Annotated in this window: 95 protein-coding genes, 1 other RNA gene and 1 pseudogene (1 of these 97 running past the window's edge); 44 read left to right on the top strand and 53 right to left on the bottom strand. The window is 59.8% G+C overall.

Translation table 11 applies throughout. From position 1 onward, the window contains the following. Positions 1-128 precede the first annotated feature (128 nt). A complete protein-coding gene (locus KP808_RS08645) occupies positions 129-386 on the bottom strand; it encodes a DUF1652 domain-containing protein (RefSeq protein WP_004661336.1) in 258 nt (85 codons plus the stop codon). Positions 387-598: 212 nt separating this feature from the next. On the opposite strand from KP808_RS08645, the gene KP808_RS08640 reads away from it, so the two are divergent. From KP808_RS08640 to KP808_RS08630, 3 genes are all read left to right on the top strand, one after another. Then, the gene (locus tag KP808_RS08640; protein WP_219171198.1) at positions 599-1,102 is read left to right on the top strand and encodes a cupin domain-containing protein; all 504 of its coding nucleotides are present in this window, start codon (positions 599-601) and stop codon (positions 1,100-1,102) included. Positions 1,103-1,363: 261 nt separating this feature from the next. Next, entirely contained in the window at positions 1,364-1,894 is a 531-nt protein-coding gene (locus KP808_RS08635) for a hypothetical protein (RefSeq protein WP_230018103.1), read from the top strand. A 66-nt stretch (positions 1,895-1,960) separates the two neighbouring features. After that, positions 1,961-2,329 (top strand): c-type cytochrome, encoded by a 369-nt coding sequence (locus KP808_RS08630; protein ID WP_031599503.1) that lies wholly within the window; start codon positions 1,961-1,963, stop codon positions 2,327-2,329. Between the two features lie 52 nt (positions 2,330-2,381). Here the strand turns inward: KP808_RS08630 and KP808_RS08625 are convergent, their stop codons facing one another. Next, positions 2,382-2,552: a DUF6021 family protein gene (locus tag KP808_RS08625; protein WP_054072234.1), complete on the bottom strand. Its 171-nt coding sequence runs from the start codon at positions 2,550-2,552 to the stop codon at positions 2,382-2,384. Between the two features lie 151 nt (positions 2,553-2,703). Here KP808_RS08625 and KP808_RS08620 point away from each other — a divergent pair, with 151 nt between their 5' ends. Further along, a complete protein-coding gene (locus KP808_RS08620) occupies positions 2,704-3,123 on the top strand; it encodes a DUF4124 domain-containing protein (protein ID WP_230018101.1) in 420 nt (139 codons plus the stop codon). A 1-nt stretch (position 3,124) separates the two neighbouring features. On the opposite strand, the gene KP808_RS08615 is transcribed toward KP808_RS08620, so the two are convergent. Then, positions 3,125-3,454 (bottom strand): EthD family reductase, encoded by a 330-nt coding sequence (locus KP808_RS08615; RefSeq protein ID WP_005731513.1) that lies wholly within the window; start codon positions 3,452-3,454, stop codon positions 3,125-3,127. Between the two features lie 162 nt (positions 3,455-3,616). Here KP808_RS08615 and KP808_RS08610 point away from each other — a divergent pair, with 162 nt between their 5' ends. The 3 genes from KP808_RS08610 (at position 3,617) to KP808_RS08600 (ending at position 5,822) form a co-directional block, all read left to right on the top strand. Beyond that, entirely contained in the window at positions 3,617-3,910 is a 294-nt protein-coding gene (locus KP808_RS08610) for a DUF6388 family protein (protein WP_004664517.1), read from the top strand. A 125-nt stretch (positions 3,911-4,035) separates the two neighbouring features. Next, a complete protein-coding gene (locus KP808_RS08605) occupies positions 4,036-4,725 on the top strand; it encodes a crotonase/enoyl-CoA hydratase family protein (RefSeq protein WP_044343812.1) in 690 nt (229 codons plus the stop codon). 125 nt (positions 4,726-4,850) lie between these two features. Next, entirely contained in the window at positions 4,851-5,822 is a 972-nt protein-coding gene (locus tag KP808_RS08600; RefSeq protein ID WP_058402006.1) for a magnesium and cobalt transport protein CorA, read from the top strand. 40 nt (positions 5,823-5,862) lie between these two features. On the opposite strand, the gene KP808_RS08595 is transcribed toward KP808_RS08600, so the two are convergent. After that, the gene (locus KP808_RS08595; protein WP_219171197.1) at positions 5,863-6,591 is read right to left on the bottom strand and encodes an amidotransferase; all 729 of its coding nucleotides are present in this window, start codon (positions 6,589-6,591) and stop codon (positions 5,863-5,865) included. Between the two features lie 608 nt (positions 6,592-7,199). On the opposite strand from KP808_RS08595, the gene KP808_RS08590 reads away from it, so the two are divergent. Beyond that, entirely contained in the window at positions 7,200-7,571 is a 372-nt protein-coding gene (locus KP808_RS08590; protein WP_058409740.1) for a rhodanese-like domain-containing protein, read from the top strand. Positions 7,572-7,630: 59 nt separating this feature from the next. Here KP808_RS08590 and KP808_RS08585 read toward each other — a convergent pair whose 3' ends face one another. The 8 genes from KP808_RS08585 to KP808_RS08550 form a co-directional block, all read right to left on the bottom strand. Further along, on the bottom strand, positions 7,631-8,461 hold the full coding sequence (locus KP808_RS08585) for a transglutaminase family protein (protein ID WP_002552860.1): 831 nt from the start codon (positions 8,459-8,461) through the stop codon (positions 7,631-7,633). After that, a complete protein-coding gene (locus KP808_RS08580) occupies positions 8,458-9,417 on the bottom strand; it encodes an alpha-E domain-containing protein (RefSeq protein WP_003378609.1) in 960 nt (319 codons plus the stop codon). Before KP808_RS08580 ends, KP808_RS08585 begins: the two co-directional genes overlap by 4 nt. 12 nt (positions 9,418-9,429) lie before the next feature. Then, the gene (locus KP808_RS08575; protein ID WP_002552858.1) at positions 9,430-10,839 is read right to left on the bottom strand and encodes a circularly permuted type 2 ATP-grasp protein; all 1,410 of its coding nucleotides are present in this window, start codon (positions 10,837-10,839) and stop codon (positions 9,430-9,432) included. A gap of 461 nt (positions 10,840-11,300) precedes the next feature. Further along, positions 11,301-11,642 (bottom strand): ribonuclease E inhibitor RraB, encoded by a 342-nt coding sequence (locus KP808_RS08570; protein ID WP_058409741.1) that lies wholly within the window; start codon positions 11,640-11,642, stop codon positions 11,301-11,303. Positions 11,643-11,889: 247 nt separating this feature from the next. Further along, positions 11,890-12,126, bottom strand: coding sequence for a hypothetical protein (locus tag KP808_RS08565; RefSeq protein ID WP_010197145.1), 237 nt, complete (start codon positions 12,124-12,126; stop codon positions 11,890-11,892). A gap of 192 nt (positions 12,127-12,318) precedes the next feature. After that, entirely contained in the window at positions 12,319-14,406 is a 2,088-nt protein-coding gene (locus tag KP808_RS08560) for an LTA synthase family protein (RefSeq protein WP_058409742.1), read from the bottom strand. A 262-nt stretch (positions 14,407-14,668) separates the two neighbouring features. After that, entirely contained in the window at positions 14,669-15,529 is an 861-nt protein-coding gene (speE, locus tag KP808_RS08555; protein WP_058402003.1) for a polyamine aminopropyltransferase, read from the bottom strand. A 189-nt stretch (positions 15,530-15,718) separates the two neighbouring features. Beyond that, positions 15,719-15,910, bottom strand: a complete 192-nt coding sequence (locus KP808_RS08550; protein WP_002552853.1) for a PLDc N-terminal domain-containing protein — start codon at positions 15,908-15,910, stop codon at positions 15,719-15,721. A 153-nt stretch (positions 15,911-16,063) separates the two neighbouring features. Between KP808_RS08550 and KP808_RS08545 the strand changes: the two genes are divergently transcribed. After that, the gene (locus KP808_RS08545) at positions 16,064-16,990 is read left to right on the top strand and encodes a ZIP family metal transporter (protein WP_004665830.1); all 927 of its coding nucleotides are present in this window, start codon (positions 16,064-16,066) and stop codon (positions 16,988-16,990) included. On the opposite strand, the gene KP808_RS08540 is transcribed toward KP808_RS08545, so the two are convergent. Together KP808_RS08540 and KP808_RS08535 are read right to left on the bottom strand one after the other, a co-directional pair. Then, positions 16,987-17,505 (bottom strand): hypothetical protein, encoded by a 519-nt coding sequence (locus KP808_RS08540; RefSeq protein ID WP_230018099.1) that lies wholly within the window; start codon positions 17,503-17,505, stop codon positions 16,987-16,989. The two genes, KP808_RS08545 and KP808_RS08540, sit on opposite strands and share 4 nt — an antisense overlap. 95 nt (positions 17,506-17,600) lie before the next feature. Then, positions 17,601-18,146 carry an ankyrin repeat domain-containing protein gene (locus KP808_RS08535; RefSeq protein ID WP_057402576.1) on the bottom strand — a complete coding sequence of 182 codons (546 nt, stop codon included), beginning with the start codon at positions 18,144-18,146 and terminating at the stop codon, positions 17,601-17,603. 347 nt (positions 18,147-18,493) lie between these two features. Between KP808_RS08535 and KP808_RS08530 the strand changes: the two genes are divergently transcribed. Beyond that, entirely contained in the window at positions 18,494-18,772 is a 279-nt protein-coding gene (locus KP808_RS08530; RefSeq protein WP_002552849.1) for a DUF3509 domain-containing protein, read from the top strand. Between the two features lie 124 nt (positions 18,773-18,896). Here the strand turns inward: KP808_RS08530 and KP808_RS08525 are convergent, their stop codons facing one another. The 6 genes from KP808_RS08525 to aroC form a co-directional block, all read right to left on the bottom strand. Beyond that, positions 18,897-19,619, bottom strand: a complete 723-nt coding sequence (locus KP808_RS08525) for a response regulator transcription factor (protein ID WP_058402000.1) — start codon at positions 19,617-19,619, stop codon at positions 18,897-18,899. Between the two features lie 256 nt (positions 19,620-19,875). Next, the gene (gene mtnC, locus KP808_RS08520) at positions 19,876-20,559 is read right to left on the bottom strand and encodes an acireductone synthase (RefSeq protein ID WP_230018097.1); all 684 of its coding nucleotides are present in this window, start codon (positions 20,557-20,559) and stop codon (positions 19,876-19,878) included. Between the two features lie 16 nt (positions 20,560-20,575). Beyond that, positions 20,576-21,121 (bottom strand): 1,2-dihydroxy-3-keto-5-methylthiopentene dioxygenase, encoded by a 546-nt coding sequence (locus KP808_RS08515; protein ID WP_054076416.1) that lies wholly within the window; start codon positions 21,119-21,121, stop codon positions 20,576-20,578. Positions 21,122-21,203: 82 nt separating this feature from the next. Continuing rightward, positions 21,204-21,818, bottom strand: coding sequence for a methylthioribulose 1-phosphate dehydratase (locus KP808_RS08510; protein WP_058401998.1), 615 nt, complete (start codon positions 21,816-21,818; stop codon positions 21,204-21,206). Continuing rightward, on the bottom strand, positions 21,815-22,978 hold the full coding sequence (locus tag KP808_RS08505; RefSeq protein ID WP_011168228.1) for an MFS transporter: 1,164 nt from the start codon (positions 22,976-22,978) through the stop codon (positions 21,815-21,817). Before KP808_RS08505 ends, KP808_RS08510 begins: the two co-directional genes overlap by 4 nt. 30 nt (positions 22,979-23,008) lie before the next feature. Next, complete coding sequence (aroC, locus tag KP808_RS08500; RefSeq protein ID WP_230018095.1) at positions 23,009-24,100, bottom strand: chorismate synthase; 1,092 nt, start codon at positions 24,098-24,100, stop codon at positions 23,009-23,011. A 141-nt stretch (positions 24,101-24,241) separates the two neighbouring features. On the opposite strand from aroC, the gene KP808_RS08495 reads away from it, so the two are divergent. Both KP808_RS08495 and KP808_RS08490 read left to right on the top strand, forming a co-directional pair. Further along, positions 24,242-25,270, top strand: coding sequence for an alpha/beta hydrolase (locus tag KP808_RS08495; protein ID WP_058409746.1), 1,029 nt, complete (start codon positions 24,242-24,244; stop codon positions 25,268-25,270). Between the two features lie 101 nt (positions 25,271-25,371). Then, positions 25,372-26,175 carry a hypothetical protein gene (locus tag KP808_RS08490; RefSeq protein WP_080395078.1) on the top strand — a complete coding sequence of 268 codons (804 nt, stop codon included), beginning with the start codon at positions 25,372-25,374 and terminating at the stop codon, positions 26,173-26,175. 44 nt (positions 26,176-26,219) lie between these two features. On the opposite strand, the gene prmB is transcribed toward KP808_RS08490, so the two are convergent. Beyond that, positions 26,220-27,128, bottom strand: a complete 909-nt coding sequence (prmB, locus tag KP808_RS08485) for a 50S ribosomal protein L3 N(5)-glutamine methyltransferase (RefSeq protein ID WP_122280322.1) — start codon at positions 27,126-27,128, stop codon at positions 26,220-26,222. 262 nt (positions 27,129-27,390) lie between these two features. Here prmB and KP808_RS08480 point away from each other — a divergent pair, with 262 nt between their 5' ends. From KP808_RS08480 to KP808_RS08460, 5 genes are all read left to right on the top strand, one after another. Continuing rightward, positions 27,391-27,981: a cysteine hydrolase family protein gene (locus KP808_RS08480; RefSeq protein ID WP_002552839.1), complete on the top strand. Its 591-nt coding sequence runs from the start codon at positions 27,391-27,393 to the stop codon at positions 27,979-27,981. A gap of 149 nt (positions 27,982-28,130) precedes the next feature. Continuing rightward, positions 28,131-28,448, top strand: a complete 318-nt coding sequence (locus tag KP808_RS08475; protein WP_058401994.1) for a hypothetical protein — start codon at positions 28,131-28,133, stop codon at positions 28,446-28,448. A gap of 45 nt (positions 28,449-28,493) precedes the next feature. Continuing rightward, entirely contained in the window at positions 28,494-29,051 is a 558-nt protein-coding gene (locus KP808_RS08470) for a Smr/MutS family protein (RefSeq protein WP_005755898.1), read from the top strand. 457 nt (positions 29,052-29,508) lie between these two features. After that, a complete protein-coding gene (folE, locus tag KP808_RS08465) occupies positions 29,509-30,054 on the top strand; it encodes a GTP cyclohydrolase I FolE (RefSeq protein ID WP_002552836.1) in 546 nt (181 codons plus the stop codon). Positions 30,055-30,129: 75 nt separating this feature from the next. Continuing rightward, positions 30,130-30,507, top strand: a complete 378-nt coding sequence (locus KP808_RS08460; RefSeq protein WP_080395079.1) for a glutathione S-transferase N-terminal domain-containing protein — start codon at positions 30,130-30,132, stop codon at positions 30,505-30,507. Positions 30,508-30,528: 21 nt separating this feature from the next. Here the strand turns inward: KP808_RS08460 and KP808_RS08455 are convergent, their stop codons facing one another. Genes KP808_RS08455 through KP808_RS08445 form a run of 3 tightly spaced genes read right to left on the bottom strand, consistent with a single transcriptional unit; the run spans position 30,529 to position 32,754 of the window. Further along, positions 30,529-30,915: a lysozyme inhibitor LprI family protein gene (locus tag KP808_RS08455; RefSeq protein ID WP_230018092.1), complete on the bottom strand. Its 387-nt coding sequence runs from the start codon at positions 30,913-30,915 to the stop codon at positions 30,529-30,531. A 30-nt stretch (positions 30,916-30,945) separates the two neighbouring features. Next, entirely contained in the window at positions 30,946-31,548 is a 603-nt protein-coding gene (locus KP808_RS08450; protein WP_058401992.1) for a glutathione S-transferase family protein, read from the bottom strand. Between the two features lie 39 nt (positions 31,549-31,587). After that, positions 31,588-32,754: an aminotransferase-like domain-containing protein gene (locus KP808_RS08445; protein ID WP_058401991.1), complete on the bottom strand. Its 1,167-nt coding sequence runs from the start codon at positions 32,752-32,754 to the stop codon at positions 31,588-31,590. 82 nt (positions 32,755-32,836) lie between these two features. Here KP808_RS08445 and KP808_RS08440 point away from each other — a divergent pair, with 82 nt between their 5' ends. Beyond that, positions 32,837-33,307: a MarR family transcriptional regulator gene (locus KP808_RS08440; RefSeq protein WP_004658431.1), complete on the top strand. Its 471-nt coding sequence runs from the start codon at positions 32,837-32,839 to the stop codon at positions 33,305-33,307. Positions 33,308-33,423: 116 nt separating this feature from the next. Continuing rightward, positions 33,424-34,617: a benzoate/H(+) symporter BenE family transporter gene (locus KP808_RS08435; RefSeq protein ID WP_230018084.1), complete on the top strand. Its 1,194-nt coding sequence runs from the start codon at positions 33,424-33,426 to the stop codon at positions 34,615-34,617. 30 nt (positions 34,618-34,647) lie between these two features. On the opposite strand, the gene KP808_RS08430 is transcribed toward KP808_RS08435, so the two are convergent. Then, the gene (locus KP808_RS08430; protein WP_219171190.1) at positions 34,648-35,583 is read right to left on the bottom strand and encodes a S66 peptidase family protein; all 936 of its coding nucleotides are present in this window, start codon (positions 35,581-35,583) and stop codon (positions 34,648-34,650) included. Between the two features lie 231 nt (positions 35,584-35,814). Between KP808_RS08430 and KP808_RS08425 the strand changes: the two genes are divergently transcribed. Beyond that, a complete protein-coding gene (locus KP808_RS08425) occupies positions 35,815-36,822 on the top strand; it encodes an NADP-dependent oxidoreductase (RefSeq protein WP_002552829.1) in 1,008 nt (335 codons plus the stop codon). Between the two features lie 67 nt (positions 36,823-36,889). On the opposite strand, the gene pyrF is transcribed toward KP808_RS08425, so the two are convergent. Next, entirely contained in the window at positions 36,890-37,588 is a 699-nt protein-coding gene (gene pyrF / locus KP808_RS08420; RefSeq protein WP_058402064.1) for an orotidine-5'-phosphate decarboxylase, read from the bottom strand. A gap of 291 nt (positions 37,589-37,879) precedes the next feature. On the opposite strand from pyrF, the gene eat reads away from it, so the two are divergent. Together eat and KP808_RS08410 are read left to right on the top strand one after the other, a co-directional pair. Beyond that, a complete protein-coding gene (eat, locus tag KP808_RS08415; RefSeq protein ID WP_230018082.1) occupies positions 37,880-39,244 on the top strand; it encodes an ethanolamine permease in 1,365 nt (454 codons plus the stop codon). Positions 39,245-39,363: 119 nt separating this feature from the next. Further along, a complete protein-coding gene (locus KP808_RS08410) occupies positions 39,364-39,531 on the top strand; it encodes a DUF2897 family protein (RefSeq protein ID WP_002552826.1) in 168 nt (55 codons plus the stop codon). Positions 39,532-39,567: 36 nt separating this feature from the next. On the opposite strand, the gene KP808_RS08405 is transcribed toward KP808_RS08410, so the two are convergent. Then, positions 39,568-40,404, bottom strand: coding sequence for a substrate-binding periplasmic protein (locus KP808_RS08405; RefSeq protein WP_080396353.1), 837 nt, complete (start codon positions 40,402-40,404; stop codon positions 39,568-39,570). Positions 40,405-40,653: 249 nt separating this feature from the next. On the opposite strand from KP808_RS08405, the gene KP808_RS08400 reads away from it, so the two are divergent. After that, a complete protein-coding gene (locus tag KP808_RS08400) occupies positions 40,654-41,196 on the top strand; it encodes an exonuclease domain-containing protein (RefSeq protein WP_005744336.1) in 543 nt (180 codons plus the stop codon). Positions 41,197-41,308: 112 nt separating this feature from the next. Further along, a complete protein-coding gene (gene ppnP, locus KP808_RS08395) occupies positions 41,309-41,590 on the top strand; it encodes a pyrimidine/purine nucleoside phosphorylase (RefSeq protein ID WP_004658419.1) in 282 nt (93 codons plus the stop codon). 64 nt (positions 41,591-41,654) lie between these two features. On the opposite strand, the gene KP808_RS08390 is transcribed toward ppnP, so the two are convergent. Continuing rightward, positions 41,655-43,424 (bottom strand): ABC transporter transmembrane domain-containing protein, encoded by a 1,770-nt coding sequence (locus KP808_RS08390; protein ID WP_230018080.1) that lies wholly within the window; start codon positions 43,422-43,424, stop codon positions 41,655-41,657. A gap of 281 nt (positions 43,425-43,705) precedes the next feature. Between KP808_RS08390 and KP808_RS08385 the strand changes: the two genes are divergently transcribed. Beyond that, positions 43,706-43,876: a PA1571 family protein gene (locus KP808_RS08385; RefSeq protein WP_002552821.1), complete on the top strand. Its 171-nt coding sequence runs from the start codon at positions 43,706-43,708 to the stop codon at positions 43,874-43,876. A gap of 72 nt (positions 43,877-43,948) precedes the next feature. Here the strand turns inward: KP808_RS08385 and pdxB are convergent, their stop codons facing one another. From pdxB to dnaX, 4 genes are all read right to left on the bottom strand, one after another. After that, a complete protein-coding gene (gene pdxB, locus KP808_RS08380; protein WP_058401985.1) occupies positions 43,949-45,091 on the bottom strand; it encodes a 4-phosphoerythronate dehydrogenase PdxB in 1,143 nt (380 codons plus the stop codon). 93 nt (positions 45,092-45,184) lie between these two features. Continuing rightward, positions 45,185-45,439: a sulfurtransferase TusA gene (gene tusA / locus KP808_RS08375; protein ID WP_058401984.1), complete on the bottom strand. Its 255-nt coding sequence runs from the start codon at positions 45,437-45,439 to the stop codon at positions 45,185-45,187. A gap of 156 nt (positions 45,440-45,595) precedes the next feature. Continuing rightward, positions 45,596-45,922: a YbaB/EbfC family nucleoid-associated protein gene (locus KP808_RS08370; protein ID WP_002552818.1), complete on the bottom strand. Its 327-nt coding sequence runs from the start codon at positions 45,920-45,922 to the stop codon at positions 45,596-45,598. Between the two features lie 61 nt (positions 45,923-45,983). Continuing rightward, positions 45,984-48,188, bottom strand: coding sequence for a DNA polymerase III subunit gamma/tau (gene dnaX / locus KP808_RS08365; RefSeq protein WP_230018071.1), 2,205 nt, complete (start codon positions 48,186-48,188; stop codon positions 45,984-45,986). A 109-nt stretch (positions 48,189-48,297) separates the two neighbouring features. Between dnaX and KP808_RS08360 the strand changes: the two genes are divergently transcribed. Both KP808_RS08360 and acpA read left to right on the top strand, forming a co-directional pair. Further along, complete coding sequence (locus KP808_RS08360) at positions 48,298-49,083, top strand: substrate-binding periplasmic protein (RefSeq protein ID WP_004667473.1); 786 nt, start codon at positions 48,298-48,300, stop codon at positions 49,081-49,083. 93 nt (positions 49,084-49,176) lie between these two features. Then, positions 49,177-50,862, top strand: a complete 1,686-nt coding sequence (gene acpA, locus KP808_RS08355) for an acid phosphatase (protein WP_230018069.1) — start codon at positions 49,177-49,179, stop codon at positions 50,860-50,862. 17 nt (positions 50,863-50,879) lie between these two features. Here the strand turns inward: acpA and KP808_RS08350 are convergent, their stop codons facing one another. Both KP808_RS08350 and ffs read right to left on the bottom strand, forming a co-directional pair. Beyond that, positions 50,880-52,004, bottom strand: coding sequence for a mechanosensitive ion channel family protein (locus KP808_RS08350; protein WP_058409758.1), 1,125 nt, complete (start codon positions 52,002-52,004; stop codon positions 50,880-50,882). A gap of 303 nt (positions 52,005-52,307) precedes the next feature. Next, positions 52,308-52,404, bottom strand: an RNA gene (gene ffs / locus KP808_RS08345) — signal recognition particle sRNA small type. A gap of 226 nt (positions 52,405-52,630) precedes the next feature. Between ffs and KP808_RS08340 the strand changes: the two genes are divergently transcribed. Continuing rightward, entirely contained in the window at positions 52,631-53,119 is a 489-nt protein-coding gene (locus tag KP808_RS08340; protein WP_230018067.1) for a GNAT family N-acetyltransferase, read from the top strand. A 52-nt stretch (positions 53,120-53,171) separates the two neighbouring features. Here the strand turns inward: KP808_RS08340 and KP808_RS08335 are convergent, their stop codons facing one another. From KP808_RS08335 to KP808_RS08315, 5 genes are all read right to left on the bottom strand, one after another. Continuing rightward, positions 53,172-54,335, bottom strand: coding sequence for a zinc-binding metallopeptidase family protein (locus tag KP808_RS08335; protein ID WP_230018065.1), 1,164 nt, complete (start codon positions 54,333-54,335; stop codon positions 53,172-53,174). A 1,695-nt stretch (positions 54,336-56,030) separates the two neighbouring features. Beyond that, positions 56,031-58,394 carry an NAD-dependent DNA ligase LigA gene (gene ligA, locus KP808_RS08330; protein ID WP_230018063.1) on the bottom strand — a complete coding sequence of 788 codons (2,364 nt, stop codon included), beginning with the start codon at positions 58,392-58,394 and terminating at the stop codon, positions 56,031-56,033. 129 nt (positions 58,395-58,523) lie between these two features. Beyond that, positions 58,524-59,393, bottom strand: a complete 870-nt coding sequence (zipA, locus tag KP808_RS08325; protein ID WP_004665852.1) for a cell division protein ZipA — start codon at positions 59,391-59,393, stop codon at positions 58,524-58,526. A 250-nt stretch (positions 59,394-59,643) separates the two neighbouring features. Then, positions 59,644-63,132 (bottom strand): chromosome segregation protein SMC, encoded by a 3,489-nt coding sequence (gene smc / locus KP808_RS08320; protein WP_058409761.1) that lies wholly within the window; start codon positions 63,130-63,132, stop codon positions 59,644-59,646. A gap of 4 nt (positions 63,133-63,136) precedes the next feature. Beyond that, complete coding sequence (locus tag KP808_RS08315) at positions 63,137-63,796, bottom strand: GntR family transcriptional regulator (protein WP_058401976.1); 660 nt, start codon at positions 63,794-63,796, stop codon at positions 63,137-63,139. Between the two features lie 276 nt (positions 63,797-64,072). Between KP808_RS08315 and xdhA the strand changes: the two genes are divergently transcribed. From xdhA to guaD, 4 genes are read left to right on the top strand one after another with little or no spacing between them, the layout of a single operon-like run. Further along, positions 64,073-65,527, top strand: a complete 1,455-nt coding sequence (gene xdhA, locus KP808_RS08310) for a xanthine dehydrogenase small subunit (protein WP_230018061.1) — start codon at positions 64,073-64,075, stop codon at positions 65,525-65,527. Further along, on the top strand, positions 65,520-68,039 hold the full coding sequence (gene xdhB / locus KP808_RS08305) for a xanthine dehydrogenase molybdopterin binding subunit (protein WP_058409762.1): 2,520 nt from the start codon (positions 65,520-65,522) through the stop codon (positions 68,037-68,039). The genes xdhA and xdhB overlap by 8 nt, the downstream gene beginning before the upstream one ends. Continuing rightward, positions 68,036-68,875, top strand: a complete 840-nt coding sequence (xdhC, locus tag KP808_RS08300) for a xanthine dehydrogenase accessory protein XdhC (RefSeq protein WP_058409763.1) — start codon at positions 68,036-68,038, stop codon at positions 68,873-68,875. Before xdhB ends, xdhC begins: the two co-directional genes overlap by 4 nt. 17 nt (positions 68,876-68,892) lie before the next feature. Continuing rightward, a complete protein-coding gene (guaD, locus tag KP808_RS08295) occupies positions 68,893-70,206 on the top strand; it encodes a guanine deaminase (protein ID WP_058409764.1) in 1,314 nt (437 codons plus the stop codon). A gap of 333 nt (positions 70,207-70,539) precedes the next feature. Here the strand turns inward: guaD and KP808_RS08290 are convergent, their stop codons facing one another. Beyond that, entirely contained in the window at positions 70,540-71,292 is a 753-nt protein-coding gene (locus KP808_RS08290; RefSeq protein WP_057430756.1) for a GntR family transcriptional regulator, read from the bottom strand. A 111-nt stretch (positions 71,293-71,403) separates the two neighbouring features. Further along, positions 71,404-71,757 carry a hydroxyisourate hydrolase gene (uraH, locus tag KP808_RS08285; protein ID WP_058401970.1) on the bottom strand — a complete coding sequence of 118 codons (354 nt, stop codon included), beginning with the start codon at positions 71,755-71,757 and terminating at the stop codon, positions 71,404-71,406. Between the two features lie 388 nt (positions 71,758-72,145). On the opposite strand from uraH, the gene puuE reads away from it, so the two are divergent. The 6 genes from puuE (at position 72,146) to KP808_RS08255 (ending at position 77,816) form a co-directional block, all read left to right on the top strand. Continuing rightward, positions 72,146-73,075: an allantoinase PuuE gene (puuE, locus tag KP808_RS08280; RefSeq protein ID WP_058401969.1), complete on the top strand. Its 930-nt coding sequence runs from the start codon at positions 72,146-72,148 to the stop codon at positions 73,073-73,075. After that, positions 73,072-73,587 carry a 2-oxo-4-hydroxy-4-carboxy-5-ureidoimidazoline decarboxylase gene (uraD, locus tag KP808_RS08275; RefSeq protein ID WP_058401968.1) on the top strand — a complete coding sequence of 172 codons (516 nt, stop codon included), beginning with the start codon at positions 73,072-73,074 and terminating at the stop codon, positions 73,585-73,587. Before puuE ends, uraD begins: the two co-directional genes overlap by 4 nt. Positions 73,588-73,628: 41 nt before the next feature. Next, positions 73,629-74,624, top strand: a complete 996-nt coding sequence (gene alc / locus KP808_RS08270) for an allantoicase (protein ID WP_058401967.1) — start codon at positions 73,629-73,631, stop codon at positions 74,622-74,624. Between the two features lie 223 nt (positions 74,625-74,847). After that, positions 74,848-75,360 carry an ureidoglycolate lyase gene (locus tag KP808_RS08265; RefSeq protein ID WP_230018059.1) on the top strand — a complete coding sequence of 171 codons (513 nt, stop codon included), beginning with the start codon at positions 74,848-74,850 and terminating at the stop codon, positions 75,358-75,360. Between the two features lie 4 nt (positions 75,361-75,364). Then, positions 75,365-76,639 (top strand): urate hydroxylase PuuD, encoded by a 1,275-nt coding sequence (locus tag KP808_RS08260; RefSeq protein WP_230018057.1) that lies wholly within the window; start codon positions 75,365-75,367, stop codon positions 76,637-76,639. 391 nt (positions 76,640-77,030) lie between these two features. Further along, positions 77,031-77,816 carry an outer membrane protein OmpK gene (locus KP808_RS08255; protein WP_002552796.1) on the top strand — a complete coding sequence of 262 codons (786 nt, stop codon included), beginning with the start codon at positions 77,031-77,033 and terminating at the stop codon, positions 77,814-77,816. Positions 77,817-77,994: 178 nt separating this feature from the next. On the opposite strand, the gene KP808_RS08250 is transcribed toward KP808_RS08255, so the two are convergent. Beyond that, positions 77,995-78,903: a DUF808 domain-containing protein gene (locus tag KP808_RS08250; protein WP_057402397.1), complete on the bottom strand. Its 909-nt coding sequence runs from the start codon at positions 78,901-78,903 to the stop codon at positions 77,995-77,997. 149 nt (positions 78,904-79,052) lie between these two features. Beyond that, positions 79,053-79,559 carry an Lrp/AsnC family transcriptional regulator gene (locus tag KP808_RS08245; RefSeq protein WP_002552794.1) on the bottom strand — a complete coding sequence of 169 codons (507 nt, stop codon included), beginning with the start codon at positions 79,557-79,559 and terminating at the stop codon, positions 79,053-79,055. Between the two features lie 186 nt (positions 79,560-79,745). On the opposite strand from KP808_RS08245, the gene KP808_RS08240 reads away from it, so the two are divergent. Then, positions 79,746-80,762, top strand: a complete 1,017-nt coding sequence (locus tag KP808_RS08240; RefSeq protein ID WP_230018056.1) for a 1-aminocyclopropane-1-carboxylate deaminase — start codon at positions 79,746-79,748, stop codon at positions 80,760-80,762. 51 nt (positions 80,763-80,813) lie between these two features. Here KP808_RS08240 and KP808_RS08235 read toward each other — a convergent pair whose 3' ends face one another. Further along, a complete protein-coding gene (locus tag KP808_RS08235; protein WP_230018054.1) occupies positions 80,814-81,668 on the bottom strand; it encodes a LysR family transcriptional regulator in 855 nt (284 codons plus the stop codon). A gap of 74 nt (positions 81,669-81,742) precedes the next feature. On the opposite strand from KP808_RS08235, the gene KP808_RS08230 reads away from it, so the two are divergent. Then, positions 81,743-82,675: a DMT family transporter gene (locus KP808_RS08230; protein WP_230018052.1), complete on the top strand. Its 933-nt coding sequence runs from the start codon at positions 81,743-81,745 to the stop codon at positions 82,673-82,675. Positions 82,676-82,705: 30 nt separating this feature from the next. On the opposite strand, the gene KP808_RS26100 is transcribed toward KP808_RS08230, so the two are convergent. The 3 genes and pseudogenes from KP808_RS26100 to KP808_RS08220 all read right to left on the bottom strand — a co-directional run bounded on the left by KP808_RS26100 (position 82,706) and on the right by KP808_RS08220 (position 86,030). Further along, positions 82,706-83,410 (bottom strand): methyl-accepting chemotaxis protein, encoded by a 705-nt coding sequence (locus KP808_RS26100; RefSeq protein ID WP_371217786.1) that lies wholly within the window; start codon positions 83,408-83,410, stop codon positions 82,706-82,708. A gap of 201 nt (positions 83,411-83,611) precedes the next feature. Further along, positions 83,612-84,505: pseudogene (locus KP808_RS26095) on the bottom strand (methyl-accepting chemotaxis protein); the annotation flags it as partial. A 397-nt stretch (positions 84,506-84,902) separates the two neighbouring features. After that, entirely contained in the window at positions 84,903-86,030 is a 1,128-nt protein-coding gene (locus KP808_RS08220; RefSeq protein WP_230018051.1) for a saccharopine dehydrogenase family protein, read from the bottom strand. Between the two features lie 153 nt (positions 86,031-86,183). Between KP808_RS08220 and KP808_RS08215 the strand changes: the two genes are divergently transcribed. Continuing rightward, complete coding sequence (locus KP808_RS08215) at positions 86,184-86,699, top strand: GNAT family N-acetyltransferase (protein WP_054076705.1); 516 nt, start codon at positions 86,184-86,186, stop codon at positions 86,697-86,699. Positions 86,700-86,740: 41 nt separating this feature from the next. On the opposite strand, the gene KP808_RS08210 is transcribed toward KP808_RS08215, so the two are convergent. From KP808_RS08210 to KP808_RS08195, 4 genes are all read right to left on the bottom strand, one after another. Next, positions 86,741-87,610 carry a TauD/TfdA dioxygenase family protein gene (locus KP808_RS08210; protein WP_230018049.1) on the bottom strand — a complete coding sequence of 290 codons (870 nt, stop codon included), beginning with the start codon at positions 87,608-87,610 and terminating at the stop codon, positions 86,741-86,743. A gap of 98 nt (positions 87,611-87,708) precedes the next feature. Next, positions 87,709-96,864: a non-ribosomal peptide synthetase gene (locus KP808_RS08205; RefSeq protein WP_230018830.1), complete on the bottom strand. Its 9,156-nt coding sequence runs from the start codon at positions 96,862-96,864 to the stop codon at positions 87,709-87,711. Beyond that, the gene (locus KP808_RS08200) at positions 96,864-100,976 is read right to left on the bottom strand and encodes a non-ribosomal peptide synthetase (protein ID WP_230018047.1); all 4,113 of its coding nucleotides are present in this window, start codon (positions 100,974-100,976) and stop codon (positions 96,864-96,866) included. The genes KP808_RS08205 and KP808_RS08200 overlap by 1 nt, the downstream gene beginning before the upstream one ends. Next, positions 100,973-110,008 carry a non-ribosomal peptide synthetase gene (locus KP808_RS08195; RefSeq protein WP_230018045.1) on the bottom strand — a complete coding sequence of 3,012 codons (9,036 nt, stop codon included), beginning with the start codon at positions 110,006-110,008 and terminating at the stop codon, positions 100,973-100,975. Before KP808_RS08195 ends, KP808_RS08200 begins: the two co-directional genes overlap by 4 nt. Before the next feature lie 619 nt (positions 110,009-110,627). Between KP808_RS08195 and KP808_RS08190 the strand changes: the two genes are divergently transcribed. Continuing rightward, positions 110,628-111,146: a GNAT family N-acetyltransferase gene (locus KP808_RS08190; RefSeq protein WP_230018043.1), complete on the top strand. Its 519-nt coding sequence runs from the start codon at positions 110,628-110,630 to the stop codon at positions 111,144-111,146. A 25-nt stretch (positions 111,147-111,171) separates the two neighbouring features. Here KP808_RS08190 and KP808_RS08185 read toward each other — a convergent pair whose 3' ends face one another. Further along, the gene (locus KP808_RS08185) at positions 111,172-111,894 is read right to left on the bottom strand and encodes a haloacid dehalogenase type II (RefSeq protein ID WP_058401953.1); all 723 of its coding nucleotides are present in this window, start codon (positions 111,892-111,894) and stop codon (positions 111,172-111,174) included. 156 nt (positions 111,895-112,050) lie between these two features. On the opposite strand from KP808_RS08185, the gene KP808_RS08180 reads away from it, so the two are divergent. After that, positions 112,051-113,046: an aldo/keto reductase gene (locus tag KP808_RS08180; protein ID WP_230018042.1), complete on the top strand. Its 996-nt coding sequence runs from the start codon at positions 112,051-112,053 to the stop codon at positions 113,044-113,046. 288 nt (positions 113,047-113,334) lie between these two features. Continuing rightward, entirely contained in the window at positions 113,335-114,975 is a 1,641-nt protein-coding gene (locus KP808_RS08175) for a methyl-accepting chemotaxis protein (protein WP_230018040.1), read from the top strand. 60 nt (positions 114,976-115,035) lie between these two features. Here KP808_RS08175 and KP808_RS08170 read toward each other — a convergent pair whose 3' ends face one another. Then, positions 115,036-115,343, bottom strand: the end of a protein-coding gene (locus KP808_RS08170) for an MFS transporter (protein ID WP_230018038.1). Its footprint extends 892 nt past the window's final position; the window shows 308 of its 1,200 coding nt (coding positions 893-1,200); its start codon lies off the right edge, out of view; it ends in the stop codon at positions 115,036-115,038.

The raw sequence follows: 115,343 nt of genomic DNA, 5'->3' as shown, positions 1-115,343 counted from the left end.
CATCGTCGAGATCGTAGCAGGGGCGGTCATGAAGCGATTCATTGAAGGCGAGGCCCGGGCGCAAGTGACTCTGCTGAGGACGTTGTGAATGCAATCAAATAATCCCAATCAAAATCCGAGCCCAGCCCCTACGCCAACCGCCTCATGGACAAATCCATCAGCCCCATCAGGTCTCTCTGTTCTCTCAGCGAAAGCACCAGCCGCGCGATGGATCGGCTGCTCTCTACCTCGGACAAGGACAGCCCCTTTACATACAGCTGGATATCACCTGACTCGGGGTGGAGAAGCTTCACTGAAAAGGTTTCATCCAGCGCGACGACGCACTCGCACTTTGACGGCAGAAAGGCCGTTTCAAGAACGCGTTGAATATCGGGTTTTGAAAACATGGTGCGTCCTCTGCAAAGGGCTAAATCGTGATGTAAAGAGTAGACGAGTTTTAGGTGAATAGGTTTCCGACCTGCGCAACGGATGCGCACGGCGCGGGGGCTTTTTGTGCGACTGCTCGGGACTGTTTTTCCTGATCAAGGTAACTGCCTGCAACGCATCACGCTGTCTGGTCTAAAGTACCCTCTTCTGAACTCCCCGAGCCTCGACCGACATGAATGAACGCGCACGTGAACTGGCGTCTCGTCTGATTCGCAATTTCAATGAGGCTCCCCTCGCACATGAAGTTCGTGAACCTCTCTATGAAAGCTCGGCAGCCCGCCTGGGCACAGGCACGGCAGCACAAAAGCTCGGGGCCTCGATTGATGTCGTCGCGCCGGGCAAGCGCTCGTGCCCTTATCACTTTCATCATGCGCAGGAAGAGATGTTCGTGATCATCGAGGGCGAAGGCAGTTTGCGTGTCGCAGGCGAGATGCTGCCGATCCGGACGGGTGACATCGTGTTTATCCCGGCGGGCTCCGAATACCCTCATCAGATAATCAACACCTCGCAGGCGCCGCTGAAGTACCTGTCGATCAGCACCCGGGAAACGCCGGAGGTCTGTGAATACCCGGACTCGGGGAAGTATCAGGCGATGGTTTCAGTGCAGGGAACCCGGGTGTTTACCGCCAACCAGCGGACCACTGAAAACCTCGATTACTGGGAAGGCGAGCCCTGATTTCAATTGTTCATAAATTGTATCCGGCAGTTCACGCTTTTTTCACGTTCGCGGGTTTATTGTTAACTCAATTCCCAGCAAGACCTTAAGCCCGCTACCCCCCATCGCGGGCTTTTCTTTGTCTGCGATTTGAGCACATGGCACCCCGCATGCGCCCAGAGACATCAGGAACACGACTGCTTTTACAGGCGTCGGGCAGATAGGGAACATCATGCAGAAAATGGTTTCCAAGCCCTACTTCCCGGAAGAAAACCTCCAACCATGAAATACACCCTGAAAAAACTGGTCCTCACCGTTGCGTGTCTGACGGCGGCTCCGGCCTTCGCTGCATGCCAGATGGCACCCGTCTCCTATGACATGCCTTCACAACGTCTGGATGAGGCGCTGCAACAACTGGCGCATAGATCCGGCTGCCCGGTTACCGTCGACCTGGGCGCTGACAGCAGCAGAAAGGTCAAGAAATTCAAGGGTACGTTCACGCCGGATCAGGCGCTTTGGCTGGTGTTGAAGAAAACCGGGCTGGAGGGCTATGTCGAAAACGACGGGCTCACCGTTGATCGTCGAGGCCAGGATTTCGTAAACCAGCGAGCAACTGAGCTACGCACGGCTATCGATGAGGCTGGCACACGGATGGAGGCCAGAAAGAAGAAGCGCTTCCTTCATCAACTGGACACCATCGAGTCCGGCGCGAAGAAAGTGGTCCTTGAACAGAGCTTCGTCAGTGCCGCAGAGATGGCGAGTTACAAGCGTGACTTCGACGAACTGTCGAGCCAGATCCCGGCCAGCAAGTGAACCTCCGATAATTGCGCTAACATTCGTCGCTTTTGACCAGACGGCCGCACGCGCTGTGGGATATCGATGAGAAAAACTGCCTTATTCATAGTGGCGCTGGCACTGCAACCGCTGGCTTACGGCGCAGGTGATGCAGAGGCCGGAAAAGCAGTCTTTACCCGCCTCTGCTCCGGCTGTCACAAGATCGGCCCTTCTGCACGCAACGCATTTGGCCCGCCCCTCAACGGCATTATTGGCCGTCAGGCAGGGCAACAGGAAGGCTACGTCTATACCGACGCAATGAAAAACTCGGGGCTGGTCTGGACGCGTGAAGAGTTGCGCACGTATATCAAGGACCCAGGCGAAGTCGTGCCTGGCACGCGAATGAAACTGTGGTGGATGGGCAACGATGAGCGAATGGAAGACCTGCTCGAATACCTGGACGCAAACAAATAATACGGACAGGTAGATAAACCGCCCTCGGTGTTTACCGAGGGCAGTAGCTCAGTTACTTGTCCGGGGTGTACGGCGGGTAATCATCCTTGCTGCCCTTGTCAGTGGCTGGAGTCTTGGCGGGCCCGATCGGATCGATTTGCGGGTCCTGGGTTTTCGGTGACTCTTCGTCAAAACCCGGATCATTCTTGTCTTCGTTGCTGCTGCCTGGCTTGGTGCCGGTCATATGCGCCTCCACTGGTTAAATTCAGAACCTGATAGTCAGAAAGCGGATCAACATAGCCGTGCGATATGTCTGACGAACGGGGCCTTGCAGCAAGAGGATATGGCGGCGTTCAGAGGCAAATGGTAGCCTTGCGCCATGCAAGGAGAGAACCATGAAAAGGCTTTCAATCACGCTGGCAGTGGCAGCGCTGCTGGGCGCAGGCACGGTATACGGTGAGATCTTCAAATGCACATCAGCGCAGGGACAGGTGAGCTATGCATCTATCCCCTGTGACAACGCTGCACAGAGCGCGCTGCAGCGCCAGGGCCCGCCGAACATGCGGCGCGAGGGTGAGCCTCTCGATTATGTTCACCAGACCAATCTCAAGGCCACTGAATACCTGAAGATCAGCGGCCGCACCCACGTGACGGTTTACGAGACGGAACGCTACAAGGCGTATCAACGAAACCGCCCGCCACCGCCGAACATCCCTTCGCAGTGCCAGAGCCCGCGTTACGACAGCCAGTGCTTTGATCCGTCGGGTGGCATGTCTTCAAAAAAACAAGCGGCTCGCCAGGACGCCGCTCGATAACCTATGGCGCGGTTTTCACATCGGCACGCACTTCGCTGATCTGTATCTCCGGGATCAGGTCGGTGTAGTTGGTGATGTCGGCATTGATCTGCTTTGAATGCGGCCCCATGCCGGCTTCAAAGTCTTCTATGGAATCGCAATAGATGTGGCACATGCCGATATACCGAGGCTCCGAGCCCGGCGTTGCTCCGCCTATGCCTCTGTCGACGCTGTAGCCCTTGCAGTAACTGCCCATCAGCTCTTGCACCAGCGGCAAGTGTTTGTCGCGATAGTAATCGTGGTCGAAACGGGCACCCTCTTCATACGCATACAGCACACTGACTTTAATCATCTTGATAGGCTCCTGAGTGAAGGATCAATACATTCGTCTGAACACTCTAGCGATTATTGCGGCCGGGTGCTGACATCAATGACGTGCTCCCTCACAATCACGCCGTCTTGCCCCCTGCCCTGAAAAGCAGCCTGGCTATCGAACCATTTTGAGGAACCCCGCATGAATACGCTTGAGTGGAACGAGGCCGCGCTGGCGAAATACCTCGCGACCCATCCGACCCTGAAGGACGAAATCAGCGCGTTGAGCCCGAAAGAGCAAAAGCAGCAATTACAGTGGGCTTTTGAAGACGAGGCCGAGAGCCAGGGCATCGAGACCTGGGAACTGGCGCTGGAACTGATTGCCGAGTCGCCCGAACAGTTGCAGAGCATGCGCCTTGAAGCACACCGCCAGGTAGCCGAAGCGCTGGGCATGGACTGGGAAGAATATTGCGGCTTCAACGATATCCAGCCGTGACCCGAGCCGCCGTTGAGGGTAAATCGGCCATTGATTGGCGATCTACCGAGTGACTCATCAGTCAGCGCTTTACCTGTTCCTTATGGGTGAGTAACGTCTGCTCACTTCAATAAAGGAATCACGTCATGAGTGATCTGGTCTCGTACCATCTGGACGACGGTGTCGCCACGCTGACCCTGAACAACGGCAAGGTCAATGCCATTTCCCCGGACGTAATCATCGCGTTCAATGCTGCGCTGGATCAGGCCGAACAGGACCGGGCAATAGTGATCGTCACCGGACAGCCCGGGATTCTCTCGGGTGGCTACGATCTCAAGGTGATGACCTCGAGCGCCGAAGCGGCGATCAATCTGGTTGCTCAGGGCTCCACCCTGGCGCGCAGAATGCTGTCGCACCCCTTCCCGATCATTGTCGCCTGCCCCGGCCACGCCGTTGCCAAGGGTGCCTTTTTGCTGCTGTCCGCCGATTATCGAATCGGTGTCGCAGGGCCATTCAGTATCGGATTGAACGAAGTACAGATCGGCATGCCCATGCACCACGCCGGCATCGAACTGGCGCGTGACCGGTTGCGTAAATCAGCCTTCAATCGCTCGGTGATCAACGCCGAAATGTTCGACCCTGAAGGAGCGATGGCCGCCGGCTTCCTGGACAAGGTGGTCAGCGTCGATGAACTGCAAGGCACCGCACTTGCGGTCGCCGCACAGTTGAAGAAGATCAACATGAGCGCGCACAAGAAGACCAAACTCAAGGTCAGAAAAGCCTTGCTCGATACACTGGATGCAGCTATCGAGCAGGATCGGCAACACATGCTGTGATACCCAATCGAAGCCCGCCCGCGCGGGCTTTTGTTTACCGGCGAACTCATACGCATTTGATCAATCTGATCAGCTACCGCGCATGTTTTTTTGCGCCACTGACATATTGAAGAAGCGATAGCGCCATGGGTCGAGTTGTTGCAGCAGCGGTGTACAGCAAAGGCAAAAAAGTCCGCGATATAACCCTTGATGAGGGTGCCGCCTGGGCCGCCAAACCCGATCATTTCGTCTGGATCGGCCTGGAGCAGCCCAGTAATGAGGAACTGACCAGCCTGAAAGAACAGTTCAACCTGCATGAACTGGCCCTTGAAGATGCCATGGAGGTTCACAGCCGTCCAAAGCTGGAAACCTTTGGCGATGCGCTGTTTATCGTGACCTACGCGCCGGTACGCGAAAACGGCAAGCTGCTGTTCATCGAAACCCATATCTTCGCGGGCAAGGGCTACATCATCACCTCACGCAACGGCCACTCCAAGTCCTACGGGCTGGTGCGTCAGCGCTGCGAAGCACGACCACTGCTGCTGGAACACGGCGAAGACTTCGTGCTGTACGCCCTTCTGGACTTCGTGACCGAGAACTATCAACCGGTGACCGAAGCCATCCATACCGAACTTGAGCTGTTGGAGCAAAGTGTCATCGGCGGCTCATTGCGCGAGTCCGACATCCAGCACATTCATGCACTGCGCCGTGATCTTTTACGCATGCGCCGTTACGTAGCGCCGATGGTGGAAGTGGGTGAAGAACTGCAAAGACTCAGTTTCCCTTTCATCGACAAGAACATGCGCCCCTACTTTCGCGACGTGGAAATTCACGTCAAGCGGCAGATGGAAGACCTGGGCAACCTGTGTGACATCGCCAGCCAGACAATCGAAATCGGCCTGTTGCTGGAGTCCTCGCGGCAAAGCATCGTGCAGCGCAAGTTCGCTGGCTGGGCAGCGATTCTGGCCTTTCCAACCGCAATTGCCGGCATCTATGGCATGAACTTCGAGAACATGCCGGAGCTCAAGTGGGAATACGGCTACTTCATCGTGCTGGGCGTCATTCTGGGCGGGTGTACGGCGCTGTTCGCCAGCTTCAAGCGCTCTGGCTGGCTATAGCACCGCCACCGCATTCCCGTTCAGACGGCCATGCGCCGGGTCAGACGGACTGTTTTTCCGGCTTGTGCGCCACAAAGCGCATCATCCATTCTGCCACCGTCGCCCCGTGATGCTCGTGATCCAGGCTGGCAACACCTTGCCGGTAAACCTGCTCGCCCAGCGCTTCCTGACGAAGATCAAGCAAGGTCCGGGAAAACTCGTGAATGAACTCGGGATGGCCTTGGAAACACAGCACCTGATCATTGATATGGTAGGCCGCAAATGGACAGAACTCGCTGGACGCAATCACCGTTGCGTTCTCGGGCAGCGCGGTCACCTGATCCTGATGGCTGATCAGCAACGTGAGCTTGTCCATTGCTGGCGTCATCCACGGTCTGGCGGGTGCCAATTGATAGTGATGAATACCGACGCCCCAACCCTGTACGGCACGCTCGGTCCTGCCGCCCAGCAGCAAGGCCAGCAACTGGTGACCGAAGCAGATACCAAGCAGTTTTTCGCCGCGCTGATACAGCTCCAGCAGATAGACCTTCAAGGTCTGAATCCACGGGTCGGTGCCAAATGAGTCTGCCTTGCTGCCGGTCACCAGATAAGCATCGAACTGCTCGTCTGCAGGTGGATAGTCCCCTTGCACCACGTTGTAAACGGTCAATTCTGCAGCAATCGGCTGGCGAGCGAAGAGCAATTCGAACATCCGCCCGTACCCCTGATATTGCTCGACCAGTTCCGGTCGCAGGTTGTCGGTTTCCAGAATACAGATGCGTAAAGACATAAAAGAGGCCCTGAAGCAATGATGAGGCAATAGCGCACGGGCAGAGCCTGCCTTGAAGGCTTCGGCAAATCAAGCAGCACCCCGCGCCTTGTCGGAGGTTTAATGGGCGTAGGAAAAGTCTGGCCCAGACGAACGGTGCAAAGCTGACCGATGTGAATGAAGCGTCTAGCAAAGGCCTGTGCCTCTGGCGAGCAGTTGATTGATAACGTTAAGTTGGATAAGTACACGTTTAAATTCCCAACCGTTCTAAGGCGTGGGGCACCTCGGCTCTATTGTTAAATCTGTAACAGGAAGCGCGCAAAATCCTTTCAGCGCACGGGCCAGCGGTCAAATGACCGGGCCCACCTGTTCAACGCGCAACCTTGCCAGCAGTCGACTCTCTACGTTGCAGAATCGACCTGCTTCTGTCGCACAGGAATAACAACAAAAGGCGGTCAGCCATGTTCAAGTTCAAGCACTCCAAAGTACGTCAGGCGGGATTAATCCTCTTTACCACTGCGCTGTTATTGATCGTGCCTAACCTGAACAGGTTGTTCGGCTGATCTGACACGCTTTCGGTCAGTGTGTAACTGTGCCACTCTTTCCACTCGACTGAAGGAGACGCGCCTATGCGCCAATGGATTGCTGTTTTTGCACTTTTCAGCAGCTTCGCAGCCCACGCGGGCATGGTAGATCAGGCTGCAGCGGTGGCTGCGCTCAAGGAAGGCAAACTGGCGATGGATGTACGCAGCCAGACCGACTATGACGCTGGCACAGTATTGAATGCAGTACGGGTCGATGACCGGCGGCTGGTCAATCAGATGAAGCAGGTGCTCAACGACCGCAATGCGGTGTTCGTCATTTTCAGCAGCACCGACAGCAAAGCCGACAAGGCTCAGGAAAAGCTCAGGGCGGCGGGCTATTTCAGCGTCATCAATGGCGGTAATTACGAAGAGCTGCACAACGCGCTCTACAGCACCACCGACGACCCCGCTGAATAAGCAATGGCCGGAGATTCAATTCCGGCCATTTCAGCGACGCGCAGATCAGTGCTTACGCGCTACTGATGCTGCGCCTGGACCTGCACTCGGGTTTTCACTTTTGGCGTACCGGTCATGGGTGAAACCACGACCTTGGCGTGCATCTGTTCAGACCCGCCACCCCGGCGCATGCCGCGCACCGGACAAGCATCCAGATAGTCCAGCCCTACCGCCAGCTTCAAATGACGTTCGGGAATGGCCAGCTGGTTAGTGACATCGAAGCTGTACCAGGCGTCGTCTATCCACGCTTCGGCCCAGGCGTGACTGGACAAATGTTCGCTGTCTTCGCTGCACAGATAACCGGACACATAACGCGCCGGAACCCCAAGACTGCGGGCGCAGGCCAGAAAGGCGTGGGTATGGTCCTGACAGACTCCCGAGCGTCCGGCGAAGGCTTGAGCGGCACTGGTGTCGACTTCGGTCGCCCCCTGCGTGTAGGTCATGTGCTGGTTGAGCGCCTGCATCAAGTCGATCAATGCGCTGCGGTCAGCGCGCTTGCGACACTCCCTGGCCGCGAAACTGCGAATCGCTTCGTCAGGCTCGGTCAGCCGGGTAACGCGCAAAAACGGCAACGCCGACTGGCTTTCGTGCTCGGCTTCGCGGGTTTCGTCGATTTCCACCTGCCCGCGAGCGCCGATGATGATCGCCTCGTGCGGCTCTTCCAGGCTCAGGACATGCAGGATATTGCCGAAAGGATCAATCTGCGCGCGCACCGGGCGCGGCAACGTCAATTGCCAGCTGAGCACCTGCTGGCGCTCACTGTCGTGAGGCGTCAGGCGCAGATACTGGATACTTGAACGCACCTGATCATCGTAGTGATAGGTGGTCTCATGGCTTATGGAAAGTCTCATGCAGCCTCCAGGTACGAAGTGTGGATGGCATCACCCAGTTGGGCCAGCATTGGAATGAATTCGTTCAACCACTCATGCAGGCCCTCGTCCAGAATCTCGTCGATACTGGTGTAGCGCAATCTTGCGTCCATCTCGGCGGCCATGCGCTGCGCAGGTCGGCCATTGACGCCGGGCAGACTGGCCAGAATGACGTCCATCTCTTCCAGACAGGCGCGCAACGAGCGAGGAATGTCGGCACGCAGCAGCAACAGTTCGGCAACCTGACGCGCACCTGGCGCATCCCGATAGACTTCAGTGTAAGCCTCGAACGAGGACAGTGCGCGCAACAAGGCGCTCCACTGGTAGTACCCGGCAGCCGAGTTGTCCGCCGCGGCATTGGCCTGTGGCCCGCGCAGTTCGAGCATCTCATAGCGGGCATCGAGCATGCGCATGGTGTTGTCAGCGCGCTCGATGAACGTGCCAAGACGAATGAAACGGAACGCATCGTTACGCATGATGGTGCCGTAGGTCGCACCACGGAACAGGTGCGAACGCTCCTTGACCCACTCGCAAAAGCGACTCATGCCGTAACGGGTCAGGCCCTGTTGAGCAATGCCGCGAATTTCCAGCCAGGTGGAGTTGATGTTCTCCCACATGTCGGCAGTGATACGCCCGCGCACGGCATGCGCGCTGGCCCTTGCGGCACCCAGGCAGCTATAGATGCTGGCCGGGTTGGTCGCGTCCAGCGCAAAGAAATGCAGCATGCGCTCGGCATGCAGTTCACCATGACGCTCGATGTAGGTTTCCAGCGTTCCGGTAATCAGCAACGGCATGGCTATTTCATCCAGCCCGTCGCCCCGCCCGTCCTGCGGCATCAACGACAGTGAATAGCTCACGTCCAGCATTCGGGCGAGGTTCTCCGCTCGCTCCAGGTAACGCGACATCCAGAAAAGATCAGAGGCAGTTCTACTTAACATTGGCAGGCATCCTTAATCCTCGACCACCCAGGTGTCTTTGGTTCCGCCACCCTGTGACGAATTGACCACCAGTGAGCCTTCACGCAAGGCCACTCGGGTAAGCCCGCCAGGTACGACGCGGGTTTCGCGACCGGACAGAACAAAGGGGCGCAGATCGATATGTCGCGGGGCTATGCCATTTTCGACAAAGGTCGGACAGGTCGACAGGCACAAGGTGGGTTGGGCGATGTACGCGTGTGGCTTGGCCTTGAGACGCGCCCGGAAGGCTTCGATCTCGGCGGCGGTCGCTGCAGGGCCGACCAGCATGCCGTAGCCCCCGGAGCCTTGGGTTTCCTTGACAACCAGGTCGCCCAGGTTGGCCAGCACATGTGACAGCTCTTCCGGCTTACGGCACTGCCAGGTCGGCACGTTCTTGAGAATCGGCTCTTCGTCCAGATAGAAGCGAATCATGTCGGTGACATACGGATAAACCGACTTGTCATCGGCAACGCCGGTACCAATGGCATTGGCCAGAACCACATTGCCGGAGCGATACGCTGCCAGAAGCCCGGGAACGCCCAGCATGGAATCAGGGTTGAACGCCAGCGGATCAAGGAATGCATCGTCAAGCCGACGGTAGATAACATCGACAGCCTTGGGACCGTCGGTGGTACGCATGAACACGCGGTCGTCGCGAACAAACAGATCGGCACCTTCAACCAGCTCGACCCCCATCTCGCGAGCCAGAAACGCATGCTCGAAAAAGGCGCTGTTGAAACGCCCGGGCGTCAGCACCACAACACTCGGGTTGTCCAGATGGCTGGAACTCTTGAGCGTGTCGAGCAACAGGTTCGGATAGTGATCGATCGGTGCAATGCGCTGGGCCGAGAACAGCTCCGGGAACAAACGCATCATCATCTTGCGGTCTTCGAGCATGTAGCTCACGCCGCTCGGGGTTCGCAGGTTGTCCTCCAGCACGTAATACGTGCCATCACCGTCGCGCACCAGATCGACGCCGGAAATGTGCGAATACAAATCGCGGTGCAGGTTCAGGCCCTGCATCGCCAACTGATATTGCTCGTTGGCCAGCACCTGTTCGGCAGGAATGATTCCGGCCTTGATAATCCGCTGGTCGTGATAAAGATCCGCCAGAAACATGTTCAGCGCCTTGACGCGCTGAATACAGCCACGCTCGACAACACGCCATTCGCTGGCGGGAATGCTGCGCGGGATGGTGTCGAAAGGAATAAGCCGCTCGGTGCCCTGCTCATCGCCATAGAGCGTGAACGTGATACCGGCGCGATGAAACAGCAGATCGGCTTCGCGCCTGCGTTGAGCCAAAAGCTCGGGAGGCGTATCACCCAGCCAGCGGGCAAACTCCCGATAGTGCGGACGGACTACGCCGCCCGCATCGTACATCTCGTCATAAAAGGTGCGGATCATGCCGTACTCCTTGTCACCATGGACACCAAGACCATCGCAAAGCCCGTGCCACCGGCATAAACGCTTTAATTTCAAAAGGTTAGGTAAACACTCGACGTTCTACGCACCATTCCTGTGCACTAAACGCCCAAGCCGATTATTTCGCGCCTCATTCGGAAGCGTCATTCAACCGTGAAATCTATGATCAGCATAGTCAGAGTTGATTTCCGCCAACAACATTAGTTCGCCACACTCCACAGCAACCGAGCAAACAGGGCACCAAACGCCGTTTTTGCGCTAACCGTTATTTTGTCCAGCAGGCGAAGAACGCATGCGGATTTTAAACAGACTTCCCTTTGAGCCACTCGTTTGAGTGGCTTTTTTTTGACCACTGTTTATGAACGCGAACCGAAAACAGAACCGGCCGATCCAGAACGTATCCCGAATCAGCCGGTAATGTGTTGCCTGACAATCAAAAGCCATCAAGCATGCAGTCTTCTGATCTCCTGAGTGACGCCCCAACCTTCGACCTCACCGCCCATGGGTGAAATCACCATCTGAAAGTCCTGCTCGAAATCACCGATACCGTCATAAGTGGCATACATCACTTTGCTCAATTGCAAGTGCCAGTTACCGTCATCACGTACGTTTACCTGAGTATTGAGGGATTCACCGCGAAATTGCTCTGCGGCCTGCCGTGCCCGCTCCTCGTCCGGGAAGATGGCGTAAAACTCGATGGGATAGATTCGCGCGAAATCAAAACCGCCTTCTTTCATGCGGCGCAGTACGTTACTGCTGATGTCCTCTTGATAGGCTGTGCTCATGAAACGTCCTCCTATGCAACGATAGATAGAGTTTCAACTCTTCCAGAGCGACCGCCGAATCATCGGGGGCCGCCGCACGACAGATAATCCGGCGTGGGGAATCAAGCATGTAGCTGACCAGACCAGGCTTGGCACAGGTCGGTATCGAGATGTCAGAGGCCGTTTGAACAGCCTCGTCTGCAGAGTAGACCCATCGTGGGTCGAATGCCAAGTGGTTGCCACGAAAAGCTTTTTGAATCACCGCAGGTCAGGCAACTTCTGTAATGGAAATGATCCGCACACTGTTATGGTCTTTGAGCGTTTTCACCGTAGGCTCGTCGGTGCGCCCGTCAAGATCATTGAGATCCAGCTCATCGGTGACTGGATACAGGTCCTTGCGCAGGAGACGTGCAACTTGCTCGTCACTGGGATGCTGTTCAAAATCGGCCTCGAGGTGCTGCTGCATGCCGTCCTTGTCCAGATACGAAATGACCCACTTTTTCATCAATGCCTCCAGAACGAAGCCAGGCACTCTGGCTTATGTGATAAGGACCTTTTGGCCCACGCATTCGTTCCAACGAATTAAGCCGGAAAGCCCGCGATGACGGGCAAGACAAAAGGCCCTCGCAATGGATGCCGAGGGCCTTTTGTGTGCTGCTGATCCGACTTGCCGGTTACCCGGACAAGTCAGTCATGGTCAGTTACGGTTCTTGCTGGCCTCGACACCGGCCGTGTTGTCCAGAAGGCTCTTGGTGGCGGTCTGCAGGAAGCTTTCCAGCTTGCGCTTGAGCTCCTGAGTGTCAGGTGCATCAGGCACTTCTTCGGCAGACGGCTTGGCACCGAGCGTGTAGGTCAACAGCTTGGCCGGCATTTCTGTCGGCTCGATCAGAATGCGGTTGCCGCTGATGATCGCGACCACCTGCTCACTGCCCGACGGCTTGATCACGCCAAAACCCTTGTCGCCTTCCGGCAGGTTCAGCAGATCGCGGCCCCAGCACTGGTTGCGGTTCAGACCACCCAGACGGCCCATGATGGTTGGCACGACGTCAACCTGCGTGCCGACAATGCTGCTGCGCTGGCCGAATTTCTCTTGTACACCAGGCCCGATCAGTAGCAATGGCACGTTGAAACGCCCCAGGTCCATTTCAGTCAACTGCTTGTCATTGCCGAAACCGTGGTCGCCCAGCACCACGAACAGGGTGTTCTTGTAGTAAGGCTCTTTTTTGGCCTTCTCAAAGAACTGTCCCAGCGCCCAGTCGGCATAACGCATGGCAGTCAAATGCTCATCCAGCGAGCCGTGTCCGGTCACACGCTCGACCGGCAGCGGGTCCGGCAACGCGTACGGCGTGTGGTTGGACAGGGTCTGTAGCAGCGCATAGAACGGCTTGCCGTCCTGACGGGCTTTGAGCTCCTGGGCGCCACGGTCGAACATGTCCTGGTCGGAAACGCCCCAGGTCGGATCGGAGAACACCGGATTGACGAAGTCCTCGCGACCGACAAAATTGGTCATGCCCTGGTTGCTGAAGAAACCCGACTGGTTGTCCCAGGCGAAGTTGCCGTTATAGACATAGACGTCATCGTAGTTGCGACCCGCGCTCAGCAATTGCGGAAGGCCCGACAGCTTATGGCTGCCCTCTGGCGTCTGCATCAGGTACTCAAAGCCCGGCAGGTTCGGGAAGCACGCCATGGTGGCGAACATGCCCTGATGGGTGTGGGTACCGTTGGAGAAAAAGTGATCGAACAGCAGGCCTTCCTTGGACAGCTTGTCAAAGTACGGCGTGATGTTGGCATCGTTGCCCAGCGCCCCTACCGAGTGACCGGCGAAGCTTTCCATCAGGATCACGACCACGTTGCGGATCGGCAAGGTGTTCTCTGCCGGTGGCGTGAAGTCACGACGCACAGCCGCAATATCCGGTTCGACCAGCTTGTCATGCGAGGTCAGCAGCATGTCGCGCACAGTCTGTTGCGCCTCGGCCTGTGGCAGCGTGGCTTTCCAGATGTTGTCGCGATCTTCGGACATACGGCTCTTGGCCGCCGTAATCAGGGTCAGTGTGCCGTTCAGGCCCAGCTGATTGGCGAAGTTGGAATCGGTGGTGTAAGCGTCACCCCAACGCAGCGGCGGGCCCTGGCGCAGGGTGCCACGGATGCACACCACCATAACCAGTAATACCAGCACGAAAACGCCAATGCGCATGTACCACGGCGCAACTGTGCTGACCGTCTGGGTGCCCTTAGTCGTTACGAGGCGTGGCCGCGTCAGGCGGTCGATGCCCTTGAACACCAGGCTCAACAGCCAGGTCACGATTGCCCAGGCGAGCAGGTAGCGAACCACCGGAAAACCGTACCAGAGCATGCTCAGGACAGTCTTTGGGTCTTCCTTGACGTATTGAAACACCAGGCCGTTCAGGCGCTGGTGAAACTCGCGGTAGAAGTCCATTTCCATCAAGCCGAAGAACAGCGTGATGCTGCCGACCAGGGTCAGCCAGAACCGGAAGAACCCGCGTGCCGCCATGGCCCGGGCGCTGAACAGCGACAGCACCAACGGAATGAGCAGATACATGGTCAGGCGCAGGTCGAAACGCGTGCCGTTGAAGAGTGCTTCAAGGAATGTCGAGGCTGGCGTGTCGCCAATCATCTCGCGGTTGTAGACCAGCAGACCGATACGCAGCAGCGTGTACATCACCATCAAAGCGAAACCGCTGAGCAGGATGTAAGCCAGATGCGATTTGACAGTCGGGTTTAGCAGGCGGGCTTGCCGATGAATCTGGGCGTCCGTTTTAGCCATGGTTGTCAGGATCCGGTGGATTCAGGGGTAGGTTCAGGGTGCAGCACCGCCCTCCCCGAGGGCGGGCGGCGTACGACAGGGCGCAGATATTACTTGATTGCAGGTCGCCAGGGGCCGGGGCGGCCCATGAATACGCGTGCCTGTTCAGCTTCGCGCGCAATTCTGGGACAAAAAGTGTGAAATTTCTGTCGCCAGTTGCGCGCTTGAACGCCTCTCAGGCGGCGTTCAGGGCAACCCGGCCGGTGAACGTCAGATCGATTGATCAGTCGTTGCTGGCCTTGCCCACGGCCTGCAGAACGTACTGCGGCAAGGCGAACGCACCAATGTGGACTTCTGGGTTGTAATAACGCGTAACAATACCGCTGCCCGAGAAACGCTGACGCAGGGTTTCCAGCGGCAGTTTGCGATAGCTCTTGTCGGTCGAGCCCCAGGCAAAGGTCATTGCACCGCCGATGTAGGTCGGGATGGCTGCGTGATAGAAATGCCAGTCGGCAAACAGACCGTTCATACGCCCGGCCGTAGTCTGCACACCGCTCAACTGCATGAAAGGCGTACCGTTCTGGGTAACCAGAATGCCGCCTTCGTTCAGGCAGCGATGGCAGGCCTGATAAAAGTTCTCCGAAAACAGCACTTCACCCGGACCGATAGGATCAGTGGAGTCAGAGATGATCACGTCGAACTTCTCTTCGGTGGTCGCGACAAAGCGCATGCCGTCGTCGATGACCAGGTTCAAGCGCGAATCGTCAAAAGCGCCACTGGAGTGATTGGGCAGGAACTCCTTGCACATCTCGACCACCGTGGCGTCGATCTCGACCATGGTGATATGTTCCACCGTCAGGTGCTTGGCCACTTCACGCAGCATGCCGCCATCGCCGCCGCCGATGATCAGTACACGCTTGGCTGCGCCGTGAGCCAGAATCGGCACGTGAGTGAGCATTTCGTGATAGATGAACTCATCCGCCTCGGTGGTCTGGATGACGCCGTCCAGAGCCATGACGCGGCCCATGCGCGGATTCTGGAAGATCACTAGATGCTGGTGCTCGGTACGCACTTCGTGAAGCATTTTTTCCATACGAAAGCGCTGGCCGTAGCCTTCGTATAACGTTTCCTGATAATCGCTCATGGGTAAGCTCCCGCTGGGTACTGATGACAGGACGGCCGACCGCCCACAACAAAGGCGCGCATTCTACGTCGAGGAACATGACAGGTCGAACCTCTGTGCAGCGTCTTGCTTGCAAATGCCTTGGCCCATGAACGAAAAACGCCTGATTACCCAAGGTAATCAAGCGTTCGCTACCAACCTGCCGGCGTGTCAGATTCGCACGTTGCCGCGCGGTCCGAGGATTGCCCAGATGATCAGGCCCACAACAGGCAACAGCACGATCAACAATACCCAGAGAATTTTCTTGCCGGTCTCGGCGCCGCTTTTCAAGACATTGATGATGGCCCAGATATCGAGCGCCAGAATGATCAAGCCGACCAGGCCGTTGAAGCTAGAACCCATGGTGTTGCCCCTAATTGAATGCTTACCTTCCTAGGATAGTTGCGCCGTTCGGGGGTTCCGTTGAACCAACCTTATATTCTCGGGCTCCCAACCGGGGTCGACTTTGCTTTTCATTCATTATCGCGTTCAACCCTTATACAGGTAGCCTTCTTCATGCCAACGCCCGCACAACCCCGAACGCCCTGGGCGACATGGTTCAACCATCTTCAGGGCAGCCCGCTGGTGAGCCTGGGTTTCGCCCTTGCTCTGCTGATCGTCGTCGGCCTCGGCGGCATCAGTCTTTACAATGCCTTCTATGGCACCAGCCAGGTCAACTTCAATCATGCATTGCTGGGCGGCACGGCCGGTTTCCTGGCGACGGCGCTGGGTGCAGTCATGGCGGTCGCCCTGCGCAACGTTTCGCAACGCGCTCAGGACATCATGCTCGGTTTTGCCGCTGGCATGATGCTGGCTGCCAGCTCGTTCTCGCTGATACTGCCAGGGCTGGAGGCCGCCAGGGGCATAACCGACAGCGGCCCCTGGGCAGCTGCGACGGTAGTGACCGGCCTGGGTCTGGGTGTGCTGTTGATGCTTGGGCTGGACAAGTTCACCCCGCACGAGCATGAAAGCGTGGGCCGTCAGGGCCCTCATTCAGAGCGAATCAGTCGGGTCTGGCTGTTCGTGCTGGCGATCACCCTGCATAACCTGCCTGAGGGCATGGCGATTGGCGTCAGTTTCGCCAGCGGCGACATGAATGTCGGTCTGCCATTGACCACCGCCATCGCCATTCAGGACATTCCTGAAGGCCTGGCCATTGCGCTGGCCCTGCGCGCAACCGGCCTGTCGGCCTTCAAGGCAATGCTGGTGGCCATCGGTTCCGGACTCATGGAGCCGCTGGGCGCGCTGGTGGGCCTGGGTATTTCCAGCGGGTTTGCCATCGCCTACCCGCTGAGCATGGGGCTGGCGGCAGGTGCGATGATCTTCGTGGTGTCCCATGAAGTCATCCCGGAAACCCACCGCAACGGCCATCAGACCTCGGCAACGCTCGGTCTGATGGGCGGCTTCGCGGTAATGATGTTTCTCGATACGGCGCTGGGTTAACCGCGCAATGCCTTTAGCGCGGGTGCGGCATGGATGCCGGCCAACGCTGCCAGTTCAAGCACCCGCTCCTCGTCACGGCCATACACCAGCACCGCTTGCAGTTCGTCATCCAGCGGCTGGCTGAAGTTCATCAGCACATAGCCGCCCATGTCCTTGTTCATGCTGCTCAATTGAATCTGAATCCGGTTGAGCGCTACCAGTGGTTCGACCTTGGCCAGTTGTTTCGGCTTGATATTGAACGTGACGTCCTTGCCGAATGACTGCACGATCTGCTCGAACAGGCCCACATAGCTGTCGGCCTGGAACAGCACGGTTTCCGGCAGACTGCCCACCACCACCCATTCGCCCAGCGGAATCGGAAAGGTGTCGTCGTAGTTGATATCAGGGTTGGCGGCCAGAAACGCCTGCGGGTCGGCATACGCCTGCGCGGCTTCATCGGCAATACGCACGATTTCATCATCGCCCATGCAGCCGGAGCTGACTTTGCTGATTAATTCGACCAGTGAGTCTTTCATGGGAGCGATCCTGATAGCGGGCAAAAAAAGAGGCGCGAAGGATAACGGTAAATCCATCGCGCCTCTATGTGTTCATGCCCTGAAAGCACTCGGCATCAGGACCGGGCCGGCTGTACGCCCAGTTTGATCAGTTGATCAATGGTGACGGTCGCGCCCATTGCCTGAGCGGCGCCCAGTGCAGTGATGCCCTTGGCATCAGTGGCATGCGGGTCCGCGCCCTGACTGATCAGGTAATCGACTATCTCGTTGCGATTGAACATCGCCGCCATCATCAATGCGGTACGGCCATCGGCAGAAGCACCGTCTATATCGGCACCCGCCTCGACCAGCAACCTGACCACCGCCAGATCACCCTTGAACGCTGCGCCAGCGATGGGGCTCTGGCCATTATCGTTACGAATTTCAGGGTCAGCCTTGTGGTTCAGCAGCACACGGACCGCATCCGCATGGCAGTGGTAGCTGGCCAGCATCAGCAGCGTATCGCCCTTGTGGTTGCGCAGGTCTGCGGGCAGGCCTTTTTCAAGCAGACGCTCCAGCATGACTGCATTTCCCTGGCGAGCCACATCGAATACCTGCTCGGCGAACTCGGCGGCTTCGTCTTCAGTCATGGTTTTCGAAGCGCTGATATCTGTATCGGTCATTAACTACTCCTTTGCGCACGGTACTCCGGGCATGCGTTGACCCGGCGTCGATACACACACTGACCTCAAGTCTCGCCAGCTGTTCGATCAGCATCGATGCAGATGCGCAATGCTTGCTCCTGATCACCGCAATCCATGCAATCCCTCTTCTGCCCGATACCCATCGTGCAGGAAACGGCAAAATGCAGGGCGCACGAAGGGTGTTCATGCAAAATGCACGAAGCCTTAAAATAGAGAATATTTCAAGTCGTTGATTTTAAAGGATTTAATTCAAGTGCAAAGACTGGCACAGACACTGCAATAGTACTTCCAAGCTTATTATCCCATGAGCAATGGAGCCGCCTGACATGACCTTTATTCAAGAAAAATTCGCTTCCGTATTCTCCGACTACACCGTTACCACCCAGCCACGTCCTGATGGTGGTGTCCTGTTGTCACTGCGTACTCACGATGGCAAGCAGATCCGTCGCTCCGTGTCTTATGCTCAGTTGCACACTCCGGTTCAACTGGAATGGGTAATCAGCGCTATCCGCCGCGACCTGGCTGCACAAGCCAGCGAGTTGCCAGCTATTTCGATGCTGCAAAGTCAGCATCGCTTTGACCTGCCGACTTACCACACTCGTTGATTTTCCCGCCGCCTTGACAGGTGGCACCCGCTGTACGCTCTCTCATCCCTTGTTTGCCGCGATTACACTTTGTTCTCGCGGCTTTTTTTTGCCCGCGTTTTTTGCCCGCGTTTTCAGGTGTCTATTACCTGATAAGCCCCCGGCACAGCGCTTCGCCTACCGCCTGCGCCCTATTGGCGACACCCAGCTTGGAATAGATGGTCTTGAGGTGATACTTCACCGTCGACTCCGACACGTCGCGGATCATTGAGATCTCCCAGGCAGTTTTTCCATCCCTGGCCCACTGCAGTACCTCCAGCTCCCGATGGGTCAAACCGCGAGAACAGAACTTCAAACCCCGCGCAACACTGTGCAGCACCGGCATGAGACTGCTCATGAGGTATTTTTGTTCAGCGGAGATCGCTCGCCCTACTTCACCCAGCGTACAAACCGACGTCACGCTGTCGGCACCACGACAATGGTTCGTGTAGCCGTAGGAAATGGCCGGAAGCAGTTCGCACGTATCGACGATTTCTTCGTAGCACGCTGACACCGGATATTGTCTGAATGCATCCTGCCAGTTCACAAACCCCAGCTGGTTGCGATAACAACGGATGACCGGGTCCTGGGTGATCAACCCGCGCTGGCGGTAAGCCTGACCCCAGGCATCATCGATATTGCAGGTAATGAACGTCAGCAGCACCGGGCCCTTGAACTGATAGAACATCGCCCGCTCACTGTTGCATTCGCGCCTTAGCCATTCGAGGGCATTCTCGATAGCGGTCTGGCCATCGAGTTCGCTGATCGTGCTCACCATCTGCTGTATCAATAAGTCCCTGCTTGCGCTTTCTGTAATGGCACTGCACATCGCTGCCGCTCCTTATGCGCCCGTGAATCGGTACAGGTGTTGTCCGTGACTCAGGGGACGATGGGCGCAGAACTTACACGAATAATCGCGTTGAAGAATGACGAGCAGAACAAACAGATTCAACGCACTTTCAGGTAGGCAACGTCCCACTCAAAAGCAGGACGCTCCTTACAGAAAATAGCGTGCAAGCCTTGCGGCGGGCAGATTTTCATACCGCGGCATCAGGACAATGCCGCGCACGACAGGCTGACGTCGTTTAGAAAGAAGCAGGGTCGATGAGCGCGAAACTGCCCACATGTTTGTGACCCGCAAGCACCCCGCCGTCACGCGCCAGACCGCAGGTGATCATGCCGGCGGCCTTCGCTGCGTCGAGCTCTTCGACGATATCCGAGAGGAACAGAATGTCCTCGGCAGGACACTCGATTGCCTGCGCAATCGTCCGGTAGGACTGCGTTTCGCGCTTGGGGCCGGACGTCGTATCGAAGTAACCACTGAACAAACCGGACAGATCGCCCGCCTCGGAACAGCCGAAAATCAATTGCTGAGCCTGAATTGAGCCCGAGGAATAAACGTAAAGCCTGTAGCCCTGTTGATGCCAGTGTTTCAAGGCATCGACAGCATCCGGATAAACATGGCCCTTGAGCTGTCCGGCGTTATAGCCCTGCTCCCAGACCATGCCCTGCAACGCCTTGAGCGGCGTGGCCTTGCGGTCTTCGGCAATCCATTCCAGCAGTATTGCAATAACCCGCTCGACATCGGCATCAGGCTCGCCGGCCTCGGTGCGTACTGCTTGCAGCTGCGACGCCACTGCCGGTTGTCCGGCGTTTTGCCGAACGAACCCGGGCAGGTGCTTTTTGGCAAACGGAAACAGCACGTCGAAAACGAAACTCACTGCGCTGGTGGTGCCTTCAATATCCGTGAGGATAGCTTTGATGGGCATCAGAATCGGGCTCCTGTCAATCTTCCAGCCGTGGAAAACGGCCAGCAATGTCTTCACCGGTAAAATTCGCCACCCAGCCTTCCGGATTGTTGAACAGGCGGATGGCAACGAAATGCGGGTTCTCGCCCATATCGAACCAGTGCCGGGTGCCGGCCGGTACGGAAATCAGGTCGTTCTTTTCGCACAGCACGGCGTACACATAGTCGTCGATGTGCAATGTGAACAAGCCGCGTCCGGCGACGAAAAAACGCACTTCGTCCTCACCATGCCGATGCTCTTCAAGAAATTTGGCGCGCAGTTCGGCTTTCTGCGGGTGGTCACTGTTGAGGCTGATGACGTCTACGGTGACATAACCATGCTCGGTCATCAGCTTGTCGATCTGGGTACGATAGGCGCTGATCACTTCTTCCTGGCTGGCACCGGGGGTAATCGGCGCTGCCGCTTCCCAGCGGTCGAACGCCACGCCGTGTTCGGCCAGCGTCGAAGCAATATCTTCCAGATGGGTCAGCACCTTGTTGGGCGTGTCAGGGCTTGAAACGTGATAAACGGACAGGCTGCTCATGGCATGAATCCTCGGTTTGGGGCACCACCTTCCGGCTTTTACAGGCAGGTCAGGCTTACAGGCTGGTTTTAATACGACGTTTTCAACGGTTCAATACCGCGCGCATTTTAAGCTCGCATTCGAACAGAAACTCGAACGCTTCGATCTGGCGCAAGGCGTCGCTCATTTTCGCCCCCCAGGTGTAGAGACCGTGACCGCGGATCAGGTAGCCAGCGCACTCGGGATGGGCGTCCAGCCAAGGCTGCACTTTTGCGGCAAGACGGGCAATATCCTGATCGTTGTCGAAAATCGGCACCACGACCTGCGACTGATGAGTGACCACGCCATTAAAGGCCTTCTGCAGCTCGTAATCCTCGAACACCAGATGATCTGCGGCAGTCAGCCTGGACAGCACCGTCGCATTCACCGAGTGGGTGTGCAGCACGGCGCCGACCTGCGGCCTGCTGCTGTACAACTGGGTATGCAGCAAGGTTTCGGCAGACGGTTTTTTGCCGGGCTCCAGGCTGTTGCCTGCCATATCGGTAGCCAGCACATCGTCAGGACCCAACTGGCCCTTGTGCTTGCCGGATACGGTCAGCAGCGCCTCGGTGGCTGAAAGACGCGCGGAGTAATTGCTGCTGGTGGCAGGCGACCAGCCGCGGCCATACAGGAAGCGTCCGGCCTCGATTATTTCCACGCTAAGTTGTTCGCGGCTCATACACCTTCCTCTTTCTTGGGTGTGATAATCATGATGGCTGCGGCAAAGGCGACAAGGCTGGCAATGGCAAACGTCCAGGCTGGCCCCAGAGCGTTCCAGCTGTAACCGGAATACAGAGCACCCAACGCGCCACCCACGCCTGACAGTGCGGCATACAGCGCCTGCCCCTGTCCTTGCTGACGCGGGCCAAAGCTACTTTGCACGAAATGAATGGCAGCGGCGTGAAAGCTGCCGAACGTGGCGGCGTGCATCACCTGGGCAATCAGCAGCGCGGTCAGGTAATCGGCAAACAGCCCCAGCAGCAGCCAGCGCAATGCGGCCAGCAGAAAGCTGACGAACAGTACCTGGCGCACGGAGAAACGCTGCAGAATCCGGCTCATGACCATGAACATCAGCACTTCAGCCACCACGCCGACCGCCCATAGCAGGCCGATCAGGCCACGGCTGTAACCGAGCGCTTCGAGGTGCAGGGTCAAAAAGGTGTAATACGGCCCATGGCTGAGCACCATCAGCGCGACACTGAGGTAGAACGCCAAGACACCGGGACGCGCCAGCTGCCTGAGAAAGCCGCCCGACACTGTTTCACGGCTCGACGGCGAGGGATGCGCATTCGGCACCCACCAGCTGCTGACAACGATACCGGCCATGATCGCCAGTGCGATGTAAGGAAACAGATCCAGACTGAACCATTCGAACACCCGTCCCAGCACCACGACCGCCAGAATGAAACCGATCGAGCCCCACAGGCGGATCTGGCTGTAGCGCGAGGTCTGGCCTTGCAGGTGCGCGAGGGTGATGACTTCGAACTGCGGAAGGACGGCGTGCCAGAAGAATGCATAGAGCGCCATGACCATCGCCAGCCAGGCATAGCTTTTTTCGACCAGAATCAGCGAAAACGCCAACAACGTGCAGATGGCGCCAGAACGCACAATGGTCAGACGCCAACCGGTGTGATCACCCAGCCACCCCCAGAGATTGGGCGCAACGCAGCGCATCAGCATGGGGATGGCGATCAGTTCGCCTATGCGTGAGCTGGAAAAACCCAGGTGATGAAGATAGAGGGCCATGAACGGCGCAGACAGGCCGAGCAAGGCGAAATAGCACACGTAAAAGCCGGACAGCCGCCAGTAAGGAAGCTGTCCGCCGGATGTTTGCGTCACGCTAGCAGTCCGCGACCGTGACAGTGTGCATTACAACTGCCCCAGCACAGGCGTATTGACGCTGACATCGGCGTTCTGACCGCGATGACGCAGCAGATGATCGAGCAGCACGATGGCCATCATGGCCTCGGCAATCGGTGTGGCGCGAATGCCGACACACGGGTCGTGCCGACCTTTGGTGATGACGTCGGCCGCGTTGCCATCGGTATCGATCGAACGCCCCGGCGTGGTGATGCTGGAGGTTGGCTTGAGCGCCAGATGCGCAATGATCGGCTGGCCCGAGGAAATGCCGCCAAGAATGCCGCCCGCCTGATTGGACAGGAAACCCTGTGGGGTCATCTCGTCGCGGTGCTCGGTGCCGCGTTGTGCAACGCAGTCGAAACCGGCACCGATCTCCACGCCCTTGACCGCGTTGATGCTCATCAGCGCGTGGGCCAGTTCGGCGTCCAGACGATCAAAGATCGGCTCGCCAAGGCCGGGCATTACGCCTTCGGCCACCACCGTTATTTTCGCACCGACCGAGTCCTGATCACGACGCAACTGATCCATGTAGGCCTCCAGTTCCGGCACCTTGTCAGGGTCGGGGCAGAAAAACGCGTTGTCTTCTAACGAATCCCAGGTCTTGAACGGGATCTGGATCGGGCCCAACTGGCTCATGTAGCCGCGAATGACGATGCCCTGGGTTGCCAGGTATTTCTTGGCAATCGCCCCCGCTGCCACGCGCATGGCGGTTTCCCGTGCCGAACTGCGACCGCCGCCGCGGTAATCGCGGATACCGTACTTGTGGTGGTAGGTGTAATCGGCATGGGCTGGACGGAACAGGTCCTTGATGGCCGAGTAGTCCTTGGACTTCTGGTCAGTGTTGCGGATCAGCAGGCCTATGGAGGCACCGGTGGTTTTGCCCTCGAAGACGCCGGAGAGGATCTCGACCTCATCGGCCTCCTGACGCTGCGTGGTGTGGCGGCTGGTGCCTGGCTTGCGCCGGTCCAGATCGCGCTGCAGGTCTTGCAGGTCCAGCTCCAGCCCCGGCGGGCAGCCGTCGACGATAGCGACCAGCGCCGGGCCGTGGCTTTCGCCGGCGGTGGTGACAGTGAACAGCTTGCCGAAAGTGTTGCCGGACATGCGGGCGCTCCGAAAAATCAGCCAAAAAACCAGATCGTTAAACCAAGCGCGCCAGTATACGCAGGCTCGCGGTTCAGTTCATCCTCGAACCTTCTGTCACGCCGTGCGTCCAAGCGAGACTCTCCCTATGATGGCCTTGCGATGTTATCCGGTAATTCCCTGCTTCGAGTATCAAACGCGCTGCGTCTGCTGGCCCTGCCGATAACATTGACCCTGAGCCTTATCGCCGGAACAGCCAGTGCTGCGGCGCCCAGCGTGGTGCAGCGGCCGATCACGGTGGATACCGAAAACGGCAAACTGTACGGCACCCTGCTGATGCCCCGTTCGGACAAACCGGTCCCGGTGGTGCTGATCATCGCCGGTTCCGGCCCCACCGACCGCGACGGCAACAACCCAGAGGGTGGACGCAACGACAGCATGAAACGCCTGGCGGTGATTCTGGCCAAAAACAATATCGCCAGCGTGCGCTACGACAAACGCGGCGTCGCAGCCAGCAAGGCCGTCACGCCGGATGAACGCAATCTGAGCGTCGAGCGCTACGTGGCCGACGTTCAACTCTGGGCCAGAGCGCTCAAAGCCAACCCGCGCCTTGGCCAGCTGATCCTTCTGGGCCACAGCGAGGGTGCGCTGGTGGCGACGCTGGCGGCTGAAAAAGTGGGTGCAGCGGCGCTGATTTCCGTGGCCGGCACCGGACGGCCTGTCGATCAGGTGCTGCGCGAACAGTTTCAGGAGCGCTTGCCACCGGACCTGCTGCAACGCAGCAATCAGTTGCTCGATGAACTCAAGGCGGGCAAGACCGATGACAACGTGCCCGCCGAGCTGGAAGTGGTATTTCGCCCCAGTGTCCAGCCGTATCTGATCTCGCTGTTTCGCCAGGACCCCGCCGCAGCCTTCGCTGCAGTGCACATTCCGGCGCTGATCGTTCAGGGGCGCAACGACATTCAGGTAGGCGTGGGCGATGCCCTGCTGCTGCAAAAAGCCAGACCGGATGCCGAGCTGGCCCTGATCGACGGGATGAATCATGTGCTGCGTATCGTGCCCGACGATCTACAGCAGCAGTTGTTGTCCTACCGCAACCCGACCCAGCCGCTGGCCAGTGAAGTGACCAAGCGGATCCTGGCCTTCATCAAGGCCCTGCCCCACCCGGAAAAAAAATCTGACGCCAGATAATTGCAGGCCCTTCAGTCTTGGGATATCTGGCCGATAGCGGTTTGCTGGCTTCTTGTTCCGTTGCAAGTATTCCGGTGCAAGGCCCAGGAAAGGACACCATTATGACTGACGCGAATATCATGACTGAAACCACTGCAGCACCCGAAAGCGCCGAAGCCGAGGTTCAGGCACCGCCGCAGCCGTGGGAAGACGTTCTGCCCGAGAACTTTCAGATGTTGCGTCTGGCACCACAGCCCACCGACCGCGCCACGGGTGGGCGACCCTTGCGTTTTGTGCAGTTTGGCCGTGCCGAGCGGCACAGCAAGGAATTGAGCCTGTTGCGCATCAATGTGCAGCTGCCAGGCCAGCGGGTTCGCAAGGAACAGAACAATCTGGACGTCTGGGCCGACCACGAAAAGCGCACTGTGCGCTTCGGTCCCGAATCAGGCTTGCAGATCGAGCCGTGGAACCGCGGCATCGGTCGTTTCATGATTGCCCATGCCGTGCATTGGGCGCAGAAAAGATGGTCATCCTACAAGATCGAAGGCGTAGCGCTGGCGAGCAAGGACGGCCTGAACGAAGACACACGCCTGCGCCGTGACCACTTTCTGCGCACCCTGGGTTTTGAAGTGGCGTACGCCGATGCCCAGCACATGAAAGGCACCATCAAGGACGTACACGTCGGCAACCTGCACAGCACCTGGAACAACGACAAGGTGCAGATCATCGAAATTCTCGAAGCCTCGCAAATGCTGGAGAAGGCCGAGAAGAACCTGATCGAACAGGAAGTGACCATTCGCCAGCACGAGGACCGGGTCGGCAAGTACAAGCGCGAGGACGCCGGTCTGCGCTTCACGATTGCCTGCCTGGTGACCTTCGCGGTGTTTCAGGCGGGACTGCTGATCTGGATCGCGACCCACCGATGAAAAAAGGAGCTGATCTCAGCTCCCCCTTCTCTTAGTCTTCCCTATCAAACCTTCGACTGGAACAACGCCTGATGGTTGCGGCACTGTTCTGCAGTCAGCATGAACACGCCGTGACCACCCCGCTGGAAATCCAGCCAGGCAAAATCGACTTCCGGGTACAGCGCCTGCACGTGCACCTGGCTGTTGCCTACTTCGACGATCAGCAAGCCTTTCTCGTTCAGGTGATCGGCTGCCTGGGCAAGCATACGACGTACCAGGTTCAGACCATCGCTGCCACAGGCCAGCGCCAACTCCGGCTCGTGCTGATACTCGTCGGGCATGTCGGCAAAGTCTTCGGCGTCCACATAGGGCGGGTTGGACACGATCAGGTCGAAGCGCTGACCCGGCAAACCGTCGAACCCGTCGCCCTGCACTGTATAGACGCGGTCCTCCATGCCGTGACGCTCGATGTTCTGGTTAGCCACCTCAAGCGCGTCATAAGACAGGTCAGCCAGCGCCACTTCAGCTTGCGGAAACTCATCGGCACAGGCGATACCGATGCAACCGGAGCCGGTGCACAGGTCGAGAATCCGTGCCGGCTCGTCGGCCAGCCAGGGGGCGAAGCGCTCTTCGATCAGCTCGGCGATAGGCGAGCGCGGGATCAATACGCGGTCATCGACAATGAACGACATGCCACAGAACCACGCTTCGCCCAGCAGATATGGAGTTGGCACACGGTCATCGATGCGCCGCTTGATCAAGCGTTGCAGTTCGGATATTTCGTCGACTTCCAAGCGGCAATCGAGGTAGCTGTCGGCGATTTCCCAAGGCAGGTGCAGTGCGCCCAACACCAACTGCCGCGCTTCATCCCAGGCATTGTCGGTGCCATGACCGAAAAATACGTCTTCCTCGTGAAAGCGGCTGACGGCCCACCGTATATGGTCGCGCACGGTACGCAAACGGGAAGTGATCATGGACAAACTCCTTGAAAAGGCGACGAGCTGCTGTAAGACGAGCCACGGTGAAAAGTCTGGTTCCGAACAATGCACATTCTTCGTACCCGATAGGCGTGGAAGTTTCCATGATTCGCGTACTGCCATCAAGGCAAACCGCCAGCCACCCTCACCCCCAACTGCCCTGCAGGCCATAAAAACCGTGGCCTGCGATGGTTGCCATTCCCAGAACGCCTCAGCCAGAGGACAATGTCACAAAAGCCCCACACCAAGGAGCCCGTGAATGTCCGATTTAAAGACCATGTTCCAACTCAGCGGCCGGGTGCATGCGCCCGCCAATTTGAGCAATGCGACGCTGATCATCATCGATGCCCAGAAAGAATACCTCAGCGGCCCGCTGGCCCTGACCGGCGTCGACGAAGCCCTGGCCAATATCTGCCAATTGGTCGAGAAGGCCCGTGCGGTCAAGTGCCCGATTGTTCATATTCGCCATCTGGGCACTGTGGGCGGCCTGTTCGACCCACAGGGCGAGCGCGGTCAACTGGTGCCGGAGCTGTTACCAAAAGACGACGAACATCTGGTCGAAAAACGCCTTCCCAACGCTTTCAATGGCACCGGCCTGCATGATCTTCTGCAAAAGCTGGGTCATCTGGACCTGATCGTCTGCGGCTTCATGAGCCACTCGAGCATCAGCACCACGGTTCGCGCTACCAAGGACTACGGTTATCGCTGCACACTGGTCGACGATGCCTGCGCAACCCGCGACTTGCCGAGCCCGCACGGCGTCGTCAGCGCACAGGTGGTGCACAGAACCGAGATGGCGATCATGGCCGACAACTTCGCCACACTGGCGCTGACCAAAGACCTGATCTGATCTGCGCCGGAACGAGTGGTTGTGTGGGCGTATTCACATAACCGCCCATCCCTTGCCGGCTCGTATCATCCCTGAGGCGGGAACCACCCCTTCTTCTCCGGGTCAGAGCGCCGATACTCCATTGAGCCGATACCTATTGAGGAAAAGGCATGAAAACGTCAGATGGTTTCGATGCACGTCGCCTGCGCCCAAGGGGTCAGGGCAACTGGGGCAAACGCATCGGCACGCTGATTGCGCTGCTTCTTGTGGCGTCAGGCGTGTTGCTGACCGTTGCCGGTGTATCCAGCCTGACCATTCACCCGCAGATGCTCGGCGAGCTGAATGCCAGCCCGGGAGGCGCCGCATTTGTCGCTGTCGGAGGGTTGCTGGTGCTGTACGTGGGCGTCTGGCTATGGCGCCGCTGCCGTCGTCAGCGCAGTGCCAGCGGCTTGAGTATCTCTGCGCACCTGATGAAAAAACACAACTGACCCTCGCGTATGAACGGTTAGAATGGCTTCCTTCGCGGAGGCCCCATGCAAGACGACGATTTTTCCCTGTTCAGAAGCGAAACGCGCGGCGTAAAGCCGCTCAAGCATGAACACGCCGATGTCGGCAAACCCAAGACCGATCGAAAAATGCTGGCCCGCCTGCGTCAGTCGGCGACCGTGCGCACCGATTCGGTGACCGTCGACGGTTTGTCGGATCAATTCGTAATCGATGTCGGTCCGGAAGATATCCTGAGCTGGTCGCGCGACGGCGTGCAGGAAGGCCAGATGCGCAAGCTCAAACTCGGGCAGATCAGCTTCGAAGGCAGCCTGGACTTACACGGCATGAGCGTCGAAGTGGCGCGTGAGACGCTGTGGGAGTTTCTGGCGGAAGCGACCCGACTGGAAATACGCTGCGTACGTGTTACCCACGGCAAGGCGGTACGCCTGGACGGTAAGCGCCCCATGATCAAAAGCCACGTCAACACCTGGCTGCGTCAGCATTCGCAGGTACTGGGCTTTTGTTCATGCCTGGCCAAGCATGGCGGTGCGGGTGCGGTGTACGTGATACTCAGACGCACCATGATGGAAGGACGCGACGAGTAATCCTCCTCGCGCCCCTCTTGCCGGACAGCAATATGCTGCCCGGCGTGTTACTCAGCGCGGACCAGGACCGCCGGGACCACCAGGCCCACCAGGTCCGCCCCCTTCATGATGCCCACCGCCGCCGCCGTGTCCGCCCGGACCTGGCCAAAACGGCCAGCAGCCGGAAACCGACGACAGTACGACGGCGAACAACGCTATTTTTGCTACTCGACTCAACATCCGGATTCACTCTCTCGACAGGCAATTGATTAATAACCTGCACGTTCAGACAGCGCGGTGCCGGGGAAGTGGGTAGCGATCTGGTCGCCAACGTGTAAGCGCTACGATACAAAACGCATAACGCCCGGTTGATTTGCAGCGCTGCCGTGCACCCGCACTCTTGCGTAAGTTACTATGTGCGCCGTCGGCGACGGGCCTGCCCTCGCACTCATCGAACCCCACACGGAAACACACCCCTGTGACACTGGAACAGAATTACACCGCCATACTCGGGCAACTGGGCGAGGACGTCTCGCGCGAAGGTCTGCTGGACACCCCCAAGCGCGCCGCCAAGGCCATGCAGTACCTGTGTCGCGGTTACGCGCAAACGCTGGAAGAAGTCACCAACGGCGCGCTGTTCAGCTCCGATGCCAGTGAAATGGTCATGGTCAAGGACATCGAGCTGTACTCGCTGTGCGAGCATCATCTGCTGCCGTTCATTGGCAAGGCACATGTCGCCTACATTCCCAACGGCAAGGTGCTGGGCCTGTCGAAGGTGGCGCGGATCGTTGATATGTACGCCCGCCGCCTGCAGATCCAGGAAAACCTCAGCCGTCAGATCGCCGAGGCCATCCAGCAGGTTACCGGTGCACTGGGTGTGGCGGTGGTGATCGAAGCCAAGCACATGTGCATGATGATGCGCGGTGTCGAGAAGCAGAACTCGGCCATGATCACGTCAGTGATGCTCGGCGAATTCCGTGAAAACGCTGCCACTCGCAGTGAGTTTCTCAGCCTGATCAAGTGACCCGTTCAGCCCGCGTTCACGTGCCCTGGCGCACGCTGAACGCCCGGCCGATTTCCGCCACTGTCCGCAAGAGGTATGACCGTGTTCATGAAAGCGTTAAGAGTCGGCCTTGGCCAGCTCGTCATCGGTATCGACTTCCTGACCCGCCCGAGCAAGAAAAAGCGCGATCCGCAGGCCCAGGCGGCTGTCGCTGAGGCGGCTCAAGACCTGACGCTGTACCAGTTCCACGCCTGCCCGTTCTGCGTGAAAACCCGTCGCACCCTGCACCGTCTCAATGTTCCTGTTGCTTTGCGCGATGCGAAGAACAACGAGCTTGACCGTCAGACGCTGCTAAACGAGGGCGGTAAAATCAAGGTGCCTTGCCTGCGAATCGAAGAAGGCGACAAAACCGTGTGGATGTACGAATCCAAAGTCATTATCGACTACCTGAACCAACGGTTCGGCGCGATCTGAACACTACGTGCCCGACGTGCCTCAACGCGGGCAACCTTCCTCGCGGCAGGCGACATAGGCTTGCAACTGCTTGAGGCGCACGCGGGTCTGGTCAGCCAGGCATTGCGACTGCAGCAACGGCCAGATAGAGCCTGAGTCCTCGGGCTTGCCAGCCTGATACAGGCAATCGGCGTCACGCAGGGCTATCCACTTCAGTTGTGCATCCTTGAACGCCTGCTTTTTGGCCGGCGTCTTCAACCACGTCATCTGCGCCTTGTACTGCTTGTTGAGATCGGCATCGAGCGCCGCCAGCTCATTGGCTGCACATTGATTCATGCTGGCCTGATTGGCGTCACAATCCTGAGCCTGTGCCGAGCAGCCGATACCCAGCGCGATAAAAGCGGCCAGAAGTGCTATTGAAACGCGCATAAATTTCCTTTTATTCAGCCAATGGGGGCATCAATCCAGCATACCGACATAACCGGGCTGCGCCTTGACCCGATCCAGCCAGCGCCGAATTCCGGTGTAAGGTGCCAGATCGAAACCGCCCTGATGAGCGACGTGGGTGTAGGCGTACAAGGCGATATCGGCGATGGAGAAATTCTCACCGACCAGAAACGGTGTGCGATCAAGCTGCTGCTCCATGACCGCCAGCGCTCGATAACCGGACTTCTGCATGGCGCGATACTCGGTCATGCGTTCAGCCGGCAAGCCCAGATAGAACTGGATGAAACGGGCAACCGCCACCGACGGCTCATGGCTGTACTGCTCGAAAAACTGCCATTGCAGTACCTGGGTACGCAGCCGCGGTTCGCTCGGAAGATACCTGGAACCATCAGCCAGAAAATTGAGAATCGCATTGGACTCCCATAGACAGGTGCCGTCTTCCAGCTCCAGCACCGGGATCTTGCCGTTGGGGTTCTTTTCCAGAAAAGCCGGGGTCTGGGTTTCGCCATTGAGAATATCGACCGGTACCCACTCGTACTCGCAGCCCAACAGGTTAAGCATCAGCTTGACCTTGTAGCAGTTGCCCGAGTTGTAATCGCCATAAACCTTGTACATCGCCCTGCTCCCTCGATATGCCTGTATTGCCGGCTATGATCAGGCGGCTTTCAGATTCTGTGCCGCACGGACCACAGACGCCAGTCGTTTTATGCCTTCATTCAGACGCGCCGGGTCGATATGACTGAAATTGAGGCGCAGATGGCCGTGATTGGCGTCCGGGTCAGCAAAAAAAGGTTCGCCCGGCATGAACGCGACGTCCTGCGCCAACGCGGCATCCAGCAAGGTACGGGTGTCCAGCGGCTGTTTCAGGGTCAGCCAGAAGAACAATCCGCCTTGCGGGCTATTCCACTCGGCCAGGTCTGAAAAATGCGTCTGCAAGGCATCCTCGAATGCATCCCGGCGACCGCGGTAGAACTCGCACAGCGTCAGCAGATGTTCACGATAGTGCTCAGTGCCAATCCACTGCAAGGCCTGCCATTGGCCGAGGCGATTGGTATGCAGATCGGCGGACTGCTTCAGGCGCAACAAGTGCGGAAACAGATCGGGACTGGCGATCAGATAACCCACACGCAGGCCGGGCAACAGCGTTTTGGAGACCGTGCCGGTGTAGATCCAGCTGGCTGTCTTCAGGCCGCTGACAATCGGCCTGGCACTGCCACCGTCAAAGCTCAACTCGCGGTACGGCTCATCCTCGATCAACGTGACGCCGAACTCGTCAAGCAACGCCGCAACTGCATCGCGGCTGGCCTGGCTATAGCGCACTGCCGAGGGGTTCTGGAAGGTCGGGATCAGGTAGGCGAAAGCGGGCCTGTGCTGCTCCAGGCGCTGACGCATGGCGACCAGGTCCGGGCCTTCGGCCTGCAGAGGCACGGTGATGCAGTCGGCACCAAACAGCTGAAATATCTGCAGCGCCGCCAGGTAGGTGGGTGCTTCAAGCAGAATCTCGGTGCCTTTGTCGATGTAGAGCTTGGCTGCCAGGTCCAGGGTCTGTTGAGAACCAGTGACCACCATGACCTGACTGGCATCGCAAGCAATACCCAGGGCGCGGGCGTCGGCAGCCAGCGCTTCGCGCAGCGCAGGTTCGCCCTCGCTCATGCCGTACTGGCCCAGAGAAACAGGCATGTCAGCCCACTCGACTTTGGGCAGCATCGACTCGGCAGGCAGGCCACCAGCGAACGACATCACTTGCGGACGCTGAGCGGCGGCGAGGATCTCGCGAATCAGAGAACTTTTCAGACGGGAAACGCGTTCGGAAAAAGCCATGGCACTTACCTGTAGCCGAGACGAAGGAAAATAAGTCAAACTTGTTGACTCAAATTACGACGCCCAGCCCGGATACGTCAACATGCTTGACTTAAAAAAACCTGCCAATCAACAAATGGCCATGGAGGCCTTCTTCTTCGGCTATCAGGCGTTCACCGCCAAGGCTGATGAAATGCTGGCCAAGCGCGGCTTCAGTCGCGTGCATCAGCGCATTGTATTTTTTATCGCTCGCTATCCCGAACTGAGCGTCAAGGAACTGCTCACGGTATTGGGCGTGAGCAAGCAGGCGCTCAATGCCCCGCTGCGCCAATTGATCGGCATGGACCTGGTGCACAGCACCGCCCCGGAAACCGACAAGCGTAAACGACTGCTCGGGCTCACCGATGAAGGCGCCCGTTTCGAGCAGGCGTTGCGGCGTGAACAGGTCAAGCTGCTGCAACGCGTGTTCGCCGAAGCGGGTCAGGAAGCGGTGGATGGCTGGATGACAGTCAACCTCGCGCTGGGCCAGACACTGCAATCCGGTGCGTGTCCAATCGGGACTGACGTCGAATAAATACCACTGGCGCAACTGTGCTGGCATTTACTCATATCGCTGTATCGTAAAGCCGAGCGGTCATGCGTTTAGGCTTGGCGTCCTTTGCTACCTGCCCGCTTCAAGGAACGCCCTGCATGAACGAAACCCTCAAGGCACCATTGCGCCCGCTGACCGACTCATCGCCGTCTGCGGTGGTTGCCGGCTTCATTGCCATGATGACTGGCTGCACCAGCTCACTGGTGCTGATGTTTCAGGCCGGACAGGCGGCCGGTCTGAGCAGCGTGCAGATTTCGTCCTGGCTGTGGGCGTTGTTCATGGGCATGGCGGTGTGCAGCATCGGCCTTTCGTTGCGCTACCGCATGCCGATTACTGTCGCGTGGTCCACACCCGGTGCCGCACTGCTGATCACCAGTCTGGGTGGTGTGGCATACCCGCAGGCGATTGGCGCGTTCATGACCAGCGCGCTGCTGGTTATTCTGTGCGGCGTAACGGGCAGCTTCGAACGTATCGTGCGGCGTTTGCCAGCCTCGCTGGCTGCGGCCTTGCTGGCGGGAATCCTGTTCAGGATCGGCAGTGAAATCTTCATCGCCGCCCAGCATCGCACCAGCCTGGTATTAGGCATGTTTTTTACGTATCTGGTGGTGAAGCGTCTTTCGCCACGCTATTCGGTGCTGCTCGCACTGCTGGTCGGCATCGGGATATCGGGCGCGCTGGGCTTGCTGAACTTCAGCGATCTGGCGCTGCAAGTCGCCATGCCGGTCTGGACCACTCCCGAGTTTTCCTGGGCCGCGACGGTCAGCATCGGCATTCCGCTCTTTGTGGTGGCTATGACCTCGCAGAACATGCCCGGTGTGGCGGTGTTGCGAGCCGACGGTTACTACCCGCCCACCTCACCGCTGATATCGGTAACAGGCTTTGCTTCTTTGCTTACCGCACCGTTCGGCTGCCACGGGATCAACCTGGCCGCCATCAGCGCCGCCATCTGTACCAGCCCTCATGCGCACGAAGACAAGTCCAAACGCTACACAGCGGCGATCTGGGCCGGGATTTTCTACGCAATCGCCGGGATTTTCGGCGCCACGCTGGCAGGTCTGTTCAGTGCGTTCCCCAAGGAACTGATGCTCTCGATTGCCGCACTGGCGCTGCTCGGCTCGATCACCAATGGCCTGACCGTGGCCATGGCCGAGCCCCGGGAACGCGAACCTGCCCTGATCACCTTCATGGTGACGGCCTCGGGGCTGACGCTGTTTTCCATAGGTTCGGCATTCTGGGGCATTGTTGCGGGCCTGCTGACCATGCTGATCCTGAATGCACGCAAGGCCGGATAAGCCTGCCTCAAGCCCACGTCATAAGAACGATCAACTACGGGCAGTGGCTGACACCAGCAAGGTTCCGGCATCTGCATCGAGTATTGCCTGCGTTCCCAAGGGCACGGCCTGATTGAGATCTCCATGCCCTACCGGCAAGCCGCCCAGCACCGGAATGCCCAGACTGCCCAGCCGTTCCAGCAGCACATCGGCGGGGCTGATGGTGCCGCCGGTGTTCGCGGCAGGGGTGAACTCGCCCACCGCGACACCCGCCAGACGCGCAAGGATGCCGCAGTTACCCAGATGGGTCAGCATGCGGTCAACCCGATAGGCCGGTTCGTTGACCTCTTCGATGAGCAAAATCGCACCGGTCATGTCGGGCATGAACGGCGTACCCACCGAGGTATCGAGGATGCACAGATTGCCGCCCAGCAACAGGCCCTGCGCGCTGCCGCCGGTTCTGACCTTCGCCGTTGGTGAGGCATGATCGGCCTTGAGCAATACCGGCTCGGTACTCATCAGCACATGGTGCATGCCGCTGACGAACAGGCCACCGCGTTCCAGCTGCGAGGCGACCGGGCCATGAATAGTGGCCAGACGCGCATGGTTCCACAGCGCACCATGTAGCGCGGTAATATCGGAAAAGCCGGTTACCAGCTTGGGGTCACGACGCACAGCGTCCATATTTACCTGCTGGACAATTCGCTGCACGCCATAGCCACCGCGGTTGCAGATGACCGCACGAATCTCCGGATCAGCCAGTGCGGCGTTGAGGTCAGCAAGCCGCTCCTCGTCGGTCCCCGAATAGAATGAGTATTTACCCAGCGCATGCGGATAGACGCGCGGCCGCAGCCCCCACCCCTTGAGTACTTCGACCGCAGCGTCGATGTTGCCAGGGTCAACCGGCCCGGCAGGCGACACCAACGCCACGGCGTCGCCAGCGCGCAGAACCTGAGGGTAAAACGTCGGTTTGGATATAGCTGGCATTACGGTCACCCTAGCGTTTGTCGAGCGACGAATCTAGAGCACCGCCGCAACTGACTCAAGCCCTATCGGCCTTCAGCATGCGTCGTCTGCAGATCCGTCTGAACGCCAAAGCCGCAACGGACTCCTATCAATCACATGGATCAAACAGCATTCGCTTGATGATCGCTTCTTGCCTGAGCAACGCGGCGAGCGTTTGAATCCATCTTTGAACCATTTTCTGGAGACCCTGCCATGACTGATCTTTCCAACCGCCAGTTCCTGCTCGCCAAGCGTCCGTCGGGCGATGTGCGCCGTGAAGACTTCACCTATCAAGAGGCTCCGGTCACCGCACTTGCCGAAGGCCAGATACTGGTCAGGAACAAATACCTGTCGCTGGACCCGGCGATGCGTGGCTGGATGAATGACGGAAAATCCTACATTCCGGCCGTAAAGCTGGGCGAAGTGATGCGCGCCCTGGGCGTGGGCGAAGTGCTTGAATCGAAAAACCCGAAATTTGCCGTAGGCGACCATCTGCAAGGCGCACTTGGCGTTCAGGATTACTTTGTGGGCGAGCCAAAAGGCTTTTACAAGGTTGATACCAGCCTTGCCCCGCTACCGCTTTATCTATCTGCTCTGGGCATGACCGGCATGACTGCCTACCTGGCGCTGCTGGATGTCGGCCAGCCAAAAAGCGGTGACACCGTAGTGATCTCCGGCGCAGCGGGTGCTGTGGGCAGCGTCGCCGGGCAAATTGCCAAGCTCAAGGGCTGCCGGGTTGTCGGCATCGCAGGAGGCGCAGAAAAATGCCGTTTACTGACCGAAGAACTGGGCTTCGATGCAGCCATCGACTATAAGTCCGAAGACGTTATGGATGGTTTGAAGCGCCACTGTCCGGATGGCGTGAACGTGTACTTCGACAACGTTGGCGGCGACATTCTGGACGCGGCGCTCAGCCAGTTGGCGGTCGGCGCGCGCGTGGTGATCTGCGGTGCCATCAGTCAGTACAACAACACCACGGCGATCAAAGGCCCGGCCAACTACATGTCACTGCTGGTCAACCGTGCACGCATGGAAGGCTTCATCGTACTCGACCACCCCGAGCGCTTCGCTGAAGCCGGTCAGGTGATGGCGGGCTGGATCAAGGAAGGCAAGCTCAAGAGCAAGGAGCATATCGTCGACGGTCTCGAGACTTTCCCGGAGACCTTCCAGATGCTGTTCAGCGGTGAGAACCAGGGCAAGCTGATCTTGAAAGTGGAATAAAGCCCGCGGGCCGGGCACCTCATGCTTCAGCATGGGGTGCCTTGCCTGATGATGTGCGCCCTTGCGCTCAAGCCAGCTCGGCAACCACTGCAGCCAAGGCCTTCGCCGGGTCAGCTGCCTGGCTGATCGGGCGACCGATGACGAGATAATCGGAGCCGGCGTCCAGGGCCTGGCGCGGAGTCAGGATGCGGCGCTGATCGTCCTGCGCACTGCCCGCAGGACGAATGCCGGGCGTCACCAGTTGCAACGACGGGTGAGCCGCTTTCAGGGCCTGCGCTTCCAGCGCCGAACAGACCAGACCGTCCATACCCGCCTTCTCGGCCAGCGCTGCAAGGCGCAGCACCTGCACCTGCGGATCAATGTCCAGGCCGATACCGGCAAGGTCTTCCCGCTCCATACTGGTCAGAACGGTCACGCCAATCAGCAGTGGCTGAGGACCGCTGCGCCGCTCCAGCACTTCGCGGCACGCCGTCATCATGCGCAGTCCGCCTGAGCAGTGCACGTTGACCATCCATACGCCCATCTCGGCAGCGGCCTTGACCGCCATCGCCGTGGTATTGGGGATATCGTGGAATTTGAGATCAAGAAACACCTCGAAACCCTTGTTGCGCAGGGTCTCGACGATATCGGCCGCACAACTGGTGAACAGCTCCTTGCCGACCTTGACCCTGCACAGCTTGGGATCGAGCTGATCAGCCAAACGCAAGGCGGCTTCACGGGTCGGAAAATCCAGGGCGACGATGACGGGAGTCTGGCAGGCGGACATGAGCGTGGTCTCAGGTAAGTCGAAATCGGCGCGCATTGTAGCCGAACCGGCGAGCAGACGGGACCCGTAGATCGGCATTTAGCCAGTCGCGGCCATAAAAAGTCATGATTCCCTGCACCCGCAGCGACCACCGCTTCGATGGCCTGCACCAAACCTGCACAACCCGATGAATCGGTTCACTGCAGCGTTCTGTAAACGACCCGTTTTGAAGCAACACGACAATGATCAGTGCACTGGCACGGCCTCTGCAACAGGATGTTTCAACGATTACCGAATCTCAGGGAGATGACCATGAGCACGCAACTCAAGCCAACGCTGGGCACGATTCATCTATGGGGGATCGCTGTCGGGCTGGTGATTTCCGGCGAGTACTTTGGCTGGAGTTACGGCTGGGGCGTGGCGGGTACACTGGGCTTTTTGGTAACAGCCTTGATGGTTGCGACCATGTACACCTGCTTCATCTTCAGCTTTACCGAGCTCACTACGGCCATCCCGCACGCGGGCGGCCCATTTGCCTATAGCCGCCGCGCCTTTGGCGAAAAAGGCGGACTGATCGCCGGTATGGCCACTCTGATCGAATTCGTATTCGCGCCACCGGCCATTGCCATGGCAATCGGTGCGTACCTTAACGTGCAATACCCGGGGCTGGACCCTAAACATGCGGCTGTCGGCGCTTACATCGTGTTCATGGCACTCAACATCGTGGGCGTAAAGCTGGCAGCAACCTTTGAGCTGGTCGTGTGCATTCTCGCCGTGGCCGAGCTGCTGGTGTTCATGGGGGTGGTCGCACCTGCATTCAGCTTCAGCAACTTCGCCCTCAACGGCTGGGCCGGTTCCCAGACCTTCGGGCCGGAAGCGATTGCCGGCATGTTCGCCGCCATCCCCTTTGCGATCTGGTTCTTCCTGGCCATTGAAGGCGCTGCAATGGCCGCCGAAGAAGCCAAGGACCCGAAACGCACCATCCCGAAGGCCTATATCAGCGGCATTCTGACCTTGGTGATACTGGCGATCGGCGTCATGCTGTTTGCCGGTGGCGTGGGTGACTGGCGCACGCTGGCCAACATCAACGACCCACTGCCACAAGCCATGAAAGCCGTGGTCGGTAACAGCTCCGGCTGGCTGCACATGCTGGTCTGGATCGGCCTGTTCGGTCTGGTCGCCAGCTTCCACGGCATCATCATGGGTTACTCGCGCCAGTTCTTCGCCCTCGCCCGCGCCGGTTACCTGCCTGCCTCGCTGGCCAAGTTGTCACGCTTTCAGACACCGCACCGGGCGATCATCGCAGGTGGCCTGATCGGCATCGCCGCCATCTACAGCGATGGCCTGATCAACCTGAGCGGCATGACACTCACCGCCGCAATGATCACCATGGCTGTATTCGGCGCTATCGTCATGTACATCATGAGCATGCTCAGCCTGTTCAAGCTGCGCAAGACCGAGCCTGATCTTGAGCGCAGCTTCCGCGCGCCAGGTTACCCGGTGGTGCCCGGTATTGCGCTGGCTCTGGCAGTCGTGTGCCTGGTGGCAATGGCCTGGTTCAACATGCTGATCGGCCTGATTTTCCTCGGGCTGATGGCCATCGGTTTTATCTACTTCAGCCTGACTGCCAAATCGCGCGCCGATGCACCGACCGACGCGATGCTGACCGGGCAATAATTCAGAGACTTTCCGGGGTTGCGTGCAAAGCGTTTTGCACGCAACCCGGTCAAGGCGCATACACTTGAACCATTGAGCAGCCTCGCTGCTCAAACCGGTATCACAACAAGGAGAGCGCTATGCCCTGGTATGCCTGGTTAATTCTGCTCGTAGCCATCGGCTCGATCGTCGGCGGTCTTATGATGCTGCGCGATACAGCCAAGAAACTGCCCCTCACCGAAGAACAACTCAAGCGCGTCCATGAGCGCAACGCCGAAATGGACGCCAAGGAAGCCAAGGACCGTTAAATAAGTCCGGGTGGCAGGCTGAAAACCTGCCCCTGCCTATTTCCCGATCTCTGCGCTGACCGAAAGCACCTTGATATGAAGCGGCTGAAAGATCGTCTCCAACTCGCCGTCCGCGCGCAACTTCTCCAGCAGCGCTTTGAAGTGTGGAACATCAATGTTGCCATTGGGGCGCAACAACGCGTATTGACGGTAGATCTGATCAACGCGTTCGGAGACCATTAACTGCGCCGCTTCATCTTTGTTACGTGCCATAAAATCAATCAGATAAGAACGGGTAACAGGCGCGATATCCGCCCGATTGCGCACCACCATCAATAGATTACTGTCGTGAGAATAGGTGGAGGTCACATTGAAGTGCTCACTCAAGTACTTCTGATCGGTATTGAAGTTGGCAAATCCATAATGGTAACCACTGAACAACGCCAGACGTTTGTCAGACAGATCATCGAAGTAATTCTGATCACGCCCTTCGACCCGCCTTGCTACATAGACCTCGGCATCTTCAAGGCCCAGATCGACGGTTTCGTGCGCAATATCCTTCCAGCCCCAGTCAGGGTTCTCAAAGATCGCAACATCGAAACGCCCTTCCGCGAAGTCACGAAAACGCCGGGGCACGGAGGTGGGGATCATCACAAACTCGTAATCGTCCTGCTCGGCATTCAGGGCATCGATCAGCTTGGGCAACAGACCCGCGTCTTCGCCTTTTTCAGGGCGGACCATATACGGAGGGAAATGCACGGCGGCCACCCGCACGACCTGCGCGGCATAGACGTGGGACGTTGCCATGAACGGCACAAAGAGCAGAAGGCCTGTGGCGAACGTCCGCGCGACGCCATCAATTAATACTGCAAATTTTTTCATAAAACACGACATCAATCAAAGCCCTCCACGCTATGCGGTTTCCATGATTTAAACAACTGTCAAATCAACGGCGTCAGCATTGCTCACAGTGGTTACTATTGTGCACCGCTGCGATGAACTCGCGTGAGGCACCAATGCAATTAGCAGCGGTCACTGTAAGGGCAGTTATAAAAACGATATTGTCGGCGCAGCGTCAGGCGTGGGCGCAACAGGCTAATCTGGCTACGCTGAAGCCATTGACTATCGTAAGGGAGCTTGATGATGCCGCATTGGCTGGTGATTGATCTGGAGGCTACCACCGAAGAAGGTGGCTGGCCGGTCGCAGAAATGGAAGTCATCGAAATAGGCGCGACGCTGGTCAATCAGGACGGGCGCGAGCTGGACCATTTCGAGCGCTTCGTACGACCCGCACGCAGGCCTGTGCTGACTCATTTTTGCCGGGAGCTGACCCATATCAATCAAAGCAGTATCGACAGCGCTGCGCCCCTGACGACCGTGTGGCCTCAGTTCGAGCGCTGGTTGAGCCATCACCGTGCCCGCGTGCTGGGATGGGCCAGCTGGGGGGATTACGACCGCCAGCAACTGGAAGAGGAATGGCGCTACCATCGCCTCGACAGCGCACTGTCGAGCATGCCGCACGTCAACCTCAAACAGCGATTCGCTCAAGCGCGTCAGTTGCAAAAGCCGATGGGCCTGAACAGCGCCCTGCAACTGGCTGGCATGCAATTCACAGGTCAGCAACACCGGGCACTGGTTGATGCGCGCAATACCGCCCGGCTCTTGCCGTTGATACTGCCTAATTGAATCTCGCTGCACGTCGTCAGTTGTTCAGCATCGACTTGCAAGGGGCGTGACGAGTTTTACCGTGTTGGGCATACTGGCGGGCCATTTCCAGCCCTTTCAAAAGGAATCGCCCATGTTCAAGGTCAACGAGTACTTCGACGGCACCGTCAAATCCATCGCCTTCAGCCAGGTCGACGGTCAGGCAACCATCGGTGTCATGGCGGCGGGCGAATATGAGTTCGGTACAGCGCAACGGGAAATCATGCACGTGATCTCCGGCGAGCTGAACGTGAAGCTCCCGGACAGTACCGACTGGGAAACTTTCTCCACCGGCAGCCAGTTCAATGTCCCGGCCAACAGCAAGTTCCAGCTCAAGGTCAGCGTTGATACAGCTTACCTGTGCGAATACCGCTGAGACTGAACACGTGGGGGGGCCTGACCTCCCACATTGCCCGCACACCTGCTTACACTGCGCCTTTCTATTCGACGCCAGCATTGAACTGCAACGCCGCCAGACGTGCGTAGAGCGGGTTGCTGGCGATCAGTTGCTGATGGGTACCGACCGCCACAAGCCGGCCCTGATCCATGACGGCAATCCGGTCGGCATTCTGCACCGTGGCCAGCCGGTGGGCGATAACCAGCGTGGTACGCCCCTGCATCAGGCTCGGCAAGGCTTGCTGAATCAAGTGCTCACTTTGCGCATCCAGTGCACTGGTCGCCTCGTCCAGCAGCAGGATCGGCGCATCGACCAGTAACGCGCGGGCAATCGCCAGACGCTGCCGCTGTCCGCCGGACAATCCCACTCCGCCCTCACCCAGGTGCGTACCGTAGCCGTCGGCCATGTCGAGAATGAACTCGTGCGCATGGGCGATACGCGCTGCTGCCTGTACCTGCTCAAGGCTGGCAGTGGCGTTACCGTAACGAATGTTGTCCTCGACACTGCCGAAAAACAGTGCGGGCGATTGTGAAACCAGCGCGAAGCAGCGGCGCAGATCGTGCGGATCAAGCTGTGCGATCGGCACGCCCTCGATCAGGATGCGTCCTTGAATCGGGTCGTAGAAACGCAGCAGCAGGTCGAGGATGGTCGACTTGCCTGCTCCGGAAGGCCCGACCAGCGCCAGGGTTTCACCGGGCTCGATGTTCAGGGTCAGGTTATCCAGCGCATTGCGCTCGGGACGCGACGGGTAGGCGAAGGTGACATTCTCCAGCGCCAGACGCCCGCTGATGCGCTGTGGCAGGCTCTGCAGGTCGGTGGTCGGCACGCTAATCTCGCTACGTGCCTGAAGCAGTTCGCCGATCCTCTCTGCGGCACCGGCGGCGCGCTGCAAATCGCCAATCACCTCGCTCAACGTGCCGAACGCCATACCGACCATCAGCGCGTAGAACACGAACGCTGCCAGCTCACCGCTTGATATGCGGCCGCTGATCACGTCCATACCGCCGACCCACAGCATCACCGCCACCGCACCCAGCACCAGAACGATCACCAGCGTGATCAGCCAGGAGCGCTGCAAAATCCGTTTGCGAGCGGTCTCGAACGCCTGCTCCACCGTATGCGAAAAACGCTGCTTGTCCTGCTGCTGATGGTTGTAGGCTTGCACCGTCTTGATCTGCCCCAACGCCTCGGCCACGTAGCTGCCCACATTGGCGACCCTGTCCTGGCTCTCGCGCGACAGGTTTCGCACCCGCCGTCCGAACATGAGGATGGGCGCGATGATCAGCGGCAACGCCACCACCACGATGCTGGTGAGCTTGGGGTTGGTGATGAACAACAGCACGATGCCGCCAATGACCATCAGTGCGTTGCGCAGGAACATCGACAGTGACGAGCCGATCACCGACTGCAACAACGTGGTATCGGCGGTCAGCCGCGACTGGATTTCCGAACTGCGATTGTTCTCGTAAAAGCCCGGATGCAGCTCTATCAGGTGATCGAATACTTTCTTGCGCAGGTCGGCGACCACGCGCTCGCCGATCCATGACACCAGATAAAAGCGGGCGAACGTTCCGATGGCCAGGCCGACCGTCAGCAGCATGAAAAAGCCGATCGAGCGCTCGAGCAACTGCGGCGAGCGGGTCATGAAGCCCTGATCGACCATCAGCTTGATGCCCTGGCCGATCGACAAGGTGATGCCCGCGGTAATGACAAGTGCCAACAATGCTCCGAACGCTTGCCAGCGATACGGCGCAATGAAACTCGCAGCCAGGCGAAGGGCCTGGCGGTGACGTCGCGTAATCAGTGAAATCATGAAGCCTGCCTGTTTGCCCGATCTTTCTGAATGGCGAAGCCTACACCTGTCATGCATGGCGCGCTGAGCATCATTTCGAATGAACTTGCGCCCGGCTTCAAAGGTCAGGTTATGACTGCTTTACAGGGGCCGCTATAAGACATCGATCTAAGCGTCTACTGGCAGATTCGCATCATTTCTGTTGCACTGGGAACGCGTTTGAGCGGCTGACAGCACCTGTCACGGACCGGTCATCAAGCGCGGTTAATTTAACGCCGTTACCTGATGAAAGGAGAAACACCATGAGCCTGCAAGAGCGCAGCAACGAAGTTCCAGTCGTTCGAGCCACGCCCAATCTGCCGGTTGGCGGTGCAATTCTCGACGAGCATGGGCAAGAAGTCCTGATCACTGAAGCAATGGTTCAGGCTGCCTGCCAGGAATGCGACAAGAACTGGGTAACCCCGGAAAAATAAAACCGAACCGTGCCAAATGCCTTGAAACCCGACCCTGAGTCGGGTTTTTTATGCCCCGCGTTTACCGGACGATCAGACCAGTACCGCCCCCAGTGCCCGCACGAGTTGCGTAAGCTCCCCGGACTCACCTTCGACGCGGACCTTCAGCCCTTCAATTTCCCGACGTGGCGGGTAATGCTTGCGCAACGCATCGAAGGCCAGGCGCTGGCTGGCAGTGTCGCCAGTCAGGCTGCGACGAAAATCTGCGTCATCACGCCGCGGGTCGTACACGCCACGGCACAGCATGTTCAGTGCCCAGACCGGATCGCTGTCAGCATCGAGGCTGACCTGCGCCAGCCAGGGTTTGGGCAGCAGATCGTCCAGTTTTATCACCGCAGGCTGCCCCAGAAAGGCACACAGCGCCTGATAGATCTGCGCAGTGCCCCGCTGCCTGCCATCAAGGCTGTAACCGGCGATATGCGGCGTACCCAGAACGCACAAGTCGGCCAGCGCCACGTTGACCTGCGGCTCACCTTCCCACACATCCAGCACGGCTTGCAGGTCTTCGCGCTCAAGCAGCACGTCGTGCAGCGCTGTGTTGTCCACCACGGCACCACGACTGGCATTGATCAGCCAGGCACCCTGCCTGAGTTGGCGCAAACGGGCTTCGTCGAGCAGGTGCCAGGTGGCTAACGCCCCGGTCTTGCTCAACGGCGTGTGCAGGCTGATGACGTCACAGCGCTGCAGAATCTCGTCAAGGCTGACGAAGTCACCGCCTTCAGCAGACTCGCGTGGCGGATCGCAGACCAGTACGTTCCAGCCCAGCGCCTTCAAGACAGCGACCAGACGACCACCCACCTGCCCTGCACCGACCACACCGTAAGTACGTTGCGCGAGGTCGACGCCTTCGATTTCCGCCAGGGTCAGCAGGCTGCCGAGCACGTAATCCACCACACCGCGTGCATTGCAGCCCGGTGCGCTGGCCCACTGGATACCAGCTTGCTGAAACCCGTCCAGATCCAGATGATCGGTGCCGATGGTGCAGGTACCGACAAACCGCACCGGGCTGCCTTCGAGCAGCTCACGGGTCACGGGGGTCACGGAGCGCACCAGCAGGATGTCGGCGTTCGCCACGGCAGCGCGATCTATGGCGCGCCCCGGCAAGCGATGAATCTCACCGAAATGGGCAAAAAAAGCGTCGAGCAGGGGAATATTTTCGTCAGCAACAATGCGCATGGAAGACTCTCTGGGTCTGGCGAACAGGGACCGGTCCCCAGCGGGAACAGGTGCGTCGTGAACCGGCGCGGGTTGCAGCGATGTAACAATCAATCAATCGGACTTTTTGCGTATCCAGTACAGGAATGTGCCCTCTTCGGCCTGCTCCGCAACCAGCTCATGCCCAAGAAAAACACAGAATTTCGGAATATCACGGCGCGTGGAAGGATCGGTCGCAATCACCTTGAGCAGGCCGCCCGCAGGCAGGTCACGCACCTTTTGATGCAGCATCATCACCGGTTCCGGGCAGAACAGCCCGACAGCGTCCAGCACGGCGTCGACGGTGAGGTTTTCAATGGGCTCAGACATGGGGCACTCCAGAGGCGGGTGACGATTGTCGCTCAATTCAGTCGGTCAGGCCAAATACTGATGGTTGTCCTGAAGCCGAACGGCGGCGCGCGGCCAGACAGCGGACAGAAAAATGCCAGGCACATGGCCTGGCATTGATCGTGACCCAAGCGACCGTCAGAACGGCAGTTTCATGCCCGGTGGCAACTGCATGCCTGCGGTCATGGAAGCGGTCTTGTCCTGGCTGGCCTGCTCGATCTTGCGCACGGCGTCGTTGACGGCGGCGGCGATCAGGTCTTCCAGCACTTCCTTGTCTTCCTGCATCAGGCTGTCATCCAGATTGATGCGCTTGACGTCGTGACGACCGGTCATCACGACGCTCACCAGGCCTGCGCCCGATTGACCGGTGACTTCCGCGTTGGCCAGTTCTTCCTGCATCTTGGCCATTTTTTCCTGCATTTGCTGCGCCTGCTTCATCAGGCCAGCCATGCCACCTTTCATCATGGGATATCTCCTCGAAAATGGATGGTTTGTTTGCGCGGCGCCAATGGCGCCCTGTGTTCAGTTATTGAGGCTGCACCGCAGGCGCGTCTACGGGCTGGATAGTATCTTCCCGGATAACAGCGCCAAACTGCTGCAACATCTGCTGGATATACGGGTCGGCCTGGATCGAGGCTTCGGCCTGACGCTGACGCTCGGCACGCAGTCGCGAAGCAGCCTGGGCAGGAGTTTCCTGCTCGGGCTTGATCAGCTCGATACTCAGATTGATCGTGCGACCATGATACTGGTTCAACGCATCGTTCAGGCGGCGCTGCTGGGTCGAGTTGAACAGGGCACTGTGCGCCGGGTCCAGGTGCAGCAGCCAGTTATCGCCATCGACCGCCATCAAGGTGCAGTTGGCCGCAATGCTGCCGGTCATGCCGGAGATCGGCAGTTTGGGGAATACCTCCAGCCAGTCGGCAGCAAGGCCGGTGGCTGGCTTGGCAGCCGGAGCGGGCTCGGGCTCGACCGCTTCAAGCTCGACGACGCTCTCGTGGGCCAGTTCATCCAGATAGCTATAGGACGCCGGGTCGATGTCGATATCCGGCTCGACGTAATCGTCATCCGCTGGCGGCTCGTCATCGCGCCCCATTGGGCCGGAAGACATCGAATCCGGATTCATGGACAGATAGGCGGAATCAGGAATGGCTTCAAGCATCGCCGGTGTAACCTGCTGCTCGGCAACCGACTGCGCAGGTTCCGCCTCTGGCGCGTCTGGCACTGGGCTGGCGGGCGCAGGCGTCGGCATTGGCGTAAGGTCTGGCTGTTCGGAGACAGTCTCCAGAACCGGCTCGGTTACCGGTTCTGCACCAGTGCCAGTGTCCGGTGCGGGTTCAGCGTTTTTTTCGGCAAGCGGTGCCTTTGGCTCATTCCACGGCAGATCGATTTCTTCGACCGGCTCGGGCTGGGCTTGCGGTTGTGATTCTGGCTGTACCGCGGGCTCAGTTCGTGCAGCCGCCGGCATCGGGGCGGCTGCGGGCGGCAGCGCTTCGAAGGCCGGATCGGGCGCAGCCATGACCGGCGCTTTTGCAACTGCGGGAGCTACCGACGCAACAGGTGTCGCATCGGCCACTGCTTTTCGGGAATCAACCGTGGCCTGGCTGATCCCCACCGGCTTTAGCGGTTGCCTCGGCGCATCGTCGTTATCGGCCGGGCGGAACGCCAGCATGCGCAGCAGAACCATCTCGAAACCGCCACGCGGGTCCGGGGCCAGCGGCAGGTCACGACGACCAATCAGGCCCATCTGGTAATAGAACTGCACGTCTTCGGCAGGCAATGCCTGGGCCAGCGCCAACACCCGGTCGCGGTCGCCATGCCCGTTGTCGACGCCTTCCGGCAACGCCTGGGCAATCGCCACGCGGTGCAGAACATTGAGAATCTCCGAGAGCACGCCGTTCCAGTCAGGCCCCTGCTCGGCCAGGTGACGCACCGCTTCCAGCACACCGCGAGCGTCGCCTTCCAACAACGCAGTCAGCACATCGAACACCTGACCGTGATCCAGCGTGCCGAGCATGGCGCGCACATCGGCAGCCATGACCTTGCCTTCACCAAAGGCAATGGCCTGATCGGTCAGGCTCATCGCGTCACGCATCGAACCGTCGGCAGCGCGCCCGAGCAGCCACAGCGCATCGTCTTCGAACGGCACATTCTCGACGCCCAGTACGTGGGTCAGGTGTTCGACCACACGTTCGGGCGTCATGTTTTTCAGCGAGAACTGCAGGCAACGCGACAGAATGGTCGCGGGCAGTTTCTGCGGATCGGTGGTAGCGAGGATGAACTTGACGTAGGGCGGCGGCTCTTCAAGCGTCTTGAGCAAGGCGTTGAACGAGTGACTGGAGAGCATGTGCACTTCGTCGATCAGGTAGACCTTGAAGCGACCGCGACTTGGCGCGTATTGCACGTTATCCAGCAGTTCGCGCGTGTCTTCGACCTTGGTGCGGCTGGCGGCGTCGATCTCGATCAGGTCGACGAAACGACCTTCATCGATCTCTTTGCACACCGAGCAAGTGCCGCAGGGCGTAGAGGTAATGCCGGTTTCGCAGTTCAGGCACTTGGCGATGATCCGCGCGATAGTGGTCTTGCCGACGCCTCGCGTGCCGGTGAACAAATAGGCATGGTGCAGGCGCTGGCTGTCCAGCGCGTTGATCAGGGCCTTCAACACATGAGCCTGGCCGACCATTTCGCGGAACGAGCGCGGACGCCATTTACGTGCAAGAACCTGATAACTCATTTAAAACCGTCGCAACTGGTAAGCGGAAGACCGCCAATGCTAGCCGAGCAGGGGCAAAATTGCATCTGGTGTCCGCCTCTATTGTGGCTAAGCTGAGCAAATGAATCCAATGACGCGCTTTAAACGGACTTTTGCAGAGCCACGGCTGCCTCGTGCAGCCGTGGCGTGCATGCTGTTGCTGTCGATGCAGACGGTGAGCGCGGCCAAAGGCACTCTGGACTTCGCGGTCAACGAAGGCTGGACCATGCCGATGATGCATATCACCGACTTTCGGCCCGAATCCGGCATCCTGTTCGACATCATGCAAAGCGTTGCGCACCATGTCGGCCTCGAAGCCAGGTACCACGTGATGCCGCGCCTGCGCATCCAGTCGGCGCTTGAGCGTGGCGAAGTAGACATGCATTGCTACAGCTCACAGGCGTGGTATCCCGATCTGTCCGGGGATTACCTCTGGAGCCTGCCGATTCTCTATCAACGCGACTGGCTGGTCGCTTCAGCCGAAACGGCTGCGGGCCCATACCCAGAGCAGTTCGACAATGAAACCGTCGGCACGGTACTAGGCTATAACTACCCTGCCCTGCAGCACCTTTTTGATAATCATCAACTGATACGTGAAGACGCACGCACGCAGAACCAGACGCTCGGCAAGCTGATGGCTGGACGCTACAACTACGCCGTGACCAACCAGCTGATCCTCGAATGGACCAATCGAAACCTGCCTGTCGGCAGAAGGCTGAAGCCCATATCGCTGGTCGCAGAGCAGCCTGCGGCCTGCCTGATACGCAACACCCCCGAGCTGCCGACAGGTAAAATCCTGCGCACACTGGTGCAAATGCGTCTGTCAGGCGAGATTCAGCAAATCATCGATCACTACACCGCGCCCACGCCCCCGTGACCCTTCCTCTGCGGTGTAGCAATAGCGTCATATTCCGTCGTTACGCTCGCCTGAAATCTTTGGTAATACATTAACCAGCGCGAGTATTTGGCGATGAGCGACAGATCAGACGACGAAGACACCAACAACAACCCCAGCCGCCGTCGTTTTCTGGGCGGGATGGCTGCCCTTGGCGCAGGCGTCACGCTGAGCAGCTACGTGTCGGCCCACGAGAAACCGCCCGCCGACAACGACAAGCATCATCACCTTGCCGGGCCTGCGCTGGACAGGGCCTTGCGCGAGAACGTGAAGACTATTGTGGTGATCTACGCCGAGAACCGCAGCTTCAATAACCTGTTCGGCGATTTTCCCGGGGTCCAGAAGCCACTCTCCTCGCTCAGACCTTCCGACTATGAACAGCGCGACCGCGACGGCACGCTATTGTCCAAACTGCCGCCAGCCTGGGGTGGTGTGTTACAGGTCGGGCCGCAAACCGTTGACGGCGTGACCTACCCGGCAGGCGAGCAGTTTCAGAAAGACCTGCCCAACGCCCCCTTCCCGCTCAAGGGGCCGAACGGCGAAGACCTGCCGCTGAGTCTGGTCACTCGCGACCTGTGGCACGTTTTCTATCAGAATCAGATGCAGATCAACGACGGCCGCAATGATCGATTCGTCGCCTGGGCCGACGCTGGCGGGCTGACCATGGGCAACTACTCACAGACTCAGTACTCGCTGCGCCTGTGGGACGTTGCCTCGGAATTCGTGCTGTGCGACAACTTCTTTCAGGGTGCATTCGGCGGCTCGTTCCTCAACCACCAATACCTGATTTCAGCCACCGCGCCGATTTACCCCAACGCTGCCGAGTCTCCGGCCAAATCCCAGATCGCAACCCTGCAGAGCTTCAACCCGCAAGACCCGCGCCTCAAGCCACTGGACAAGTCGCCTGCCAGCGCAATGGAGGGGCCACCGCAGTTCGGCCCCAGCGCCATTACCCCGGACAACTACGCCGTCAACACCATGGCCCCGCCCTACTGGCCAACCTGGCTGCGCGACCCGCAGAACCCTGATTACTCGAAACCGGATCTGCCCAACGTGCTGGTTCCGCAAAGCCACGAACACATTGGCGACAAACTGTCGAAAAGAAATGTCGACTGGGCCTGGTACGCTGGGGCCTGGCAAGTGACGCTGGACGAGTTCAAGGACTCCACGGGAATCCCGAAAATTCCTAACTTTCAATACCATCACCAGCCGTTCAACTACTTCAAGCAACAGGGTCCGCAAAACCCTGAAGAACGCAAAAAACGTTTGCGTGACGGCGGCCTGGGTGACGAGTCCAGCACCAACCGCTTCCTCGCCGATGCCGAAGCCGGCAAGTTGCCCGCGGTAACCTTCTACAAGCCCCAGGGCAACCTGAACATGCACGCCGGTTATGCCGACGTGGCTGCGGGTGACCGGCACATAGACCGGGTGATCAAGGTGCTGCGCAAGAGCCCGCAATGGGACAACATGGTGATCGTCGTGACTGTGGACGAGAACGGCGGCTGGTGGGACCACGTCGCACCGCCCAAAGGCGACCGCTTCGGCCCCGGCACGCGTATTCCGGCGCTGGTCATTTCACCCTTCGCCCGCAAAGGCAAGGTGGACCACACGGTATACGACACGGCCTCGATTCTGCGCCTGATTACCCGTGTTCACGGCCTGGAAAAGCTCGACGGGCTGAAGCGCCGCGACGACGCCATGATCGCGCGCGGCCAGGCTCCCATGGGCGACCTGACCAACGCATTGCACTTTCCTGCCTGATTCCGTCGCTGTAGCGCTCAGGTACTCGCGTCGGCTGCCTCCAGTGCAGTCGGACGCGACGTCTTGACCGGTGGCAAGGACGCCACATACACCGTGCGGGACGGGAACGCGAAACGCACATCCAGTTCGGCGAATGCTTCCATGATGTCCAGATTGATCGCCTGCTGCACATCCATATAAACGTTGTAGCTGGGGTCGAGAACGATAAAGACGGTCTCGAACTCCAGTGACGTTTCGCCAAAACCACGGAAATGCGAGCGGTCGAAACGGGCGAGTTTCTGCGCGTTGATGATCGCTTCTACTTTCTTTGGCACTTCCCGTATCTGATCGACAGAGCAGTCATACGTAAGCCTGAATTCGAAGACAATGCGTCGTTCCTGCAAACGTTTATAGTTCTGGATGGTGTTGTTGATCATGTCGGCGTTGGCCATCACGATCTGCTCGCCGCCCAGGCTGCGGATGCGCGTGGTCTTCAGACCGACATGTTCGACCGTACCGGACAGCGCGCCGACAACAATGAAATCGCCCACTTCAAAAGGCTTGTCCACTGCGATGGAGAGTGAGGCAAACACATCACCCAGAATGTTCTGCACCGCCAGCGCAACCGCAATACCGCCCACCCCGAGGCTGGCCACAAACGCAGTGATATTGACCCCGACGTTCGACAGCATCGCCATGACCACTGTGGCCCACAGCAACACCTTCGCGCCCCACAGACTCAACGTTGCCAGCGCACTGCCCTGATAAGTGCCGCCAGCGTTGTGACGTACAAAGTAGCGCTGCAGCGCGAGCGCAATTGCCCGGTTCGCCCACAACCCGACCTGCAATGCAGCAACCACGAACCACAGACTGCTGACCCGCCCAAGCCAGCGCTCCGGCAGATCGAGCATGCCCACCCCGATCAGAATCGAAGCCAGCAGTAACAGTGTATTGCTGGTGCCCGACAGCACCTGCACCACGATGTAGCGCATATGCGTGCTGGGCGAATCAGGCCGCGAGCGCATCTTTCGGAGGACAAAACCGATAACCCCCCTGACCAGAATAAAACTCATGGTCGAGGCGAACACAGCGAGTATCCAGTTGGCGAGCGAAATGCCCAGAAATTGCGAGTCTGTGAAAAATCTGATGATGTCCTGTTCCATCCGGCCCCCGGCTCCACTGCTACGAGACGCCTGACCGAAAAGCCCGTGACACCCGCAGCGACTTGAATTGCCCCTTGCCGTAAAACGGTTTCAAGCGACGCGTAAGGGGTTAGGTGGCACATGACGCCGAGGGTTCAGACGAATTCGGATCGCATTACCAGCAGCTTTCACATCGGGCATGGCATACAGGCGCAGGAACAGCTAACGCACTCGGCACACGGAGATGGTTGGGTGGTAATCGGGGATGTGGAGATTTCAGTGCAACTGCGTCGAGGGCCGACTAAGGATTCGTTAAGGTGGTGCCCCCACCAGCCACACCCCGGCACACAATGTTCCCGCTGTGGCTGCTTCCTTCCGGATCTGACCAGGTTCACGGGTAATCGTTGCGGGGGGACCGATGGGGTCACCATAACGACACTCACCAGTTGGCGAGCCGCGCCATTGTACCGGTCTGGCGTGAGTTTACAACCGTTGGTTCGGATAAAAATTTCGAGGAGGCTCAAGCACTTGTGTGCCGGGGCTGAAACGCAAAGCGGTATCGGCCGTCGGTGTGACAAATCCTCGAAACACCCTCATTCGATCCTGTACCCTGCCCGCCTCAATAATAATCAGCCAGCAGGTTGCCCATGCAGACTCGATTGGTCGGCTACCACGATCTCAACGCCTCTCAACGTAAACAGCTCGAACACCTTGAAGTGACGCAGGAGCAGATGCAGTTCTCCGGCGATATTTACACCGTGCTCAATACTCTGCTGGTCAACCCCAGCCCGAATGTTTACGGCTTTGTGCTTCTGGGCGACGATAAACCGGTGGGGTTTTTCCTGCTCAAGCGCGGGGATTGTCTGCCGAACTGGGCTCAGGAGACGCTGGCTGCGACGCTGCATGCATTGCAGATCGATCACCGCGAACAGGGCAAGGGGTTAGGCAAGGCGTGCTTGCAGGCATTGCCTGCGGCGCTGCGCCTGAAGTGGCCGGACATCACGCACTTGATGCTCTCGGTCGATGCAGACAATAGCGCTGCTATCGGGCTTTATGCAGGTCAGGGCTGGGTGGACACCGGAGAGGCTTACCGCGGAAGGATCGGTTTTGAGCGCAGGCTGGTGCTGACACTTTGATACGAAGTTTGAGCACGCGCCTGACATCCAGCGATGTCAGACGCTGCCTGGGTTACTGAGCCTGCAAAACCTCGTCGGCCTTGCCACCCGCATCCTGAATCACCAGGTGGATGAAGTGCAGTTTGGCGATTACCGCCGGAGGCAGCACGAACGGATAGAAGTCCGGCTGGCCCATGCTGCGTGACAGCTCGTTGAGCATGCTGGCCAGTTCGATCCAGGCGTTGACGAACGACAGGAACGCCGGGCCGCCTGGGTGCTGTGGATCGTAGAGCACTTCCAGCGGGAATGGCTGGTAGTCCAGCTCCATGTCGCGGGCGCTCATGCCAAAACCCAAGGCGGTGTCGACCGCGTCCATCATGTGCAGGTAGTGAGCCCAGGTTTCAGCCCAGTCTTCCCACGGGTGCATGGTGGCGTAGGCACTGACGAAGCTTTCCTGCCAGGTGTCGGGCGCGCCGTTTTTATAGTGGTGATCAAGCGCATCGGCATAGCTGGCGCGCTCGTCGCCGAACAGATTGCGGCAGCCGTCCTCCCAGTGGGTATTGGCGATTAGCCGATCCCAGTAATAGTGGCCGACTTCATGGCGGAAATGGCCGAGCAAGGTGCGGTAGGGTTCGTGCATCTGCACGCGCATCGCTTCGCGGTGTGCGTCGTCGGCTTCCTCGATGTTCAGGGTAATCAGGCCATTGGCGTGGCCAGTGGTCGGCAGCTTGCCTTCCAGATCGACACCGACAAAGTCAAAGGCCAGGCCGGCTTCTTCATCGACGCTCTTGGGGATGACCTGCAACCCCAGGGAAATCAGCTGCGCAACCAGACGACGCTTGGCGGTCTCGACCTTGCGCCAGCGCTCGCCGTTTTCGGCGATGGACAGGTCGGGAATGGTGCGATTGAGGCTGCACGCAACGCAGAACTCACCGGCGTTGTGCTCCGGAAACAGCCAGTTACAGGCTGCCGGGGTATCGAGGTTGGCGCAACGCCGATACAGACCCGCACCCGGTTCGTCGCTCAGGCGCCAGGTAGGCTCAGGCCCTGCTTCAAGCGTAGCCACGCGGCCCTGCTCGGGCAGGTAACCCAGCGCAGCCGAACAGGCCAGGCATTGGGAATTGGGGAAAAACACCGACTGGCCGCATGTGCACTGCCAGACCTTGCTGTTACGTTTGGATTCGCCGACAAATGGGGCGGTAATGCGTGAACTCAATTGCTCGAAAAAGCGATACATGGCGATCTCCCGTTGGCCTTGCATGGACTAGATCATGCCTACGCTTCAGGGGTTCAAAATATTATCGAACGGCGGGGACGGATAGCGTCGACGGCGTTTGCATGGGCGAAAACGGTGCGTCGCACGATAGTTGAGATTATCGTTCCGCATGCTCCAGCGTGGTCACAGATCTACGCCGCGCCATCACATTCAAGACCGGACGCAGAGCGTCCAGAACGGCATGCGACGCGGAGCGTCGCACGATGATCAAGACATGCCTAAGCGGAGCGTCGCACGGTAGTTGTGATTATCGTTTCGCACGCTCCAGCGTGGGAATGCCGTGCGTGACGCTCCGCGTCACAGATCTGCGCCGCACCATCACATTCAAGACCGGACGCAGAGCGTCCAGAACGGCATGCGACGCGGAGCGTCACACGATGATCAAGATATGCCTAAGCAGAGCATCACACGGTAGTTGGAATTATCGTTCCGCACGCTCCAGCGTGGGAATGCCGTGCGTGACGCTCTGCGTCACAGATCTGCGCCGCACCATCACATTCAGGATAGGACGCAGAGCGTCCAGAACGGCATGCGACGCGGAGCGTCGCACGATGATCAAGACATGCCTAAGCAGAGCGTCGCACGGTAGTTGGGATTATCGTTCCGCACGCTCCAGCGTGGGAACGCCGTGCGTGACGCTCCGCGTCACAGATCTGCGCCGCACCATCACATTCAGGATAGGACGCAGAGCGTCCAGAACGGCATGCGACGCGGAGCGTCGCACGATGATCAAATGCCTAAGCAGAGCATCGCACGGTAGTTGGGATTATCGTTCCGCACGCTCCAGCGTGGGAATGCCGTGCGTGACGCTCTGCGTCACAGATCTACGCTGCGCCGCACATTCAAGAACGGACGCAGAGCGTCCAGAACGGCATGCGACGCGGAGCGTCGCACGATGATCAAGACATGCCTAAGCGGAGCATCGCACGGTAGTTGGGATTATCGTTCCGCACGCTCCAGCGTGGGAATGCCGTGCGTGACGCTCTGCGTCACAGATCTGCGCCGCACCATCACATTCAGGATAGGACGCAGAGCGTCCAGAACGGCATGCGACGCGGAGCGTCGCACGATGATCAAGACATGCCTAAGCAGAGCGTCGCACGGTAGTTGGGATTATCGTTCCGCACGCTCCAGCGTGGGAATGCCGTGCGTGACGCTCCGCGTCACAGATCTGCGCCGCACCATCACATTCAGGATAGGACGCAGAGCGTCCAGAACGGCATGCGACGCGGAGCGTCGCACGATGATCAAGACATGCCTAAGCGGAGCGTCGCACGGTAGTTGTGATTATCGTTTCGCACGCTCCAGCGTGGGAACGCCGTGCGTGACGCTCTGCGTCACAGATCTACGCCGCGCCATCACACTCAAGACCGGACGCAGAGCGTCCAGAACGGCATGCGACGCGGAGCGCCGCACGATGATCAATACATGCCTAAGCGGAGCGTTGCACGGTAGTTGGGATTATCGTTCCGCACGCTCCAGCGTGGGAATGCCGTGCGTGACGCTCCGCGTCACAGATCTGCGCCGCACCATCACATTCAGGATAGGACGCAGAGCGTCCAGAACGGCATGCGACGCGGAGCGCCGCACGATGATCAACACATGCCTAAGCGGAGCGTCGCACGATAATCAGGGAATGCGGAGCGTCGGCCTGCCTCAGTCAACCGCCACGCCCAGTTCGGTCAGGCGTTTTAGCAGCGCATCTTCGTCCAGTACGGTCAGCCCCAGCTCGTTGGCCTTGGTCAGTTTCGAGCCTGCACCGGGGCCTGCAACCACGGTGTGGGTCTTGGCAGATACCGAGCCGGAGACTTTGGCACCAAGGCTTTCGAGTTTTTCCTTGGCGACGTCACGACTCATGCGCTCCAGCGAACCCGTCAGCACCCAGGTCTGCCCAGCCAGCGGCAGGCCTTCGACGGTTTTTTTCTCGCTGCGCCAGTGCATGCCGAAGTCTTTGAGCTGGGCTTCTATGGCGCGGGCGCGCTCGGCATGTGCGCTGTCGTCGAAGAAATCGCGGACCGACTTGGCCTGTTTCTCCGGCAGCGTCTGACGCATGTCCAGCCAATCGGCGCTGATGATGGCCTCCAGCGTGCCGAACCTGTCAGCCAGTTTCTGTGCAGCGCCCGGCCCTACCGACGGAATGTGCAGTTTGTCGATCAGCCCTTCGAGCGTAGTGCTGGCCGCAAATTCGGCACCCAGCTCGCCCTGATCCTGCAATTGCAGTCCGCATTCGCCCAACAGCGCATCAATGACGTTACGGTTGTGCTCGTCTTCGAAGAAACTGTGAATTTCGTAGGCAACTTCCAGACCGACATCCGGCAGGTAAGTCAACACCTCCGGCAAGGCCTGTTTGACGCGCTCCAGAGACGCCAGCGAGCGCGCCAGCACCTTGGCCGTCTCCTCGCCCACATCGGGAATGCCCAGGGCATAGATGAAGCGCGCCAGGGTCGGCTGCCGGCTGTCGGCAATCGCCTTGAGCAGCTTGTTGCTGGAAATTTCGGCAAAGCCTTCGAGGTCGATGATCTGTTCGTATTTCAGCTTGTACAGATCGGCAGGCGAGCCGATGAGTTTTTCATCGACCAGTTGCTCGATGGTCTTGTCGCCAAGCCCTTCGATGTCCATCGCACGACGTGACACATAGTGGATGATCGCCTGCTTGAGTTGCGCACCGCAGGCCAGACGCCCGACGCAGCGATACACCGCGCCTTCGGTGACGGTTTCCTTGCCCTTGCTACGCTTGATCAACTGCGTGCGCTCGACATGCGAGCCGCACACCGGGCAGGTCTGTGGAACCTGCACCGCCCTGGCATTCTCGGGGCGGCGCTCGGCAACCACCTGCACCACCTGAGGAATCACGTCACCGGCGCGGCGGATGATCACCGTGTCGCCAATCATCAGGCCGAGCCGCGCCACTTCATCCATGTTGTGCAGCGTGGCGTTGGCGACCATGACGCCAGCCACCTTGACCGGCTTGAGGCGCGCGACCGGCGTCACTGCGCCGGTACGCCCCACCTGGAATTCGACATCCAGCAGCTCGGTCAGCTCTTCCATGGCCGGGAATTTGTGGGCAATTGCCCAGCGCGGCTCGCGGGCGCGAAAACCCAGTTCGCGCTGCGCAGCCAGGTTGTTGACCTTGAACACCACGCCGTCGATCTCGTAAGTCAGTGCCAGACGCCGCTCACCAATATCGTGGTAATAGGCCAGACACTCCTCGACGCCATTCGCCAGCTTCAGCTCGCGACTGACCGGCATGCCCCATTTTTTCAACGTTTCAAGCACGCCGATGTGAGTGTCGGCGATTTCCGCCGAAGTCTGCCCCAGGCCATAGCAGCAGAATTCCAGCGGACGATTGGCGGTGATTTTCGAGTCCAGCTGGCGCAGGCTGCCCGCCGCCGCATTGCGCGGGTTGGCGAAGGTCTTGCCGCCGATTTCCAGCTGGCTGGCGTTGAGCCGCTCAAAACCTGCCTTGGACATGAACACTTCGCCGCGCACTTCCAGCACATCAGGCCAGCCCTTGCCTTTCAGCTTGAGCGGGATGTTGCGCACGGTGCGCACATTGACGCTGATGTCCTCGCCGGTGGTCCCGTCCCCACGCGTCGCACCGCGTACCAGCGCACCGTCGCGATACAGCAGGCTGACTGCCAGACCGTCCAGCTTAGGCTCGCAGCTGTACTGCACCTTGCTGCCCGCACCAAACAGGTCCCCGGCAGGCAAATCCAGCCCTTCGGTTACGCGCCGGTCAAACTCGAGCATGTCGTTTTCTTCGAAAGCGTTGCCCAGGCTGAGCATCGGCATTTCGTGCCGCACCTGGGTGAACGCCGACAAAGCGGCGCTGCCAACCCGTTGCGTCGGCGAATCCGGCGTGACCAGATGCGGGTTTTCTGCCTCAAGGGCCTTGAGTTCGTGAAACAGGCGGTCGTACTCGACATCCGGGATGCTGGGCTCATCCAGAACGTGATAGCGGTAGTTGTGCTCATCCAGCTCTGCACGCAGTTCCAGGATTCGGGTTTCGACGGCCTTCATACGGTGTTCTCTCAAAAAGCAAAAGAGCAGCCGAGGCTGCTCAATCTGTTGGCTCTGTTCTGTTCAAGCCCAATCCCCGAAAAAGCGCGCCGGAGCATGCTCTTGATCGGGAAGTGGACAAGGATTCGCTTAACCGCGACGCTGGGTCAACGCACGGCGCTCGAATTCAACGATGCGCTGACGGTAATGCTCGATGGTTTGCGCGGTCATGACACTGCGCTGGTCATCTTTCAGCTCGCCATCCAGTTCATGGGCCAGCTTGCGGGCTGCGGCAACCATGACGTCGAAGGCCTGCTTGGGATGACGCGGGCCTGGCAAACCAAGGAAGAAGCTCACGGCACGGGTGCTGAAATGGTCGATATCGTCCAGATCGAACACGCCGGGCTTGACCGCATTGGCCATCGAGAACAGCACTTCGCCGTTACCTGCCATGCTTTCGTGACGGTGGAAAATATCCATCTCGCCAAAACGCAGGCCGCTTTCCAGGATGTTCTGCAACAACGCAGGGCCCTTGAAGCCGCCTTCACTGCGCGAAATCACGCTGATGACCAGCACTTCCTCAACCGGAGGCAGGTCCTTGTCCTCAGTGATGCGCTGGGCAGGCTTGTCGTCCGGGAAGTCATCGTCACGCCCCGTGAACAGGCTCGGGCCGTCCAGATCCAGATTCAGGTCACCCTGCTGCGGTTCATCCTTGCGCTTCTTGTCGCTGTTGCCACGCTTGTCACTGTTGCTGCGCTTGCCCTCACGCGGGCTGGCGCTCATCGACGGCAAATCATGCTCGTCGAGCTGCGGTTCCTTGTGGGTGTCCAGCACACGGGGCGGCCCGAGCACTTCGGCCGACGTGGTTTCCTCCTCATCCGGAAGATTGGAGAAGCTTCGATCCAGCCTGAATTTCAATTTACCTTTGCTGCCGCGCATACGGCGCCAGCCATCAAAAAGAATACCGGCAATGACTATTATGCCGATGACGATCAGCCACTCGCGCAGACCGATTTCCATGTAATCCAGTGCCTCTAATGAAGAAATCTGAAAATAAGGGCCTAAACCCCTTTAATACGTGGTGCCAAGTCTATGTTCTGACTGGCAATTTGCCCACGCGAAAATAAAAAGTGGTCACTAAACTAGCACGACCAAAGGTAACTTTACACCGTCTGTTACGTCTCTTCGCCGCCCAAAGTGCCATCTATCACACAAACGTCAAATTTTCGGGCCCTTGCGCAACGATTTCCCGACTGAATCAAGCCAGAACTCAGGCATCCACAAGCGCCATCGCCTGCTCTACATCCACCGCTACCAGCCGCGAACAGCCTGGTTCATGCATCGTCACCCCCATCAATTGGTCAGCCATTTCCATGGCGATCTTGTTGTGGGTGATGTAGATGAACTGAACAGTTTGTGACATTTCTTTCACCAACCGCGCATAGCGACCCACGTTGGCGTCATCCAGCGGCGCATCCACCTCATCAAGCATGCAAAACGGCGCAGGATTGAGTTTGAAAATGGCAAAAACCAGCGCCAGTGCAGTCAAGGCTTTTTCCCCACCCGACAGCAGATGAATGGTGCTGTTCTTCTTGCCGGGAGGGCGCGCCATGATTGTCACCCCTGTATCGAGTAAATCTTCGCCCGTCAGTTCCAAATAAGCGGAGCCACCACCGAAAACTTTTGGGAAAAGTGCCTGAATTCCGCTATTTATCTGATCGAAGGTATCTTTGAAGCGGTTTCGGGTTTCTTTATCGATCTTGCGGATGACGTTTTCCAGCGTGTCGAGTGCTTCCACCAGATCAGCATCCTGCGCATCCAGATAACGCTTGCGTTCGGATTGCTGCTGGTACTCGTCAATGGCGGCAAGGTTGATCGCTCCCAGACGCTGAATACGCCCGGCGATGCTCTCCAGTTGCTGCTCGGCGGCCTGCTCGCTGGCCTCGGGGGTCAACGTGGCGAGCACGCCGTGCAGGTCGTAGCCGTCCTCATGCAATTGGTCCTGCAACGCCGTGCGGCGCACCGTCAGCGACTGCCATTCCAGGCGTTGCTGCTCAAGCTGGCCGCGCAACAGCTGCGATTGCTGCTCAGCCTGGGTCCGGCGCTTTTCGGCTTCACGCAGTTCGCGGTCAGCGTCTTCGAGGGCGTTCTTGGCGATGCGCATTTCATCATCGACCACCATGCGCCGCTCCAGCAGCTCTTCAAGCTTGAGGCGCAGTTCTTCAAGCGGTGCCTCGCCCTCCTCCAGATTCAGACTCAGTTGCTCGCGCTTTTCGGTCAGTCTCTCGGACTGCATACGCAGGCGCTCCAGCGCCTGACGCGTCGAATCGTACTGCGCCTTGAGCGAGCCCAGACGCACCGCCAGTTGATGACTGTGATCCTTGTGCTGCCGCGCATCCTGACGAATCCTATCCAGACGCTCGCGCAGCGCATCACGCTGCGCCTGAAGCACTTCGCGCTGCTCGGTATCCTGCGCCATGCTGTCCAGTGCATCCTGCAATTGCAGGCGCGATTCGCCGAGGTGCTCGTGCTCGACAGCGCGTTGCTCGCCCAGCTCGGCCAGTTCTTCGTCCAGACGAGTACGACGCAGGGTCAACTGCTCGACCTTTACCCTGACCGCCGACAGTTGCGCTTTAAGTTCGCTTTGCTGACGGGTTTCGTCCTGCACGCGGCGGCGCAGTTGCTCGCGGGCTTCTTCCTCCTGCGACTGTTGCTCGCGTAGCACCAGCAATTGCTCTTCAAGCGTAGCCAGCGTCGCTTCGCGCTCATCACGCTCCAGGCCCAGCCTTTGTAATTCCTGCCCCCGCGCCAGCACGCCACTCTGCGCCTCGCTGGCACGTCGCACACGTAAAAAGTGCCGCCCGACCCAATAGCCGTCACGGCTGATCAGGCTTTGCCCGGCGCTGAGTTGCGCACGTCGCGCCAGCGCTTCATCCAGATCCTCGACCGGAATCACCTGGCCCAGCCAGGCGGACAGATCAACCGTACTGTCCACTTTCTCCAGCAGGCTGCCAGGCACCCGCACCGTATCGGCACCGGCGCTGAGCAAGCGCAGATCACCCTGCTGGAAGTTCGCCAGATCAAGCGCGTCGAAGTCATCCACCAGCACAGCCTGCAAATCCGCGCCGAGCACGGTCTCCACCGCCAGCTCCCAGCCCGCTTCGACGCTCAGCCCTTCGGCCAGACGCGGGCGCTCGGCCAGTTGCTGATCGCGCAGCCATTCGGCGGTGCCGGTGTCCGGGTCAAGTGCGGCCTGCTGCAGCGCTTCCAGGGAAGCCAAACGCCCGTTGAGACGTTGCAGCTCGCCCTGCGCCTGCTGTTGCGCCTGACTGGCCTGCTGCAAAGCTTCACGCAGTTGCTCCAGACGCTCTACCGCCTGCTCTTCGCCCGCGTGCAGCTCCTCAAGGGTCATGTCACGGGTGGCGAGGTCTTCGCTCAACTCCAGAATGGCCGCATCTTCAGGGTCGGCGGCCAGCAACTGACGCTCTTCGGCCAGACGCCGCTGGCGTTCGGCCAGGCGTTCGATGCTTTGTTCAAGTTGCTGAATGCGCGACTGCTGGACCTGCGCCTGGCGCTGTGGCTCGGCGGATTGCTGATTGAAGACGTCCCACTTCTCCTGCCAGCCCTGCATGGCCGCTTCGGCGTCCTCCAGGGCAATGGCCGATTCTTCGGCGGCCGCGCTGGTCATTTCCTGCTCGGGCTCAAGCATCTGCAGCTCTTCGCCCAGGGTGGCAAGCAAGGTGGTGTCGTGGCCAAGATGGGATTCGGTTTCCTGGCGGGCGCGTTCGGCTTCGCGCAGGTCGTCCTGCAATTGGCGCAGCCGCTGCTGACCGTGCTGGATGCTCTGCTCGACGCGAGCAATGTCGCCACCGACCGAATAAAAACGGCCCTGCACCAGGTTGAAGCGTTCGGACAGATCATGATGGCCGTCGCGCAGCCTTTCGATGCTGGCATCGGCGCTGCGCTGATCAGCCACCAGCGCTTCAAAACCGATCTCCTGATTGCCGATCACTGCCTCGCGCTGCCCCACCAGATCATTCAACGCCTGCCAGCGCAGAGCCGACAGTTGCGCCTTCAACTGGCGTTCTTCGGCCTTGTATTCCTGATACTTCTCGGCGGCCTGAGCCTGTCGGTGCAGACGCTCCAGCTGACGCTCGAGTTCTTCCCGAAGGTCAGTCAGGCGCGCCAGGTTCTCGTGGGTGCGGCGAATACGGTTTTCGGTTTCCCGACGTCGCTCCTTGTATTTGGAGATCCCGGCGGCTTCTTCAATAAAGTTGCGCAGGTCTTCAGGCTTGGCTTCGATCAGCTTGGAGATCATGCCCTGCTCGATGATCGAATAGCTGCGTGGCCCCAGGCCGGTGCCAAGGAAGATGTCGGTAATGTCGCGACGGCGGCATTTGGTGCCGTTGAGGTAGTAGCTGTTCTGGCTGTCGCGGGTCACTTTGCGGCGAATGGAGATTTCCGCATACGCCGCGTACTCGCCGACCAGCGTGCCGTCGGAGTTATCGAACACCAGCTCGATACTCGCCTGGCTGACCGGTTTGCGGCTGGTGGAGCCATTGAAGATGACGTCGGTCATCGACTCGCCGCGCAGGTTCTTGGCCGAGCTTTCGCCCATGACCCAGCGCACGGCGTCGATGATGTTGGATTTGCCACAGCCATTGGGACCGACAACGGCCGCCATGTTACTGGGGAAGTTCACCGTGGTGGGATCGACGAACGACTTGAACCCTGCCAGCTTGATGCACTTCAGGCGCATGGCGTCAGTCCGCTGCCAGGGCGGCCAGCACCAGCTGGCAGCTGCGCTGACAGTAGGCGATCAGCACTACACGAATTTTCGGCAGATCCCGCGCGATCACCGCGCCAAGCAACTCGTCGAACAACGCCAGATAGTCGCCCATATCGGCCTTGCGTTGCTCGAGCGCGAGGAAATAGCTGCGGCTCATGGACGGCTGCAGGTTCTCGACCGTTTCTTCGAGGTACGGGTTGCTGGCGAACGGATAGGCCGCGCGCATGACATTGAAGCTCTCTTCGACAAATGCCTTGACGTCCTGCTGCTCGAAACTGACCTGCAGGCGCTGTTGTATCTGCACGAACGGCGCAAGATCATCCTCGGTGCGCCAGCGCTCGACCACTGCATTGGCCAGCAGAATGTACAACTCGCTCATCAGGCCACACAGGCTGGTCACGTTGTGCGCGTTGAGCACCGTAACCTGTGCCCCACGACGCGGCAGGATCACCACCAGATGGCGGCGCTCCAGAATCAATAATGCTTCGCGCACAGAACCACGGCTGACGTTCAACGCCTGCGTGACTTTCTGTTCCTGAATACGCTCTCCAGGCTTGAGCTCACCGCGAATGATCCGCTCGGCAAGATGATGAGCAATTTGCTCAGCGAGGCTGTCCGGTGCCTTGAACGTCATGACTATCCTTCAAAAAAACCAGTTCTGCATGCAAGCCGCGAAGTGTAGCGCAACCGGTACGGATGGCGCAGGGCCATAGAAGCGGAAACTGGCACGAAATACGCAAAACCTTGAATACAACCCAATGGGCGATTCAAGAACCAGAGAGTCTTTGATCGGCAGAATGCTGAAAAACTCAATTTCCTGACTCTTAAGTCAGAAACAAATTGACCCAATAAGCAGAGCTGATAGATTCATCGACATGTCTGATGACAATAAATGTGAGGGCTTTGCGCCGTGATTCAGTTCCTTTTGAACCAAGAGCTAAAAACCGAGCGCAGCCTGAATCCGAACATGACCGTGCTGACCTACCTGCGTGAGCAGGCACACAAGCCCGGTACCAAGGAAGGTTGTGCCAGTGGCGACTGCGGTGCCTGCACCGTCGTGGTTGGCGAGTTGCACAGTGACGCCGACGGCAAGCAAACGCTGCGTTATCGCAGCCTCAATTCGTGCCTGACGTTCATGGCGTCGCTGCACGGCAAACAATTGATCAGCGTCGAGGACCTCAAGCACCAGGGTCAGTTGCACAGCGTGCAACAAGCGATGGTCGAGTGTCACGGCTCGCAATGCGGCTTTTGTACCCCGGGCTTTGTGATGTCGCTGTTTGCCCTGCAAAAGAACAGCAGCGACGCCAACGCGCACCAGGCCCACGAAGCGCTGGCAGGCAATTTGTGCCGCTGCACCGGTTATCGCCCTATTCTGGCCGCCGCCGAGCAGTCTTGCAGCCAGCGCCAGCCGGACCAGTTCGATCAGCGCCAGGCTCAGACTGTCGAGCGCCTGCGAGCAATCACGCCAGGCCAGACCGAAGCACTGAGCGACGGCGAAAAAAGCTGCTTCATTCCGCTGACCGTGGCGGACCTGGCTGACCTTTATGGAAGCCATCCGCAGGCGCGCCTGCTGGCCGGCGGCACCGATCTGGCCCTGGAAGTCACGCAGTTTCACAAACAATTGCCGGTGATGATTTACGTCGGACACATCGACGAGATGAAGGGCGTGAAGCGTTTCGAAGACCGCCTGGAGATCGGCGCAGCCACTCCGCTGACCGATTTTTATGCAGCACTCAAGGCCGAATACCCGGACTTTGGCGAGTTACTACAACGCTTCGCCTCGTTGCAGATCCGTAATCAGGGCACGCTGGGCGGCAATATCGGCAATGCCTCGCCCATCGGCGACTCACCGCCCCTGCTGATCGCCCTTGGTGCGCAGATCGTGCTGCGCAAAGGCAACGGCCAGCGCACTCTGGCGCTGGAGGATTACTTCATCGACTACAAGGTCACGGCTCGCCAGGAGAGTGAGTTCATCGAAAAGATCATCGTGCCGACCGCCAATCCACTGCAGACCTTTCGTGCCTATAAAGTCTCCAAACGCCTGGATGACGACATCTCGGCAGTCTGTGCGGCGTTCCGCCTGACGATAGAAGACGGCGTGATCCGCGAGGCACGTGTCGCCTATGGCGGCATGGCGGCGATTCCCAAGCGCGCAGCGGCCTGCGAGCGGGCCCTGGTCGGCCAGCCGTGGAGTAATGAAACCGTTGAGCAGGCCTGCGCCGCACTCAGCGAAGATTTCACGCCGCTGTCGGACTTCCGTGCCAGCAAGGAATATCGCCTGTTGAGCGCGCAGAACCTGCTGCGCAAGTATTTCATCGAAGTGCAGACGCCTGCCGTCGCAACGCGGGTGACTGACTATGTCTGAGCATTCCCCATCCATTACCCAGGCCGAAATGCTCGCCGTGTTCCAGCAGGGCTTGAGCACTGGCGTCGGTCGCAGCGTCAAGCATGACAGCGCCGACAAGCATGTGTCCGGCGAAGCGGTGTATATCGATGATCGCCTGGAGTTTCCCAATCAGTTGCATGTGTACGCACGTCTTTCCGACCGTGCCCACGCGCGAATCATCAGCATCGACACCTCGCCCTGCTACGCCTTCGACGGCGTACGCATCGCGATTACCCATCAGGATATTCCGGGGCTGAAGGATATCGGACCGTTGCTGCCCGGCGATCCGCTGCTGGCCATCGACACGGTGGAGTTTGTCGGTCAACCGGTGCTTGCCGTTGCTGCTCGCGATCTGGACATTGCCCGGCAGGCGGCAATGGCGGCGATTATCGAATATGAGGACCTGGAGCCGGTGCTGGATGTGGTTCAGGCGCTGCGTCAGAAACACTTTGTGCTCGACAGCCACACGCACAAACGTGGCGACTCGGCCGCAGCGCTGGCAGGCGCAACCCACCGTTTGCAGGGCAACCTGCACATCGGCGGTCAGGAACATTTTTACCTGGAAACCCAGATATCCTCGGTGATGCCGACTGAAGACGGCGGCATGATTGTCTATTGCTCGACCCAGAACCCCACAGAAATCCAGAAGCTGGTGGCCGAGGTGCTGGGCGTGCCGATGAACCGCATCGTGGTCGACATGAGGCGCATGGGCGGTGGCTTTGGCGGCAAGGAAACTCAGGCGGCGAGCCCGGCCTGCCTGTGCGCCGTGATTGCCCGGCTGACCGGCCAGCCCACCAAGATGCGCCTGCAACGCTTTGAAGACATGCAGATGACCGGCAAGCGCCACCCGTTCTACATCGAGTACGACGTGGGCTTCGACGACGCGGGTCGTTTGCAGGGTATAGAGCTGGATCTGGCAGGCAACTGCGGCTACTCGCCGGACCTGTCTGCGTCGATTGTCGACCGCGCCATGTTTCACGCCGACAACGCCTACTATCTGGGCGAAGCCACGGTCAACGGCCATCGCTGCAAGACTCACACTGCGTCCAACACGGCCTACCGTGGCTTTGGCGGCCCGCAAGGCATGGTCGCCATCGAAGAGGTCATGGACTGCATCGCGCGCTTCCTCGGCAAGGACCCGCTGGCGGTGCGCAAGGCCAACTATTACGGCAAGACCGAGCGTAACGTCACGCACTATTACCAGACGGTCGAGCACAACCTGCTGGAAGAGATGACCGCCGACCTCGAACAGAGCAGCCAGTATGCCGAGCGCCGCGAAGCCATTCGCACGTTCAATGCCGGAAGCCCGATCCTGAAAAAAGGGCTGGCGCTGACGCCGGTCAAATTCGGCATTTCCTTTACCGCCAGCTTCCTCAATCAGGCAGGCGCGCTGATTCACATCTACACCGACGGCAGCATCCACCTGAACCATGGCGGCACCGAAATGGGCCAGGGTTTGAACACCAAAGTCGCGCAGGTCGTGGCTGAAGTGTTTCAGGTGGACATTGACCGTATTCAGATCACCGCCACCAACACCGACAAGGTGCCGAACACCTCGCCTACCGCCGCCTCAAGCGGCACCGACCTGAACGGCAAGGCCGCGCAGAATGCCGCTGAAACCCTCAAGCGGCGGCTGGTGGAGTTCGCAGCCCGGCACTATCAGGTGGCAGAAACAGAAGTCGAGTTTCGCAACGGCCATGTGCGGATCGGCGATATTTTCCTGCCCTTCGCCGAGCTGGCGCAATTGGCCTGGATGGGCCAGGTTTCGTTGTCCAGCACCGGCTATTACAAGACGCCGAAGATTTTCTATGACCGCAGCCAGGCGCGGGGCCGACCGTTCTATTACTACGCGTTTGGTGCGGCCTGCGTCGAGGTCATCGTCGACACGCTGACAGGCGAGTACAAAATGTTGCGCACCGACATTCTGCACGACGTCGGTGCCTCGCTGAACCCGGCCATCGATATCGGCCAGGTCGAAGGCGGCTACATTCAAGGCGCAGGCTGGCTGACCACCGAGGAACTGGTGTGGAACGACAAGGGCAAGCTGATGACCAGCGGCCCGGCGTCCTACAAGATCCCTGCGGTGGCGGACATGCCGCTTGATCTGCGCATCAAGCTGGTGGAGAACCGCAAGAACCCGGAAGACACCGTATTCCACTCCAAGGCAGTGGGCGAGCCACCGTTCATGCTCGGCATCGCTGCCTGGTGCGCAATCAAGGACGCTGTGGCGAGCCTGGGTGATTATCGCCATCAACCGGACATTGACGCGCCTGCAACTCCGGAAAAAGTGTTGTGGGGCTGTGAGCAGATGCGCCAGAAAAGCGCTGCGCGTCGCGCATCCGGCGAAGGTGCCGAGCCGATTGTTTCCGCCCCTTCGCGGGTAAGTGAAGCTTCGCCAGGCTCGCCTTCACCTAGTCAGGATGCCCCCGTGGGAGCGAGCCTGCTCGCGAAGGCGCCGGGCCTGGATCACTCGGTCCTGGAGCAGAAATGAACAACTGGATCAGCGCCCTGGCCGAGCTACAGGCCCGTGGAGAAGCCGGCATCCTGGTGACCATCATCGAGGAGCTGGGCTCGACGCCACGCAATGCCGGCTCGAAGATGGTGGTCTGTGCCGAGCATATTCACGACACCATCGGCGGCGGGCACCTGGAATACAAGGCCATGCAAATCGCCCGCGAGATGCTCGCCAGCGGCACCCGGCAGACGCGTCTGGAACGTTTCAACCTCGGCGCAAGCCTGGGCCAGTGCTGCGGCGGCGTGAACGTGCTGTTGTTCGAACCGATGGGCGAGCCCGTCGCGCAGATCGCCGTGTTTGGTGCCGGTCATGTCGGCCGTGCACTGGTGCCACTGCTCGCCAGCCTGCCCTGCCGGGTGCGCTGGATCGACGCACGTGAGAACGAATTCCCCGAGCCGATGCCCGAGGGCGTGTTGAAGATCATCAGTGAAGAGCCGGCCGACGAGGTCGCGCAGTTGCCTGTCGGCACTTACTGCATTGTCATGACCCACAACCATCAACTGGACCTTGAGCTGACTGCTGCGATCCTAAAACGCGGCGACTTTACTTACTTCGGGCTGATCGGCTCGAAAACCAAGCGCGTCAAATTCGAACATCGCTTGCGGGAACGCGGTTTTGACGCCAGCCTGCTGCAACGCATGCGTTGCCCGATGGGCCTGGAGGAAGTCAAAGGCAAGTTGCCCATCGAGATCGCGGTGTCCATCGCCGCAGAAATAATCGCCACCTACAACGCAAGCTTTGGCCAGCACAGTGCCAATGCCGAACCAATCGCCAGACTGCTGCCCGAATCACGCCGCAGTCAGTCGCAATGAGTCACAACGAGAGTGCCATGAGTTCAGTTTCCCGCCGTAAAGCCTACCGCGCCGCCATCCTTCACAGCATTGCCGACCCCGCGGAGGTGGCAGTGGGGGCGTCTTATGAGTATTTTGCCGATGGCCTGTTGCTGGTCGAAAACGGCAAAATCATTTCAGTGGGCAATGCTGACGATTTGCTCGATAGCCTCGACGGCGATGTCGAGCTGATCGAATACCCGGACGCACTGATCACACCGGGCTTCATCGACACCCATATCCACTTGCCACAAACCGGCATGATCGGTGCCTACGGCGAACAACTGCTCGACTGGCTCAACACCTACACCTTCCCCTGCGAAAGCCAGTTCGCCGACCCCGAGCATTCGGCGCAGGTGGCCGACATCTTCATCAAGGAACTGCTGCGCAACGGCACGACCACAGCGCTGGTGTTCGGCAGCGTGCATAAAGAGTCGGTCGAGGCGTTTTTCAGTGCGGCTCAGGCACTCGATCTGCGCATGATCGCCGGCAAGGTGATGATGGACCGCAATGCGCCGGATTATCTGGTTGATACGCCGGAATCCGGGTACGCCGACAGCAAGTCGCTGATCGAACGCTGGCACGGTAAAGGGCGTTTGAGCTACGCAGTGACCCCGCGATTCGCGCCGACCAGCAGCCCGGAGCAATTGAGCCTGGCTGGGCAGTTGCTTACTGAGTATCCCGGCCTGTACATGCAGACCCACATCAGCGAAAACCTTCAGGAGATCGAGTGGGTCAAGGCGCTGTTCCCCGAGCGCAAGCATTACCTGGACGTCTACGATCACTTCAACCTGCTCGGCGAGCGCTCGGTGTTCGCCCATGGCGTGCACTTGTGCGACGAACAGTGCGCACGACTGGCGCAAACCGGTTCGGCGATTGCCTTCTGCCCGACCTCCAACCTGTTTCTGGGCAGCGGCCTGTTCAACCTGCCGATGGCCGAAAAGCACAAGGTGAATGTCGGGGTTGGCACCGATGTGGGCGGCGGCACCAGCTTTTCGATTCTGCAGACCTTGAACGAAGCCTACAAGGTCATGCAGATGCAGGGCGCACGGCTCAATCCGTTCAAGTCGCTCTATCTGGCGACATTGGGCGGCGCACGCGCATTGCGACTGGAGGACAAGGTCGGCAGCTTGAAGCCCGGTAACGAAGCCGACTTTCTGGTGCTGGATTACAACGCCACCCCGCTGCTGTCATACCGTTTGAAACAGGCTAAAGACATCGAAGAGATTCTGTTTGTGCTGATGACCATCGGTGATGACCGGACAGTGAAGCAAACCTGGTCGGGTGGGCGTTTGGTGCATGAGCGGGGCTAAATCGTCCCTCACGCTCACGCAGGCTCTGCGTCGTCAAGAGGACGCAGAGCGTCCGGAACGGCATGCGACGCGGAGCGTCGCACGATGGTCAAAGGTTCGTTATCGTTCCCTACGCTCCGCGTGGGAATGCAGGTCTCGACGCTCTGCGTCGCAAGAGGACGCAGAGCGTCCAGATCGGCATGCGACGCAGAGCGTCGCACGATGGTCAAAGCTTCGTTATCGTTCCCTACGCTCCGCGTGGGAATGCAGGTCTCGACGCTCTGCGTCGCAAGAGGACGCAGAGCGTCCGGAACGGCATGACGACGCGGAGCGTCGCACGATTATCCGAAGGCCTCAACGCCCGGTCTTTTTCCGACCCATGACGTGCGAGAACACCGCATGCAAATCGTCCGAGGCACTGTCCTGGTCGAGGTTGAGCTTGCCGTCGATGTGGTCCATGTGATGCATCATCAACTCGACGGCGAGCGGCGCATCGCGCGCTTCGATGGCGTCGATCAACTGGGTGTGCTCGTCGTAGGAACAATGTGTGCGGTTGCCGGTTTCGTACTGGGCAATAATCAATGAAGTCTGCGATACCAGACTGCGCTGGAAGCTGATCAGCGGCGCGTTTCTGGCGGCTACGGCCAGTTGCAGATGGAATTCACCGGAGAGACGGATGCCTGCACCTCGATCACCGCGGGCAAAGCTGTCGCGCTCGTCGCTGACCATCTGGCGCAGCTCGACCAGTTGCTCGGCAGTGGCGTGCGCGACTGCCAGTTCAGTGATTGCCTTCTCGACCATGCGCCGGGCAAAAAATACCTGTCGCGCCTCTTCGACGCTGGGGCTGGCGACCACAGCGCCACGATTAGGCCGCAACAGCACCACACCTTCGTGCCCCAACCGCGATAGAGCGCGACGAATGATGGTGCGGCTGACACCAAAGATCTCGCCCAGCGCCTCTTCACTCAATTTGGTGCCCGGCGCCAGCCGCTGCTCCAGAATGGCATCGAAAATATGCTCGTAAACGATATCGTCCTGAGTAACGCTGCGGCTGGCGCTGGTCGTGCCGCGCGGCTGTTTCTTGAGAGGCAGGGACTGGTCGTTCATGGGCACTCGTGCGCAGATGGATTACGGCTTTGGGACTGGCGCATTGTACACAGGGCAAAACCGGAAACGCGCGCAAAAAAAGGCCCGCAGTGTGGGGCGGGCAAGAGGCACTCAGCTGCCCCGATACGTCGAGTAGCTATACGGCGAGATTAACAGCGGCACATGAAAGTGTTCCTGACCTGCATCAATGCCAAAGCGCAGCACCACTTCATCGAGAAAGGCCGGTGCGTTCAACGCAACGCCTCGTGCACGGTAATAATCGCCAGCCTGAAAATGCAGTTGATAAACCCCGGACTGATAAGTGTCTCCCTGCAACAGGGGCGCATCGCAACGTCCATCGCTGTTGGTGACAGCGCTGACAACGTGCAGCAGCTGCTGGCCTTCGACCCGATACAATTCAATGCGGATGGCACTGCCTGGGCAACCGTGGGCAGCGTCCAGCACGTGTGTGGTCAATTTCCCCAAAACTTCACTCCTCACATCCGGCGACGGTGAAACAGTGCACCAATGAAGTGCTCTGCATGGTGCGATTGCAACCGATTAAGACACTTTCGCGAAAACCTGTACACAATAAAATCTTCAGCGGATTGCAGCTGACGCCTGTGCTGCTCGCCAAGCGTCGAATTACCTGAAAAGAAAGGAAGCAAAGGAAAAATATCAGATTTTTTCCGATTAGCTGACCACTCAGGCAGGTTTCTTGCTTGCGTTATCTGAACAAGCACGACTCGGTGACGAAACCTACAGGGTTACAAGCCGAAAATAAAATTGTATACAATCTGCGCATTGCAGTGCCTTGCCTGCCATTCGCACCGCACTTGGCCAAACGCACATAACGCACAGAAGGAAGCTTGCAGTGAGCGCTGACTACCCACGCGACCTCATCGGTTACGGTAACAACCCGCCTCATCCACGCTGGCCGGGCAACGCGCGCATTGCCTTGTCATTCGTGCTGAATTACGAGGAAGGTGGCGAGCGCAATATTCTGCACGGAGACAAGGAATCAGAAGCCTTTCTGTCCGAGATGGTTGCTGCGCAGCCATTGCAGGGCCAGCGCAACATGAGCATGGAATCGCTTTATGAATACGGCAGCCGCGCAGGCGTCTGGCGCATTCTCAAGCTGTTCAAGCAGTTCGATATCCCCCTGACCATCTTCGCCGTGGCCATGGCCGCGCAGCGTCACCCCGAGGTGATCCGCGCCATGGTCGCCGACGGTCACGAAATCTGCAGTCACGGTTATCGCTGGATCGACTATCAGAACATGGATGAAGCCGACGAGCGTGAACACATGCGCCAGGCGATTCAGATCCTCACCGAGATCAGTGGCGAACGGCCGCTGGGCTGGTACACCGGGCGCACCGGGCCCAATACGCGGCGACTGGTGATGGAGGAAGGCGGTTTTCTCTATGATTGCGACACCTACGACGACGACCTGCCGTACTGGGAGCCGAACAACCCTACCGGCAAGCCGCATCTGGTCATCCCTTACACGCTGGACACCAACGACATGCGCTTCACCCAGGTGCAGGGCTTCAACAACGGCGAGCAATTCTTTCAGTACCTGAAGGACGCGTTCGACGTGCTGTATGCCGAAGGCGAAGACGCACCGAAGATGCTTTCCATCGGTCTGCATTGCCGCCTGATCGGTCGCCCTGCCCGGCTGGCCGCGCTCAAGCGTTTCATTGAGTACGTCAAAGGCCATGAGCAGGTCTGGTTTACCCGGCGTGTCGATATCGCCCGCCACTGGCACACTGAACATCCGTTTACCGGCAAGGCCGAGCAATGAGCACGTTTAAAACACTGACACCTTCAAGCCTGGGCCGGGACGCATTCATCGCAGCCTTTGCCGACATCTACGAACACTCACCGTGGGTCGCGCAGCAGGCCTTCGATCAGGGCGCAGGCCCCGAACTGGATCAGGTCGAGGCCCTGCATGCCCGCATGAGCAAAATATTGCTCGGTGCCACCCACGCGCAACAACTGGCGCTGATCAATGCCCACCCGGACCTGGCCGGAAAAGCTGCCGTTCAGGGCGAGCTGACTCAGGCCAGTACCGATGAGCAGGCAGGCGCCGGTATCCACCACTGCACGCCTGAAGAGTTTCAGCGTTTCACCGAGTTGAACGAGGCTTACAAGGCCCGCTTCGGCTTTCCGTTCATCATGGCGGTCAAGGGCAGCGACAGACATAAAATCCTGGCGGCGTTCGAGCAACGCATCCACCACTCGCCCGAGGCCGAGTTCGCTTGCGCCCTGGCCGAGATCAACAAAATCGCACTGTTTCGTCTACAGGCGCTTTGAGCGTCGCCGTTATCAACCTGTTCAGAAGGCAGACAACAAGCATGAAAGTTTACGCCGCACCGTTCGAGAAGTTCGTGAACCTGGCCGACGCGCGCCTGGGCACAAAAATTCTTTCGGTCACCGATGACTGGTTCGCAGACGCCAACCGGCTGTTCCAGCCGACCCCGGCGGTCTGGAAGGAAGGCGTGTTCGACGACAACGGCAAGTGGATGGACGGCTGGGAGTCGCGCCGCAAGCGTTTCGAAGGGTATGACAGCGCGGTGATCCGCCTCGGCGTAGCAGGCACTATCAAGGGTGTCGACATCGACACCTCGTTTTTCACCGGCAACTTTCCGCCTTCTGCTTCGCTGGAAGCGTGCTTCCTGGCCTCGGGCGAACCCGATGAAAACACCGCCTGGACCGAAGTGCTGCCGTCTGTGGAACTGCAAGGCAACAGCCATCATTACCACGAGATCAGCAACGACCAGGCGTTCAGCCACCTGCGCTTCAATATCTACCCGGACGGCGGCGTAGCGCGCCTGCGCGTGTACGGCGTGCCGCATCGCGACTGGTCGAAAGTCAGCGAAGACGAGCAGATCGATCTGGTGGCGGCACTCAACGGTGGCCGGTCGATTGCCTGCTCGGACGAGCATTACGGCAGCATGAGCAATATCCTCAACCCCGGCCGTGGCGTGAACATGGGCGACGGCTGGGAAACCGCTCGCCGTCGCACACCGGGCAACGACTGGGTCATCGTGGCGCTGGGACACAAGGGCGAAGTCGAGAAAGTCATCGTCGACACCCTGCACTTCAAGGGCAATTACCCGGACAGCTGCTCGATCCAGGGTGCTTTCGTCAAGGGTGGCACCGACAGCCAGATCGAAACCCAGAGTTTGTTCTGGCGCGAGCTGCTGCCAAGCCAGAAGCTGACCATGCACGCCGAACACGAGTTCGCAGAGCAGATCAACGCCATCGGGCCGATCACCCACATCCGCCTGAACGTATTCCCGGACGGGGGCGTGAGCCGCCTGCGAGTACTGGGCAAGGTGGCCAGGTAACAACGCGTCGGAAGTCAGCAGAAGGCAACAGGTTATCGTTCCCACGCTCTGCGTGGGAATGCAGTTCCGGACGCTCTGCGTCCAGTCTTGAGTATGTGTGGCGCGGCGTAGAGTTGTGACGCAGAGCGTCACGAAATGCATGCCAACGCAGAGCATTGGCACGATAGTCATCAATACGAATGTGCAAACGACCCACCCTCAAAACCATTGAAGAAGAATCCGCATGCGCAAACTGATAATCGAGCCACTGACCAAGGAAGCTTTTGCGCCATTCGGTGATGTGATCGAAACCGATGGCAGCGATCATTTCATGATCAATAACGGCTCGACCATGCGCTTTCATCGTCTGGCTGAAGTGCAGACCGCGCAACCGGATGACAAGGCGATCATCAGCATATTCCGCGCCGAAGCGCTGCCGATGCCATTGACCATTGGCATGCTGGAGCGTCACCCGCAGGGCAGCCAGGCCTTCATCCCGCTGCTCGGCAACCCCTTTCTGATCGTGGTCGCGCCGGTTGGCGATGCGCCTGAGTCAGAGCTGACCCGCGCCTTCGTGTCCAACGGCAGGCAGGGTATCAATTACCATCGCGGCGTCTGGCACCACCCTGTGCTGACGATCGAAAAGCAGGATGACTTCCTGGTGGTTGATCGCAGTGGCGAAGGCAACAACTGCGACGAGCATTACTTTGCCGAGAGCCAGTTGCTGGTTCTCGATCCCAACCCACTGGAAGGGTAAAACCGTGCTGGCACATATGATGGAATGGCTGAATCTGGGCGTGCGCTGGATTCACATGATTGTCGGCGTCGCCTGGATCGGCGCATCGTTCTACTTCGTCTGGCTGGAGAACAACCTCAACCGCAGTAACCCGCGTGAAGGCCTGTCGGGTGATCTGTGGGCGATCCACGGCGGCGGCATCTACCACCTGGAGAAGTACAAGCTCGCACCGCCGACCATGCCGGAGAATCTGCACTGGTTCAAATGGGAAGCCTATTCGACCTGGCTGTCAGGGGTCGCGCTGTTGTGCGTGGTGTTCTACGCCAACCCGACGCTGTACCTGCTGGCACCGGCCAGCAGCCTGAGTGGTGCAGAGGGCGTGCACATCGGCCTGGGTTCGTTGTTCGTCGGCTGGTTCATCTACAGCTTTCTGTGCGACTCGCCACTGGGCAAGCGCCCTGCCCTGTTGGGCGTGGTCCTGTTCGTGCTGCTGGTCGCGGCGGCATACGGGTTCAGCAAAGTGTTCAGTGGTCGTGGTGCCTACCTGCACGTGGGCGCGATCATGGGCACCATCATGGTCGGCAACGTGTTCCGCATCATCATGCCGGCCCAGCGCGCCCTGGTGGCCGCCATCGCCGAGAACCGCACGCCTGACCCAAGCCTGCCCGCCAAGGGCCTGCTGCGCTCGCGGCACAATAACTACTTCACCCTGCCTGTGCTGTTCATCATGATCAGCAACCACTTTCCGAGCACATACGGCAGTGAGTACAACTGGCTGATCCTGGCGGGCATCGCACTGCTGGCGGTCCTGGTGCGCCACTATTTCAATACAAGACATGACAGCCATCGATTCGCCTGGACTCTGCCGGTCGCTGCGCTGGGCATGCTCTGCCTGGCGTACGTCACCGGCCCTGCGCAACCTCCCGCGAAAATCGTTTACCAACCGCTGCCCGGCACCGCAGTCGGCGGTCATCGGGCCGACGAGAAACCTACGGAGCCGGTCACCGCGCCGGTCGAGGCCAAGCCTGCCAGCACCGGCGCGGACTTCGCCAAAGTGCATGAAGTGATTCAGCATCGTTGCACGGTGTGCCATTCGGCCACGCCTACCAGTCAGTTGTTCAGCGTTGCGCCTGCGGGAGTGATGTTCGATACGCCAGAGCAGATTCAGCAGCAGGCCCCGCGCATCAAGGCGCAGGCCGTCACCTCGCCGATCATGCCGCTGGGCAACATCACCCAGATGACTCAGCAGGAACGCGAACTGGTCGGTGCCTGGGTCGATCAAGGCGCACACACTAACTGAGTCCCTCGCTAACCAAGCGCCCCTGAAAAGGGGCGCACTCGCCCCACTTTCGCTCCAGACGCCCTGCGCTGGAGCACTTGAGTCAGATGACGCAAGTCAGTATTCTCCGCCGCCGCTGCAAAACCGGACAACCGCTCCCTGTACGCTGACGTTGACCGTACAGCCAACTAGCTGACTGTACGGTCAGGACTCTGTCGACCCGGAAAATGACTTGAAACCGACACGTTGATGCCGGTTTGGGGATTACTTCAACTTTTTTTCACTGTTTGGCGCAGCTCTTGCTAACAACACAAAGCTGACCAGACAGACAAATTACTGCAACCACAGACAAGGCGTCACTTAGAGAACGCCAGTCTGAAAAAATCACGATCTATTTCAAGGGACTCACCGCATGAACCGTACGTTTTCCAGCGTGTTACTGGCCAGCAGTCTGCTGGCCGCTGCGCCAGCCATGGCCGGGGATATCTTCCAGTGGCAGAGCAATAGCCTGACCTATCTCAATGGACGAGACTTTGCCGTCAACCCGGCAAACCAGCAGACGTTCACCTTTGAACATGCTGACAGCTGGAAGTACGGCGACAACTTCTTCTTCGTCGACAAGATCTTCTACAACGGCAAGGGAGACGCAACGGCTGGCGATAACACCTATTACGGTGAGTTCTCGCCACGCTTGTCGCTGGGCAAGATATTTGGCCAGAAGTTCGAGTTCGGCCCGATCAGCGATGTGCTGATTGCGGCAACTTACGAATTTGGTGAAGGCGATAACGAGTCTTACCTGATCGGCCCGGCGTTCGATTTGAAGATCCCGGGTTTCGACTACTTCCAGCTGAACTTCTACCAGCGCCAGACTGAAGGCAACCGTCCGGGCGATGGCGTATGGCAGATTACCCCGGTGTGGTCCTACACCATCCCCATGGGCAAATCGGATGTGCTGATCGACGGTTTCATGGACTGGGTAGTGGACAACGACAAGACGTCGCGTGGTACTTACCACTCCAACCTGCACTTCAACCCGCAGATCAAATATGACCTGGGCAAGGCACTGAATTACCCTGAGCGTCAGCTGTACGTCGGTATCGAATACGATTACTGGACCAACAAATACGGCATCAAGGACAGCCGCTCGTTCGACACCGACCAGAACACCGCGAGTTTGCTGGTGAAGGTGTTCTTCTAAGCACGATCCGGTTGTGAAGCTCGTTCCCGCGCTCAGCGCGGGAACGCATTTCTGAAGCCTCTGCGCCCAACCTTGAGAGGGTGTTGCTGCGCAGATCTGTGACGCGGAGCGTCACGGGATGCATGCCAACGCGGAGCATTGGCACGATATTCAACTCCTGCGCGGCGCCCGCCTCCACTCACTCCCTAGCCGCTTTCCAGACCTTGCCAATCAGCGTCACGACCAACACCAGCACCGCGCCAGCGATAACCCCGGCGACCGCATCGATCAGCGTCGGGACGACCATCGACAGCCCGCCCACCGCACCGGCTGCAGCTTCGGTCACGCCTTCGACCCAATGGTGAGCAAATGGCAGACCGTGAACCAGAATCCCGCCGCCGACCATGAACATGGCCGCAGTACCGACAATCGACAGTACCTTCATCAATACCGGCGCAAGCCATAGCAAAGCACCACCGATTTTCTGCGCCGCAGAGCTTGCAGTCCTTTTCAGGTACAGGCCCAAGTCGTCAAGTTTGACGATACCTGCCACCAGTCCATAGACACCCACGGTAATCAGCACAGCGACAATAACCAGTACACCGACCTGATCCATGAACGGTCGGGCCGACACTACGCCCAGCGCCAGCACGATGATTTCTGCCGAAAGAATGAAGTCGGTGCGAATCGCGCCTTTGATACGGTCCTTTTCGAACGCCACCATGTCCACTGAAGCATCCGTCGCCGCCTGCTTGCGCTGATCATGCTCTTCGCCGGTTTCGGGATGCAGCCATTTATGGGCGATTTTCTCGAAACCTTCAAAGCATAGGAACGCGCCGCCGATCATCAACAAGGGAAGAATCGCCCAGGGCGCGAAGGCGCTGATCAACAGTGCCGCCGGAACCAGGATTGCCTTGTTGAGCAACGAGCCCTTGGCCACGGCCCAGACAACGGGCAGTTCGCGATCGGCTGAAACTCCGGTGACCTGCTGGGCATTGAGCGCCAGATCATCCCCCAGCACACCCGCGGTTTTCTTGGTGGCCAGTGCCACGTCATCCAGCAGGGTCGCAATATCGTCGAGCAGGGTAAGCAAGCTTCCAGCAGCCAAAATAAAAATCCTTGAGCAAGTAAAAAAAGGAAATAGCACTGATTGAATCATGCGCCAGGGTCAATCGTGTGGCAGTCAACAACTCTGACCTTCATCAGACGTGAACGTTTGACGCTGCGTAGTACAAGCAGGCCACGTCGAGCAACCGGTTAAATGGGTAATTGCGTGGTCGACACCACCTGACGCAGTCCCATGAACGAGCGGATCTGTCTGACACCGGGCAAGTACAGCAGCTGTTCGGCATGCAGGCGGTTGAAACTCTGACTGTCTTTGGTGCGCAGCAGCATGAAGTAATCGAACTCGCCGGTGACCACATGAAACTCCATGCAGCCGGACACCTTCTGCGCGGCTTCTTCAAATTGGGCAAATGAATCCGGGGTCGAGCGGTCGAGCACCACACCGATCAGCACCACCATGCCCGCGTCCAGAACGTCGCCATTGAGCAACGCCACCACGCCCTTGATAACGCCCGCCTCCTTCAACCGCTCGACGCGCCGCAAGCACGCAGGCGGGCTCAGCTTGACCTTCTCGGCGAGCGCCACATTGGAAATCGAGGCATCACGTTGCAGGGTCTTGAGAATGGCGCGGTCAATCCTGTCCAGCAGCGGCGCTACATCGCCAGCGGACTTTTTAGTGCGTTCATTTATTGCTTTCATGATGGCTTTCACAAAATAAAAGTTTGCGTTAGTGCTATGATACTAACGCTGATTTTGCAAATAGACAATTCTTTGCAACCACGATTATTCAGCTATTTCCTATGATAGGAACCACTTCAGGCACACCGTTCAAACGTCGAACTCATTCCTTGCAGGCCTGAATCAACTTATCAACGGAGCCCCGATATGAACCTGAGCAAGTTCAAGCGCTACCCTCTGACCTTCGGCCCCTCGCCCATCACCCCTCTGAAACGCTTGAGCGAGCATCTGGGTGGCAAGGTCGAGTTGTATGCCAAGCGCGAGGATTGCAACAGCGGTCTGGCCTTTGGCGGTAACAAGACCCGCAAACTGGAATACCTGGTGCCGGAAGCCATCGACGGCGGCTACGACACACTGGTGTCGATCGGCGGCATCCAGTCCAACCAGACCCGCCAGGTGGCGGCAGTCGCGGCGCATCTGGGTATGAAATGCGTACTGGTTCAGGAAAACTGGGTCAACTATTCAGACGCCCTGTACGACCGGGTCGGCAATATCGAAATGTCACGCATCATGGGGGCCGATGTGCGCCTGGACTCGGCAGGCTTCGATATCGGCATTCGCCCGAGCTGGGAAAAGGCCATGGCCGACGTCGAGGAAAGCGGCGGCAAACCGTTCCCGATTCCTGCGGGCTGCTCGGAACACCCTTATGGCGGCCTGGGATTCGTGCGTTTTGCCGATGAGGTACGCCAGCAGGAAGAAGAACTCGGCTTCAAATTCGACTACATCGTGGTCTGCTCGGTAACCGGCAGCACTCACGCAGGCATGCTCGTCGGCTTCGCGGCCGATGGCCGGGCGCAGCGTGTGATCGGTATCGATGCGTCGGCCAAACCGGAAAAGACCCGCGCACAAGTCCTGCGCATCGCTCAGAACACCGCAAAACTGGTGGAACTGGGCCGCGAAATCAGCGCCGAAGACGTGGTGCTCGACACCCGCTACGCCTACCCGGAATACGGCCTGCCGAACGAGGGCACCCTAGAAGCCATCCGCCTTTGCGCGCGCCTTGAAGGCGTATTGACCGACCCGGTGTACGAAGGCAAATCCATGCACGGCATGATCGACATGGTGCGCAATGGCGAATTCCCCGAGGGATCAAAAGTGCTCTACGCCCACCTGGGCGGCGTGCCGGCGTTGAATGCCTACAGCTTTCTGTTCAAGGACGGTTGAGCCGAAAGCGTTCCTGCAGTCGATAACACACTTCGGCTGCAGTGTTCCCGGCTAGACCCGAAAATACTTCTGCAGCGCCTGCGCCAGCAGGCTCACCGCCTCGTCGTTCTGTGACGACGGCGAGCGCAGGAAGACGATTTCGTGCTCGGGAATTTCAGGCAGGTCATCGAGAATCTGCATGGCTTCCGTGACTCCGCTCCGATCAATAAGGCTGATCGCCAGGCCCGCTTCCACACAGGCTTTGATCGCCTGATTGGACGGGCTTTCGAGAACTACACGGATTTTGCGGCCGTTGTCTTTGAGCGACGCCATCATGGCTTCACGATAAGGACATTGCGCTGCGTGAATGGCCAGCGGCAACGGGTCCGCAGGTCCCAGTGCGACGCTGGCCGGCCCGACCCAGACCGGCTTGGTAGATACCAGAAACTGCGTATCAGCACTTGGCTGCCCTTTGGGTTGCGCGATCACTGCTGTCTGCAACTTGCCGCGCGCAACCTGCTCGCGCAGGGTGTAGCTGGGTGCGGTTTTCAATTCCAGCACCACATTGGGCCAGGCCGCAGCGAACACCGGCAGGATGTCGCGGATGACATGAACGGCGTACTCATCCGGAACACCCAGCGTGATGCGCCCAGCCAGATGAGTCCCTTGCAGGTCAGCCAGCACCCGGTCATGGGTGGACAACAACTCCGTCGTCGAGACCAGCAAACGCTTGCCCAGCGCAGTCAGAGACACCGCCTGGTTGTCCCGATTGAGCAAGCGCCCGCCCGCCACCGTCTCAAGTCGCTGGATATGCACACTGACTGCCGCCGGGCTTTTGTGAAGTTGCTCGGCAGCCGCCGAAAACTTCCCTATTCGCGCCACTGCATGAAAAGTACGTATCAGTTCGATATCGAGAATTGCGCTCATGATTCATAAAACCTGAACAACTGATGCAGTTAATTTTGATTTATTAGATTACTCTGACTTCGTAACCTGTGTCCATGAACCAGCACTTATCGATTTGTCCGAGCGTAACGCAGCCTGCCTGGCATCAGGCCATTCCTCTTATCTTGCTGGAAGCAGCACTTGTCCTGACCTGGAGCTCAGGTTTCATCGGCGCACGGTTTTCGCTTGATTACGCACCGCCACTGCTGGTGGTGTTCTGGCGTTGTGTGGTGGTGACGTTGATCCTCTTGCCTTTCGTCGCCAGGCAACTGAGATCGATACCGCCTGCCACGCTGTTGAAAAATGCGGGCATCGGTCTGCTGGCCATGGCGGGCTATGTGGCAGGCGTTACGCAGGGCATCGCGCTGGGCGTACCCGCAGGACTCGCGGCGCTGTTTGCCGACTTGTTGCCGATGGGCATGGCACTGCTGGCTGCCGCAGTGCTCGGGCAGCGGCTTGTCTGGCAAATCTGGGCGGGGCTGGTGGTCGGTCTGGTCGGCGTGGTGCTGGTCACGTACAGCGCGCTGGCGGTGGGAGATGCGCCATTGTGGGCCTACGGCCTGCCACTGCTGGGTATGTTATCGCTGGCCATTGCGACGCTGTGGCAGAAGCATTCGACCCACATGCAGCCCATGGACCTGCTTCCCAACCTGTGGCTGCAATGTTTTATATCGAGCTTCGCGTTCGCCATCATCCAGGGAACACAGGGCAGCCTGGCCCCCATTCCCAGTACCGGGTTTGCGTTGAGCGTGATCTGGACGGTGGGGCTGGCGACGCTTGGCGGCTACGGACTTTACTGGGTGTGTCTGCGCCGCGCATCAGCCACCCGCGTTGCCAGCGTGCTGTACCTCAGCCCACCGGTGACAATGCTCTGGGCCTGGGTGATGTTCAACGAGCCGCTGTCCTGGCAGATGGCGTCAGGCATGGCGGTGTCGGGTGTCGGTGTGTGGATGGTCGTACGGGCGGAAGCGCGGCAGGTCGCCTCGTGACCGAGTCACAAGGCGCCTGATGCAGGGAAGTTAAATCTTGAAACGCGCCACCATGCTCTGCAAGTCGCTGCCCAGGCGGGCCAGTTCTACAGTCGATGCGGCGCTTTGCTCGGTTGCCGAAGCCGATTGATCGGCAATGTCGCGCACGCTAAGCACGCTGCGGTTGATTTCGTCGGTCACGGCGCTCTGCTGCTCGGCCGCGGCAGAAATCTGCTGGCTCATCTGCTCGATCGTACCGATGGACTGATTGATCTCAACCAGTGCCTGTTCGGCCTGACGAGCCAGCACGACTGTGCCTTCGGTGCGTTGCAGGCTGGCATCCATAAGACCCGATGCGGCACCTGTACCTTTTTGCAACGCCTGAATCAGCGCTTCGATTTCCGTGGTGGAGTTCTGGGTACGCTGAGCCAGCGAACGTACTTCGTCAGCCACCACCGCAAAACCACGGCCCTGCTCACCCGCACGTGCAGCCTCGATGGCCGCGTTGAGCGCCAGCAGGTTGGTTTGTTCGGCAACGGCCTTGATCACGTCAATCACGCTACCGATCTTGCCACTGTCTTCGGTGAGGCGCTGCATGGCTTCGCCCAGCTGTTTCACTTCACCGGCCAATTGGCCGATTTCGCGAGTGGCGTGCTGCACCACACTGCTACCGTGAGCGGCACGCTCGCTGGCCTGTTTGGCCGCCAGCGAAGCGTCTTCGGTGTTGCGTGCTACTTCCTGCACGGTCGACGCCATTTCGTTCATGGCGGTGGCAACCTGGTCGACTTCGTTTTTTTGCAACGTGACGCCGGCACTGGTCTGTTCGCTGACAGCAGACAACTGTTCGGCTGCCGTGGCGATCTGCGTCACACCGTTGCCGATGCCGCCGATCAGGCCACGCAGAGAAACCGTCATGTGCTGCATGGTGTTCTGCAACAGGCCCAGTTCGTCCTGGCGGGTGGTGCTGCTGTCATGGGTCAGATCGCCGTCGGCAATCCGGCGCGCCGCAATTACGGTGCTGTTCAACGGCACGGTAATCTGACGTGTGATCAGGAACGCAGCAAAGATGCCGACCAGCAGCACTACCAGCGCCACACTCAGCAACTGCACTACAGCGGTTTGTTGTTCCTTCTTGGCACTGATGACCTGCAACGCCGCCAGATCATCGGCACGGGCAGCGGTCGCTATGGATTGCTGTTGCAGATCGGTACGGACTTGCTCGGTCTGCTGCAGCATGTCCGAAATCGACGTCATCAGCACCTTGTACTGTTTCAACGCGACCAGCGCGGCATCCACTGCAGTATTTGCCTCGACAGGCAACTGGCTGCGAGCGGCGTCCACTTGCGCGATCAGGGCGTCGGCGGCCTTATAGGTGGCCTGACGGTTGTCGGCATTCGGAACACTCAGGTAGCGGCGAAACACCAGACGGAAATTGGTCATGCCGTTACGCAGGTCGCCAGCGATCTTGACCTGCCTGATGCCGGTTTCATTCGGCGAGCGCAAGGTGTCGTCAATGGTCTTGTTCAGCAGATTCTCAAAGGTCGCGCTGACGTCATCGGAAACCTTGATGATCGGTTTCAACGCCTCGTCGACTTTCTGATTGATGCCGACCAATTGGTTGAACGTCTGCTTCAGACCGCCCACCTGTTCCTTGATCTCGCGCAGCTTGGCCAGGTTGCTCGATATCACGAACACCTGCAGGCCCTGATCGACACTGCGGTCCAAGGTATCCAGCGCGCTGGCGTAGTTCTGCACACCCGCGGCGGTAGGGCCGGTCGCATAGGCTTGCGCAGCAATCCGGGCATTCAGAACGTCAGCCTTGATCTCGGCGACCTTGCTGCTTTTGCCCATGCGCTCGATCAGCAGGTTGGTGCTGGAGTAACCGATGGCGGTAACGGTCAGCACGCCCAGCAAAATAGCGGCAAAGCCCAGCCCTAATTTCTTGCTGACTTTCAAGTTGTCCAACCATTTTGCGCTCATTGCGTGTGTGCCTTTGATTTTTCGGAATACCCGTGAGTCGGCGCTGAAAGATTTAACTTGATAGTTAACGTTATCGGAATCACGCACGCGCCAATCGAAGGCACCCTGAAGCCCAAGAATTACTTGGCCGGCGCGCGATGATGAATATTTATTTAAATCGCCTGAGCAGAATTTTTCCGATGATTGGCACCGCGCGAAACCGGAAGATCACGCAATGAAACTGCCTTGATCTTCGCCTGTACGGAGCCATCGGAGATTGGCAACAGCGTCAGACGTTGCGGTCGGTGAAATGAACATCCAGCCGGATGTTTTCCGGCTCGTTGATCGCCGCCAGATACTCGTCCACGGTGATCTCTCCAACGCACGCCCGTGCGCCTGGCTGCGGCCGGTAGCCACCGGCCATTTTGGCGCTCAGGGCGACGGCGGCGCAGCCGGGAATCTCCGGGCCCTTGTCGTTCAGTGCAGTCAATTGCGCACGCATGTGCAACGGCTGGCCGGTGAGGTCGACGCCATCGACATCGATGTACATCGCGCTCTTTCGATCACCCCAGTGTTCAAAGCGCGCGCCCCAACGGTACAGGCGCTCGGCCCACGACGCAGGATCGCGCAGCAGCCCACAGCGAATCGCCAGCGCCAGCAGCCAGGTCGCGATGCCGCCGGCCTTGAGCGCGGAGCCGGCCTTGAAGCTCAGATGCTGCGCGGCATAACGTGTCGCGAATACATCCAGGTCCGGGACGTCGACATTGGCCACCAGCCGTGTGCCCATACCGGGCATCCGGCGCAGGGTCAGGTCCATCCAGCCATGGACTTCGTGGACCTTGCCGTTGCGCAGTTGCCTGATCGGCCGCCCGGCATTGGCCAGTACGCCACGCACGGTCGACAGACCGGGCATTTTCGCTGCCGAGGAGATGCCATGCTCTATCGAATCGATGCGCAGAAAACGCTGGCGATGCTGATCGATGATGGCCGCCGAAAGCGTCGGCACAGAGCTGCATCCGCTCAGCACACAGACGCCCGCCTCACGCGCTAAGGCATCCAGAGTGGCGATACCGGAGACGAAGGTCCGGCAATCCGACAGGTCGCAATAATTCACACCCGCCGCGATGCAATGCCGGGCCACGGCATACGACTGCCCCTGAAAAGGCCCCGCCGTGTGGATAAGCAGATCAATGCCCAGCGCGCGAAGTTGGCTGCCGGCGCCGTCCTGCATGATATCCACGCACCAGCTCTCGCAGGATTTGCCACCCGGTGTTTGCAGCTCAGCGACTTTTTCCGCCAGCTTGCGGCTGTCACGGCCGGAAATGACCAGTTCAATGTCCGGCATCATCACCAGATGATTGCAGATAAGGCTGCCGAAGTTACCGTAGCCACCAATGACCAAAACGCGAAGTGCCATTTTCTCGTCCCTGAAATGCTGAAGGGTGTGACCATGCCTTGCTGCTCAGCGATTGCCGCGAGCGATGGCGATGAAATGCGCGTGCATTATTGATCATTGGCCGAATGCCGAGTACAAAACCCTGTGCCTTTTTCATCGTGCAAGGAGCAACGGATGCTGAAACTACACACCGAACGGCTTTATCTGCGGACCCTGTTCGCCAGTGACTGGCCGTTGTTTCTGAGGCTGCACTCCGAGCCTCAGACGATGCAGTACGTCTTCGGGGAAATCGAAGAAGCACAAGTTCGCAAAGGCTTTGATCATCGCCTTCCGGTATGGACGCCAGAGTCCGATCACTGGTTGTGCCTGGTGGTCGTCGACAAGCAGAGCGGCGTGGAGCTGGGGGTCAGCGGCTTTCGCATCATGTCGCCAGGGCATGCCGAAGTGGGCTGTCTGTTGCTGCCGGAACATCAAGGCAAAGGCTTCGGCACCGAATCCCGCCGCGCAATCATCGACTACGCTGCCGCCATCGGCCTTGATTCACTGGAGTCGACCGTGACCGATGGCAACATTGCCTCCTGCAAGGTGCTGGAGAAATGCGGTTTTTCTTTCGAACGCCGCGTCCCGCATGCCTATCAGATCGGCGATCAATGGTTCGATGACCTGAAATACCACCTGCGGCTGAGGTGATAAGTCCGCAGCCGGGCGTTCGCCAGGCTGCGGCAAGCGGCTCAAGCCTTGGGCCGCCCACCCAGAATCGTCACCCGCTCGCCATAGCGCGAGTGTGGAAAGTAATCCCAGACCGCGTGGTGCTGAGTGCAGCGGTTATCCCAGAACACCAGCGTGTTCGGCTCCCAGCGCACACGACAACTAAGCGAAGGTTCGCGGGCGATCAGATCGAACAGCATGTTCAGCACCGCGTGGCTCTCGCCGGGCGAGAGTTGCACGATATGCGAGGTGAAACCGGAATTGACGAACAGGCTGCGGCGTCCGGTTTCAGGGTGGCGAACCACCACCGGGTGCTCGCTTTTGGGAAGGTTGGCAGGCGGCTGATAGCCCTTCCACGGAATCTCGCCATCGTGAATGGCCGTCAGTTCGCCAAGAAACGCCTGCATCGCAGGCGAGAGCATTTCTATAGCCAGGTGCATGTTGGCAAACAGCGTGTCGCCACCGGTTCCAATGGCGGGCGTCTCTTTGACATACAGCATCGAGCCCATCGACGGCTCCAGGTCAGCGGTACCATCGGTGTGCCACAGCTCGCCAGCAGCGAAGCGTGACTGGGCGTTGGCGCGCACCACGACCAGCTCCGGGTCATCGCCATCAATGCTCTCTACCGGCAAGGCACGCAACGGTCCAAACAGTCGGCCAAAGGCTTTGTGCTGCTCGACCGTCAGGTGCTGATCACGAAACACCAGCACGTGGTTTTCCAGAAAAGCGCGGCGAATTTCCTTCAGTTGCTCCTCACCCGGAGGCTGCGACAGATCGATCCCGCTGACCTCTGCACCGATTATGGGTGTCAGGCGGTTGACCGTGATGCTGTGATACGGCGCGCGAGGCGCCCCCGCGATGCCTTCGATGGCCTTGAGTGCCATTTGATCCATGATCCCTCACCCTTGAATGGTTGGCATGGCCGATCACCATGTCCGTGGTTCGTCTACGGGAACGTCAGCCCCGCCTGAAAAACGTGCCGCTAACGCGCTCAGCCCTCCCCCACTGGCAGGTCTGCGTTGATCATCTCGGCAATCACTTGCGCCCACGGCGCTGCGACAATGCCGTAATGATCAGTGTCCAGAGGCTGCCAGCTCAGCAGGTGCGGCAACAGGTCTTGCCAGGCACGCTGCAGGTCTGTCATCTGCCAGGCGCTGCCCATGCCATATGGATTGGGACGCGTGGCAATGAACAATCGCGCTCTGGTATCAAGCAGTTGCGCGGGCCGATGATCAGCCATGCTCGCCATATTGTTCTGGCAGCAGACAATCAGGCTTTGCAGGTAACGTGACGCGTCTTCGCTGGTCGTGCTGGCTGCAGTGTTGGGGGGTCGCCGTGCGGAAAACTCGCGCTGGAAGACCTGCTGAATATGCTCTTCATCGATCCGCGCCAGCTCGGTGCCGGCATCCGGCGCAGGCGGATCGATCAGGTACAGCAACGGCTGCTCGCAATCGTCCGCCAGCAGGCTGCACATCGCCTGCGTTACCCACGCGCCGAACGACCAGCCGGCCAGCCGCCATGCTGTGCCGTCGGGTTGATGGGCCTGCAACGCGTCGAGATACAGCTGCGCCCGCTCGGCCAGACTGATGTTCGGCAGCTCGGCCAGGCGCAAGGCCGGGTCGGCGATTACCCACACACCCAGATCAGGGTGCAGCGCCGAGGCCAGCTCGCGATACGCCTGAACATCGCCACCCACCGGATGGATCAGGTACAGGCGCTCACGGCCAGCCCCCGCATGCCATTGGTCAATCCTCACCGCGTCGGCCCACTGGTCTTCGACCGTAACCGCACCGCCCTGCGTCGACTGCACTAGCGCCAGCACCTCGCGCAGGCTGACCTTGTGGCTGAACTGTGACAACTGGAATACCACACCCGTCGCGGCCTGCAATTCGTCGATCAGGTCCAGCAAGGTCAGGGAATCAGCGCCCAGCTCGTACAGCGAGTCATCCGGATCCAGAGCGCTTACGCCAAGCCATTTGCACAGACAGCCATGCAGGCGCTCTGGCAGACCGGTTTCTGCCGCAACGGCTGGCGCAGCGTCGATCAGCGTCAAGCCAGTACCGCTATGACGAGCCGGGTAAAACTGGCGTGCGGTGTTCAGATCGGTCGTCGAAATCAACAATTGCGGCAGTTGTGCAGTCATGGCGGCGTCGAATACCCGGCAGCCCTCTTGCGCCGACATGCCGACCGCCAGGTGCCGCTGATGCGCTTCATCGCCGACGCCGCTGGCAGCGGCCATCCCGGCTTCACTCCAGATGTCCCAATTGATACCCAGGCGCACGCAGCCATTTTCGGCATTCGGGCGGTAATGGGCGAAGCCGTCGAGCACCGCGCTGGCGGCGGCATAATCCAGATGTCCAGCGCCGCCAAACAGCGCCGACATTGATGAGCAGTACAGCACAAACCCTGGCGTCATCTGTTCGATCAACGCTTCGACCGCCAGCATGCCGCGGGTCTTGCTCGCCATCGCTTCAGACAGCAGGTGAGCATCGCGCTGACGGATCAGGCTGCCCGCTCCGGTCCCGGCAGCATGGATCACTCCATCAAAGCGTCCATAACGCTCGCGCAGTTGCTCAAGCACCTTGGGCCAGCGTGCCAAATCGGCGATATCCGCCTGAACGCTATCGATACGCGCGGCATAATCGCGCAGCTCCTGCGAACACTCCCCACGGCGTGACAGCAGTACCACCCGCCGCTGGCTTGATTGCAGCAAGTGCTCACACAACGTACGGCCGATGCCACCTGCGCCGCCGAGTATCAGAAACGTGCCATTTACCGGCAGCAGATTCGAAACGACCGTTGGCAACGCGAGCGAGCCGGGCTGCAACTGTGGCTGCCACAGATAACCGTCACGAATGGCCATGCGTCGTGGCAGCGACGTCGGCTCGGCGAGCAGCGTCGCCAGTTGCCGGGCCTGGGTGCCCCATTGCGCAGTGGGCAGATCCAGCCAGTGACAACGTATCGGGTACTCCTGCGGGGCCACTTCGGTGATGCCGGCCAGCGCCGCCAGTTCCGGACGCATGACCTGGCCGTTCACCGGGCACGCTTGCCAGGACAGCAGCCAGAGCCGCAGGGCGGTCTTCTGTGCGTTCTGACCCCAAGCCTGCAACAACGCGCTGAGCGTGTCCAGACACGCCCATTGCGCGGCGGCCAGGCTTTGCTCGTTGACCACCCCGCCAACCGACAGTGGCAAGGCATGCAGCCAGTCGAGTTCAGTCGCCGCCTGCCCACTCTGATCAAGTTCGGCGATCAGTCGGCTAAACGCCAGCGGGTCCAGTGGATCGAGCTCATAACGGTTCGGGCCAAGCTGCTGATAGCCATTACCGGCCTGCACCTCGATGACGTGCCGATAAACGCCCTGCAGGCTGCCAAGCAGTGCGGCATCTATGCGCTCGTGACTGCACACCACCAGCCTGTCGCGACGCTCGCCAATCGGCTGTGTGCCCAGACGACGCACCCGCTGCCACTGACGCTGATAAAACCAGTCCGCCATCGGCTGGCGCTCAGCTGTTTGCGGCGGCTGCGGCTCGACAGCGGCGGATGGCTTGAAGCGGAAGGTCTGCAGGTCGAACGCCGAGGGCGGCAAGTTCCACGGTGGCGGTGCCGAACGCGTCGCCACCTCGATACTGGCTCCCGCATACCAGGTTTCCAGCAACGCCTGCGGCGAGTGTTCACTGGCCTTCAAACGCACGTCCGAGACCGTCACCCGTTTGATCGAAGAAGGTTGCAAGCGCAGCGTTTGACCCGGCTGGCAGATCACCGCAAAGCGCCAGGGTAACGCGCGCCGCCCGTTTTGCAGGTAACGCAGCAGCGCGGTCTGTTGTTCGGGAAAGGTATTTAGCCAAGCGTCGATTGCCGCGACGTCCCGCTCCAGCGCTGTACGGCTGTGCGCCGACAGCAGCAGGCACGGCGGGCATTCCTCGACGCTGTCTGCCTGCGATGGCGGCGCGCCGATAATCACATGCGCGTTGGTGCCGCCGATACCAAAACTGCTTACCCCGGCCAGCCGTCGACGGCCCTCGGGCCATGGCCGTGAGGCGGTGGGTATGTAGAACGGAGAGTGCTGCAGGTCGATTTGCGGGTTGATCCGGGCGAAGCCCAGATTGGGCGGGATCACCCCATGAAACACCGCAAGCGTCGCACGAATCAGCCCGACCACACCCGCCGCCGCGCCCAGATGGCCGACCTGGCTTTTCACTGACGCCAAAGCGCAACTGGCAGCGGGCGTTGCGCCGAACGCCTTGCTCAGTGCGGCCACTTCAACCGGGTCGCCCAGCAACGTGCCTGTGCCGTGGGCCTCGATGTAGCCCATGTCAGCCCCTGTGACACCCGCCTTGCGCAGGGCCTCGCTGATCACCGCGCTCTGCCCCGCTACCGACGGCGCGGTGTAGCTCATCTTGGCCTGGCCATCGTTGTTCAGCGCAGAGGACTCGACCAGCGCATAGATCCGGTCGCCATCGGCCTCGGCGCGGGCCAGCGGTTTGAGCACCACCACCCCGTAGCCGCTGGCCCCGATGGTCCCGCTGGCGTCATCACTGAACGGACGGCACAGCCCGTCACGAGAGAAAATGTGTTGCGGGCGATAGCGGTAGCCATCGGTCAGGGTCGGGTCGACAAGCACCCCGGCGGCCAGCATTACATCACTGTCGCCCTGGCGCAGCATCGCCGCCGCAAGGTGCACGGCGATCAGCGAACTGCCGCACGCAGCCTGAACACTCAGCGCCGGGCCGCCGAGGTCCAGGTGGTACGCCGCCTTGGTGGCCAGAAAGTCCTTGTCGTGGTGCAACGCCATCTGAAAGCCGTCCGGCAGATCACCCTCGGCGGTTTCGCGCAGCATCTGCTGGAAATAAGTGGTTTCGCCGCAACTGGCGATCAGGCCAATGCGTGGGCCGTCGGCTGTGGGCGTGATTGCAGCATGTTGCAGCGCCTGCACACAGCCCATCAACAGGTGCCGCTGTTGCGGGTCCATCAGCCGTGCTTCCTGAAGGCTGATGCCGAAGTATTCCGGGTCGAAATCCAGCATCCCCGCCAATTGACTACGCGCGCCGACCAATCCATCGGCGGCGTCGAACAGCTCGATGCCCAACTGGTTTCCCTGGACCATTGCCCAGAACTCGGCAAGGTTGCCCGCCCCCGCCACATTCACCGACATGCCGATGATTGCCATCGGCTGCTCGCCAGCATCGGAGCCTTGCGCACGCGCCACTGAAACCAATGGCGAGGCCGAAAGATGCTGCGCCAGACGGCGCACGGTGACATGTTCGAACAGCGCTGCCATCGCCACCGGTTGTGCCAGTTGCTCATTGAAACGGGCATGCAGGCGCATCAGGCCGAGGCTGGTGGCACCGGCCTCGAAGAAGGTCTGATCAAGCTCGATATCACGGCCGATGACCGCCACGAACAATTCGCTCAGTTGCTGTTCAAGCGCGCTCAGCGGCACTTGCGCAAGTGCACTGCGACGCCGTGGCAGTGCCTCGCCCAGTGAACTCAACGCCTTTCGGTCGATCTTGCCGCTGGGCGTACGCGGCCAGGCATCGACACAGCGGTATTCGTCGATACGCACATGCGCAGGCAAGTGCAGCGTGACCTGGCGATCCAGCTGCTGTACGTCAGGCGGCGTGCCTTCGACCTGCAACCAGGCCACCAGACGCGGCGGCTCGCCGTGCACGGCCACCACCGCATTGCTTACCTGAGCGTCCTGCATCAGTGCGGCTTCGATCTGCCCCAGTTCAAGACGCTGGCCACTGACCTTGACCTGTTGGTCGTCACGGCCAAGGTAGTGCAGGCAGGCATCGGCATCAGCCCGGGCGAGGTCGCCGGTGCGATAGAACAGCATGTTGCCCTCGGGCTGCGGTAACTCGACAAACCGCGCGGCATTCAGCACCGGGTCGGCCAGGTAGCAGCGCGAAATCATCGGCCCCGCCACCAGCAGATAACCCCGGCTGCCACTTGGTACTGGCTGGTCGTGTTCGTCCACCAGCAGCAGCCGCGCGTTGTTCACCGCCAGCCCGATGGGCGCTCGCAGTGGCCAGTCCTGCACCGCCGCTGGCAAACGCCAGGCGCTGACTACGTGGGTTTCGGTCGGCCCGTAATGATTGAACAGACGCGCCTGCGGCATGCCACCAAACCAGCTGCGCAGTGCATCGGTGCAGAGCAGTTGCTCGCCGGCCGTGATCACCTCACGCAGTGCCTGCGGGTAAACGCCTTGGCTGACCGCCGTCTGCGCCAAGTGCTGCAAGGCCACGCACGGCAGGAACAGCCGCTCGATGCGCGCCTGCTGCAGATAGCTCAACAATGCCTGGGCATCCTGCCGCCAGCGTGGGTTGATCAGGTGGTAGCAGCCACCGCCGCAAAGCGTGCTGAAAATCTCCTGAAACGACACATCGAACGACAGCATGGAAAATTGCAGGGTTACCGATCTGGCTGGCAAATGACCTTGGTTACGCTGCCAGTGCAACAGGTTGCAAAGGGTTCGGTCCGGCACCTGAACGCCTTTCGGCGTACCCGTCGAGCCGGACGTGAACAGCGTGTACAAAGGTCGCTCGCCCGCATGATGGCGACGTTCGAATGACCGTGGCGCGGCGCTCAGGTCGACCCGATGACGGGCCACCCGACCAGCATTCAATTCATCCAGTGCCGCCTCGGTGACAGTGCTGTACAGCAGGCAACACGGCTGTGCTTGCTGCATGACTTGACGCTGCACCGCCAGCGGATAACCAGGGTCCAGCGGCACGGCCGTCAGGTTGAGTCTGGCCAGCGCCAGCAAGGCCACGATGTGCTCGACCGACGCTTCGAGGTACAGCACCACTTGCAGCGGTGCGTCATACCCTTCCGGTAATGGGCATCGCTCAACCAGAGTCGCCGCCAGGGTGTCGGCCAGCGCATCCAGTTCGGCATAGCTGATACGCAGCTGATCCGCGACCAGTGCCGGGGCATCCGGTGTGCAATTGACTTGATGTTCGAACCAGTCGGCCAGGGTGCCGAACGGCGCCGCATCGCTGCCACCCTGACTGGCGGGCGGCAGGCTGAAGCGGTACGGCGTGAGCAGATCGTCAAGGATGGCCGCGGGTTTTTCCAGGAGCAGATCAAGGCCCTGTTGAAACACCTGGTTGACGGCGTTCATTTGCGCGGCGTCGAAATAGCTGCACTGGTATTCCCACCAGCATTCCAGTTGCGAACCGGCATCGACCACTGACAAGGTCAGCGGGCATTTGGCCTGCACGGTCTCGGTGAGGTCGAACGTCGCTCGCAAGCTGGTACGAGCGAGTCTGGCGTAGTCGGTGTTTTCCAGCACGAACATGAAATCGAACAACGCACTGCTCGACGACAGCCGCAGGTCTTCGACCAGATCAGCCAGGGCGACGTCCTGCAAGGCCAGCACCTCGCGCACTGTGCCAGTCTGGCGGTGCATCTGCTGGTCGAGCGTCATGCTGTTGTCGAGCACCGTCGGGATCAGCACGGTGTTGGCAAACATGCCGATTGCGTCTTCGAACTCGGTCAATGGACGGTTGGAGACCGGGCTGGCGATTCGCGGTCGTTCGCAGCCGGTCAGCGCGTACACGCTCCAGGCATAAACGCTGAACAACACTTCATAGCGGGTGACGCGTTGCTGGCTGCAAAACCGATCCAGTGCGGCACTGCGCATGGCACCCAGCGGCTGGCGGTACAGCCGTGCCTGCGGACCTGGTTCGCGAACCGTCACCAGCGGTGGAGAACATGCTGGCTGCTGGCGATGCAACCGGGCCAAGGCACGGCGCTGGTCGCGATAGTGCGGGTCGACACGCCATTGCCGTTGCCAGAGCGCAAATTCCAGCGTGCCCAGCCCAGGCAAAGGCTCCGCATTTGCCCGCCCGTGCAGCGCATCGTCGTACAGTTGCACCAGATCATCGAACAACAGGTTCATCGACCAGCCATCGATCACAATGTGGTGCAGGTTCATCAACAAGCGACAACTGCCATCGGCAAACGGCAACACCCAGGCCTGGCACAGGGCTGATGTCTCCAGATCGAAGGGGGTATCGAACACCAGCGTCGCGAAGCTACGCCAGGTCTGTTCGCTGAGCGCCCCCACAGCAAAGGTGCGGCACAGCACGTCGCGCTCGCAAACCTCCTGATAAAGCCCGTCAGCCCCGGACACGAAGGCCGTGCGTAACCCGCTGTGTCGGGCCAGCAGGCGCTGCACGGCTTCAGCCAGCGCGGGCAATTGAATGCCTGCCGCAAGGTGCAGAATGAGCGGCACGTTGTAGGCCGTGGCTTGCGGCGTGCGTTGCTGCATCAGCCACAAGCGGCTTTGCTCGGCAGTGGCTGGCGCACACCCGACCCTGTTGACGGGTGGCGCGGGTGGATAGGCAGACGCAGCGCCCTGTTCATCGCTCAGGCGTTCGGCCAGTGCTGCGAACGATTCGCCCAGCACCGCGCCCAGCATAATTTCGCGTCGCCAGTGCGTACGGATTGCAGAGCGCAGGCGCATGGCCTTGAGAGAGTCGCCACCACTGCCCAGCCAGTCATCCTGGCCGTTGAGGTCGGGCTGTGCCAACAGCCTGCGGGCCTGGGTCAACAGCCAGTCCAGTGCGGGCGAGTGCTGATCGTCAGGCAGTGGGCAGGCTTGCGGTCGCCAGGGTTTCAAAGGCCGGGCCAGCAGCGCACGCTGATCGATCTTGCCATTGGCAGTCAGCGGCAGACGCTCAAGCAGAAACAGCTGATGCGGGCGCATCCATGCCGCCAGGTGTTCGCGCAGGTGCTGGTCCAACTCGCGATAGTCCAGCCCTTCGCGTGGCACGATGAACGCCAGCAACTGATGGTCTTCGGCCGCTTGCCTGCGGGCACAGACATGCACCTGCGCTACCCGCGGGTGGTCCAGAATGCGTTGTTCGACCTCGCCCGGCTCGATACGAAAACCGCGCACCTTCACCTGGCGGTCAATGCGGCCCAGGTACTCGATCAGCCCATCTGCATTGACCCGCACCTGATCGCCGGTTCGGTAATGCAGCACGTCCCCGGCCTCGATTGTCGGCAGGCGCAGGAAATGCTGCGCGGTCTCTGCGGGACGGTGGCGGTAACCCCGTGCCACCCCGCTGCCACTCAGGTAAAGCTCGCCCGCCTCGCCGATAGCAACCGGCCGCTGTTCCGGGTTCAGCACACGCACGCCTGTATCCGATAAAGGCCGGCCAATTGGTACCGTATCACCGGCAAAGTCACGAGCAATGGGATGGCACAGCGCAAAGGTGGTGCATTCAGTGGGTCCGTAGGCGTTGAAAATCCGGCAGCGGCTGTCGGGATTGGCTTGATACCAGGCGCGCACCGCAGCGGCGCTGACTTGCTCGCCGCCGATCAGTAGCTGGCGCAGGCTGGCAAAACAGCCGGGGTCATCCGCACTCAGCGTGTTGAACAGCGAAACGGTCATGAACAGGTTATCGACCTGTTGTGTTTCCAGCACTGTGGCCAGCCGCCGTGCGTCCTGCAGGTCTGCGTCGGCAATGATGACGCAGCAACCGCCATTGAGCAGCGGTGCCCACAGTTCGAAGTTACAGGCGTCAAACGCCGGGTTGGACAGGCAGGCGAAACGGTCGCCTGCACGAATCTCGATGTAGCTGTCGGCCCGGGCCAGACGCAACAGGCCGCGCTCGCCCACTTCCACTGCCTTGGGTGTGCCGGTGGTGCCCGAGGTGTAGAACAGAAAGCTCAGCTCGGCGAAGTCATCAGGCACAGGCTGCGGCGGCTGATCAGGGTAATCCAGCAGCGCCTCGACGCTGATGTGCCAGCCACGCAGCGTCGAAACGGCATCAGAATCTTGACCCAGGGTAACCAGCCCGACACACCCGCCATCTTCCAGCATCAATTCCCGACGCCGTAGCGGGCTGGCACGATCCAGTGGCACCACGACGGCCCCCACCTTCAGGGCCGCCATGATTGTCGCCACCCACTGCCAGCCACGCGGCATACACAGGGCAAGCGGATCACCGCGGCCTGCGCCTTGTGCCAGCAACCCCTTGGCGATGCGCTCGCTGGCGCTGGCCAGTTGCGCGTAAGTCAGACGTACGTGCTGATCGATCACCGCCAGTGCCTCGGGATCGCGTCGCACCTGCTCGGCAAAGCGCGACAGCAGAGTCCCGGGATGCCGGGCCATACCCTCCTTGTGGCTGCTCATCATTGCGCCTCCTGCGTGTCGAAACGTTGCAATTCCTGCCTGAGCGTCTGCGAGACCCGATGCACCTCGGCACTTTCCAGCATGTCCCAGTGCCCGCCGTGCACCAGCCTGGCCATATAGCCGTTGCCCGCGCGGCGACGCCAGAAGCTGCGCAACTCGTGCAACTGCGCGCGGCTGAAGCCTTCACGGGCCTGAATCAACACGACGCGCCCGGCGTGCGGCTCGCATTCGTAAGCGGCCATGGCCAGACGGTTGTGGTTGTAGAGGTGGAAATAACGCTCGACCTGCGCGTCTTCGATGCCGGGGTACATGCCGTTGAAGCGCACCAGCTTGTCGCGAAATTCAGCCATGTCGACGGTACCGATCTGTTGCCGAAAGCCTGGGTCATCCGAGCCCTGGGTATCGAGCAGCACCACCGTGACCTGACGATTGCCAGCAGCCGTCAGGCGCCGGGCCATTTCGTAAGCCACCAGACCGCCAAACGACAGCCCGGTGAGTATCAGCGGTTGTGACGTCAATGGCGCGATGCGCCGCAGATAGGCGTCGGCCATCGCTTCGACGCTCGGCTCGGTGCTCTCTCCAGGGTTCAGCCCCGGCGATTGCACGCCGTACACACCGATAGCGTCCGGCAGTTCCTTGGCCAGCGACAGGTAGCAGAACGCCGTGCCGCCCGCCGGGTGAATGCACACCACGTTGCGTTGCCCGGCACCGCGGCGGAATTCGATGAGGTTGCCCTGCGCCGAAGTCAGACTGGCCCCGGTCCGCAGCCAACCGCCCAACGCCTCAATGGTCGGATGGCCGATGATCACACGCACAGGCACTTCGACGGCGAACGCTCGGCCAATTTCGTAGGCCATCTTGATCGCCGCAATCGAGGTGCCGCCGACGTTGAAGAAGTTGTCGCGAATGCCAATCTGCGGCACCAGCAGCAGGTCTTTCCAGATCTGATACAGCGCCAGCTCGATATGGTCCCTGGGGCTGCCGAGGTTGACCTGCCGTTCGGCCAGGTCCTGATCGGCCAGTGTCGCGAGAGCCACACGGTCGACCTTGCCATTGACCGTCAACGGCAAGGCGTCCAGCCACAGATAAGCGCTGGGCATGACGGCGCTGGACAGGGTCGTCGCCAAGTGAGCCCGCAGCGCGGACTCGTCCACTGCGCCGTCGGCGACACAGCACGCCACCAGACGCTGATTCTGCGCGGTATCGCCAACGATCAGCGCCACACTGCTGCGGATGCCGGGAAACAGGTCGAGCCGCGCTTCGATTTCACTCAACTCCAGGCGGATACCGCGCAGCTTGATCTGAAAGTCGTTGCGGCCGAGAAACTCCAGCTGACCGTCCGGGCGATAGCGCGCCAGATCACCACTGCGGTAAAGCCGGTCGCCAGCAACAAACGGGTTGTCGATAAACCGCTCGGCAGTGAGTTCGGCCAATCCCATATAGCCCCGCGCAACACCGACGCCGCCAATGTGCAACTGACCGCTAACACCGGCTGGAACTGGCGCATTGCGCTCGTCGAGCACATAAAAACGGGTGTTGGCGATAGGTCGGCCGATGGGCAGTTGGCGCGGCGGAACCTCTGCGCCAGGCTGCAGCGTCCAGACACTGCTGATCACTGTGGTTTCGGTCGGGCCATAGACATTGTGCAAGCGGGCATGCGGCAGACGCTTCTGAAACAGTCTGGCCACTGCGGGCGACAGCTCCCCGCCGCCACTGAACACATCCTTCAGGGAGTGACAGGCGCTGACCTCTTCGACCTCCAGAAACAGTTGCAACATGGCCGGCACGAACACCATCGCGGTGACGCTTTGTTCGCGTACCACCTGCGCTAGGTAACCGGGCTCGAAATGCCCGCCGGGACGGGCGATGACCAGCCTGCCCCCGGTAAGCAATGGCCAGAAGATCTCCCAGGCCGAAGCGTCGAAACCGAATGGAATCTTGTGCAGCATGCTCCCGCGTTCGCCGCAGAACTGCTGACACCAGAGCAGCAGGTTGCTCAGCCCGCGATGCGTGACCATCGCCCCCTTGGGCAGCCCCGTGGTGCCGGAGGTGTACAGCACGTACGCCAGATGGTCGGCGTTGACCCTGACACGCTGCGGGTCTGGATTGTCTGGCGAGCATTGAGCCCAGAGCACGGCATCAGCCTGCACATCGAGGATCGGCACCTCGCAGTCTGCACCTTGCAGGGCCTCGCGGAGAATCTTGCGCGTCGGCCCGAGAGCAAGCAACACCACCGGGCAAGTGTCGTCGAGAATATGACGCAGGCGCCCTGACGGATAATCCGGGTCCAGCGGCACATAGGCGCCCCCGGCCTTGAGCACCGCCAGCAAGGCCACCGGCAGTTCCAGCGAACGTTCGATACACACCGCCACGCGCACGTCCGGGCCGACGCCGAGGGTGAGCAAGTGATGCGCCAGGCGGTTGGCCTGACTGTTGAGCTGGCTGTAACTCAGTGACTGACCTTCGAAAATGACCGCGCACTCATCTTCGCGACGCGCTACCTGAGCTTCGATCAGGCGATGCACGCAATCGACGGGCTGCGTCAGCGCTGCCGGGCTGTTCCAGCCGTGCAGAATCTGTTCACGTTCGGCGTCAGTGATCAGCGTCAGTGCGCCAACCGGCTGTTTCGGGTCCAGCGCAACCTGCTCCAGCAGGTGTCGATAATGCCCACTCAGGCGCTCGATGCTGGCCTGGTCAAACAGATCAGTGTTGTATTCCACCAACAGGTTCAGCGCACCGTCGCGCTCGACCCATTCGAAGGCCAGATCAAACTTGGCCGTGGCACTGCCGGTGCCATATGGCGTCATGCTCAGCCCCGGCATCTGCACAGCGGTACCCGGGGTGTTCTGTAGCACCATCATCACCTGAAACAACGGCGAATAACCGGTATCACGCTGTGGGTTGACGGCCTCGACCACCCGGTCGAAAGGCACATCCTGATGGGCGTGGACATCCAGCAGCGTGGCACGTACCTCGCGCAACAGTTCAGCAAAGGTCTGCTGCGCATCGAGACGCTGGCGAATCACCTGGGTGTTGACGAAATGGCCGATCAGAGGCTCGATTTCAGGACGGCTGCGGTTGGCAAACGGCGTACCGATGCACAGGTCCCGCTGACCGCTGTGGCGCCACAGCAGCACGGAAAGCGCGCCGATCAACACGTTGAACAGCGTGCCCTGGGTTTGTCTGGCCAGTGCATTAAGACCGCGCAAGGTGCTGCCATCGACTGTCGAGCTGAAGGTCGCCCCAGCGTAACGCTGCACGGTCGGGCGTGGTCGGTCGGCAGGCATGTCGAGCAGCGGCGGCGCGTCGGCCAGCGTGCGCTGCCAGAAAGCCAGTTGCCCCGCCAGCGCCTCGCCGCTCAGACGCTGTTGCTGCCAGCAGGCGTAGTCGGCGTACTGCACCGCCAGCGGTGCCAGACTGGACGCCTGACCGCGCAAAAAATCTCCATACAAGGTGGTCACTTCATGAAGGATCACACCCATCGACCAGCCATCGGCGATGATGTGGTGCACGCTGTACAGCCACAGATACTCGTCATCGGCCAGCCGCAGCAGCGAAGCCCGCAACAGCGGGCCGCTGACCAGGTCGAATGGCGCTTTGGCCTCCCGATCGACAGCCAGTCCGACCTGCACTTCACGCGCCTCTGGCAACAGGTCACGCAGGTCGACCTTCGGCATCGCCAGCGCCATCACCGGGTGCACGATCTGCCGTGGCTCGCCGTCCACACTGGCAAACGTGGTGCGCAGCATTTCGTGACGCATGATCAGTTCGTTCAGCGCCTTTTCCAGCACCGGCACATCCAGCGTGCCCTTCAGCAAGATCGCAGTGGGAACGTTATAGAACGCATTGCCCGGTTCCATCTGGTCGAGAAACCACAGCTGGCGTTGCGAAAAGGACAGCGGCAGCGCCGTTAGCCCGACAGCACGACGGGGGATCGCCGCCGGGTCGGTGCCGCTCAGCAAAGCGATCAGCTCTGCCTTGTGTTGCTTGAGTGCCTGCAACATCTCGTCATTGAGAAACCCGCGCGGAGCCTTGCAACGCAGTTTTTCGCCGTCCACTTCAAGCACCACGGCATGACGACCGAACAACTCCAGCAATTGATAGGCATTCATATCTCTATCTCCTCCATGTCGCTGGCGTCGTCCGTTTGATCCGCAGCAGAAGCGAACGCCTCGATCTGCGTGCGGCGATGTTCATCAGCAGTACGCAGGCCGCCCACCATCGAGTAGATCAACTGATGATTCGGTCCCAGGTCGAACAACGCCGACAATTGCTGCTCTTCGAGCGAGCCCATGCCGCACAGGCCAAGGCCCTGCTCCACCGCAGTCATGGTCAGCAATTGCGCCATGCCTCCGGCTTCGATATGGCAGAAGTCGCGACTGCGCTCGCCATACAGAGGCCGGATTGCGGCCATGTCGGCGATAAAGAACAGCGAGAACGCAGCGTTTTCGAACACCGGACGATTGACGAAGTAGTCGTAGGTGTCCGGGTCCAGCACATCACTGTCGAGCCTCAGCAGGCGGTGCTGAACCGGGTCGTAGTAATAGGCACCCGCTGCGACACCGGTTACCCGCTGCGGCTTGACGTACAGGTAGCTCTGGATCGGGTACAGACCGCCTGCGGACGGAAACTGGTATTTGACCTCTCCATCCAGTTGCCCCTGCGCCAGGCTGGCCAGCAAGCCGGCGAACGCCTCGGTCGGGATCGGCTGGGTAGCGAACTGGCGTACCGAGCGGTAATCGCTGAAGCGCCGCGCCAACGCAGGGTCATCCAGGCGCGCAAAGTCCAGCGTCGCAACCTGCGCGTTGAAGGATCGACGCCCGCGCTGTTCGGCCTTGAAACGCGTGCGCTGCTGCGGATCTTCAATCACCTGCTCGGGCGCAGCTGCACGTTGCCGGACGCTGTCGACCACGCTGCCATCGGCCAGAGTCTGGCGGTACATGCCGAGCAGATTGAGCAGGGTCGGCTGCGCCAGCAGTTGCGCAACGTTGGGGCGGAACTGCAGCTCGCCAGACAGCGCATTGCTGATCCTGACAATGTCGATCGAGGTTGCGCCCAGGTTCAGCAGATTGGCGTCGGCAGCAATCGAAGGACGCTTGAGCACGCCCTGCACAATCGTCACCAGTTGTTGCTCCTGCGGCCCTTCGACTTCAAGCGCGGGACCTGACGCCTGAGCCTGAGTCGGCTCCGGCAGGCGTTTCTTATCGACCTTGCCGTTGGCCGACAGCGGCCATTCCTGCACGAAGGTAAACGAGCTCGGCACCATGTAGGCGGGCAACTTGTCTGCCAGGTACTGGGCAAAATCATTGGCCTGCAACGAGGCATCGGCCTTGAGTACGTAGCCCGCAAGCCGCTTCTCGCCCAGCGCCTCTCCCAACACCCGAACCACGGCGCTTTGCACGCCGGGATGGCGATTGAGCGCAGCTTCGATCTCGCCCAGCTCGATGCGGTGCCCCTGGACTTTGACCTGGGTGTCTTCGCGACCGAGAAACTCGATATTGCCATCGGGCAACCAACGGCCCAGATCGCCAGTGCGATACAGACGCTCGCCGGTCAGCGGGTGAGCGAAGAAGCTCCCGGCACTCAGGGTTTCATCGCGCCAATAGCCCTTGGCCAGACCGATACCGCCGATATACAACTGACCGGCCACCCACGTCGGGCGAACCTGCAACGCATCATCCAGCACATAGAAGCGCTGGTGATCCATTGCCTTGCCGTAGGGAATGCTGCGCCAGTGGGGATCGACCTGTTGCAACGGATACAGGATCGACCAGATGGACGCCTCGGTTGCCCCGCCCAGGCTGATCAGTTGCAAGGTCGGCTGCAACGCCCAGGCGCGTTCGGGCAGCGTCAGGGGAATCCAGTCGCCCGACAGCATCGCCACCCGCAGGCTCGACGGCAATGCACTGCGCTCGCCTTCGGCATACTCCAGCAACATGCCGAACAAGGCTGGCACCGAGTTCCACAGGCTGACCCGATGCCGCTCGATCAGCGCCAGCCAGTGCGCCGGGTCGAGCGCCTGTTGCGGCTCGAGCAACACCACCGCAGCGCCCGCGGCCAGTGTGCCGAAGAAGTCATAGACCGACAGGTCAAAACTCAGCGAAGAAATCGCCAGCACCCGGTCCGTGGCACCGACGGCAAAGCGCCGGTTGATGTCGAGCAACGTGTTGACCGCACCGCGATGATCGATGACCACGCCTTTGGGCATGCCGGTCGAGCCCGAGGTGTAGATCACATAGGCCAGGTCGTCTGGCGTGAGGTCTATAGCGTGCAATTCAGGCTGATCGGGAATGGCATCGCCGGAAATGACCGGGTCGGTCACGCTGATGACCTTGATCTGCTCGGGCCATTCGATGCGTTGCAGCAGTGCGGGCTGAGTCAGGGCCAGACTCGCTTCGGCACGCTGCAAAATGTGCTCCAGACGCTCTGTCGGCAACGCCGGGTCGAGCGGCAGGTAGGCACCGCCTGCGTACTGGATCGCCAGCGTCGCGACGACCTGCTCCCAGCCACGCTCCATGACCACCGCAACCAGCCTGTTGGGCACCACGCCCATACGCTGAAGCCGCGCCGCCAGCTGCCGCGCTTCGGCTCGCAGCTGTCGATAACTCAACTGGCGCTGCGTGCCGATCACTGCCAGTGCGTCCGGGGCAGCAAGCGCCTGACGGTCGAACAATTCGTGCATCAGCGCCGAGTCGACAGGAGCGGCATCCGGCACAGGCAAGCGTGCCAGCGGTATCAGCTGCGCGGTGTTGGCGCTCCAGGCATCCGGCGCCAGCAGACGGTCCAGCAGCGCGTTGTAGGCGACGAACATCTGCTCGATCATGCCCGCCGGAAATAATTCGTCGATGCTGTCCCAGTTGAACAGCAGGCACCCTTCCAGCTCCAGCAACGTGTGGTCCAGCCACACCTGCGGGGTCTGGGTGATGCTGTGCATGTGCTCGGCGTTCAGGGCGTCGGCCAGATTGAATTCGGCCAGTTCCGGTGCGGCCTCCGACAGCGTGCTGTTGAAGACAACCGGCATGGCGGTCTGCTGCACACCACGGGCCTGGGACAGCTCGCGCAGTACCCGGACCCCGCTGACCACTGAATGGTCGATGTCTTGCCACAGCCTGGCCTGCACGGCACGCGCCTTGTCAGTAAAGCTCGCTGCCGCTTCAAGGCTGACTTCGAGCAAGATCAGCGAGGTGAAGTCGCCGATAATGTCATCGACATCCGCGTGCAAGGGCATGCGGTTGAACAGCGGCAGGCTCAAGGTGAAGCGCGGCTGCCGACTCCATAGCGCCAGCACTTCACTGAACGCGGTCAGCAGCATCACCGACGGCGTCACGGCAAATTGTCGGGCCAGCTCCTTGAGCCGCGACCACTGCTGCACCGACAGTTCGCGGTCGCGGCGGGTAAAGTGCGGCTGGCTGATGCTTTCCGGCTGACACACCAGCGGCAGGTCCGGTGCGGGCGCCAGCGTAGCGACCTTCTCGCGCCAATAGCCCAGCGCCTGTTCGTAGCGGCGGTCACTGCGCAAGCGCTGTTCGGCCAGCACGTAGTCGCGAAAGGTCAAACCCGGCTCAGGCAGTTGCAACTGCGGGTCGGCATAAAATGCCATCAGTTCGCGAGCCAGAATCTGCGTGCTCGCTGCGTCGACGATCAGGGCATCAAGGCTGATGTGCAGATGGCTGATGCCGTCATCGAGCAACGACAGACTGAACTCGAACAATGGCCAGCGACTGGCGTCCAGCACCTGATGGGACTGACGTTCGCGGGTCTCTTGCAGGGCCTGCTGCGCAGCGGCGACGGGCAAGCCGCGCAGATCACTGCGTGGCATCCGATACGTTGGCACGCTCTCCAGAACCTGCTGCGTACCGTCGCTGCGAAAAACCACGCGCAGCATGTCATGACGCTGGATCATGCGGTTCAGCGCCTGCTCGAAACGTGGCACGTCGAGGCCGGGAATGCGCAGTTCTTCGTAGCCGTGGGCACTGACACCGCCGAGGCTGACCGAAGACTCGCGGCCAAACCAGTACGCTTGCTGGATATCGGTCAGTGGAAATGGCGCGTAACGTGCGCCGCGATCAGCTTCAATCGGGGTAAACGGCGTTTCAACCGAATGGCCTTCGCCACGCCCGAGCCGTACCTGCTCTGCCAGATCAACCAACACCGGCGTCTTGAACAGGCTGCTCAGGGACAACTGCGCGGCCATGCGCTGGTTGATCATGTAGACCATCCGCGTGGCCAGCAGCGAATGCCCGCCCAGATCGAAAAAGTTGTCGTGGAGGCCGACCTGCGCGCATTTGAGCACCTCGGCCCATATTTGCGCCATCTGCCGCTCGGTCTCATCACGCGGGGCCACGTAAGTGCTCGCGCTGTGGCGCTCTGGCGCAGGCAGGGCTGGACGGTCAAGCTTGCCGTTACGGGTCAGTGGCAGTTGCGCCAGGGAAACCCAGGCGGTCGGGATCATGTGTTCCGGCAGGTGGCGCTGCAGCCCGGCGCGCAGGGTTTCAGCGCTTGCCGAGCCCACCACGTAAGCCACCAGACGCTTGTCGCCCGGCACGTCTTCGCGCAGCAGCACGACCGCTTCCTGCACGCCCGGCTGCTGTTGCAGAAGGCTGTCGATCTCGCCAAGTTCGACGCGAAAGCCGCGCAGCTTGACCTGCTGGTCGATCCGCCCCAGATACTGCACGTTGCCGTCGGCGTGAAACCGCGCCAGGTCACCGCTGCGGTACATGCGCGCGCCGGGCTGCGGATCGAACGGGTCCGGCAGGAAGCGTTCGGCGCTCAGCGCCGAACGATTCAGGTAGCCACGGGCCAGACAGGTGCCCGCGATGTACAACTCCCCGGCCACGCCAACCGGCACCGGGTTCAAGTCGCCGTCCAGCACGTACAGACGCGCATTGGCGATGGGCCGGCCAATCGGTGGCGCGTCCGGCCACTGTCCGGCTTCGGCACAGTTCAGGCTGAACTGGCTGACCACATGGGTTTCGGTCGGGCCGTACTGATTGTGCAACTGCGCGCCACCAAGGCCGCAAACAAAGGCACGCAGTTCGTCATTGATCAGCAACGCCTCGCCGGCCGTGACGATTTCACAGCCATCCGCCGGACGCGCGGCATCGGCCTCGCTGAGACCGGCCAGTTGCTGGAGCACGGCAAAGGGTAGAAACGCCCGTTGTACGCCTTCGGCCACCAGCATCGGGCGCAGTGAAGCGAGGTCCTTGCGAGCAGTTTCGCTCATCAGCACCAGACTGCCGCCCTGACACAAGGTGCTGCAGATTTCCTGAAAGGACACGTCGAAGTTCAACGAGGCGAATTGCAACACCCGTTGCGACACGGGCGCCTGTTCCAGTTGCCAGGCGATCAGATTGTCCAGCGCCGCACGACTGTGCGCCACGCCCTTGGGCCGCCCGGTCGAGCCGGAGGTGTAGAGCACGTAAGCCAGATTGCCGGGGCTGACGGGCACGTGCGGATTGGAAGCGGAGCACTGCGCCCACTGCTGCGCATCCACGTCCAGGCAGCAGATCGACAGCGTGTCGCGCAGCGACGGCAGGTCTGCGCGCAGGGAGGCCTGAGTCAGCAGCAGGGTCGGTGCGGCGTCACCGAACATGAACGCCAGCCGCTCGGCCGGGTACGCGGGATCGAACGGCACGTAAGCGGCACCGGCCTTGAGAATGGCCAGCAAACCGATAACCATCTGCGGCGAGCGCTCCAGACACAAACCCACACGTTGCTCGGGCTTTACACCTTGCTGGATCAGGTAATGTGCCAGCCGGTTGGCAGACTGATTCAGCTCGGCATAGGTCAACGCTTGCTCGTCGGCAAGCAACGCCACGGCATTGGGCACGCGCTGCACGATAGCCTCGAAGCGCGTTACACAATCGGGCTGCCGCGAGGTGTCGCGTTCAGTGCGGTTCCAGTCATGCACAATCTGGCGATGCTGCTCGGCGTTCAGCAGGGCGACCGTCGCAAGGGGCTGTTCGCTGTCCTCGACCATCTGCGTCAGGATGCGGCGCAGGTACTCGCCCATCTGCACCACGGTCTCGGGCTCATACAGGCCCGAAGCATATTCCAGACCGCCGACTATCTGCCCGTCACGCTCGCTGAGCGCCAGTTGCAGGTCGAATTTGGCCACTGGCTGACTGCTTTGCAGCACGCTGACGTCAAGCCCGGACAACGTCAGGTCCGAATCCTGATGCTGCTCCCAGGCAAACAGCACCTGAAAGACCGGGCTGTAAGCCAGACTGCGCGGCGGGTTGAGCACTTCCACCACCTGATCGAACGGCAGGTCCTGATGTTCCTGAGCTGCAAGCGCGACGTGGCGCGCCTGTTGCAGCCAGCTTGCCACTGTCGGGCTGGCGGAGCGGGTCATGCGCAAGGCCAGGGTGTTGACGAAGAAACCGATCAAGCCCTCCAGCTCTTGCTGGCTGCGGTTCGCCGAAGGCACACCGATAACCACATCGTCCTGCCCCGACAGGCGCATCAGCAGCAGCGACCAGGCCGCCAGCAGGTTCATAAACAGCGTGGTGCCTTGTTGCGTTGCCAACGCGCGCAGCCGTGCGGTCAGCGCACGGTCAATCATCAGCGGCACGAAGCCGCCACGGTAATTCTGGATCGCTGGACGTTTGTGATCGGTAGGCAACTCCAACAGTACCGGCGCACCGCTCAACGTTTCACGCCAGTAACGTCGCTGCGCTTCCAGCGCTTCGCCAGACAGCCACTGGCGTTGCCAGACTGCGTAATCCACATACTGGATCGGCAGGGGCGGCAATGGGTCGGCATGTTTATGAAGTGCCGCTTCGTACAACAACCCCAGCTCACGTGTCAGCACGCCCATCGACCAACCATCCGAAATGATGTGGTGCTGGGTCAGCAGGAGCACGTGATCGTCTTCGGCCAGCTTCACCAGGCTGACGCGCATCAGCGGCCCGACCGCCAGGTCGAACGGCCTGCTGCCCTCCTCGTCCATCAGCCCAAGCAGGCGCGCCTGTGCATCGTGCTCGCCATGCAGATCGATAATCGGCAAGGCAGCAATCGTTCCGGTCGCAGCAACCCGCTGCCGCCCCTCACCCTCGACGACGATGAACGTGGTACGCAACGCCTCATGGCGGGCCACCAGCCGGTTGAAACTGCTTTGCAGCGCAGCCACCTGCAACGGCCCGCGCAGGCGCAGATTCAACGGCATGTGATAGGCCGCGTTGCCACCTTCCATCTGCGCCAGAAACCACAGACGCTGTTGGGCAGACGACAACGCGTGTGCGCCGCAACGCTCTATGGCTGTGATGGGCGGACGAGCGCTGCCCGAAGCGCTGCTCAGTTGCTCAGCAAACTGCTGCAGCACAGGGGCGGCAAACAGCGCAGCCGGCGACACGTCCAGACGCAATGTCTGCCGAACCTTGGCCAGCACGCGCATCACCAGCAGCGAGTGGCCGCCAAGCGCAAAAAAGTGATCCTGACGACCGACCCGCTCCACGCCCAGCACCTCGGCCCAGATCGCCGCGAGGATCGTTTCCAGCGGGCCCTGAGCCGCCTCGAACGCGTGTTGATCGAACGCATCGGCACCCGGTTCCGGCAATGCGCTACGGTCCAGCTTGCCGTTGGCGGTCAGCGGCAGCGCTTCCATGCGCACGAACGCTGCGGGGATCATGTAGTCCGGCAGGCTGAGTTGCAGGTGCTGGCGAAGGCTTTTCGGCGTCAGCCCTGCGCCAGCCTGTTCGCGAAAGTAGGCGACCAGCCTGGACACACCGACGCTGTCCTCACGCAGCACCACCAGGTTGTCACGCACGCCGGTAACTTCGGCCAGACGCGCCTCGATTTCACCCAGCTCCAGACGCAGACCACGCAGCTTGGCCTGCGAGTCATTACGCCCGAGAAATTCCAGGTTGCCGTCTGCGCGATAACGCGCCAGGTCGCCGGTGCGGTACAAGCGCTCACCGGCCACGAACGGGCTGTCGACAAAGCGTTCAAGGGTCAATTGCGGCAAGTTCAGATAGCCGCGTGCGACACCTGCGCCGCCGATATACAGCTCCCCCGTAACACCTGGAGCAACCTGTTCGCCAAACGCATCGAGCAGGTAAATCCGCGTATCGGCCAACGCCCGCCCGATGGGCAGCACCGCATCAACGTGGCTGTTGCTATCGAACTCAAAACAGGTGCTGTCGATGCTTGCTTCAGTGACCCCGTAGGCCTGAACAATCTGCACGCGCTCGCCACACAGCCTGCGCAGTTGCCGCGCGCTATGGGCAGTCCAGATGTCCGACCCGCAGACCACCGTGCTCATGAACGACAGGTCGTGCCCCGTCTCCTGCGCCCAGACCAGCAACGGGTTGAGCACCGCAGGCACGAAGTCCGCAAAATCGATGCGCGCCTCGCTCAACAAGCGATACAGCGCGGGCGGGTCCATCAGCGTGTCGCGCGGGCACAGAACAAGCGTGCCGCCAAAGCCCAGTGCGCGAATCAGATCGGCGCTGAACACATCGAAGGAAAACCCGGCCATTTGCAGGTGATTGAGGGGTTTGTGCAGTGCGTATAGCCGCTCCCATGCAGCGCTCACCGCCATCAGCCCGCGATGCTCGACCATCACGCCCTTGGGTGTGCCGGTCGAGCCCGAGGTGTAGATCACATAAGCCAGATGACGCGACGTGAGCCCGACCGCATGCGGGTCCGGATTGTCTACCGGTTGCGCTGCCCACAGCCGGGTATCGGCCAGATCAAGCAGCGGCGCTGATGCCGCACCACCCTCAAGCGCTGCCAACAACGCCGGACGCGCAGCTGCATGGCTTAGTAGCACGCGCGGTGCACTGTCCGCCAGCATGTGTGCCAGACGCGCTTTTGGGTAAGCGGGGTCGAGCGGTACATAAGCGCCGCCCGCCTTGAGTATCGCAAGCACGCCGACCAGCATGTCCAGCGAGCGCTCCAGGCACACACCGACGCGCACATCCGGTCCGACGCCGAGGCTGCGCAGGTAATGGGCCAGACGGTTGGCCTGGATATTGAGCGTCGCGTAGTCAAGCGCGCCCTGTTCGAAGCGCGCGGCTATGGCGTCGGGATTGCGCCGCACCTGAGCCTCGAACAGGCCGTGTACACACCGGTTTTCGGCAAAGGGTTGCTCTGTATCGGGATGAGCGAAGCCCGTCCCGCGCGAGGAAGATTTGTCGACCATCAGGAACCACCGTCCGTGAGCAGATTATTTTTATGAACGGACAGAGGCACAGAGCGTCCCGCCCGTCAGGCACGGCATAGGAAATGCCGGATGTACCTCGAGACTCAGGGAGAAGGTGCGGCGCGTGCTCTTGCGCTCACGTCATGACCAGACATGGAAGCGCTTGGGGGGATTGCAGAGAAATGACGGGCGAACGCGGCAAGGCGCGACTCGCATACAGAGAGGGGGGTGGCTGGCTCGTTGACGAGACTGATCGCTCTGCCCTTGAAACTGACGTTTGCATACCGCGTGACCAATTGAAACCTCATCTTCCGTTTGAGGGTCAACGACGGGGAACGGCCTGCGCCGGGTGTCAGCGCCAGGGTGGACCCGATCGGCTGCGACTGCGGGGTTGTAGACCCGTGGCAATCATTGACGCTGGGTTTTTGGCCCTGAGCGCCCCGGATAATAACCATGATTTTTGGCAGCGAGGCAAACAAAAAGTTACAAACCCCCAAAGTGTCCGTCAAACGGCACTGCTGCGCGAATCCGACATCTGTTTAAAACCCAGCGTGCGGTTAAGACTTTTCCCGCCTCCGGGTGCAATACTCGACGCCCGAATCAGACGAATCCTGCTTTCATGACCATTACTTACCGACGACTGACACCGACCGATGCAGTGGCTTATCGCGCCTTGATGCTTGAGGCATATGATCGCCACCCGGACGCCTTTACCTCTGATGTAAAAGAACGTGAAACGCTGCCTGGCGAATGGTGGGAAAACAGACTGGATGACAGCAATGCTTCGACCGAAGCGGTGTTTGCCGCCGTTGAAGACAGTCAACTGCTGGGCGTAGTCGGACTGTCAGTTGAAACCCGAAATAAGGCCCGGCACAAGTCAACCCTGTTCGGGATGTACGTGCCTCAGGCTCACAGAAAAAGAGGCATTGGCTACCAGTTGATGTGCAGCGTGCTCGAGCATGCCAGATCCCGTCCTGAGCTTCTGGTCGTACAGCTCACCGTCACGCAGGGTAATGCCGCAGCACAAGGGCTTTATGAGCGCATGGGCTTTGTGACCTTTGGCGTTGAACCACTTGCAGTTGCCGTAGGCAGCAGGTTCGTCTCCAAGGTGCATATGTGGAAGGATTTACGGGAGTAAGTTATCCCCTAGCCATTATCTGCGCTCAACAACCGAGCGCCTCGGCAGCGTCGGTAAGGGAATCGACAATAATGTCCCAGTCCTGTTCGGCAGTAAGGTCAGACGTCTGGCCTGGCCCGTGCTCGGACGGGCGTCGGACGAACACGGTCTTGAAGCCATTCGCACGGGCTGCCGCGAGGTCGGAATTATGCGCAGCCACCATCGCGACTGCTTGCGGGGCCAGACCCACGGCGTCTGCCGATTTCAGGTAGGTCTGCGGCGTTGGTTTGTAAGAGCCCGCGATTTGCGCGCCGACAATCACGTCCCACGGCAAGCCAGCGAACTTTGCCAGGTTGAGCATGCCGGCAATATGCCCGTTGGAAAGCGTGCCAATCGAGAACCTGCGTTTGAGCCGCGTGAGGCCGGCGACGGAATCGGGCCATGGGTCCAGCCGTTCCCAGGCCTTGTTAAGCTCCGTGAGTTCGGTATCCGGAATGCTGCCGAAATCCACCTCGTGCCGCGCCAGCACGGTTTCGAGGCTCTCGCGATTGAGTACGTCGAGTGTCACGAAAGGACGCTCACCCGAGCGAACGCGCTGCATGGAAGGCTGGTAGAGCCCACGCCATTGATCGGCAAAATCGAGGGGGTCGACGTTCACGCCATGACGCAGCAGAAAGGGCGCGGCGGCGCGTGCCACACCACCTCGCCAGTCCACAACGGTGCCGAATACGTCGAACCCGAGAAACCCTATCTGTTCCAGCCTGGCCATATTGCTCTCCCGAATCGTGCACAGTCGCTTATAGTTCTACAGAATTAGAACTATAGAACCAATCGCGCCAAAGAGAGTTGTTTCGGGCAGGCATTGCCCCATCTGTAAACGCAATACTGCTCGGCGACTGATCAATCAACGGTAGATGGAGAATTCATGAACTACGTGAAGCTTGGAAACACAGGGCTGGATATCTCCAGACTGTGCCTTGGGTGCATGACCTTCGGCGAACCTGATGCCGGAACGCATCCCTGGACACTGGGCGAAGAAGCAAGCAGGCCGATCATCAAGCACGCCGTCGAGCAAGGCATCAACTTTTTCGACACTGCCAACAGCTACTCGGCAGGCACCTCGGAAACCATCGTCGGAAAGTTGCTGAAAGAGTTCACACGCCGCGACGAGACCGTGATCGCCACCAAGGTGTTCTTCCCGGCAAACATGTGGGAAGGCTCGACAAGGCCCAATGAGAAAGGACTCTCGCGCAAGGCCATCATGTCCAGTATCGATGCAAGCCTGATGCGGCTCGGCACTGACTACGTCGACCTGTATCAGATCCACCGCTGGGACTATGACACGCCCATCGAGGAAACCATGGAAGCCCTGCACGATGTGGTCAAGGCAGGCAAAGCCCGATACATCGGCGCGTCATCCATGTATGCATGGCAGTTCGCCAAGGCCCAGCAGGTTGCGGTCGCGCACGGGTGGAGCAAGTTTGTGTCCATGCAGAACTACCTGAACCTGGTGTATCGCGAAGAAGAACGCGAGATGATCCCGCTGTGCATCGATCAGGGTGTCGGCCTGATGCCCTGGAGCCCGATGGCGCGTGGCAGGCTGACCCGGCCCCATGGGCAGCAGACCGAGCGGACCAGGACCGACGTTTCCGGTCAGTCGTTCTACCAGGCGACGGAAAAGGAAGACGGTCGGGTGATCGACGTTGTGGAACAGGTCGCCGAGGAACGAGGTGTGCCGATGGCGCAGGTTGCACTCGCTTGGGTATTGGCCAAACGAGGGGTTTCGGCACCGATTGTCGGCGCTTCCAAAGCGACCCAGCTGGACGATGCCATCGCCGCGCTGGAGCTGGTGCTCAGCGACGAAGAGATCCAGCGCCTTGAGGCACCGTATGTACCGCATCTGGTGACCGGCTTCGTCTGACCGGCGCAGCAGAAACCCAACGCCGGCGAACGTTACAGCGTCGCCGGTAACCTGATGGACCGCCGTTGCCCGATAGAACGGTGGCCAGCAACGCTTATCTTATGAACACATCATCACAACCCTCGTAACTGTCACACACTTCTGAAATAACACCTTTCTATCTCGCCGCACGTAAATATCTATTTGGCGACCGACCGGCTGCACGGTATTGTCTGACTATTCGCAATGAATGGCCGTTTGCCAGCGCTTGATTCGACTTTATCCACTTCCCCCGTTCGAGTTCCTTCCATGAAAAATCCGGTTTCTCTGGCTACCCGCATCGGCTTGGGGTTTGCCGCGGTCGTTTCACTGCTCATATTGATCACCGCTGTCGGCATTCAGCGGGTTGGCTTCATCGACAGCACCCTGGAAGACGTTGGAGACAATGCCGCAAAGGTGCAACGCTATGCGATCAACTTTCGTGGCAGCGTGCATAACCGGGCGATCGCCCTGCGCGATGCGGTGCTGGTCAACAATGATCAGGACCTCGCGCGCCATCTGGCAGAGATGACCCGGCTGGAAAAGGACTATATCGATTCGGCTGCACCGATGGATCAACTGTTCTCCAGGCCGACCGTAAGTGCCGAAGAGCGGCAACTGTTGCGTGGCATCAAGGAAATCGAACAGCAGACGCTGGGCTCTACCAAAAGCGTCATTGCCTTGCGCCGTACCGGTGACATCGCCGGTGCCCAGGCCCTGTTGCTGAGCCAGACATCGGGCGACTACAGCGAATGGCTGAAGCGCATCAACGCGCTCATCGACCATGAGGAAGCCTCGATCAGGGTTCAGCTGGATAATGTGCAGGCGACCGCCAGCCAGTTCCGTGGCCTGATGCTGCTGGCAACGGCTTTCGCCGTGCTGCTGAGCATCGTGCTGTCGGTTTTCATCATTCGCTTTGTGAAAAAGACGCTTGGCGCGGAGCCTGTAGAGGTTGCGCAGGCCATTCGACGATTGGCGGCCGGTGATCTGCAGCAAACCATCACCACCGCGCATCCCGACAGTGTCATGGGCGTACTGAAAACCGCGTTGACTCGTCTCTCGGAAACCATCACCGAGGTGAGGACGGCTGCCCAGGAGGTCAGCCAGTCATCCACCGTGCTGTCGGCGGCCTCCTCTGCCAACAACACCCAGATCATGGTGCAGACCCGTGAAGCCGAACAGGTGGCGACCGCCATCAGCCAGATGGCCGCCACGGTCAATGAAGTCTCGGGCTATGCAGCACAGGCAGCAGACGCTGCACGTTTGGCAGACAGCGAAGTGGCGACCGGTAACCGACTCGTCGAAGGCACTACCACTGCCATCGAGCAACTGGCGGCCACGCTGACTGAAACAACAAATACTGTGGAGCAGGTGTCCAGGCACAGCGAGCAGATCGAAACGGTGATCGAGGTGATCAACTCGATTGCCTCGCAAACCAATCTGCTGGCACTCAATGCGGCCATTGAAGCAGCCCGTGCGGGTGAGCACGGCAGAGGCTTTGCGGTCGTCGCCGATGAAGTTCGTTCCCTGGCGAATCGTACCCAGCAGTCGACCCAGGAAATTCAAAACATGATCAGCACGCTGCAAGGCGGTACTGAAACCGCGGCGCAGAACATGCGCGACAGCTGCGAACTGGTCAATCGCGCCGTTGACCAGACACGCAACGCACAAAGTGCTCTGTCCAGAATCAATCAGGAAGTGGGCGCGATCAATCACATGAATGCGCAGATCGCCAGCGCTGCGGTTCAGCAAAGCTCGGTGGCAGAAGACGTTGCCATGAACATCAACAGCATTCACGACTCGACACTCAAGTCCGCCAATGGATCGCAGCAGGTGGCAAGTGCCAGCGAAGAACTGGCACAGCTTGCAGATCGCCTTACCCGCAAGGTCGCGTTTTTCAAAGCAGGCTGACGGTGTGAGCAGGTATTCGGCGATGGATGCTGCATCGCCGAATACCTCATTAGCGGCAAATCAGTCTGTGCAAATGACCGGCCTGGAGCGGCGCAGCGCCAGCGCAACGGTGATCATGGACAGCGCGGCACATACCGCACCGATGACGATGGCGGCGGTGAAGCCGGCCCGACCGGACACCACGCCGCCGATGAACGCCCCGCCGCCAATCGACAGATTCACCACACAGACCAGCAGCGCCTGAACACCTTCCACGCGATCATTGGAGGCCTCGAAACACCAGATCTGCGTGGTGATGGGGATCATCCCGAAAGCGAACCCCCAAACCAGAATCACCGGCCAGAGCAGCCACGGGTTGCCGACAAACA

Origin of the sequence: Pseudomonas savastanoi, assembly GCF_020917325.1 — a bacterium.
Lineage (GTDB): Bacteria > Pseudomonadota > Gammaproteobacteria > Pseudomonadales > Pseudomonadaceae > Aquipseudomonas > Aquipseudomonas amygdali.
The sequence above is the reverse complement of the archived record's forward strand: the minus strand, read 5'-3'. Positions and strand labels throughout refer to the sequence as shown.

Bases quoted from the DNA above. Each gene is read 5' to 3' on its own strand.
- KP808_RS08645 (WP_004661336.1), bottom strand. From the start codon at position 386: ATGTTTTCAAAACCCGATATTCAACGCGTTCTTGAAACGGCCTTTCTG.
- KP808_RS08640 (WP_219171198.1), top strand. From the start codon at position 599: ATGAATGAACGCGCACGTGAACTGGCGTCTCGTCTGATTCGCAATTTC.
- KP808_RS08635 (WP_230018103.1), top strand. From the start codon at position 1,364: ATGAAATACACCCTGAAAAAACTGGTCCTCACCGTTGCGTGTCTGACG.
- KP808_RS08630 (WP_031599503.1), top strand. From the start codon at position 1,961: ATGAGAAAAACTGCCTTATTCATAGTGGCGCTGGCACTGCAACCGCTG.
- KP808_RS08625 (WP_054072234.1), bottom strand. From the start codon at position 2,552: ATGACCGGCACCAAGCCAGGCAGCAGCAACGAAGACAAGAATGATCCG.
- KP808_RS08620 (WP_230018101.1), top strand. From the start codon at position 2,704: ATGAAAAGGCTTTCAATCACGCTGGCAGTGGCAGCGCTGCTGGGCGCA.
- KP808_RS08615 (WP_005731513.1), bottom strand. From the start codon at position 3,454: ATGATTAAAGTCAGTGTGCTGTATGCGTATGAAGAGGGTGCCCGTTTC.
- KP808_RS08610 (WP_004664517.1), top strand. From the start codon at position 3,617: ATGAATACGCTTGAGTGGAACGAGGCCGCGCTGGCGAAATACCTCGCG.
- KP808_RS08605 (WP_044343812.1), top strand. From the start codon at position 4,036: ATGAGTGATCTGGTCTCGTACCATCTGGACGACGGTGTCGCCACGCTG.
- KP808_RS08600 (WP_058402006.1), top strand. From the start codon at position 4,851: ATGGGTCGAGTTGTTGCAGCAGCGGTGTACAGCAAAGGCAAAAAAGTC.
- KP808_RS08595 (WP_219171197.1), bottom strand. From the start codon at position 6,591: ATGTCTTTACGCATCTGTATTCTGGAAACCGACAACCTGCGACCGGAA.
- KP808_RS08590 (WP_058409740.1), top strand. From the start codon at position 7,200: ATGCGCCAATGGATTGCTGTTTTTGCACTTTTCAGCAGCTTCGCAGCC.
- KP808_RS08585 (WP_002552860.1), bottom strand. From the start codon at position 8,461: ATGAGACTTTCCATAAGCCATGAGACCACCTATCACTACGATGATCAG.
- KP808_RS08580 (WP_003378609.1), bottom strand. From the start codon at position 9,417: ATGTTAAGTAGAACTGCCTCTGATCTTTTCTGGATGTCGCGTTACCTG.
- KP808_RS08575 (WP_002552858.1), bottom strand. From the start codon at position 10,839: ATGATCCGCACCTTTTATGACGAGATGTACGATGCGGGCGGCGTAGTC.
- KP808_RS08570 (WP_058409741.1), bottom strand. From the start codon at position 11,642: ATGAGCACAGCCTATCAAGAGGACATCAGCAGTAACGTACTGCGCCGC.
- KP808_RS08565 (WP_010197145.1), bottom strand. From the start codon at position 12,126: ATGAAAAAGTGGGTCATTTCGTATCTGGACAAGGACGGCATGCAGCAG.
- KP808_RS08560 (WP_058409742.1), bottom strand. From the start codon at position 14,406: ATGGCTAAAACGGACGCCCAGATTCATCGGCAAGCCCGCCTGCTAAAC.
- speE (WP_058402003.1), bottom strand. From the start codon at position 15,529: ATGAGCGATTATCAGGAAACGTTATACGAAGGCTACGGCCAGCGCTTT.
- KP808_RS08550 (WP_002552853.1), bottom strand. From the start codon at position 15,910: ATGGGTTCTAGCTTCAACGGCCTGGTCGGCTTGATCATTCTGGCGCTC.
- KP808_RS08545 (WP_004665830.1), top strand. From the start codon at position 16,064: ATGCCAACGCCCGCACAACCCCGAACGCCCTGGGCGACATGGTTCAAC.
- KP808_RS08540 (WP_230018099.1), bottom strand. From the start codon at position 17,505: ATGAAAGACTCACTGGTCGAATTAATCAGCAAAGTCAGCTCCGGCTGC.
- KP808_RS08535 (WP_057402576.1), bottom strand. From the start codon at position 18,146: ATGACCGATACAGATATCAGCGCTTCGAAAACCATGACTGAAGACGAA.
- KP808_RS08530 (WP_002552849.1), top strand. From the start codon at position 18,494: ATGACCTTTATTCAAGAAAAATTCGCTTCCGTATTCTCCGACTACACC.
- KP808_RS08525 (WP_058402000.1), bottom strand. From the start codon at position 19,619: ATGTGCAGTGCCATTACAGAAAGCGCAAGCAGGGACTTATTGATACAG.
- mtnC (WP_230018097.1), bottom strand. From the start codon at position 20,559: ATGCCCATCAAAGCTATCCTCACGGATATTGAAGGCACCACCAGCGCA.
- KP808_RS08515 (WP_054076416.1), bottom strand. From the start codon at position 21,121: ATGAGCAGCCTGTCCGTTTATCACGTTTCAAGCCCTGACACGCCCAAC.
- KP808_RS08510 (WP_058401998.1), bottom strand. From the start codon at position 21,818: ATGAGCCGCGAACAACTTAGCGTGGAAATAATCGAGGCCGGACGCTTC.
- aroC (WP_230018095.1), bottom strand. From the start codon at position 24,100: ATGTCCGGCAACACTTTCGGCAAGCTGTTCACTGTCACCACCGCCGGC.
- KP808_RS08495 (WP_058409746.1), top strand. From the start codon at position 24,242: ATGTTATCCGGTAATTCCCTGCTTCGAGTATCAAACGCGCTGCGTCTG.
- KP808_RS08490 (WP_080395078.1), top strand. From the start codon at position 25,372: ATGACTGACGCGAATATCATGACTGAAACCACTGCAGCACCCGAAAGC.
- prmB (WP_122280322.1), bottom strand. From the start codon at position 27,128: ATGATCACTTCCCGTTTGCGTACCGTGCGCGACCATATACGGTGGGCC.
- KP808_RS08480 (WP_002552839.1), top strand. From the start codon at position 27,391: ATGTCCGATTTAAAGACCATGTTCCAACTCAGCGGCCGGGTGCATGCG.
- KP808_RS08475 (WP_058401994.1), top strand. From the start codon at position 28,131: ATGAAAACGTCAGATGGTTTCGATGCACGTCGCCTGCGCCCAAGGGGT.
- KP808_RS08470 (WP_005755898.1), top strand. From the start codon at position 28,494: ATGCAAGACGACGATTTTTCCCTGTTCAGAAGCGAAACGCGCGGCGTA.
- KP808_RS08460 (WP_080395079.1), top strand. From the start codon at position 30,130: ATGACCGTGTTCATGAAAGCGTTAAGAGTCGGCCTTGGCCAGCTCGTC.
- KP808_RS08455 (WP_230018092.1), bottom strand. From the start codon at position 30,915: ATGCGCGTTTCAATAGCACTTCTGGCCGCTTTTATCGCGCTGGGTATC.
- KP808_RS08450 (WP_058401992.1), bottom strand. From the start codon at position 31,548: ATGTACAAGGTTTATGGCGATTACAACTCGGGCAACTGCTACAAGGTC.
- KP808_RS08445 (WP_058401991.1), bottom strand. From the start codon at position 32,754: ATGGCTTTTTCCGAACGCGTTTCCCGTCTGAAAAGTTCTCTGATTCGC.
- KP808_RS08440 (WP_004658431.1), top strand. From the start codon at position 32,837: ATGCTTGACTTAAAAAAACCTGCCAATCAACAAATGGCCATGGAGGCC.
- KP808_RS08435 (WP_230018084.1), top strand. From the start codon at position 33,424: ATGAACGAAACCCTCAAGGCACCATTGCGCCCGCTGACCGACTCATCG.
- KP808_RS08430 (WP_219171190.1), bottom strand. From the start codon at position 35,583: ATGCCAGCTATATCCAAACCGACGTTTTACCCTCAGGTTCTGCGCGCT.
- KP808_RS08425 (WP_002552829.1), top strand. From the start codon at position 35,815: ATGACTGATCTTTCCAACCGCCAGTTCCTGCTCGCCAAGCGTCCGTCG.
- pyrF (WP_058402064.1), bottom strand. From the start codon at position 37,588: ATGTCCGCCTGCCAGACTCCCGTCATCGTCGCCCTGGATTTTCCGACC.
- eat (WP_230018082.1), top strand. From the start codon at position 37,880: ATGAGCACGCAACTCAAGCCAACGCTGGGCACGATTCATCTATGGGGG.
- KP808_RS08410 (WP_002552826.1), top strand. From the start codon at position 39,364: ATGCCCTGGTATGCCTGGTTAATTCTGCTCGTAGCCATCGGCTCGATC.
- KP808_RS08405 (WP_080396353.1), bottom strand. From the start codon at position 40,404: ATGTCGTGTTTTATGAAAAAATTTGCAGTATTAATTGATGGCGTCGCG.
- KP808_RS08400 (WP_005744336.1), top strand. From the start codon at position 40,654: ATGCCGCATTGGCTGGTGATTGATCTGGAGGCTACCACCGAAGAAGGT.
- ppnP (WP_004658419.1), top strand. From the start codon at position 41,309: ATGTTCAAGGTCAACGAGTACTTCGACGGCACCGTCAAATCCATCGCC.
- KP808_RS08390 (WP_230018080.1), bottom strand. From the start codon at position 43,424: ATGATTTCACTGATTACGCGACGTCACCGCCAGGCCCTTCGCCTGGCT.
- KP808_RS08385 (WP_002552821.1), top strand. From the start codon at position 43,706: ATGAGCCTGCAAGAGCGCAGCAACGAAGTTCCAGTCGTTCGAGCCACG.
- pdxB (WP_058401985.1), bottom strand. From the start codon at position 45,091: ATGCGCATTGTTGCTGACGAAAATATTCCCCTGCTCGACGCTTTTTTT.
- tusA (WP_058401984.1), bottom strand. From the start codon at position 45,439: ATGTCTGAGCCCATTGAAAACCTCACCGTCGACGCCGTGCTGGACGCT.
- KP808_RS08370 (WP_002552818.1), bottom strand. From the start codon at position 45,922: ATGATGAAAGGTGGCATGGCTGGCCTGATGAAGCAGGCGCAGCAAATG.
- dnaX (WP_230018071.1), bottom strand. From the start codon at position 48,188: ATGAGTTATCAGGTTCTTGCACGTAAATGGCGTCCGCGCTCGTTCCGC.
- KP808_RS08360 (WP_004667473.1), top strand. From the start codon at position 48,298: ATGACGCGCTTTAAACGGACTTTTGCAGAGCCACGGCTGCCTCGTGCA.
- acpA (WP_230018069.1), top strand. From the start codon at position 49,177: ATGAGCGACAGATCAGACGACGAAGACACCAACAACAACCCCAGCCGC.
- KP808_RS08350 (WP_058409758.1), bottom strand. From the start codon at position 52,004: ATGGAACAGGACATCATCAGATTTTTCACAGACTCGCAATTTCTGGGC.
- KP808_RS08340 (WP_230018067.1), top strand. From the start codon at position 52,631: ATGCAGACTCGATTGGTCGGCTACCACGATCTCAACGCCTCTCAACGT.
- KP808_RS08335 (WP_230018065.1), bottom strand. From the start codon at position 54,335: ATGTATCGCTTTTTCGAGCAATTGAGTTCACGCATTACCGCCCCATTT.
- ligA (WP_230018063.1), bottom strand. From the start codon at position 58,394: ATGAAGGCCGTCGAAACCCGAATCCTGGAACTGCGTGCAGAGCTGGAT.
- zipA (WP_004665852.1), bottom strand. From the start codon at position 59,393: ATGGAAATCGGTCTGCGCGAGTGGCTGATCGTCATCGGCATAATAGTC.
- smc (WP_058409761.1), bottom strand. From the start codon at position 63,132: ATGCGCCTGAAGTGCATCAAGCTGGCAGGGTTCAAGTCGTTCGTCGAT.
- KP808_RS08315 (WP_058401976.1), bottom strand. From the start codon at position 63,796: ATGACGTTCAAGGCACCGGACAGCCTCGCTGAGCAAATTGCTCATCAT.
- xdhB (WP_058409762.1), top strand. From the start codon at position 65,520: ATGTCTGAGCATTCCCCATCCATTACCCAGGCCGAAATGCTCGCCGTG.
- xdhC (WP_058409763.1), top strand. From the start codon at position 68,036: ATGAACAACTGGATCAGCGCCCTGGCCGAGCTACAGGCCCGTGGAGAA.
- guaD (WP_058409764.1), top strand. From the start codon at position 68,893: ATGAGTTCAGTTTCCCGCCGTAAAGCCTACCGCGCCGCCATCCTTCAC.
- KP808_RS08290 (WP_057430756.1), bottom strand. From the start codon at position 71,292: ATGAACGACCAGTCCCTGCCTCTCAAGAAACAGCCGCGCGGCACGACC.
- uraD (WP_058401968.1), top strand. From the start codon at position 73,072: ATGAGCACGTTTAAAACACTGACACCTTCAAGCCTGGGCCGGGACGCA.
- alc (WP_058401967.1), top strand. From the start codon at position 73,629: ATGAAAGTTTACGCCGCACCGTTCGAGAAGTTCGTGAACCTGGCCGAC.
- KP808_RS08265 (WP_230018059.1), top strand. From the start codon at position 74,848: ATGCGCAAACTGATAATCGAGCCACTGACCAAGGAAGCTTTTGCGCCA.
- KP808_RS08255 (WP_002552796.1), top strand. From the start codon at position 77,031: ATGAACCGTACGTTTTCCAGCGTGTTACTGGCCAGCAGTCTGCTGGCC.
- KP808_RS08245 (WP_002552794.1), bottom strand. From the start codon at position 79,559: ATGAAAGCAATAAATGAACGCACTAAAAAGTCCGCTGGCGATGTAGCG.
- KP808_RS08240 (WP_230018056.1), top strand. From the start codon at position 79,746: ATGAACCTGAGCAAGTTCAAGCGCTACCCTCTGACCTTCGGCCCCTCG.
- KP808_RS08235 (WP_230018054.1), bottom strand. From the start codon at position 81,668: ATGAGCGCAATTCTCGATATCGAACTGATACGTACTTTTCATGCAGTG.
- KP808_RS08230 (WP_230018052.1), top strand. From the start codon at position 81,743: ATGAACCAGCACTTATCGATTTGTCCGAGCGTAACGCAGCCTGCCTGG.
- KP808_RS26100 (WP_371217786.1), bottom strand. From the start codon at position 83,410: ATGGCGTCGACCGTGCAGGAAGTAGCACGCAACACCGAAGACGCTTCG.
- KP808_RS08220 (WP_230018051.1), bottom strand. From the start codon at position 86,030: ATGGCACTTCGCGTTTTGGTCATTGGTGGCTACGGTAACTTCGGCAGC.
- KP808_RS08215 (WP_054076705.1), top strand. From the start codon at position 86,184: ATGCTGAAACTACACACCGAACGGCTTTATCTGCGGACCCTGTTCGCC.
- KP808_RS08210 (WP_230018049.1), bottom strand. From the start codon at position 87,610: ATGGATCAAATGGCACTCAAGGCCATCGAAGGCATCGCGGGGGCGCCT.
- KP808_RS08205 (WP_230018830.1), bottom strand. From the start codon at position 96,864: ATGAGCAGCCACAAGGAGGGTATGGCCCGGCATCCCGGGACTCTGCTG.
- KP808_RS08200 (WP_230018047.1), bottom strand. From the start codon at position 100,976: ATGAATGCCTATCAATTGCTGGAGTTGTTCGGTCGTCATGCCGTGGTG.
- KP808_RS08195 (WP_230018045.1), bottom strand. From the start codon at position 110,008: ATGGTCGACAAATCTTCCTCGCGCGGGACGGGCTTCGCTCATCCCGAT.
- KP808_RS08190 (WP_230018043.1), top strand. From the start codon at position 110,628: ATGACCATTACTTACCGACGACTGACACCGACCGATGCAGTGGCTTAT.
- KP808_RS08185 (WP_058401953.1), bottom strand. From the start codon at position 111,894: ATGGCCAGGCTGGAACAGATAGGGTTTCTCGGGTTCGACGTATTCGGC.
- KP808_RS08180 (WP_230018042.1), top strand. From the start codon at position 112,051: ATGAACTACGTGAAGCTTGGAAACACAGGGCTGGATATCTCCAGACTG.
- KP808_RS08175 (WP_230018040.1), top strand. From the start codon at position 113,335: ATGAAAAATCCGGTTTCTCTGGCTACCCGCATCGGCTTGGGGTTTGCC.